The organism is Streptomyces sp. NPDC060184 (assembly GCF_042728795.1).
Classification (GTDB): Bacteria; Actinomycetota; Actinomycetes; order Streptomycetales; family Streptomycetaceae; genus Streptomyces.
The window spans coordinates 57,352-162,273 of sequence record NZ_JBHWYX010000016.1; the positions used below are offsets into that span (position 1 = coordinate 57,352).

The following is a 104,922-nucleotide window of genomic DNA, read 5'->3' on the forward strand; positions in this document are numbered from 1 at the left end:
AACACCCTGAGGCGCTTGTATGGGGCAACCAACATTCTCATAGTTGCCTCAAGCGACGATAACGGGAGGCGGATGTGGCCGAGCAGGCTCAGTACGAGGAGCTGAACCGGCAGCTGAGCGCCGTCGGATGCGTACGGAGGCAGCTGGGCCGAAGCCTTCCGGACGGCTGCTCCAACGCCTCCGCCGCGGTACTGGCCCTGCTCGGCCGGGAGGGCGACATGCGGATGAGCAGGCTCGCCGAGCTGCTCGCCGTCGACATGTCGGTCACCAGCCGCCATGTCGCCCACCTGGCCGCGCTGGGCTGGATCGACCGCAGCCCCGATCCGGCGGACCGACGTTCGCGCCTGCTGAACCTGACCCCGCTGGGCCGGGTCCGTCTCGCCGAACAGGCGGAGGGCACCGCCCGGACGCTCGCCCAGCGGCTGAGCGACTGGAGCGACGAGGACGTCCGCCTGCTGACCCGGCTCATGGCCCGGCTCCGGGCGAGCTTCGACGACGCGCGCGCTGACGAGCCCCCGCCGGCCGGGCCGCCCCGGAGCACCGGTCTCCCCCAACACCCGCAGTCACCACGTGAGGAAAGAAACCCATGACCACCACCCCGCAAGTCGGTGTGCGGCCCTCCGCACCCGACGGCGCAGGATCACCCCACGCACCGATGACGCACCCGCAGATCATGCGCGCGCTCTCGGGACTTCTGCTCGGCCTGTTCTGCGCCATCCTCTCCTCGACCGTCGTCACCAACGCGCTGCCGAGGATCATCAACGACCTCGGCGGCGGCCAGTCCGCCTACACCTGGGTCGTCACCTCCTCCCTGCTGGCGGTCACCGCGTCCACGCCTCTGTGGGGGAAGCTCGCCGACCAGTTCAGCAAAAAGATCCTGGTCCAGTCGGCCCTGGTCGTCTACGTCGTCGGGTCCCTCGTCGCCGGCCTGGCACCGAACACCGCGACACTGATCACCGCCCGCGTCATCCAGGGCCTGGGCGGTGGCGGACTGTCCGCGCTGGCGCAGGTCGTGCTGGCCGCCATGATCTCCCCGCGCGAGCGCGGCCGGTACTCGGGCTACCTGGGCGCCGTGTTCGCCGTGGCCACCGTCGGCGGCCCGCTGCTCGGCGGAGTCATCACCGACACCTCGTGGCTCGGCTGGCGCTGGTGCCTGTTCGTCGGCATCCCCTTCGCGATCGTGGCCCTGGTCGTGCTCCAGCGGACGCTGAACCTGCCGGTGACCAAGCGCGCGGTCAAGGTCGACTGGGCCGGAGCCCTGTTCGTCACCGCCGCCGTCTGCACCCTCCTGATCTGGGTCACCTTCGCGGACGACAAGTACGACTGGCTGTCCTGGCAGACCTACACGCTCGTCGGGGTCTCCGCCGTGCTGGCTCTGATCTTCGTGTTCGTCGAGACGAAGGCCGCCGAGCCGATCATCCCGCTGAGGCTCTTCCGCAACCCCACCATCAGTCTCGCCTCGGTCGCCTCCCTCTTCGTCGGCGTCGCGCTCTTCGCGGGCACCGTCTTCTTCAGCCAGTACTTCCAGCTCGCGCGCGGTGACTCCCCGACCAGGTCCGGACTGATGACGATCCCGTTCATCGCGGGCCTGTTCGTCTCCTCCACGGTCTCCGGCCGCATCATCACCACCACCGGCAGGTGGAAGGGCTGGCTGCTGTGCGGCGGCGTCCTGCTGACGGCGGGTCTGGCCCTGCTCGGCATGCTGCGCCACGACACCTCGTACCTGTTCATCGCCTGCTGCATGACGCTGATGGGCCTCGGCGTCGGCATGACGCTCCAGAACCTGGTGCTGTGCACGCAGAACCAGGTCTCCCCGGCCGACCTGGGCGCGGCCTCCTCCACGGTGACCTTCTTCCGGTCGCTCGGCGGCGCGGTGGGCGTCTCGGTGCTCGGCTCGGTCCTCACCACCCGCATCGGCCACTACGCCCGCGAGACCATCACCCGGCTCAGCCCCGAGGACCGGGCGACGGCCGCCAAGAGCTCCGGCAGCGGGCGACTGCCCGACCTCGCGATCCTGCCCGCCCCGGTCCGCACCTGGCTGGAGAGCGCCTACGGACACGGAATCGGCGACATCTTCATCTACGTCGCGCCGGTCGCGCTGATCGCCTTCCTGGTCACGCTCTTCATCAAGGAGGTCCCGCTGCGCGCCGCCAGCGGCCTCGACCAGGCGGCGCAGGTGGCGATGCAGGACGCCGAGGCCCTCGCCGGCGCGCCGATACCGGCCGAGGCCGTCGACGCCGCCGCACAGGCCACCGGTCCGGAGGTCCGGGGCCGCGTCCACGCCGCCGGGAGCGGGCCCGTCCCGCGGGGCGAGGTCGTGCTGACCTCCGTGGAGGGCCGCGAGCTGAGCCGTACGGAGGTACGGGCCGACGGTTCGTACGCCGTGGACGCCCCCGGCACCGGCCGGTACGTCCTGATCACCTCGGCCGAGGGCCGCCCGTCCCAGACCTCGACGATCGAGGTGGACCAGGATGGCCTCGTCCACGACGTCCGGCTGACGGAACCGGCCGGCGGCTGACGGAACCGGCCGGCTGACGGTACGCCGGCTCCCGGTTGTGCGCCCGTGCCGCTGCGACCCGGCGGCGCGGGCCCGGCCCCCTTCCGCTCCCGGACGGGGAACGCCGTCCCTCCACCCCTCCGCGGCCATTCCGGCTCCGGCCCGGAGGCGGCGCACCCGGGGGCACCCGGCGGCGGCCGGCCGACTGCCGTGGACGGTCAGGTCCACGGTCCGCGAGGAAGCCCTACTGGCCGAGGTGGCGCAGGACCGCCAGGACCCGCCGGTGCTGGCCGGACGCCGACTGGCTCAGGCCGAGCTTCATGAAGATGCCCGTGACGTGCCGCTCCACGGCCGCCACGCTCACGAAGAGCTGCTCGGAGATGCCCGAGTTGGAGTGGCCCTCGGCCATCAGCGCCAGGACCTGCCGTTCCTTCGGCGTCAGCCCGGCCAGCGGGTCCTCGGGCCGCTTGCGTCCCAGCAGCGCCGAGATCACGTCCGGGTCGAGGGCCGAGTCCCGGGCCACGACCCGTTCCACGGCGTCGATGAGGAGCTGCGGACTGGCCACCTTCTCCTTCAGCAGGTAGCCAACCCCGCTGGGATCGTCCCCGACCAGGTCGAGGGCGTAGGAGGCGTCCAGGAACTGGGACAGGACGACGACGGCGGTACCCGGCCGCGCCGCACGGATCTTCCGCACGGCGTCGAGTCCGTCAGCCTCCAGGGCCGGTGGCATCCGGATGTCCGTGATGACCACGTCGGGGCGGTGCTCGTCGGCTGCCCGCACGAGGTCGACCGCGTTGTCGACGGCGGCGACCACGTCGATGCCCGCGCCGCGCAGTATGGTCGCGATGCCCTCGCGCACGATCGGCTGGTCTTCTCCGAGCACCGCTCGAAGTGGTTCCCTCATGGCGGCATCCTAAGCGCTGTCGCGCAGAGTTCATGTGGATACATGACAAGAATGCCGGGTGTGCGCCGGGCGCCTGGGGAGACACCTCCCGCGTCGGACCCCCGTGCCCGTATCGGACCTCCGTAGCGCACACCCGCGCCCGTGGCGCACACCCGTGTACGGGCGGACGACCGCGACCGGAAGCGTGCCCGAGCCTCCGCCGCGTCGCACGGCAGGAGCCCGGCTCGATGTGGGGCGCACCCTACGAGGGAGTGGGGGGAGCCTCCAGGAAGAGCGAGGGAGCACACCACAGACCACGCTCCGGCCCCGTCCCAGACTTGTCGCTCGGACGGGGTCCCACTGCTCGTCCGGTCTCCCGCGGCCAGGCGAACCGTGGGACACCGCTCCGGAGAGGGTCCCCTGCGAACGAGCGCCACCGTCGGGCACACGGGGGCGGGTGGCTCGCGGGGACCCGAGTGCCCGGCCGCAGGGCAGGGCGTGCCACCGCACCAACGAGAGCACCCCGGTCGGGGCCGCACACCGACCACGCGGGTTCTCCCACCGACCGACCGGCCGAACCTCCCCCCAGGAGCCAACCATGAAGAAGTGCCGTCTCTCCCTGGAGATCACCCACTGGGTGACGCCCGAGCTCGACCTCGACCTGACGTGCGCGTTCTCCTACGACACGAGTGACCCGCTGGCCGTCACGCTGGAACTCGACACCGGCGGCCCGCGGCCGGTCCGGTGGGTGTTCTGCCGGCAACTGCTGGCCGACGGCATGACCGCTCGGAGCGGGGAGGGTTCGGTCGTGCTGTGGCCGCTGCTGGACGCCGACGACGAACGTTTCTCGTCGTTCTGTGTGCGGGTGGGCGCCGGGGACCGTACGGCGCTCTTCGAGATACCCGTCGAGCCGGTCGGCCGGTGGCTCGCCCGCACCTGGGCCATGGTGCCGCGCGGCACCGAACTGGACGGCGTGGACTGGGACGAACTGGTGCAACTGGCGGACTGAGAGAACACGCCGCCGGCGCGGACCCGGTCGGGCTCCACGGTGGGGCCTGTCAACGAACGTTGTGCAGTCCCACCACGAATAGCGGGACAACCCTCAGCCAGGTTGGACAGTGGCGAGCTGCGCGAGTAGCAGGACCAGTCGGTAAGAAGCGCTCGCCGGGGTCCGTGAGGTCACCGACGCGCTGTGCCCCGGAGCCCTGCGCGCCGGTGGGCTGTCGGCGGCGCTCACCGCCGGAGAACCGCGGAGGGAGGCACCGCCCGCTCACTCCCGGATCGGTGATTCGCGCGGCTGATATCGTCGATACATGGTCGAGACGGAGACGACGTCGGACAGGGCGGTGCCCGCACTGAGGCAGAAGATCGTGCTGGCCGCGGCGAGTCTGCTGGAGGAGGGCGGACTGGACGCCGTGTCGACCCGGGCCGTAGCGGCTCGGGCCGGTGTCCCGACGCCGTCGATCTTCCGGATCTTCGGGGACAAGGACGGACTGCTCGAAGCGGTCGCCGAGCACGGCTTCCGGCGTTACCTGGAGGTCAAGGCCGAGCTGTTCACCGGCGAGGACCCGGTACAGGCGCTGCGGGACGCCTGGGACCTGCACATCCGGTTCGGCCTCGAACACCCGGCGTACTACACCCTCGTCTACGGACGGGTCCGCCCCGGACACATGCCCCAGACCGGCCGGCGGGCCGCGGACGACCTGCGCCGCATGATCGTCCGGGTCGCCGCCGCGGGTCGCCTGCGGGTGAGCGTCGAGCGTGCGACCGAGGTCATGCACTCGACCGGTGCGGGCACGATCCTCACCCTGATCGGCCACCCGGAGAAGGCACGCGACCTGCGCAACGCCTGGGAGGCCCGGGAGATGGTGATCAACACGCTCACGCTTCCCGCCGAGGGGCCGGCCACGCCCGGCCAGGAAACCTTCGGATCGGTCGTGGCCGGCCGGGCCACGGCGTTGCTCGCCGCGCTCGGGCAGGACGGGACCGCGCCGCTCAGCACCGGCGAGCGGACCCTGCTCCTGGAGTGGCTCGACCGGCTGGCGGACGGAGTGGAAGAGAGCACCCGACCGCCGGCGCCGGGCCTGAACACCTGACCCGCACGACCATTGCCTCGCCATGTTTCTCCCGCCGCACACGAGGTTTCTCCCGCCGCGCACCGCAGGCATGGTCGTGAACCGTGGACCGTCGGCATGCTCCGCACCTGTGAACCCGTCCGCTGCGGTCCGGGTGCCGCCGGACGGGCGGGACTTTCGGCTCACGGCCCAGGTGTGAGAATCACTGATACGTAGCGTCGTCGGCAACGGCCGGCGGCGTTTCACACGTCCTGTCTGGAGAGCCATGTCCCCCTCCCTTCGTCCGGCCGCTGATCCGATGCCGAGCCACCGCGCCGTCGAGAACCTGATCGCCCGGTACGCGGAACTCGTCGACGACGGAGACTTCGCCGGACTCGGAGACCTCCTCGCGGACGCGACGTTCATCGGCAGCGGAGAGCCGGTGAGCGGACGGGAGGGGATCGAGAGGATGTTCCACGAGACCCTGATCGTCCACGCCGACGGCACCCCGCGGACCCAGCACGTCACCACCAACGTCGCCGTCGAGGTCGACGAGGAGGCGGGCACGGCGGTCGCGCGTTCCTACGTCACCGTGTTGCAGGCGTTGCCCGACCTGCCGTTGCAGCCCATCGCCGCCGGCCGCTACCACGACCGGTTCGAACTCCGGGAGGGGCAGTGGCGTTTCGTGCAGCGGAGGGTCCGCATCACCATGGTCGGCGATGTGAGCCGGCATCTGCGCGGGGCCGTCGCGCCGTAGTGGCGCGGGCGGGCCCGGGGCGGCCCCGTCGGCAGACCGACGGGTCGACTCCCGGCCCTGGGACGACCGCTTCGGCCGCCGCCCCCGGGGAGACCGGCCGCCGACCGCGGCCGAGCCGGGTGCGCGGAACGGCCCGGCCGTCCGGGCGTCCGTCCTCGCTCAGCCGCCGTCGCCCGTGCCGATCCGGGAGAGCCCGTCCCGCAGCGCGGCCCGCGAGGTGATGCCGAGTTTGGGATAGATCTGGTAGAGGTGCGTGCCGATGGTCCGATGGGAGAGCGACAGCCGTTCGGCGATCTGCTTGTTGGTCAGGCCGGTTGCCGCGAGCGTGGCGATCTGGAGCTCCTGGGCGGTCAGTGACACGCCGGCCGGGCGGGCCCCGGCCGGGGCGGACTGACCGCTGGCTCGCAGCTCGGCGGCGGCACGCGCCGTCCAGGGCTTGGCCCCCAGGCGCTGGAACGCCTCCAGCGCCTGGGCCAGTTGCTCCCGGGCGTCCGTCGTGGCCCGCAGTCGCCGCAGCCGCTCGCCGTAGAAGAGCCGGACACGCGCGACGTCGAAGGGCTGGCGTTCGGCCCCGGGCAGGGACAGGGCCTGTTCGAAGAGTGGCAGGGCCGCCTCCCCGGGCGTGGTCAGCGCCTCTCCGGCCAGCACCAGGAGCTCCAGCCGGGGCGACAGCCGGGCCATCTCGCACCCGCGCATGGCCCTCGCGTGGGCCGCGGCCTCCCGTTCCCGGCCGGTCCGCACGGCAGCCTCCACCAGGTCCATCGCGCCCCACACGGCGATCGGCACGTAGGGGGCGACGGTTCCGGGCGGACTGAGCGTGCTGGCATGCCGGTACGCGGTCTCGAAGTCGCCGGCGCCGAGGGCGGAGAGCGCACTGGCGTGGCAGGCGAAGAAGCGCGCGCCGTGGGCGCCGCGCGGTGTCGCCCAGCGGACGATCTCCTCGGTGAGCTCGGTACAGCTTCCGCTGTCGCCCCGCACGCCGGCCACGGCCGCCAGGATGTACTGGAAGTACCACGCGAAGAACCGGTAGTCATGGTCCTCGCACAGCCTGAGTCCTTCGATCGCCAGCTCGCCGGCGTCGTCCCACCGGCCCAGCCGGAAGTAGTCCAGGCCCAGGTGCATCAGCGCGCCCAGGTGACGGCGTACGGGAGCCGCGCCCGCGCGGCCCTGCTCCACCACCCGGCGCGTGGCCCAGCGGAAGTCTCCCAGCCGGTCCGGGAAGACGGCCGCGGTGCCGACCCGGACGACCCGGGTGGGGTCGTCGCCCACGGTGTCGATCAGTTCCGTCAGCCGGGGCAGCGCGGCGGGGCCGGTGCGCGCCGGGTCGCCGAAGGTCTGGGTGATCACCCAGAGCAGTTCGGGCGGCTTCGGGGTGAGCCGGTCCACGAACGCGATCAGCGGCTGCCACAGCTCCGGCCTGCCGCCGTACCAGCACAGCAGCACCAGCAGATGCAGCGCCTCGACGAGGGCGGGGTCCGAGGCGTCGTAACCGTGCTGTCCGGCCTCGATCGCGCCGACCAGCAGCCGGTACGCGGTGTCGATGTCGCCGTCCCGGTTGATCAGCAGGAACGCGGACGCGGCTGCCGCGTGCAGCGACTCCCGCCCGGTGCCGGGGTGGACGAGCCGGGCACCGGCGAGCAGCCGGGAGGCCTCGTCCAGCTCGCCACCGGAGTCCACGCCGACATAGGCCGCCTCGGCCAGCCGGCGGCTCTCGTCGGCCGCCGAGGCGCTGAGCCCGGCGGCCCGGGTCAGCGCGGCGACCGCGCCGAGCGCGTCCCCACGCCGCAACCGGTGGCGTCCGGCCTCTTCGAGCAGCGCGGCGACCGTCTCGTCCGGGCCCACCGCCGCCTCTCCCAGGTGCCAGGCGCGCCGTTCCAGCTGATCGCCGAGTACGCCGGCGAGGGCCTGATGCGCTCGTCTGCGTTCGGAGGCGGTCGCCAGTTCCACCACCGCGGAGCCGATCAGAGGATGCTTGAAGGACAGCCGTCGGTTGTCCGCCGAGACCGTCACCAGCCGTTCCCGCTCTGCGGGGGCGAGGTCGTCCACGGAGGTCCGATCCGCAGCGGCGGCTTCGACGGAGGCCAGGTCACCCGTTCCGTCGAGGGCGGCGAGCAGCAGGATCTCCCGGCTGCGGTCGGGCAGGCGGGCCACCCGTGAGGTGAACATGGCCTGCAGCCGGCCGCTCAACGGCAGTACGGCGGGCATCGCCGTCAGGGTCGCGCGCTGCTCGGCGGAGAGCGCCAGCGGCAGCTCGACCAGCGCCAGCGGGTTGCCGCGTGCCTCGGCAACGATGCGGCGCCGCACGGCGGGTGAGACATCGGGGTGGGTGAGAGCGAGCAGCTCGGCCGACGCGGCCTCGTCGAGCGGCTCCAGCCGACGCTGGGTCAGGCCGCTGGGTTCGAAGAAGCTTTCGGAGCCCGCGCGTGAAGCCGCGAGGAAGTCGATACGGCTGCCGACGAGCCGACGGGCCACGAATCCGAGAACGGCGTTGGTCGCACGGTCCAGCCACGGCAGGTCGTCCACCACGATCAGCAGCGGTGTCCGGACGGAGATCAGCCGGAGCAGCAGCAGCGCCGCGGTGGAGGTGAGAAGGCGGTCGGGGGGCGGCCCGCTGCCGATGCCGACCGCGACCCGCAGGGCGTCACGGTGGACGTCGTCAAGGATGTCGAAGTCGTCGAAGAGCGGAACGAGCAGCTGGTTGAGACCGGCGTAGCCGATGTCGGCCTCGAACTCCGCCCCGGCCGCGCGCAGCACCCGGACGCCGTCGCGCGCCGCAGCGGTCACCACGGCGTCGAGCACGGCGGTCTTGCCCACCCCGGCCTCGCCCGAGAGCAGCAGGGCGGCGCCCCGTACCTCGGTGTTGCCGAAGAAGGAGTGGATGAACGCCAGGTCCCGGTCCCGCCCCACCAGCCCCGTGGTGTCCGGACAGACGGTCGGGTCCAGGTCGTTCATCGAGCTGCCTTCCATGGCCGGGCTTATGGAGGCCCGGCGCTCCTCACCGACCCGGACGGCGCCGGCCACCAGGCTCCGCGCGTCCCCTGCAATGACCGGATTCTAGAGGACGTGCGGATTTCGCCCTCTCCTGCTTCCCGTCATCGGGCGCCCCAGGACGGCCGGGCCCGCGGCAGGAGGCCGCCGCCGGGGAGGCATCCCGGGTCTCGTGCCTCCGTCCCCGCGGGCCCGTTGGCGGCGGAGTGCCTCCGGCCGCCTTCGTGGCACGCCGTGCGCCATGACGGGCGCGGGACCTCCCGGCGGCTCCTGGGGGAAGGGCAGAGGCCGGATCAGGAACGGCGCAGCAGGTCGACGGCGCGCTCGGCGATCGCGTACACGGTGGCGTTGGTGTTGTTGGACGGGATGGCGGGGATCACGGAGGCGTCGGCGACCCGCAGGTTGTCGAGGCCCCGGACGCGCAGTTCGGAGTCGACGACGGACATCTCGTCCTCGCCCATCAGGCAGGTGCCGACAGGGTGGCAGTACGAGCCGAAGTACCTGCGGGCGTGCCGGGCGAGGGACTCCTCGTCCACGGCGCCGGGGCCCGGACTGACTTCCTCGATCCCCCATCCGGCGAGCGCGTCGGACCGGGCGATCCGGCGGGCGGTGGTGATACCGGACAACACGGCGCGGACGTCCTCCTCCGCGGTGAAGTACCGGGGGTCGAGCACGGGCGCCGCGTAGGGGTCGGCCGAGCCGATCCTGAGCGAGCCGCGGCTGACCGGACGCATCGGCGAGATCCCGATGGTGAAGCCGTTCTCCACCGGGGCGACCGCGTTGGGCAGCGGGATGTCGATGAAGATGATCTGCACGTCCGGTCCGTCCGCGTCCGGGGTGCTGCGCAGGAGTCCCAGGATCTCGCCGTGGTTGTTGCGCGGGGTGGGAACCGGCCGCAGGGCCCGGTGGACGAGGTTGGCGCGCGGGTGGTCGTGCAGGTTGCGGCCCACACCCGGCAGCCGGTGGAAGACGTCCACCCCGGCCTGCCGCAGATCTTCCTCGGAGCCGACGCCGGAGCGCTGCAGGAGCGTCGCGGACCCGATGGTTCCCGCCGTGAGCACCACCTCACCGGCCGCCGTCGCGGTGTGGGTGCGCCCGTCCACGCCGTACTCCACCCCGACGCAACGGGTGCCTTCGAAGATCAGCCGGTGCGCGGTCGCCCCCGTGACGACGCTGAGGTTGGGGCGGTCGAGGGCCGGTGCGAGGTAGGCGTCGGCGGCGCTCTGCCTGCGCCCGGCGACGACGTTGAGGTCGACGGGGGCGAAGCCCTCCTCCAGGCCGCCGCTGATGTCGACGGCCCGGCGGTGGCCGGTCTCGATCGCGCCGTCGAGGCAGGCGAGCAGGATGTCGTTGGGCCGCTGGGCCGGTCCGACGGTGAGCGGGCCGTCGGTGCCGCGGCCGGGCGCACCGCTCGTGGCCGTCTCGCTGCGCTGGAAGTAGGGGAGCAGGTCGTCGTAGGTCCAGCCCTTGGCGCCGTGAGCACTCCAGTCGGCGTAGCTGGTGTGGTGGCCGCGGGCGAAGACCATGGCGTTGATCGCTGACGAGCCGCCCAGGCCCTTGCCGCGAGGGAGCGGCACCGGGGCGCCGGAGGCATGCTGGACCACGGTGGTGTCACCCCAGCCGGCCTCCGAGGCCGCGAGCGAGGGCCAGGCCGGCGGATACGCCACGGCCTCGGGCAGAGTGGCCGATCCGGCCTCCAGCAGCAGTACGCGGGTTCCGGGGTCCTCGGTCAGACGCGCGGCGAGCACACACCCGGCCGTACCGCCACCGACGACGACGATGTCGTGTTGCTGTGAGGACATGTGTTGATCCGTTCTGTGCGGCGCTGCGTGAATCATCGGTTCAGGTTTGACAGTATCAGTGATCCGGATCGACGATTCGTCACATTGGACACCGGTGAATCGCGGGTGACGCCAACGACATGTGTCGAGAGTGACCGGCTGGGAGGAGACCCGCACGGCATCTTCACGTGTTCCGAGGTCTCACACGTGTTCTTCGGTGCCCGACTCCCGCAGCCGGGGCCCGCGGATCGTCGGGTACCGGGACCGGACCTTCGCCGCTGCCGGAGTGCTTCGTCGCACGCCGCTGCCGGAGTGCTTCCGTCGCAGGCGCGCCAACCCGCCCGAAGGCGGGAGAGGGGGCGATACGGGGAGGCCGGTCGGGAACCGGGGGACCGGGGCGGCCTCCTGACGCCCCGCCGGGTGCCGGCCGCGGCCCGGGACGCGGAGGATAGACTGCGCTGACCATGCCGCTCGCACGATTCCCCGTGTCACCGCGGAGGCGTCGGCACGACGGGCATCGACGACCGGCGTCGGGCACCTCCTCATCCCGGACTTCGGAGACCACAGCCCGATGAACGACCCGGACCGCACCTCTCGTCCCGCTTCGGCGCGGCTGATCGGGCGGGAGCGGGACCTCGAGTTCATACGGACCCACTTCACCGGCTCCGCGATCCACGGCGCGGCCCTGCTGCTGACCGGCGAGGCGGGTATCGGCAAGAGCGCTCTTCTCGACGCGGTCGCCGCACGTGCCGGGTCCGAGGGCACCCGTGTACTGCGGTCGAACGGCGTGCAGTTCGAGGCGGACGTGGGCTACGCCGGCCTCAACCAGCTTCTCGTCCCGCTCTTCGGCTCCATGGACCTGCTGGACCCGGGACACCGCGACGCCCTGCGCATCGCGGTCGGCATCGGCAGCGGACCGCCGCCCAGCCGCCTGCTGATCTCCACCGCGGCGCTGCTGCTCCTGCGCCGGATCGCCGCCGACACCCCGCTGCTGATCGTGGTCGACGACCTGCTCTGGCTGGACCGGGCCACCACCTCGGTCCTGGGCTTCGTGGCCCGGCGGCTCGTCGGCAGCCGGATCAGCTTCCTCGCGGCCTCCCGCGCCACCTCCGACAGCTTCTTCGGGGCCGGCGGTCTCACCGAGCACCGGCTCACCCCGCTCGACGACGCGTCGTCGGCCACCCTGCTCGCCCGGATCCGTCCCGACATGCCCCCCGCCCTGCGCCGCCGGATAGCGGCGGAGGCGCACGGCAACCCGCTCGCGCTGGTGGAACTGCCGGCGGCTCTCGAACGCGAACAGCGGACGGCGGCGACCGCGCTGGTTCCGGCGGTGCTGCCGCTCGGCGAGCGCCTCCAGACCCTGTTCGCCGCCCGCGTCGCCGACCTGTCCGAAGAGAGCCGCGAACTCCTGCTCATCGCGGCCCTCGAAGGGACCGGCGACCTGTCCGTGATCGAGGCGGCGGCGAACGGCCGTACCGCCGTCGACCTCCTGGAGTCCGCCGAGCGCAACCGGCTGGTGGCGATCTCGGTGGCCGACCGGCGGCTCTCCTTCGGGCATCCGCTGATCGGCTCCGCCGTGGTCGGCCGGGCGACGGCCGCCGACCGGCGCAGAGCCCACCGGGCGCTGGCCGCCGTGCTCGTCGATCAGCCCGAGCGCCGCGCCGACCACCTCGGCGAGGCGACGACCAGCCCGGACGAGACGGTCGCCGAACTCCTGGAGTACGCGGCCCACCGCAGGCTCGGCCGCGGGGACGCCCTGGGCGCGGTGGCGGCGCTGACCCGTGCCGCCGTGCTCAGCCCCTCACCGGCCGACGAGAGCAGGCGGTTGGCGGAAGCCGCGTACGTCGGCGCCGACGCCGGCGGTGGGCTGGTGGACGTGAACCGTCTGCTCGCCGGAGCCCGCCGGGCAGCCCCCACCGCCGGCGAGTCGCTGCACGCGGCGGCAGCCTCGGCACTCCTCCTGGTCAACCAGGAGGGAGACGTCGGCACCGCCCACCGGCTGCTGACGGCCGCGATCGAGGCGGGTGGACACGGCTACCAGGCGTCCGACGACGCGCTGATCGAAGCCCTGTTCACTCTGATCACCCTGTGCTGGTACAGCGGTGACCCCAGCACCTGGCCACCGGTCCTCCGGGCTCTCGAACGGCTGACCCCCGAGCCCCCCGCCCTGTTGCGGGTGTGCGCGCAGACCTTCGGCGACCCCGCCCGGACCGGACACCAGGCGCTGGACGTCCTCGACGAGCTGCTCGCCGACATCGGCGAAGACCCGACCCGGGTCATCCGGGTGGGGATCGGCTGCGTCTACCTGGACCGGCTCGCGGACGTACGGGAGCCCACGCTGCGGCTGGTGGAACAGGGCCGGGCCGGCAGCGCGCCCGCCCGCAGGCACGTGGCGGCGCTGATGCACCTGTGCCTGGACTACCACCAGGCAGGACGCTGGGACGAGGCCGTGCGGCTGGCCGGTGAGGGACTGGATCTGTGCCGGGAGCACGGCTACCGCTTCTTCGACTGCAAGTTCCAGTTCGTCCAGGCCCTGGTGGCCGGGGCGAGGGGCGACACGGAGACCTGCGAAGCCCTGTGCGAGGAGATCATCCGGTGGGCCGTACCCCGCGGCGCCCAGGGGGCGCGGTGCCTCGGCCTGCACGCCGGGGGACTGGCCGCCCTGGCGTGCGGTGACTTCGAGGCCGCATACCGGCAATTGTCCGCGATCACCCCGCCCGATCCCTTCGCCGCCTATCAGCCGATCGCCCTGAACTGTGTTCTGGATCTGGTGGAGGCGACCGTACGAACGGGGCGAGCCGCCGAGGCCGCCGCGTACACGGCGGCCGTGCGGGCCTCCTCGATGGCCCGGCTGTCGCCCCGCCTCCACATGCTGGTGCTGGCCTGCGAGGCCCTGACGGCACCCGAGGACGAGGCGTCGGGCCTCTTCGAGCGGGCTCTGTCACTGGCCGGGACCGTCCACTCGCCCTTCGACGTCGCCCGGGTCCGCCTCCTGCACGGCGAACGGCTGCGGCGCCGGCGCGTGACCCGGGAGGCCCAGGCCCAACTGGTCCTGGCGTCGACCACCTTCGAAGAGCTCGGAGCGACGCCATGGGCCACGCGTGCCGCCGCCGAACTCCGGGCCAGCGGCCACACCGCGTCCACCACCGGGCAGCGGGGGCGTGGCGCTCTGACGGCCCAGGAGTGGGAGATCGCGACCCTGGCGGCGACCGGGCTCACCAACAAGCAGATCGCCGAGCGGCTCTTCCTGTCGCACCGCACCATCGGAACGCATCTCTACCAGATCTATCCCAAGCTCGGCATAAGCTCCCGGGTGGCCCTGCGCGACGCCTTGGCCGCCCTCGAACTGGAGGGTGTCGGCTGACGCGAGGAGGAGTGCCCAGTCAGATGACGTATGTGGCCGTTTGCCACCGCCCGCACACTGGGCGGGGAACGTCCTGGAACCGTCGCGCGGCCGGCGCGGTCGCCGGCCCCACAGTAATCAAGCGAATGTGCGAGAGAGCGGATGTACGACACCTCAGACAGCCACCCGGACATCCACTGGCCGTCCGGATTCTCGCCGGCCGACGCACACAGCTTCCACCGGGCGCAGGCTGTCGTGCCCGGTCCGCCGGAGCGCTCCTTCACCCTCCTCACCGACGTCGTGAACTGGCCGAAATGGGTGCCGGGGTGTGAGGAGGTCAGCTCCGTCACCCTGACGCAGACCTTCGAGGTGGTCTGGGCGGGCCACCGGTTCGAGGTTTTCGTGGGGGAGAACGTGCCGCCCCGCCGCATCGGCTGGCTGGGTATCGGCGGAGGCGTCATGCTCTACCAGGCCTGGCTGCTCACGGGGACCGAGCACGGCACCGAGATCGTGGTCGAGAACGCCGTACGCGCGGACGTGCCCAAGCCGCTCGACACCCTGTCCCGCGACTGGTCCGAGCGGTTGAACGAACTGTGGCTCGCCCAGTTGGGGAGGCTGTCGGAGGACCCGCGGGCGGAGGAGCGGGAGTCCTGAGGGCGGGGCGGCAGATCCACCGCGATCCTCCTCGACGACGCCGGTCCCTCCACGGTGCTGCCTGGACCCTGAACCCGCCCCGGCCGTGCCGGGCCCGTACGAAGTCCGCTCCGGCATCAATCGGTGTTCCGGCTCGTCGATCCTGGCCCGCTCAAACATACGTATCCACCGGAGGGTCCGCGCAACGGTGGGGTGACACGGGCATGCCTGTTCGGAGCGACTTCTCCGTGTCCTCTCGACCGCCGCGGGAGCATGTTCCCCATCACCTGTCAGAACGGTGACGTATGGTGTGTGCGCACGTAGGGTGTGTGCACACGTACTCCCGCACCCCCCGAACCGAACGAGAGGAAGCGGACATGATCAGCAGGCGCATCCTGTCCCGGACCGCGACAGCGACCGCGGCCGGGACCCGACCCACTGGGGCGGACCGGGGTCCGGCGCGCGAGGACACGACGGCCGCCCGCTCCTCGGCCGGGCGCGCCCCGCACGGTCCGGGCCCCGTACGGCACGCCCGCACCGCCCTCCTCGACATCGCCTACCACGACGTCGGACCGGCCGACGGCCGGCCGGTGATCCTCCTGCACGGCTGGCCGTTCAGCCCGGTCGGCTCCTACGCGAAGGTGGCTCCCGCACTCGCCCGGCAGGGCTACCGCTGCTACATCCCCTACCTGCGGGGGCACGGGGAGACCCGGTTCCGCCACGGGGACACTCTCCGGTCCGGTCAGCAGGCTGCACTCGGCGCGGACCTGATCGACTTCATGGACGCGCTGCACATTCCGCGGGCCCTGTTCGCCGGCTACGACTGGGGCGGCCGGGCAGCCGACGTCGCCGCCGCGCTGTGGCCCGAGCGCTGCACCGGCCTGGTCTCGGTCAACGGCTATCTCATCCAGAACCTGGCCGCCGCCCAGCAGCCGCTGCTGCCCGAGCGGGAGGAGGGCTACTGGTACTTCTTCTACTTCCTCACCGAACGCGGCCGAAAGGGACTCCAGGGCGACCGCGACGAGTTGGCGCGTGTCGTCTGGCACCGGAACTCGCCGCAATGGCAGTTCACCGAGGCCGAGTTCGCGCAGACGGCACCGCTGTGGACCAATCCCGACTACGTCGACGTGGTGATCCACGGCTACCGGCACAGGCTGGGCGCCGCGGCGGGCGACCCCCGTTACGAGGCCCTGGAGAACCGGCTGCTGGAGCAGCCCCCGATCACCGTCCCGACGGTCACCCTGGACGGTGCGGCCGACGGCGTGCTGCCGCCGACGGACGGAAGCGGCTACGCCGCTCACTTCACCGGCCCCTGGAACCACCACATCGTCCCCGACGCCGGCCACAACCTGCCCCAGGAGCAGCCCGAGGCCTTCACCGCCGCGATCCTGGAAGTCGCTGCCCTCAAGTGACTCCCCCGGGACACCCGCACCACTGCGCGGGTGTGCGACCCGTGCTCACCGCGGCCATCCCGCGGCCACCGCACGTGCCGGGAGGACGACCCAAGGGCCACCAGCACCGTTGGTGGCCCTTCGGGGTGGACGGCGGGACCGGCTCCCGGCGGGTTTCGAACCCCGCCGGGGCGTCCGGCGTCAGTAGTGGATCGGTCCTTTGACCCCGCCGCCCGCGGCGATCGTGTCGCCGTTGATGGCCACACTGAGCGGACTGGCCAGGAAGGCGACGACCGCCGCCACCTCGTGGGGCTCCACGGTCCTGCCGATGGACACACCGGCGGCCATCCGCTGCTCCAGTTCGTCAGGACTGAGGCCCGCGGCCTTCGCCCGGGCCTCCAGGCTGTTGCGCCACGTGAGTGTCCGTGTGCCGCCGGGCTGCACCGAGACCACGTTGACCCCCTGTGGACCGAGTTCGTCCGCCAGGTTCTTCGTCATGGCGACCACCGCCGCGTTACGGACCGAGCCCGTCACCGAACCGGTCTGCCGTGCGGCCAGTCCGCTGATGTTGATGATCCTGCCCCAGCCGCGCTCGGCCATCTTGGGAGCGAAAGCGTGGACGCAGCGGAGGTATCCCCGGACCTTGACATTGATCTCGTGTTCCAAGGCGTCGTCCGGGAACGCACCGGGATTGGTGGTGGCGGCGTTGTTCACCAGGATGTCCACTTCCCCGATCCGGTCCCGCACAGCCCGTGCCATCGCGGTCACCGAGGCGTCGTCCCCGGTGTCGGCGGGGACCGCGACGACCTCGGCACCGGTCTCCGCCCGCAGCAGGGCGGCCTGCTCCTCGGCGTGAGGGACGGACCGGGCCACCAGGGCGACCGACGCGCCCTCCTCGGCCAGGGCCCGGCCGATCGCGAAACCGATCCCCCGGCTTCCGCCGGTGACCACCGCTCGTCGTCCCGTGAGTTGAAGGTCCATGGTTCCTCCGGTCGTGTCAGTACACATGGCTCGGACGTCGGGAGACCCGGCGCGCGTGGAGATACGGATAAAAGTGCATCACGCAGTCAACGGTCTGCGCGTGTGAAGCGTGCCGGTGTGGCGGCCGTGCTGAACCTTTGCTCTCCCCGATGCGTTGTCCCGGGTGGAGGCTCGGCCGTCGCGACACGCGGGTGGCGGGGCCAGGACGACAGTTTCGGAGTCCACCCACGCTCTGTGGCCGGAGCTCGTCCCGCGTCGACGGCCCGCGCGAGACCTCCGAGGGCCGTCGACGCGACCAGGTGTACGAAACCGGCGGCGACGGGACTCTCCGGTCCCACGGGACGAGGGCTCCTCGACCCCCGTCCCGCCCGCCGGCGCCTACTGCCAGCGCACCACGTAGGGGGCGGTGGTGGTGCCCTCGGCGCCCCACTTGCTGCCCGGAGTGGTGGAGTTGAACCCCTCCGGACCGGGCAGAACCCTGGTGATGCCGAAGTGGGCGTTGCTGACGTTGTAGAAGCCGCCGATGGTGTACGCGCCGGTGCCCACGATGTCGAAGGTCTGGCAGTTGCCCGGACTGACCACGTAGGAGTGGAGGCCGGTGGACCACGTGATGTCGGCAACGTAGTTGCCCTGGGCACACAGCTGGACGCGGTGGTTGCTGATGGCCGCGGACGCCGGCGAGCCGAGGGCGACGACGGCCGCGCCCGCGGTGAGTGCCGCACCCGCGGCGGTCGCTGAGCGTCGTCCCAGTGTTCGGCCGATGCGCATGGACATTCCGTTCTCGTAGAGGGAACCAGGCATCCGGCGGCCCGTCCGGGCGGGACGGACCGGGATCTGGCCGCGCGCCCCGCTGTCCTGCGACACAGGGCCTTCAACCCGACAACGGGATCGGGCCCTCGCGGGTTCACCCGTCGAGGCCGCCTCGTGTCGCCTCGCCCCGGCCGGAGACGTGCGGAGCGAACCCGGTCGGCGACGGGACTCGGGACCCGTTCGGTCGAAGGTCACACTTGTTTGCTGCAAGGTGTGACCTCTAGGGTGTGTGTCGAAAGAGGCGCCGTCCGCCCGGAGGGCGGGTCCGGCGGGTGTTCTCCGAGCGAGCCGCGGCAGGTGTCGTGCGAGCCGCGCCCGCCTCCGGGGTGTGACGCTCTGCGGACCGGTTCTCGGCTCAGGACCGCCGTGTTCCGATGCCGGCCCGGAATCGGCGGCGTCTTGTTCCTTGGGATTCCCGGGAGGCTCCCCTTTCTTGTTTCGACGGTGGGGTGTGCCACTGAACCCCGAGCCCAGAAATGTCGTTGCCCTTGACTGAAGATCAACCCGGCGCAACGCTCGAAAAATGTAATTTCCTTTTCACGTACTTGTGGGGTAATGGAATGAGTATGTCCCGACGCATGAAGAACGCGGCCGTCGCGACGCTGGCCGTTCCCGCGGCAGCGGTCGTACTGATGGCCACCGCAGGCAGTGCTTCTGCCGCCACCACGACCAGTGCAGCCGCCGGCGGATACGTCAACACGTTCGTCGTGAAGTACTGGGCGGCTCTGGGGGACCCCTGGGGGATCTGCCAGAGTGACGCGAACCGGTCCAACGCGGAAGAGGGCCTGAATCCCGACGGTTCCAAGAAGTACTACTGCGCGGACGCCGGTGAGGGAGATGTGAACATGTGGAAGAGGCACCTCGCATAAAGGGGTGTCCCGCAGTTCGTGGTCGGGGCCGGCCCGAACCGGCCGGCCCCGCCCGGGTGTCGGTGTGACACGTGACCAGGAGCCGGAGCCGGAGCCGGAGCGGCGGAGCAGTCGCCGTGTGCTGGTCCCGGTCAGTCCGCTGCGACGAGGTTGGCGGTGAAGTACGCCGTGAGCTTGTCGACGGCGGGGTCGATGAACTCCTTCTTGTCGTAGAGGTCGACATGGCTGGCGCCCTCGATCCAGTGGATCTCCTTGGGGCCGACGGCCCGCTGGTGCGCCTCGACGGCCATCCAGGCGGTGACGGCCCGTTCGCCGATGATCTGGAGGACCGGGCGCGGGCCGATCAGCGGGACGGCGTGGAAGGCGTCGCTGGAGGCCATCTTGTCGATGCTCTCCCAGGCGAGGACCTTGGCGGACCGCTCGTGCTCGCCCCGGGCGGTGCAGTAGTACTCGAATCCCTCGATGCCGTGCTGCCCGCCGAGCTCGCCCGCCTGCTCGGCGGTCTCCGGGAACATGGTCATCGCGCCGGGGTCCTCCCCGCGCGCCGCGGCGCTGCGCGCCCGGGAGGCCGCGTCGAGCAGCGCTTGGAAGACAGCAGGGTCCTGCGTACCGTCGGCCCCCAGACGGAACTGCCGGGCGGGCTCGGCGGTGGAGACGGTGGCCACGGCCTTGACGCGGTGATCACCACCGGTGGCGGCCAGCGAGTAGCTGCCGGAGGCGCAGATGCCGAGCAGGCCGATCCGGTCGGCGTCGACCTCGTCGAGGGTGGTGAGGAAGGAGACGGCGGCCTTGAAGTCCTCCACCCGCTGCGCGGGGTCCTCCAGGCCCCGCGGCAGACCGCCGGACTCGCCCTGGTAGGCGGCGTCGAAGGCGAGCGCGACGAAACCACGCTCGGCCATCAGCTGCGCGTAGGTGCCGGAGGTCTGCTCCTTCACACTGGTGCCGGGGTGTCCCACGACCAGTGCGGGCCACGGGCCCGGCCCCTGGGCCTCGGGGGTGTACAGGTGCGCGGCGATCCGGATACCGGTGCTGTCGAAGGTGACGCTGGTCCTGGCCATGGGAACTCTCTTTCCGAGTAGATCGGTTCGTGGTCCGCTTTCGGGGCGGCGTGCCGTGGATGGCGCGATCCACACACGCCACTGTTCACGTCGGCATCCGGGACGAAATCAGTCAGTTGACTGCCGCTTCCGCGGAACCGACTGGAAGGGTGCTGCCACCTTTCCGGGTCCCGGACACACTTCTACGATGGCACCGGTCCGGGACCGGTGAAAGAGGCAGGTCTCTGCCGGGGCATGTGTCTGCATGGGAAGAAACCTGCCCCCTCCGGCCCGCGTCGGGGGCGGGAGGGCGGAGCGATACTCGGGGGCATGAATCCGGATTCCCATCCCCACGTCGGCGCCTTCCTCAGGGCGCGCCGGGCGCAGCTGACTCCGCAGGACTGCGGGCTGCCGGAGCCGGCCCCGAACCGCAGAGTGGCCGGGCTCCGTCGCGAGGACGTCGCACAGCTCGCCGCGATCAGCGTGGACTACTACACCCGGCTCGAACAGGGCCGCGTCAGGGCCTCCGCCTCCGTGCTCGCCACGTTGACCCGCGCTCTGCGCCTCGACGACGACCAGAAGAGCTACCTGTACGAACTGGCGGGCAGGACCGACGCCCGCCCGCGCCGTCGGCCGCCCCAGCAGGTGAGGCCCGCCATGCAGCGTCTGCTCGACCAGCTCACCCGGGCGCCCGCGCTCGTCCTCGGCAGACGGCTGGACATCCTGGCCTGGAATCCGGCCGCCGCCGCTCTGTACACCGACTTCGCATCGCTGCCGAAGCCCCGACGCAACTACGTGGACCTGCTGTTCACCGATCCGGTGGTCCGGGAGCTGCACCGGAACTGGGAACACGACGCCCGTGACGCCGTTGCCGCTCTGCGCATGGAGGCGGCGGCCGACCCCGACGATCCGGACCTGGCCCGCCTCGTCGGCAAACTCTCCCTGGGAGATCCGGACTTCCGTGCCTGGTGGGCCGAACACCGTGTCACGGGCGCGGCCTACGGCACCAAGTACTACCACCACGGCCTCGTCGGTGACCTGGTGCTCGACTGCGACACGTGGGTCAGCCCCGACGGCTCCGGACAGCGCCTGATGGTCCTCACCGCCGCGACGGGCAGCGCCTCAGACGACGCCCTGCGCATTCTCACCTCGTGGAACGCCGGGCGTCCGATCGATTCGACCGGGCGGAAGGCCGGATCCGGTGAGTGACTGGACAGCCGGGGAACTGTCTCTCTTCTCCGAGGCCCGCTCACTGGTCCTGACCGCCGGCGACGGCGGGGGCCCGGGCGTGGAGATCGGCATGGTCGTCGCGGGTGGTGAGTTGTACGTCCGCGCGTACCGCGGTGCCGGCTCCCGCTGGTTCCGGGCGGCACGCGAGCACGGTCACGGTCGAGTGCGGGTGGACGGGGGCGGCTTCGACGTCCGGTTCGAGACCGACGGCCTCGGCCCGTCCTCCGAGATCGACAACGCCTACCGCGCGAAGTACGGCCGCGTCGCCCACTCGCTCGTCCTCGGTGTCCGGGCGCAGGAGGCGACCATCCGCATCGAGCCGGCTCCTTCCCGGGCTTTCGACGGGCGCAAGCGTGCGGGCCGAGGTGCTCAATCCCCCTTGCGTGAGTGATACACAAACCGTAGGGCTCCCCCTATGGCACCGCCGTCGGACCGTTCGGCATGCTGGGGCCATGTGCATCGACATCGTCGTCGTCGACGACGACCCCGGGTTCCGCCGCATCGCCACGACGCTGCTGACGGCGCGAGGCCTGCGTGTGGTGGCGGAGTCCGGGGACGGCGCCTCGGCGCTGGCCGCCGTACGGGAGCACCGTCCCGACGGGCTGCTGCTGGACCTGCACCTGCCCGATCTGGACGGCCTCACCCTGGCCGGCCTGCTGAGCCGTGAGGACGACCCGCCGCAGATCGTGCTGACCTCCACGGACAAGTCCTTCTGGTCGGAGGAGGAACTGGAGAACGCGGGGATCAGGTCCTTCGTCGCCAAGGACCGGCTCTTCGACGCGGACCTGCGTGCCCTGTTCACCCCCACCGCGTCCTGAGACCGGCCGCGGTTCCCCCGGCTCCTCCGGGGGCCGCGGCCGGGGCCTCGACATCCCGGTCGGTTCGTCCCGCCCGGACGGAAGCCGTGGGCGGCGGCGCGGAGACGTACGCCGGTCCGCCTTCGGGCGGACCGCCCCACACGGTGGTGTGTGGGGTAAGCCCTACAGAGCGCCGGGGAAGGCTCCAGGGAGGGCGAGGGAACACACGACAGACCTGGACGGCGTCTGCTCCGAGACTGTCGTGTGAACCCGGGACGGCCCCTGCTGTCGCCGGACACCACGGACAACGCGGCACACGTGCGGCTGAGGGACGGGAATGGCGTGGCACAGCTGGAAGTCCCCCAGGACGAGTCGGGTATCGGCTCGCTCCGTTTCGACGTCCGGGCGGTCGCCTGCCCGGAGGCCCCCTCACCAGGGCGACGATGGTGCTCGGCTCTCTGGCCTCGGCCACCCTGGGGGGGGGGGCGTCCTGATCGTCTGCCAGGCCAAGACGTTGGCGGTGACAGGGGTTCTGATCACGGGGGTCGTCGCGGCCGTCGCCGCGGCCCGCCGGCGGCCCGGGTCCCTGCGTGCCATCGACTGACACGCGCCCGTGCCGCGCACCGGCGGCCGGTGGCCGCGCGACGGGAGCAGAGCTCACCCCCATGCCGTCGGCCGGTCGTCCGGCCGGGTCCCCGAGGGTTGTCCCGCACTTCCTGGTGGGTGCGCGACGACAGTACGGCACCTCGCCGCGTCGTCGGAACGTCCGCATAAATCCAGTAGGGGGACGCACCTCCGCCTCGCGACGCACCGCACCGGACGCCGCGCACCGATCCACCACGCATCACGGGACAACCCTCAGGAGACGACCATGAAGAAGAGCCACCTCTCGCTGGAGATCACCCGCTGGCTGGACGACGATCTGGCCGTGGCGCTCGCCTGCGAGTTCTCGTACGACCCGCACGATCCGCTGGCCGTCACGATGGTCTTCCGCGCCGACAGCGAGTGGCCCGTCCGGTGGGTCGTCTCCCGGGACCTGCTCGCCGAGGGAATGTCCCTGCGCGTGGGCGAGGGCGATGTGGTTCTCTGGCCGGCTCACCAGCTCGAGGGCGTGGAGGCGACCTTCCTCATGCGGATCGGGGGCGCCTTCACGGCGTTCTTCGAGATACCCACCGAGCCGTTCGCCGAATGGCTCGCCGCGACCTACCTCCAGGTGCGGCGGGGAACCGAGCTGCAGGGTGTCGACTGGGACGCGCTGGTCCAGCTCGCCGAGTGAGCGGGCGGGGGTGTGCGAGGAGGATCGCGGCGGGGCCCGGCAGACCGGACAGGTCTGCCGGGCCCCGCCGCTCGGAACCGGTCATCCTCCGCCGCCCGCAGCGCGTCGTGCAGGCCGAGCACCAGGGCGAAGTGCCCCAGGTAGTTGACGGCGAGCTGCATCTCCCACCCCTCCGCACTCACCTGACGGGTCGGGAGCATCATCACTCCGGCGTTGGCGACCACGGCGTCGACCGGCCCCCGCCAGCTCTCGCAGAAGGCGTGCACCGACTTCAGGTCGGCGAGATCGAGCGGTACGGCCGCCGTGTCCGGGAACTCCGCGAGGAGCGCCCCGGCGGCTGGCACGGCGGTGCCGGCCACCCGCCGTCGGTCACGGCCCGGACGGTCGGTCGCGGACCATGTCGTCGATGAGCGCGGCCAGTTCCGCCGGACGGGACAGGTGCGGGGAGTGGCTGGTCGCGATGCGGCGGACGTCCTCGGTGCGGGCGGCCAACCTCTCCTGCACGGGGACGGCGAGGGACGCGTCCTGCTCGGTGACGACGTAGGAGGAGGGCACGGTGTGCCACCCGGCCCGGGTCACCCAGTCGGCGAACGAGCGGTGGTGCTGGTCGACCAGCCGGCCGAGGGCGAGGTCGGCCACCGCCTCGGGCACGTCCGCGTAGAGCTGTGCCCTGGGATCGTCGCTGATGGGGAACATCCCCTCCACCGCGTCGGGTTCGGGAGCGCCGACCATGGTGTACATCGACTCACCGACGTCGGGGACGAAGGCCGCCACGTAGATCAGCCGCCGCACTCGGGGGAGACCGGCCACGGCCTCGGTGGCCGGTATGCCGCCGTAGGAATGGGCGATCACGACGACGGGCCCGTCGACGCCCTCGCACGCCGCCCGGATCACCTCGGCGTCGTCCGGCACCCCGCCGTGCGCGTCGGGTCCGGAGGTGGGCAGCTTCACTGCGAGACTCGGGTAGCCGAGGGTGTCGAGCTCTCCGCGCAGCAGGTCCCAGGTGGAAGGCAGATGCCAGGCCCCGTGGACGAGAACCAGAGTGGGCCGCTGATCAGTCATGGTGTGTCTTCCCGTCATACCACTGCAGAACACGTCGGACAACATGTCCGATCGGAGTCTAAAGGTATGTGTTCCGCACGCGATGTGGGTTTGGGGCCTCCGGGACCGCCACGAACGGCCCGGCGACGCGCCCGGCGTCCGCAGTGCCTCGCCCGGCGGAGGGTACGGTGCCCGATCCTGCGGGGTGAGGGTTCCGTCGCACCACACGTATGTGAGAGACGCCCTCTCGCCGTCGCGAACCCGGTCGCCGCCCGGGAGCCCACCCGGCGGGTGCGCGCGGAGGGTACGCGCACCGCGGCCGGCCGCCCGCACCCGGGCCGGACTCCGCGGCCCGGCCCGTCGGGCGGTTGACGACGCGGTCACGCCGGAATCGGAATGCTTATCAGGATGGTGGTGCCACCGCCGGGAGGGGAGTCGATGACCAGCTTGCCGTCGAAGGCCGCCACGCGCTCGGCCAGACCGGTCATCCCGCTGCCGGCGACGGCCTTGCCCACGCCGCCGATGCCGTCGTCGGCGACCCTTATCCGCAGCACGTCGTCGAACTCGACGAGGACGTCGATCCGGGACGCGTCGGCGTGCTTGGCCGCGTTCGTCACCGCCTCGGCGACGACGAAGTACGCGTTCGACTCCACGGTGGAGGAGATCCGGCGCTCGTCCCTGCTGTCGACGACGATGGGGACCGGACACCGCGCGGCCAGGTCCCGCACCGCGGGGACCAGTCCCTTCACCGTCAGCACCAGCGGATAGATCCCCGAGGCGAGTTCCCGCAACTCGTTGACGGCCGTCTGCGCGTTGTCGATCGACTGGTCCAGCAGATCGGCCGCCGCCGCCTCGGTCCCGGGGAGCATCTCCCGTGCCAGCCGCAACCCGATCATGAGGCTCACCAGGCGCTGCTGCGCCCCGTCGTGCAGGTCCCGGGCGGTACGCCGGTGGACCGCCTCGGTGCTCTCCATGATTCTCCTGCGGCTGTCCTGGAGAGAGGCGGCCATGCTGTTGAAGGACGCGCCCAGGGCTCCGATCTCCGCCACCCTGCTCGGCGGGATCCGCACCCCGAGGTCGCCCTCCGCCAACTCCCGCGCCGCCGACGCCGTTCCGCGCACCGGTCTGACCACGGCGCGGTGCTGGAGCACGGTGAAGACCGCGACCAGCGCGGTCGACGCCGCGACCCCCAGGGCGGCGGCGAGCACCGCCTGGTGGCTGTTGGTCCCGGCGGCGTCCGTACGCTCCGCGAGCTGTCGGCGCTCGTCCGCCATGTACCGCTCGAACTGGTCCCGCAGGACGTCCACGCGCCGCTTTCCCTCGGCCGTCTCCGCCAGGCCCGAGGCAGCCGGATCACCTTGACGGACCATCCGGACCAGGGGGACCGAGTAGTCGTCCAGGAAGGACTCGACGCCGCGGGCGATCCGCTCCGCGGCGCGTCGCTGTTCCGGGGAGGTGGTGCTGTCGACGAACCGGCGCGTCATCGCGGGGAGCTTCTCGCGCGCCGTCTGCCAGGGCTCGAGGAAATCGTCCTGCTTCGTGATCACGAAGCCGCGCTCTCCCGTCTCCATGTCGACGAGCAACTGCTCCATACCGCCCGCCTCGACGAGGGCCGACCGGGACGCCCTTCTGGCCGAGATCGAGCTGTTCGCGTCGGCGATCGCCCAGAGCAGGATGGCGAACGCGACACCGATCAACAGGGCGAGCAGGCCGCTCGCCGCGACCGTGAGACTGGTCAGTCCCAGCCGTCTGCCCCCTCGTACCCGCCCTGCGTTCATGGACCGCCTGCCGATGGAAAGAAATGAGACACATAAGTGTGCAACGTATTCTGAGTCGAACACCGGAGGTTCGACGAAAGTCTGGTCGGTCCTCGGAGACGCCCGGCCCGGCGGTCGGAAGCCTCGTCCCCGGATCACATGGACGCGGCGGACCGAGCAGCAGCGCAGCCACTGGCGGTGGCTCGGGGCATGTGGTCCGCCGCCACCGGGGGACCCGCCCCGCCGACCCGCCCGCCGTCACGACAGGGCTCCGTCGCCGCCGGTCCCGGGGTGGTTCCAGAAGAGGTCGGACTTGCGGTGGCTCCATTCCCGCAGGGTGTCCGCGGCTGCGTACACCTCGTCGAGGAGCACGGCCATCGCCGGATGGTGGGTACGCAGCCAGTCCGCGCCGATGTCGCTCCGCTCCTGCCCGGCGGAGACGGTCTCGTGCCATACCCCGAGATAGGTGTTGGAGGCGCGGGCGAAGTAGGCCTCGGCGTCGACGGGGCTGTACCCGTGCGGGTCGGGGTCCGGCCAGTCGTCGGAGAGCGAGCGCCTGCGGTTCTCGTACAGGGCGTCCACCCGGGCACGCTGTCCGTCGGTCAGACCGTACCGGTACACCAGCGCGGCCACTTCGCGGCCGAGACGGTTCAGCCGGTTACCGACGCCGGACGTGTCCGCGCCCTGGGTCATGGCCCGCAGCTCGTGTTCCGACAACGCGAGGACGGGAGGCCTGTCGCCGGTCGGGAGCAGACCCCAGGAGTGCTCACCGAGCTGCGGCTGCCCCGGCAGGTCATGGAACGTGGTGTACCTGGGGGCCACCACCACGGTGGTGCCCGTACGGTGGACGCGGGCGAGCACGTCGGGGCGGCCGAGCGTGGCACCGAGGAACCGGACCAGTGTGCCCCTTGCCTCCAGGGGGACGGTGATTCCGCCCGCCACCCGCGTCAGCGTCCGCATCGCGGTGAGTCCGGGGCTGTCCGCGGCGTCGAATTCCTCCGGCGAGCGTTCACGGACCCCCCGGGCGATCAGCTCGGCCCGGAGCGGCAGGGAGATCCGCCGGTCGAAGGGGGCGAGCGCGTCGTGTGCGGTCAGGACGTCGGCCGGGGAGAGAGCCGGACCGACGCCGTTGTCCTTGAGGAGCTGCTCCACCTGGGCCGTGAGGAAGGCGAGTTCGTCCGAGGTGAGCGGGGGAGGAGTCAGGACGCCGGGGATGCGCGGTCCGCCGAACGCCTCGTAGAGCCGGTCCAGGTGTTCGCGCGTCGCGCTGTCCAGCTCCAGTCCGAGAAGCTGTGCCGTGCCGTACTCTCCGACGAACTCCATCGGGTTGGAGGCCGCGTAACGGCTGACTCGTCCCGCTGCCCGGACGTCCTCCTCCCGTTCGAAGGAGGTCGCCTTCAGGTCGAAGGCCCTCGTGGGGGCCGTGTCCTCGTGGGTCACGTGCACGATCTCGTGGGTGATGAGCGCGAACGCGCGGTCGTGCAGACGGTCGCCGATGAGAAGCGGTGCCGAGTCGACGAATCCCCACGGTCGGTTACGGACGAGCAGATGGGTGAGGGTGATGTGGGAACCGGCCCAGGCGAGGCCTCCGGCTTCGACCACGGCGCTGTGCGCGGTCACCCTCACAGGGGCCGAGCCTTTCGTCGAACCTGACGTGTCGGCCGAGAGCCGACGGCCGTACTTGGGCAGGTGCACGTCCACGCGGGCCGGCACGGGAAAACCTGCGCCGGCGAGGGTACGCACCACCGACAGGACGGCCTCGCGCCCGGCCCGCGCGTACACGTCGGTGGCCGAGGCGTGGAAGGCCAACCGCACGCCCCGGCCCGTCATGACCTCGGTCGACATCGCGTCGTTGCCGTCCCGAGTGACGGCGCGGTCCGGGCGCGCGGCGAAGTTCGCGAGCTCCGGGTAGGAGTTGAGGACGGCCGGATGCAGCAGCACGCGGTCGGAGCCGGGATCGGGACCGTCCAGGACGACGCCGCCGAACTCCGGGTCGAGCGCGGTGTTGAGCATCATGCGCATCACACCCAGGTCCCACTCCCGGGCGCGGTGCACGGCGTCCGCGCCAAGGGTGCCGTCGGCCTCGCGGGGGTGCGCGACGAAGGAGGAGAAGACATGCCTCGCGTTGAGCGTCTCCGGGGGACCGGTGAAGGGCAGGCGCCTGACGTAGGGAGCGAGGCGCGCCGCCACCTGACGGTAGGTGGCCACGGGGTCCGACGTGGGTGCATGCGGAGGCATCACGGGCTGACCGGTGGCGACGCCGAGCCCGAAGAGGGGTGCCACCTGGTCCTCCCGGGGGCGGACCACTCCCTCCTCGACCGCCCGCGACCACGCGCGCGCCCAGTCGGGCAGCCGCGAGCGCAGACCGTCCGCGGCATCCAGGGCCGAGAGCAGCGCGTCCACACCCCGCGTCTCGTCGTGCCCCAGGTCGGCCCGGAGCGGGCCGCCGGCACCGGTCCACAGCTCTTCCTCGTACCGGGTCGCCCGTTCGGGGGAGGCCGTCCGCGACAGATCGACGGGCGGCCCGTAGACGCTCTCCAGCAGATCGGCGGTCGTGTCGTTGCGCCAGCGCCAGGCTTCGCCGTTGGGCCGTGCCTCCCCGGTCAGCGGGTCGCGGCCGAAGTTCATGCCGAAGTAGGCGTTGGTGGCCTGGACGAAATGGTTCTCGGCACCGCGCGACGCGTACGACTGCGATCCGGTCCCGTCGGGCCAGTCGTCCAGTTCCGTCAGATGGGCGAAGTCGTCCTCCACCAGGGTCCTCACCCTGTCGGGAAGGGCGTGGCGGTGGACGAGCCGGGCCAGCTCGCCCACCAGGGCGGCGTACCCGGCGGAGTGTCCGGTCTCTCCGGCCTCACCAGGCACTTCACCGGTCAGGTACTCCTCGGTGACCACCACTACGTCCCACCCGCCGGGCAGGACGACCGAGCGGACCAGTCCACGGCCCGCGCCGTCGTCCAGGCCCTCCAGCCCCGGCAACCGGGACGGGGCCACACCGCGCGGAACCACCTGCACCCGGGCCGCGCTCGCGGTCATCACTCGGCGCAGATCCGGGGCGGCGAACAGCCCGCCGAGCACATCGGCCAGTGCCCTTCGCACGGCAACCGGCCGCGCGACGCCTTCGGGCACGTGTGTCAGGGCTCCTACCGGGGTCACCCCGAGGTCCTGTGCGACAGCGAAGCGCTCCGCGGGGCCGGGCAGGAACGGCGACGCGGAAACCGGCGGTTCCTGGCCCGCGACCTCGTGCCGGCTGTCCTCCACCTCGGACAGTTCCTGCCCGGCCCACACGTACTCGTCAAACGTCCGCACCAGCCGCTCGGCGTCCGCGGGCTCCCGCTCCGCCTCGTGCAGCGCGGCCCGGGCCATGTCCAGTTTCCGCCGTGCGTCGGCGAGGGCCGTGTCCGCGCCGGAGTCGGAGAACTCCTCCGGGCCGACCGGTGCGGCGCCGGCGCCCGAGGTGGCGGGAGGCTCCTCCGGGACGACCCGCGTCGGTGCCGCGTCGTCGAAGACCTCGCCGGTGAGGTGGTGCCCTTGCCCGTGCTCCTCCGTCGGTCGCTCCTGCGACCGTTCCGGCTCTCGGGACCGGGCCCCGCCGGTGTCGTCTTTCGCCGCTTCGCTCCCGCGTCCTTGACCCGGGCGCTCCTGCCCCGGACCGTACGCGGCACGCCCGAAGTCTCTTCGGACCGTGTGCGATTCCCGGCCGCCCCCCGCGTCGGCCGGGCCGGGGTCCTGGACGGCCGGCGCCGACAGCGCGTCGGGCCGCGTCCGGGAGTCCGGCTCGTCGATGCGCACGGTGGTGCCCGGGGCCGGCGCCGGGAACGGAGCGCCGCCGGTCACCTCGTACCAGTGGCGCTCGGCCGCTGAGAGGACGAGGCCCGCCCGCACGTGGACGTCACGTGCCGCCCCGACGCGCCGCCGGTGGTCCGGGTCGGCGGAACCGCCGACGTCCCCCCTGGCCCGGTGCCGGGCCGCGTCCAGCTCCGCTCCGGCCCGCTCCAACCCCAGCCTGGCCTCGGTGAGTGCCGCACCCGCGTCGGTCGTCGCGTCCTCGTCCGGAAGACCGTCGTCCTCCCGGACGTGCGCGCGGCCCTTGCCCTTGTCGGCCGGCGCCGCGTCGGTGCCCCGGGCATCCTGCGGAGCGCCGGAGACGTACTCCGTGATGTGCGACGTCGGTACCGACAGGCCGACCGGCACGACACCCGGGACGCCCTCGGCCGTGTGGCCGTGATGGAAGGTGAACGTGAACTTCACATGCCCGTCGAAGTGTTCGAGCGGCATCGGTATCTTCGCGTTGGCGACGCCACGACCGCCGCTGACCTGGTCCGTGCGGATCCGGTGACGGAAGCCACCTCCGAAGGTCAGCCCCGCTCCGACCCTGCTCGCCGTGTCACTGGCCAGCGCTCCGAGCTGACCCACCATGAAGTACTGGTGCGAGCGCAGTGCCCGTCGGCCGTACTGCGTGAACTGCTCGGCGCCCCGGACCACGCTCGCCTTGGGCTCGGGTCGCGTGTGCGTCAGATCGAGCAGCTCGGCCCTGAGGGACACGTATGCCGTACGGCCGTTCACCCGGAACGATTCGCTGCGGATCTCACCGCCCCGCGTCAGGTGGGGAAGCGCGGCAGTCAGACGGTCTCTGGTGAATGCCGCCACCACCACGTCACCACGCCGTACGCCCGTACGCGTGGCCTTCGACCAGGCGCCGCCGAACACCGCGCGCCCCCCGGCCTCCAGCAGCGCGCGCAGTGAACCGACGTCCGGCAGATCCCGCACGAAGTGGTCGTCCGCCATCCCCTCGGTCCAGAGTGTCCGGGGAGCCAGCGGCACCGCCGCACCACCGTCCTCGTGCGCCGCGGGACCGGGCGCGAGGGGGGCGTCCTGTCCTGCCTCGGTCACCTCGGTGGCGTCAGCGCTCTTCACCAGTGTCCGGAAACCGACCCGGGCCTCGCCGACGGTGCGCGCCCGTACGCCGAAGACGCGCCTGCTCATGGAAGGCGATCCGTCCGCTCCCGCCGCGTCGAGCCGCGCTCGCGCGGACCGTCGGACCCGCTCGGTCTGGGCGCGCAGCGCGCCGTCCAGTTCCGACCGCGCCTCCTCCACGTGCAGCAGCAGGTCCTTGCCGGTGCGGATCGCACGGTCCAGCTCCTCCCGGTCCGCCGCCGGTCCGGTGTCCGCCGCCGGTCCGGTGTCCCCCTCCGGGCCGCCCGTAACCTGACGCCGTCGCCCGCCGTCGCCGTCGCCGTCGAAGAGCCTGGAGGCCAACTCCCGCACGTGGGGCCGGTGTTCCGCCAGCCGGTCCTCGGCATCGGCGAGCCGGTCGCGCAGCCGTCCGATGCGGGCCTGCTCCTCGCGGGTGCCCCTCGGCACCCGCGTGTCCACGCCCCGGCCGAACGGCCGCCAGCGGTCACGGACCTCCAGCCGTATCCGTGCCACCCCGTCGAAGACGCTGCCGGGCACCTTCGTCCGGGTGCTGGTGACCGCACGGACACCGGTGGAGGCGTGAGCGGTGTTCTCGACCTGCGTGGAGTGAGCCACCGTGCCCCCCGCGAAGATCTCGGCGGGCGCGGCCCCCACCGGGTCGGACGTGCCGACCACGGTGAGACTCTGTCCCGTCGACGTGGTCTGCGGCCCGCGCGTCGGCGGGTCGACGCGGCCGATGCCCGTGGTGTCCTGGACGGCCGAGTTGAAGTCGGACACCGTGGTGTTGGCGGTGTGGGTCATCTCCTGCACACTCGCCGTCAGAGCCAGTTCCCGGCCGTTCAGCCGGATCACCCAGGGCTGCCCCGCCATCATCGACCGCAGCCGGAGCTGGAACTCCGACCCGTGCAGACGCTCCAGCAGCTTGGCCCGTGCCACGTGCCAGTCGCCGATCGATCCGAACACCCGGGGACCGGTCTCGTCGAGCTGCCGGAGCACGTCCTCCACCAAGCGGTCGGCGCCCGCCCGCGGCGCCCCCGTCCTCCCTTCCACGCCCAGCGGGTACACGTCGAGGACGACGTTCTCCGCTCCGAGCCGCTGCGTCCGCGCGATCCGGTCCGGCATCCTGAAGCGCTGCTCCGGAGCCGTGGCGGTGAGGGCGTCGGCCGGAAGGTCACGCACCGGGAAGGCGAAGGTCCCGTTGCCCGTGACGGTGAAGACGGTACGTTCGGCGGCGGACCCCAGCGGATTACCGGAGAGTGCGACCGAGACGGTGTAGGTCACCGTGCCGTCGAACAGGGCCGCCGGTTCCACGGTCTTGGACTTCGACACGAGGCCGTCGCGTGCCTCGGTGTCGTCACTCCTCAGGGACTCCCGGTGGTGCGTGAGCGCCAGGATGGCAGAGACATGGGGCGCCCGCAGCCCGATGCGCTGCCACAGGGTGCTGCGTGTGCTCGTGTCCTTCTGTCCGCTCAGCGCTGCCGCGGACTCGGAGCCCTGCTCGAACTCGAACTTCTCCTCCACCCGCGTGAACCGGGTCGTCCGTGCGCGCGCCGAGGTGATTCGGACGTCCGCGGTCCAGGGACCGGTCCCGAAGACGCCTCCCCAGGAACCGCCGCCGGTGAGGCCTGCGGTGCGAGGCCGCAGGGCCACCGAATCGAAGAAGTGGCCGAGCTGGGACTCCAGCCGGGGCCAGTGCCCGCCGAGCCGTGCGGAGAGCCGTTGTCCCAGTTCCTCGACGACCCGGTCACCCGGCACGTCGAGGACGGCGTCACCGCTGCCGATCCGTCCCTCCTCGGTGACCCGAGCAGGGGGCCGGTACGGCAGGACCGGACCCGGGTCCGGCTGCGGGGATTCCGGCTGCGGGGATTCCGGCTGCGGGGACTCCGGCTCCGAGGATTCCGGCTGCAGGGACTCCGGCTCCGAGGATTCCGGCTGCGAGGACTCCGGCTCCGCGGGCTCCGGCTGCGGGGACTCCGGCTCCGACCGCACGGACCCGCTGCCGGACGCCGCCCGCGCCGGAGGGACCGGCGCCGGAGGGGTGAACACCTGCGGGCCGTCCTCGACGACCCCGAAGTCCCGCGTGGTGCTCCGGGGGACTGCCACGACGAAACGGACCTGCGTGCCGCCGTGCTGCGCCGCCGTCTCACCGTGGCGGCCGATGACCGCGTCGAGGCTCACCGTGGCGATGTAGCCGACCATCGGCTCGGGGTACTTGGTGTTCGACACCCCGGTGTGTCCGCCCGCGGTGCCGTCGACGGTGCGGTAGCGGTGCCCGATGCCGCCGCCGGGTGCGTGCAGGCCGGGTGTCACCCCGCCGGGCAGATCCGGTTGCACGCCGCCTTGGAGCCACTCGCCGTGCGTGAGGGCGGAACCGAGCCGGGCACCCAGCTCGCTCGTCACCTCGTTCAGCAGATTCAGCTCTGCCGCGTCCAGCACCCCCAGGTACTCCAACGACCGCAGCCGTCCGCTCAGGGCGAGCTGGGCCTGCGCGTGCCCCGGCGCGGGCAACTCGTTCGTACGGACGGTCGTTCCGCGGGTCAGCCGGGGCAGGTGGGCCGAGAGCTGCTCGCGGCTCGCCGAGGCGCGGACCAACGACCGGACGGTGGCCCAGTCGGAACCGAAGTACGCGCGACCGAGGCGGTCCAGCAGCTCTCCCGGTCCGGTCGACGGCCCCTCCCCGGGTGCCGCCTCCTCGCCGGACAGGACATCGAGGACGACGGAGTGCGTCGGCAGCCCGTCCCACAGGTGCGGCTCGGGTTGCCGGGCGGTGTCCCCGGCGACCAAGGCCGGCCCTGTCATGCGTCGGGGCCCGGGCGACCGGTCCGAGGCGGAGAAGGACCGCGGCAGCGGTACCGGTCGGGCCTCCGCCGCGTCCACCACGGCCTGAAACCCGATCCTCGCCCGGGCGCCCCCCTGGACGTCCGGCGGCAGAGGGGGCCCTGACGGGCCCAGCGGATCCGCGCGGTGGACGAAGCGGAGGACGGCCACACCGTCGAATACGGCGCCGGGCCCCTTCATCTTGAGCGCCGCACCGTTCTTGACGGACTCCTGGCCGGTCAGCATGCCGTCCCGGTCGTACTCGCCGTACACCGTTCCGCTGAGCGATGTCGGACCCGCGCCCAGGTCGGCGCTCATCACGTGTGTCGCCGCACGGTAGGTGCGGGTGGAGCCGTCCGCTGCGGTGAAGACGCGGGTGACGTCCGATCCGACGTTGAACTCCGTCTCGGACGTGTTGCGCACGTGCTCCATCGAGGAGATCTCCGCCCGTACCAGCAGGCTTCCGAGACCGTGACCGAGGTCCATCTCCAGTGGTTCGCCCGTCGTCAGGCCCTTCAGCCCGCGCTGGAGGACATCGAAGGAACCGAGGTGTTCGATCACCAGCGTGCGGACCGCGGGCCAGTCGTCGCCGAACAGCCGGCGTCCGTAGTGCGACAGCGACGAGAAGTCGTCCGGCGCGCCGAGCAGGGACCGGTGCAGCGTGCCCGACGTGCGTACGCCGTCGCTGTCCACGAGGAACACGTCCCGCACTGTGTCCATGCCGCTCAGCGCCAGGGTCTGCTCGATGCGGGACGGCGGCAGGTAGTGCTCGGAGAGAGGGGCGACCTCACCGGCGGCGACCGCCACGGGAACCGTCGTCGACAGTGAGGCGGGGGGCACACGCCCGCCGAAATCGAAGTCCAGCCGCACCTCGGTGCCGAACAGCAAGGCCGTCTCCGTGGTCGCCGCGCGGCTGAACAGCCGACCGCCGGAGGCGATGCCGTGCGACTCCGTACGGGACCGGTTCGTGGACAGGTACCCCGTCACATACGTGTCTTCTGCTGCCATCCCCTTCACCAGCAGGCCTGCGGTGGCGGCAGAACGCACCTCACGCTGGAAGCCGTCGCGGACAAAGGTCTCTCCGCCGTCCTCGAACTCGACGCCCTCGTAGGCGCCTTCCGCCTCGGCGTTCGTGACCCGGGCCCGCACCGGGACCTTCCCGGGATAGCCGCGCACATCCATGGTGAGCGTGCGGACCTCACCACGTGTCATCGCCGACAGCGCCGGCCAGATCCTCTCGCGAAGCTGCTGACTCCAGTCGGCCCGCAGCGCCTCACGGTCACCTTGGCCCAGCCCACCGTCCACATGGGCCACGAGAGCGTCGGCGAGGCCGTCGGCGGCGGCAGCCGACGGCAGAACCCGGTCGGCGCCGCCGATCTGGCCGTGCACCGTCATGCGGACCGGCGGCTGCGGCGGCGGCTCCACCACTCCGGCACCGCTCGGCGGTGTCCCGGCGTCGGGAACGTCCGGAAGAGGTTTGTCCGTCTCCGGGATGTCGGGCAGGGGTTTCCCGGTGGCCGGGACATCCGGCAGGGGCTTGTCCGCAAGAGCGTCCGCCGCCGCCACGGGTGACCCGGCGTCGGATGCCGTGTCATCGGGAGCCGGGGGGCTCGTGACCGGCGCCGGACCGGTGGTTGCGAGTGCGAGGTGCGTGTGGTGGGGCAGCATGCCTGCGAGGTCCCGGACGACCAGCCCGAGCGGCAGGGACGCCATCGGATCGCCGGCCCTCCGCGCATCGCCGGTCCGGGCCCAGGCCGACAAGTTGGATGGTGCAAGAAGTGTGAGGTAGGGTGAACCGGGTATTACGGCGCGGCCAACTGGATGTTGCTCGAAGGGCCGCCGCATCACTTGGGCCCACGTCGAGTGCTCGGCGTCCTCGACGAGTCGCATGGCGCCGATGTACCGCAGCAGGTGCGCCGTCAGGTCGGGAGACAGGACAAATCCCGAGGTGTTCAGAGCGGTGAGTGCCCGTCCGGACACCCTGATGCGAGCCGACACCGGCGGACCGTCCACCAGGTCGACGGCGAGGCTGAGTTCAAGGCCCTGGTGACGGACGGACCAGCTACCAGGTGCCACCATCCCCTGGTCGAAGCGGCCGAGGTGATGCACCGAGGTGCCCACCTCGGAGTACGCGTCGGCCATGTGTGAGGGCCGTCCGCGCGGGACCGGGGCCGGCACGCCGGGTGGGAGAACACCACCGCGTTCCAGAAGTGCGTGTACGACGGCCGCCGCCACGTCTTCGGCAGCCGCGACGAAAGCGGCGACCGCCTCGGGCCGCAGCACACCTCCCGATGGCCACCGGGCCGGCGGTGTGGGCGGGTTGAGCCAGGCGGTGCCTGGCAACACGAGGCGTCCCGTCCCGACGTGCCGCTGGTCGAATCCGGGTCGCGCCGTGTACGTCGGTGGTGAGCCGTCCGTGCCCACCAGGTCCGACCGGGTGGGGGTGCGGATCACCGCAGGGGCGGCGGCACGGACCACGGACCGCGGCGCATCGCTGTCGGGGGCCGTCCGTACGGGCGGCTCCTGGGTGCCGCCCCCCGAGGAGTCCCCGACCGTTCGAGGTCCTTCGGCGTGCCCTTCCACCGAGCTGGGAGCAGGGCCCGCCGAATCGGCCGGACCATGCCCGTCATCGGCTCCGCCGCCGTCGGGGTGTTCCGACGGGCCGTCGTCGTCCGGCCGTCCTGACGGGCCGTCGTCGTCCGGGCGCCCCGAAGGGCCGTCGCCGGGGTGTCCTGACGGGCCGTCGCCGGGACGCCCGGACGGGCCGTCGTCGCCGGGACGCCCGGACGGGCCGTCCAGTACGTCCGCCAGGGCGCGGGCCCGGTCGGGCAAGGTGATCCACCGTTGGAACGGGGGCAGCGTCCGGTGAGCCGCGAGGACTTGGGCGGCGTCCGGCCGCACGCCCGACCCCCGCTCGGCCAGAAGTCGCGTGACTTCCCCGGTCAGGAATTCCAGAGCGGCGTGCTGGGGAGCACGGTGGGGAGCCTCCCCGGCTCTCGCGGGCACCGGTCCGCCGAGTCCGACGTACATCTCGTGCAGGGCCGCGGTCGTCTCCGGTGAGCCGTAGGTGCGGCCCAGGACCAGCCCCAGCCCGTACTCCGCGACGAACTTCCCCGGGTCGACCGCCGCGTACGCGCTGACCCGGGCTGCCAGCGCCCGGACAGCAGGGTCGGTGAACCCGGAGTCCGACAGCTCCGTCCGCGGCACCGGAGCGTTCGCGTGGTGCAGCCAGCGCACGGCCTCGCGCAACACGTCCGCGAAGTTCGGGTCCTCCAGCAGATCCGCGACGCCGGCTCTGCCGGGCTCCGGCACGCGGACCACGGGGTACGAGCTGACGGCCAGGGGGGCCAGCGCCATCGCGTCCGGCGCGGAGAACTGGCCGCGCACATCGCTCTCGAACCCGCCGGCGAGGGCTTCCGAGGACACCCGCACCTGCCCCGAAGGGGAGTCCCGCACCACGTCGACCCGCCGGGTGTAGCGCGGTAGGTACACCTTCAGGCGCGAAGGAGTGTCGAAGCCGGCAGCGTGCAGGGTGGACACCACGTTCCTGACCAGGTCCAGGCGCGGTTGCGCCAGCGGGTCGTCTCCCCCGGAGCGCAGCACCTCCAACGTCACGCCCTCGTGCGCGATCTCCAGCCTGTTCACTTCGGCCGGCAGTGCCGGATCGGCTCCCCGCAGGTAGGTACCGATCTCCGGGTACGGGGCGGCCAGCTCAGGTGGCAGCGCGCGCAGATCCTCCGCCGTCAGGCCGGAGGAAAGGAACACCCCACCGCTCGTACGCGCGCTGTCCAGACGGCCCAGGAACGAGTCACGGCCGAGCCGAATGTCCTCGACCCCGTCGGGTCGGTGCGACGCGTCGACCGGGGTACGCGGAGCCGGCGGCTCCTGCGGGGCGACGGGGTGGCCCGCGTCATGCCGCACCTGCCCCTCCGGGTCGGACACGGCCGTGCCGGGCGCCGCTTCTCGACCGGCCGAAGCCGCTGCCCGACCGGCTTCGCGGGGACTCCCCGCGTCGGCGGGGAGCTGTGCGTTCCCGGTGACCGGCACAAGCGATTCCGGTTCGGCGGCCATGAGGGCTGAGAAGGCCGCATCGGCGAGCGAAGGGGGCTCGTCCACCGCGGCGGGCGACATGGGCGCGGGCTCCGCCGCGGGGAGGGGGTCGACGGTGGCGCGGAAGTCCTCCCAGAGACGTTCCTGCCGGTCCACGGCGGCGCGAGGGTTGGCGGACGCAACGGGGTCGTGGTCGGCGTCGCCGTAGACCTGGGTGAAAAGGTCGGCGAGTCCGGGGTCGTCGGCGCCGAGCCAGCGTGCTCCGTTGTTGCGGAGTTCGCCAGTGACCGCGTCGTGGCCGTGGTTCATGCCGAACCAGGCGTTGGTGGCCTGGGCGAAGTACTCGTGGACATCGGTGGAGGAGTAGTTGCCGGGACGGGTCCCGTCCGGCCAAGCGGCACCGGGAGTGTCGCGACGGGTGGCGAACAGGGCGGTGACCCGTGCCTGCTGCTGGGGCGTGAGGCCGTGGCGGTGGATGAGGTGGGCCAGTTCGTGCCCGGCACTGGAGTACCCGTCGGCGTACGCGACGTGACCGCTCACCCCGGGCCGTTCGCCCAGAAGGTTCTCCTCGGCGACGATCGCGATCGTGTGGCGGGTCCCGTCGGTAGTGACGTCGTGCACGGCGCCGCGTGGCGTGTTGCCGTCGACGGAGGACATGCCGGGCAGGGAGGCGGTTTCGGCTCCGCGGGGGAGGACGACGACGCGGGCGCCGGAGTCGGCCAGTCGTTGTCGCACGCCTGGTTCCCGGAGCATGCGCCCGAGAAGACCGGCGAGGGCGTTGCGCGCGGCTACGGGGCGTTCCACTTGCTCGGGGACGTCGATCAACGAGCGGGCGACGTCCACCGCCGGACCGTCCGGTGTCGCGTAGAAGTCGGGTTCGGGTACGTGCTCCCGGTGCGGCGGACCGTCCGGGACGCCGCCTTCCGGAGGGGCGTGGTGGCGGCGCTGACCACTGCCGCCAGCGAACTGCGGTACGTGTTGCGCGGGCTGGGATCCCTGCACGCCACTGTGGGTGTTGGCCAGCAGGTACGCGGCGTGGTTGCGAAGAGCCTCGACGGCGTCCTTGTGGACGAGTGAGCGTCTCGGAGCGTCGTACCAGTCGTCGATCTCCCGCATCAGATCCGTCAGATCCGGCCACAGGCCGGATTGCCGGTAGACGGCCACCTGCCGGTCGATCCCGAGCAGTTCCTGCGGGCGACGGGTGGAATCCCGGAACGCCTGGCCGGACCAGAGGTCCATCGTGACAGCCGGCACGAGAGCGGGGGAATTCGGCGCCAGCGCGCGCAGCAGTGTCCTGTTCTGCCGATAGAGCTTTCGCCACTGCTCGAACTCCGCGTCGCCGACGCGCCCTTCGGTCACCGCACCGGCGACTGCGGCCAGTCGTTTGTTCACTTCCTCGAGCGTGCCCCTGGCCGCCGTGGCCAGGCGTGCGGACTCGTCCCGGTCCAGGTGGAGATCGGCTCCCAGATGCGACAGAACCCCCCGGACGAGGTCCTCGGTCCTGCCGTGCGGGATCATCTCGAATCCCCATTCACGGTACGGCCCTGTGAGGTTCATCATCGAGGCGGACGACAGCATCTGGTCCAGCTGTCGCAACAGGGGATTGTTCGAGAACGCACGCAGTGTGCGCATCTGCTCCTGGGCGTGCTGCGTGCCCAGCCCGATCCGCCGGGACTCCTGGTCGTACGTGGAGCGGACGTTTTCTTCGAGCCTGTGGAAGTGGAATTGCAGCTCGTGGAGGTCTCGTACGGACGGAAAATGGCGCAGTTCGAAGACGGCCAGGGGAAGCGCCAGTCTCGCCCGTCCGTCAGGACCCTGATTCGTGTCGAACCGTTCGTGCACGGATCCGATGTACAGCTCTTCTTGCCTGACCCTCGGCGCCGGGTAGTCGTAGAGGAAGTCGTTGAGGTAGTCCCGGACGGTCTTCCCTCCCCGTTCGATACGGGTCGAGAGGGGGTTGGCGACGCCCTCGTTCGCGAACGACGCGAAGTGGCTGAAATGCTCGTATATTTCTCCCGCATTCCTTGCGAGGAAGTCCCGCGCGGCCGGGGTGAGGGCACGCCTGAGGAGCCAGGGGTGATGACGGGACGCCGCCGGAAGCAAGGACTTGTGCCAGCGTGCCGCCTTGTTTCCCTCGAACTGCACGATCGCGATCGCCTGGGTGAAGACTGCCAGGGTCATGGATTTCAGTGTCCTGATGTCCATGTCGTCGACGAAGGCCAGGGTGACGTCGGGAATTTCCAGGGCCCTGGACATGCCGTCCCGGTTCCTGAGGTAATCGGACGTCACCCTCCGGGCGAATCCGGCCGCTGCCTCGAGTCCGGCGAGCACGTCCGCGTGGTTCTTGACCGCCGAGGTGCTCTTGACGTACCCGGTGATGAAGTCGTAAACGCCCGACAGAGGAACTCCGACGGTGTACTGAGGGTCGAACTCGGGATCCAGTGCGTCGCTCGACCTCTCGAACCGCACTTTTTCGGGCAGACCGGCGACGGGGCGGTAACCTGCGCGCGCCGCCGCGCGCGTGAACCGTGTTCCCCTTTCCCTGGTACCCGGACCGATGATCCTTTCGAGCACCGCGAGAGAACGGAACACGTCACTCTTCTTGACACGGCTGTCGGGCGTCGCTTCCCCGGGCAGCACCGCCATGGGTTCGGTGACGACTTCCAGAATCGCGGTTCCGTTTTCCGACGTTCGTTCCGCGGTGAGGTTGAGGACGCCGTCCGAAGCCAGCAGCAGACCGTGCTCCAGCTCCTCCCTGCTGCGACGAGACAGACGCAGCTCGACGTTGACCCGCTCGATCTCGATGCCTATGCCGCGGTATTCATTGCTGGTGGGCAGGTCGGTGAGGGCGAGGACCGAGCGCGAGCCGATGAAGGTGGGCAGGCTCCGCGGCACAGGAACCGCCCTGCCGAAGCGGTCGATGATCACCGCACGGACAAAGGGCGCGGCGTCCTCGTGGGGGGCGGGGCGCAGCCCTTCCTCGTGCTGGAGATCGAGCCACTGGATTCCGTCGTTCCGGTGGTACAGGGCGTAGGCATGACCGAAGCCGTGCTGCCGCTGCTGGAGGATGAGGGCCGATGTGCCGGGACCGAGCTTCTCGACCGCGCCGGTGAGGTCGTTCCACGACGACACGGTGTGCCACCCGGGACCGTGTGCCAGTCGCTGTTCGGTGCTGCGGGTACCCAGCACCGAATCGTCCTGTGCGCGGGCGGCTCGGATGCCGCTGCCGTATGCCGGCCGGTCGAGGGCGTGATGGAGGTCGGCGCGCGGGTACAACTCCCGTGACAGGGACTCCAGCAGAGTCACGCAGGTGACGACGGGTTCTTCGTCGGCGAGGAGATGGGACTTCTCCTCGCCGGGGCGGATGATCGTCCTGCCCGCCTGCTCGGCCACGGCCCGGAGGACCACCGTACGCAGATCCCCGTCGGTGAGGGGGTGCACGACGTGGTGGGGCGGCGCCGGGTCGTGCGCCGTGACCGGACCGGCAGCACGGGGCGTGCCCGGCTCTTCCGCCGCGACCGCGTTCACCGGCATATCGTCGGGAAGCGTGCCGGTCCGGCGCGGCCAGGATTCCGGTCGGCTGACCGGGAGGGCCGAGGGCGCCGTGTCGTCCAGGCCGGGAGAGTGGGCGTCGGAGGCAGGCTCGATGCTCTGTGCCCGGTCTTCGGTCCGTGAGGTGGGGTCGATGGTGCTGCGGAAGTCCTCCCACCGGCGGTCGTGCAGGGCGACGGTGTCGAGAGGGTTGGCGGGCGGGAGCGGGTCGTGGTCCGGGTCGCCGTACAGGGGGGTGAGGACGTCGGTGAGCCGGGGGTCGTTGGCGCGGAGCCATCCGGCTCCGTTGTTGCGCTGTTCTCCGGTGGTGGTGTCGGTTCCGTGGTTGGCGCCGAAGTAGGTGACGGTGGCTTGGGCGAAGTACTCGTCGACGCTGGTGGAGGAGTAGTTGCCGGGGAGGGTGCCGTCGGGCCAGGGGGCGTCGGCCGCCGCGCGCCTGTCGGTGTAGAGGGCGGTGATGTGTTCTTGCTGTTCGGGGGTGAGGCCGTGGCGGAAGACGACGTGGGCGAGTTCGTGGAGGGCGCTGGAGTAGCCGTCGGGGTAGGCGATGTGTCCGGTGACCGCGGGGGGTTCGCCGAGGAGGTTCTCCTCCGCGACGACGGCTGTGGGGATGTCGGTGCCGTCGTCCGTCCGACGGTAGTGGACGAGGCCCCGTGGCTGGTCGTCGCCGAGTGAGGTCGAGCCGGTGAGTTCGGTGGTTCGGGTGTTCCGGGGCAGCACGGTCACCCGGGCGCCGGAGGCGAGGAGCCGTTGCTGCACGTCGGGGTCGTGGAGTACGCGGACCAGGAGGCGGGTGAGGGTGTTGCGTGCGGCGACGGGGCGTTCCACGGCGTCGGGTACGTCGATGAGGCTTCGAGCGAGGTCGGCTGCGGGGCCGTCGGGTATCGAGTAGACGTCGGGTTCGGGCTGGGCGGTGCCGAGCGGCCGGGTCTCCGGTCCCGCACCGGTCGGTGGGGCGTAATAACGGGTACGTGAGTTGCCGTCGTCGTGGGGTGTCCGGTGCGAGGGGCCCGGCTGCGCCTGCCCGGCACTGTTCGTACCCGCGAGGAGATGAGCCGCCCGGTCACGCAAGGAGTCGATCCACGCGCCGTAGGTGCGCGTGGAATTTCCCGTGGCGTACCAGTTGCCGAGCGCTTGGAGCAGACCGACCAGATGGGGGACCTGGCCGGTCTGCCGGTACGCGGCGACGCGCTGGTCGATGGGGAGCAGCTCGGCGTGGCGCGACCCCGCCTGCGAGCGTGCGTGGTCGTACCAGGTCGAGATCATGTCGGTCGAGGCGAGCGCCGGAGACTGCGGGGCGAGCAGCGCCAGCAGCGCATGGTTCTGTTGGTACAGGGTGCGCCAGTCCCCGAACACGCCCGACCTGCCGCCCTCGTGCACCATCGCGACCGCGAACGTGACCAGTTGGTGGTGCAGCGTTTCCAGGGTGGTCACCGCCGAGGACGCCAACCGTCCGGCTTCGGTCTGGTCGACCCGGAGATCCACACCGAGGCGCAGCATGACGCCCTTGACGAGATCGCTGGTCCTGTCGTGACCGATGAGTTCCGCACCCGTCTTGCGCAGAGGGTTCTGCAGACTCAGGATCGCGGCGGACGCCAGCATCCGGTTCACGTGCTGAATCCAGGGGTCGTTCGACAGGCTCAGCAACGTCTGCCACTGCTGCTGGTGGTCCTGCTGCCCCAGACGGCTCCTGCGGAGTTCCTGGTCGTAGCTGTGCCGCACCGCGCCCTCGACCCGTTCGTAGGCGTGACGCAGGGCCACGAGATCCCGCGGCGCGTGAAAGTTCCTGAGTTCGAACAGGGCGAGTTCGAGCGCCAGCCTCGGCCGCCCGTCGGGGCCAGGATTGGTGTCGAACCGGTCGTGTACCGCGCCTATTGCCCATTCCTTCTGCCTGACCGTGGGGGCAGGGCGGTCGAACAGGAAGTCGTCGAGGTAGTCGCGGACATGGAGATCCTGGCCGCGGTCGTCTTCAGCCACCCAAGCCCGGAGCGGGTCGGGGAGTCCCTCGTTCGCGTGCAGGGCGAACTGCTGGAAATGGTAATAGACGAAATCTGCGTTCGCCGAGAGCCAGTTCCTGGCCGATTGGCTGAGGGCCTTTCTCAGCTGCCACGCATCGTGACGGGATGCGACTGCCAGGAACTTCTTGCCCCAGGTCGCCTGTTCATTGGTCGATCCGTGGCGCTGCACCATCGCGATGGCATGGGAGAAGACCACCAGAGACATCGATTTCAGGATCCTGATGTCCATGTCGTCCAGAAAGGACAGTGCGACTTCAGGATTCTCCAGCGATCCGGGCGCGTTGCTGCGCGCAGCCAGGTATGCAGAGGCGACTTGACGGGAGACTCCGGCAGCCGCATCGAGACCGGGAAGTATCTCTTCGAAGATGGTGGTCCTGGAATTGCGCTTGGCGAATCCCAGGATGAAGTCGTAGATGCCGGACAGAGGTATTCCGACTGTGTACTGCACACCGTACTCGATGGGACTCGGATGGATTGTTCTGCGGAAGTGCAGGTCCTCCGTACTGTGTTCGGGGCGGAACCCGATCCCCGACATCGTCCGCACGAACGATGTGTCGGCGTTCCTGGTTCCCGGGCCGATCACTCTCTCAAGTACTTCGAGTGAGCGAAATACGTTCTCCTTGTTGACCCGGGATTCCGGTGTCGACTGTTCCTCCTGGAGCGCCGCCATGGGACGGCTGACGATCTCGAGAAATGGCGAACTGTCGTGCGTGACGTGCTCGGTCGTGAGAACGACGCTGCCGTCCGTCCCGATGGCCCTGCCGTGGCCCACCCGATCCACGCTGATGGTGGACGCCAGGTGCACGTTGGGCCGCTCGACCTCGATGCCGATGCCCCGGTAGGTGCGATGGGTGGGCAGGTCGGTCATGGCGAGGGGGGAGCGCGATCCGGTGAAGGTCGGCAGGCCCCGGGGCACGGGTACGACCTTTCCGAACCGGTCGACGATCACGGCCCGCACATGTGGTGCGGCTCCGGAAGCGGGGGCGGGGCGGAGACCGTTGCCGTGCTGCAGGTCGAGATACTGGACACCCGAGCTGTGGTGGTAGAGGGCGAAGGCATGGCCGTGTCCGTGCCCGCGTTGCTGGAGGATGAACGCGGAGGTACCGGGCCCGACCTTCGTCACTGCCGTGACGAGATCGGGCCACGACGTGACGGTGCGCCATCCGGGACCAGGGGCCAGGAGCTGCTCGGTGTCGTTCGTGCCGAGGAACGAGTCGTCGAGGGCACGGGCCGGACGGACGGCGTGGACATGGACCGGCCGGTCGAGGAACCGGTCGAGGCCGGTACGGGGATAGAGGTTCCGGGCCAGGGATCCCAGCAGTGTCACGCAGTCGAGAAGAGACTGCCCCTCGGGGGAGAGGACGGACTGTTCGTCATGGGGACGAATGACCGTCCGGTTCAGCAGGTCGGTCGTGGCCGAGAACGCGATGTCGCGCAGCTGATCGAGGGACATCGGGTGCGTGGGGACCGCGCGGCCGTCTTCGGTCGGTGAGGTGGGGTCGACGGTGGTGCGGAAGCCTTCCCTCGGGCGGTCCTGCGGGGTGGCCGAGTCGCGGGTGCCGGTGTCCGCCGACCGGGTGTGGGCCCCGTCGTCGCCTCCCCGCTCCGTTTTCCCGGTGCCGCCGGACGGACCGGCGTCGCCGCCGTCGGGGGCGTCCTGCCGACCCGCACCACGCATCCCCGCTGCCGGCCGTCCGGCAGCGAACTGACGGGCAAGCATGTGCGCGCCGGCTTCGTCCCCGTCGTCCAGGGCGGTGGCAACCTGGCGCACGATCTGCTCAAGGGCCGCCCGCTGCGTTCTGGCAGGCGCATCCGTGCCGATCACCGGCTCGAAACGGACCCCGGCGGACTGCAGCACCGTCGTGGCACGCACCGTGTTCCCGGACTGCCCCGCCTCACCCCCGTCAGAAGGGACCGACGCCAGAGAATTCTTCCGGGAGTAGTTGGGGGCGAAGGACGGCCTGCGGCCGTCGGGGTAGAAGGTGACGACCGCTTCGACTTGGTTGATCACCGGCTCGGTGATCTTCTCGAAGATCCGGTGGTCCGCGGCCTTTTCGGGTTTCCAGTACACGGCTGGGCCGTGCAGGACGGGACTCACCTCCGTCATGATGTGTTCGACAGTGGCTTTGTAGGTTGCCGGCGTCAGCGACGAGCCACGAGTAGGCGTGTAGATGTCGAACAAGTCGACGTCGGCTGCCATGACACGCAGCTCACCGTTCTCCGTGTACCCGTGGACGATGCCGCCGATCACCGGGTACACGTCTGCCAGCCTGGCCATGTCCGCGGCGTAGGAGTGGAACGCGTCGATGCGGCTGTCATGCTGCTGACGTATGGCTTCCTGTTCCTCGGGACCGTAGCGTTCAATATCTGGGGGAATTTTCGACTCGAAGTACGGGACCTTCCCGAGGTCGTCCTCGGTGAATTCCGGGTTCAGGATCAGGTCGATCTCGCTGAGCGACTTCGACTTGATGTCCATCGGCTTGCCCACTGCACCGGAATCGAGCAAACGTGTGGCATGTTTGTTCACCGCGCGGGTCACGATGAAAAGACTGTTCTCGCGACTGATCCGCTGAAGTCTCTCGGAACTGCGTGCCGGGATTCCGCCGATGCTTCCGGGCGGTGTCGCATCAGGATTCCATCCGTCCAGGGCACCCTCGAAACCGCTACCCGTGGGAGATTCCGCGAGCTCGCTTCCGGTGGTCGGCGGCCCGGCAACCGCGGCCTCCGATACCAGCTCGTGCGGCGCTGTCTGCTGTTCCCTCACGAAAGCGGCAGCGCGCTCCCGTGCAGTGAACTGGTCGCGCCAAGGGCGCGGAGTGAGATCCGGGTCGGTCTCGGAGACGAGTCCGGAGTCGGCACGAGTGGCCGTGCCCGACGGGCCCGCGGTGGGCTGCAGCTCCGGTGCGGGCTCGTCGGCGTCGGGGCCGTGCGAGGTCCGGGCGCCGCCGCCCAGGCCGTTCTGTTGGGAACGGGGGAGGTCGAACGCCTCCCGGACGGCGGTGGCGTGGGCGTAGGCGGCGTCGGTGGCGGAGGCAGGGTCGTCGGCGAGGGCGGGGTCGGCCAGGATGACGGCGGCGTCGGTGAGAACGGAGTAGGCGGCGGGATCGAGGTCGGCCAGAGCGCCGTCCAGGCTCAGGGGCATGTCGATCACCGCGCCGACGACCGCGGAAGCACGGAAGACGATGGCCTGGTACTTGTCCTCACCCAAGTCCTCACGCAGCTGAGTGAGGAGCGTGTCCGCCTCCGCCGGCGGCAGCAGTCTGACCGGGATCTCGGGTGCGGTCGCCCGGCCCTTGCCCTTGTCGACGGCGGGAAGGGGCTCCGCGTCCGGGGCATGAGCGTCCGAGGCCTGCGCATCGTCGCGCAGCCGCCGTCGTTCCTCCGGGACGTCGTGGAAGGGGCTCGTGTCCGGCGAGGCTCCGGGCACGTCGAGCACGGTCTCCGGCCGGGCCTCGCCGGTGACGGTGAGCGGGGGCGCGCCGGTGTAGGTGGCGACGGCCAGGTCCTGGATCAGGACGGTCGAGGGGTCCAGGACGGCGACGTTCTGGTCCGGACCCACCATCGTGTGCGCGAGCAGTCCGGTCGAGGGTCCCGGCTGCTGGAGGTTCGCCGCACGGAAGGTGTCCTCGGCGGTGTCCGGAGTGGTGGAGAAGGCCACGAACGCGGTCGCGTCGATGTCGTCGTGCCGGGGGAACGGGTCCGCGCCCGTCGGGAGGATGACGACGGGCTCGTCCGCGTAATCGGTCTTCGGTGCTTCGATCCGCTGCACGCGATGGACGTTCAGCCCCCCGTTCAGCAGCTTCGTCACGAGCTCGGCCACCTGGGGACGGACCGTGCCGGCATCGATCTGTCCGTTGCTGATGTAGACGGTTCCGCCGTCGGCGGTCCGGAAGCGGTGGAAGCCCCTTTCGTCGAGCATCGGCTGCTTCATGCCATCGAGCAGCACGTCCCGGTGTACCGGCGCGGCGGTGACCGGATCGGGGGTGACCGGCGCGGCGGCGACCGGCGCGGCGGTGACCGGATCGGGGGCGAGGACGGCGGTGGGAACTCCCGCCGGACGGCTCGACGGGACGATGGGCGGCGGCAGCTTGTCGAGCGATCGCCACGTGCCGTAGGTGACTCCCAAGTGCCAGGAGAGCAGTTGGGCGGCCTGCCGGCCTTCGAACAGATACTCCGCTCCGATCAAATGCTCGAACGACAGGAGAAGATCTTGCATCTCCGTCGCGACGGCCTCGGGCCGGTCGGCCCCCGAGGGGCGCTGGTGATCCACCAGGACGCGGAGCTCCGCCCACTGTCGTGCGGTGTTGATCTCCTCCTCGGTGCTGCGAGTCGGCCGCCGATCGATGTCGGCCAAGGCGGCTCGGTGCTGCTCGGACAGCTGAGTCATCGGCTCCGGCGCCTCGCTCCAGGACCGGTCCGTGTCCGCCCGCATGGCCTTCATGAAGGTCTCGGGATCGTGGGAGCCGGACTTGAAGAGAGCCGCCGACACGGAGAAGGCCGACGAGGCTCCGACGAGTTCGCTGACGGTGCCGCTGCCGAGGACCCTTGAGAGGAACCCCTCGGCGAAACTCGTGGCTCTGAGGGAGAACTGCCCGTGCGGTGCCATCAGGTTGTCGATCGCGTAGTGGTAGCCCGCCCGCAGCTGGGAAGCGCTGACCGAAAAGGTCCTGAGAACTTCGACATCGGGATCCTTGATGCGGTCAGGATGCTCGAAGAACAGTCCACCGGGCCTTTTCTCCCAGAAGAAAGTGCCCGGGGCCGCGGGTTCTGCTCCGAAGCGGAAGCCGATCGGAAGGGTGCGCCCCGGAAGCCGCAGGGCGATTGCCGGCTCTCCGTCGGGACCGGCCATGACGATGACCTCGGCCTCGGCCTCGGCTGCGGCTGGGTCGGCGGCGTCGGAAGTGAAGGACCGCAGAGGTTCCAGCAACTGCTCGGCCGTGGACCGCAGGTCCGCCTGATGGTGACGGGCGGTGCCGTATCTGACGCCCAGGTCGTCGATGAGGTAGTTCGCGGCGACCTCACCGTGCAGGTGGTAGGTCTCGGCGGCCATGGTGGCGAAGTCCGCCAGCATGTCCAGTTGCCGCTGCTGGACGGTGGTGGGCTCGTCCCCCCGCACCGTCGGACGCTGGTGCGCGAGGAACACCCGGTGAACCGCCCAGGTGATCGCTTCGTTGTTCTCCTGGCTGTCCAGCCACCGCAGGGCTCTTCCCACGTGGTTCTGGTCCGCCTCGGTGAGGTGCAGGATCCTCGGCTTGTCGGCCCAGCTCCGGTGGGTGCCCGCACGTACGTGTTCGATCAAGGCGTTGGGCGAATGGACGCCGAGCGCGGCGGGCGCGGTGTTCGTCGTGGCGTGCATGAAATCCTGGGCGAACACGACACAGTTGTACGTGGCGAGGTTGTAGCCGGTACTGGCCTTCTGCTCCGCGTATCGGTATCCCGCCTCGAGCTGATCCGCGTTGATCCTGTAGGACGAGAGGATCTCGGCGCTCGGGTCGTAGAAGGCGTCCTTGGCCTCCGGGGTGACACCTCCCCGGGCCTTCCCGTTCAGCAGGCTCAGGTGGTTCACCTGCTCGACCACGCGGAAGCCCAGGGTGACCGGTTCGGTGCGGCCCGGCAGGAGAACGGCGACGAACGCGTGCCCGGTACCCGCCGTCCGGATCATCTCGACGAAGCCGTTGGCTCCGGGGTACGACATCAGGACGACTTCGATGTTCTCGGCCGTCCGGTCGGTGGCGTGCTCGATGTACGAGCGGATGGGCTCCATCGCCGCCCTGGACCATGCGGGCAGTGTCGTGTCCGGTTCGGTGGCGTGCACCGCCGCCTGCGGGCGGAGGTTCCCGGTGTGTTCCGTGATGACTTCGATGTCGTCGGCGTAGTCGGTCTCGTCGGTGACCTCGGCCTCTTCGGTGACCTCGGCCTCTTCGGTGACTTCGACGACCTCGCCGGCTTCGGTGATCTCGGTGACCCCGGCGTCCTCGGTGACGTCGGTGACCTCGATGTCCTCGGTGACCTCCCTCGGCATCCGCTCGACGGTGCGGCTGGGGCCGGCCTGTGTCTCCGTGGGTGGGTGAGGGGTGTTGTTGTGACGGTCGGGGTCGGTTCCTCCGGGGAGGCCCTGGGTACGGCGTGTGTGGTAGGTGGTGGCGAGGGTGTCCGAGAGGGAGGCGGTGGCTTCCTCGCCGTGGGTGAGCATGCGGTGCGTGAGGAGCGTGACGAAGGCATCGAGCAGTTCGCTGCGTTGGGCGGCGCGTGGGTCGTCGGTGTCGAGGAATCCGGTGTGGTCTGCGGAGAGTTGGATGATGGCGCGGCGTTCGGCCTGGGCGCGATGTTGTGCCGAGACGTTACGGAGATAGCTGTGGGCCGCGTCGAGCGCGGCGAGGTGGTCGTCCTGGAGCCGGGTGAGGGTGGGGTGGTTGTCGCTCGGTGTGGGGGTGGTGGGAGTGGTGGGGAGGGTGGCGCCGGCGGTGTGTGCGTGACGGAGGGCGTCCTGGAGCGCTTGGGGGGTGCCGCGCAGGATGGTGTGGGCGATGATCGCGGCGTGCTGGTCGGTGGTGGCCAGGGCGGTGAAGTCGTCGGAGTGCTGGATGAACCGGGTGATCAGGTGGTCGGTGTGGGCCGGTGATCCACCGAGGTGGGTGTAGGCGTCGGTGATCGCGGAGAGCAGGGTGGGGGGCAGTCCCTGGCCGGCGGGGGTTTTGCTCCACAGCCGCTGGAACGCGCCGAGGGCGTCGGGGACTTCGTGGGGTTCGTGCGGGAGGTGGGTGGGGGTGTCCTGCGCGGGCTGGTGGAGGGTGGGGGTGTCCTGCGCGGGCTGGTGGAGGGTGGTGGGTTCCTGGGGCTGGTGCGGGGACGGGGCCGTCTGGACGTCCGGCGTTGCCTCGACGGGTTCCTGGTCGGTGGTTCCGGGGCTGGAGGAGACGGTGGGCAGGTGTGCCGGTGCGGGGGAGGCGGTCTGCTGCTCGCGGGGCTGAGGGCGTGCCTGCTCCGCACTGTCGGTCCTGGTGCTGATGCCGGCGGGATTGTCCGTGCTGGTGGTGGTGAGGCCACCAGCCGGGGTGACGGTGGAGGGGTTCTGGGCGGGGGCGGGACGGCCGGCGGGTCCCGCGCCCGGGCTCGTGGTGGTGCCCGCGCTTGTGGTGGTGCCCGGGCCTCTGCCGGTCCCCGGGCCTGTGGTGGTGCCCGCGCTCGTGGTGGTCCCCGGGCCTGTGGTGGTGCCCGCGCTCGTGGTGGGCAGGGGGGTGGCGGTGGGTTGCGGCTGCCCGGGGCCGGGGGCTGCCCCGGCCGCCAGGGGGGTGCCGGTGCCGGGAAAGGACGTGGCGAAGGAAGGCACGTCGGTCGTGGGGATGGTGAACGCGGGTGTGGTGACCGGGCCGGTGGCGGGGGTGTCGAAGACGGGTGGGGGTGCGTGGAGGTCGAGGTCGGTTCCGGCCAGACTGGTCTCGCCGACGGTCGGGTACTGGGTGTAGAGCGGGGGAACGGTCGCCAGGTCCGTGGGTGCCTGGGTGTTGAACCCGGCCGGCAGCAGCAGTTGGGGCAGTTTCATGCCCAGGTGGACGGAGCCCTTGAGAGCGCTGTGGACACCGGCCAGGACGGGATGTTTGGCCCGGCCGATCATCTCGCCGCCCAGGGCGCCGACAGTGGTCTCCTTCGTGGTGGAGAACTTGCCCTGCTCGATGTAGTTGACGATGCCCTCGGACAGGTTTTGCCCGCCCATGCTGAAGCCGATGTCGACCGCCTCGCGCGCGGGGCGTTCCTTCCACACCGACGGCATCACGTCGGCGATGTCGTGGGAGAGCGCCGTGCGCAGGGGAGCATAGGGGGCGCCGAGTCTGTCCAGCGGACCGAGACTGTCGTGAAGGGCGTCGGCCAGCGCCCGCTTGTCGCGGTTGCCGAGGAACGCCGTGGCCCAGTCGGCGCCCATCCGCCGGGCCGAGTCCCCGCCCAGCCGGGGAGCGAAGGCTCGCTCGAACTGGTCGGCCACCGACGTGACGAAGGCCTGTTGGGCTCTGCGGGAGACCACGTCGTGGGACATGCTCACCCGTACCGGCACCGTCAGCTGGGCGATGGCCGGCCCGAACCAGCCCCCCAGATCCGCCAGTTCCTTGTCCAGCGGCAGATCGGGCACCCCACCAGCGCTCTTGGGCCCGGGCGCCCCCGCCTTCACCACGTCCGAGGAAGCGGACCTGGTCGGGGCGGAGGTCGCCGCCGGAGTCTTGAGAGCGTTCTCGATCGACTCGCGGATCGACTTCCCCGCGGTGAGGTGGAAACCCTTGGAGATCAGCTTCTTCAACGGACCCGTCACCAGCGGCAGGCCCGCACCGACCGCACCCTGCAACGCACCGGAGAGCACCGAACTGTGACGGTAGTCCGAACTGTAGTTGGTGTGCTCACCCTTCAACGCCAGAATCCACTGCGCCAACCCGTCCAGCGCCGACATCAACGCCACGTTGGTCACCACGCTCATCGCCGCGTGCGTGAGGAACTTCCGCAGCGTGGTCCCGAACAAGAACTCGAAGATGTCCAGCAGGATGCCCTGCTCGATCGCCGCCCCGATCGGGTTCCACTCCCACATGATCAGCGTGATCGCCCACTCCACCAGGAACGCCAGCACCTGAAGAACGATCATCAAGTTCGTGTAGTCCAGCTGGTACGCGAACTCCCCCGCACCCTCCGCGATCTGCGCGGCCGTATCCCGCAACCCCGAAACGTAATCCGCACCCTCCCCCGACAGGAAGGTCCGCATCGCATCCACATAGGCCTGCGGCCACTCACCACTCGCACCCGCCGCCGTCCCACCAGCGACCTGCGCGACCAACTCCTCGAAGTCACCAAAGAACGACACCAGCTCCCGATGCGGCTGCTCCACCTCGTCCCGCACACGCTGTGCCGACCCCAACGGCACACTCATACCCGCGACGAACACAACGATCGGGTTGTACCAGGGCTCTTCAGTCACAACATCCCCATGGGCGCATGCTCGTCGGTCGGCGACGACCGGTCGCACCGGTCAAGGCCCGGCGCGCGCGACAATGGGCGCAGGACGTGGACCATCCTCAGTTATACGCGTGAACATATGTGTCAAGTTCACTGCCATGAGCATGAACGGTCAGATGAGTCGTAACTCACATGTGTTGTACCCTGCGGTACTCGGAGCCGTTATGCAGATGTGGGAGTAGGCAGGTGTGCCGAAACCTGGCGCACCGGCTCCGTTCTGCGCTCCCTCGGGAAGGAAGCACGTGAAATCACCAGATCCGCCGCGGCCGGCCCGCGCGGCACCGGCGAGTACCCCGGTCACCTCCGTCGCGGCGCCCCGTGAGCTGCCCGCCGCGGCAGACGTTCCCCCGCTGCCGACGGAATCGGTGGTGCGGGCACGGACCTCCGCCGGCACCTCGGACGGACGGAAGGAGTCCAACGAAGAAAAGACCAAGAAGAGCGGCGCCCCGTCCCGGGCCGACTCCGCCGCCTCGCCCGCTTCGTTGCTCGCACCACGGGGCTTTCGGCGACGGGCCGACACTGCCACCCGCACCGGTACCGAGTCTGGTTCCGGGGCCGAGGCGGCGATCGAACCCGGACCCGACGGTGCCGTCCAGGCCGAGTTGGGCCCGGAGGCGTCCCGCAAGGAGGCCGGGACTGCCCCGGCCACCGGCAGCGATGTGCGCGCCGACGTCATGGCCGGCACGCGCACCGCTTCGACCGCGGCCCCGGTAACCGGACGGAAGGGAGCCCGCGCCCTGCTGCGCGGCAGTCATCGCACGGTACTCACCGTCGCGGCGGTCACCGGGGTGGTTCTGGTGGCCGGTGTCCTCGTCGGCCTGCGCGGGGGAGGTTCGGCCCACGACACCGCCGCCCCGGAAGCCGCCGCTTCGATGCTCGAAGCGGGCGCGGACGGCGGCGCCCGAGTCGGATTGCCCGGCGTCCTGCCGCTCCCGACCGGGCACGAGTCGGGGCGGGCCACCCCTGGCGTCACCCCTGCCGCGGCCGTCGGAGGCAAAGACGACAACAAGCACGACGCCTCCGGTGCGGACAAGGGCGACGCGCACGGCTCCTCCTCGTCGTCGTCGCACGACGACGGCAAGAGCGGGGACACGGGCGGCAGCAAGACGGGGAGCGCCGGTACATCGTCGTCCTCGTCCGACCAGCGGCCCACCGCCCAGGCCACTCACGCGCCGGCCGCGGTCGTGCACTCGACCGCTCCTGCCACCTCCGGGGCAGCAAGCAGCACGGCCCTTTCCGGGACGATGGTGTTCAGCCACGACTCCGGACGCTGCCTCGCGGTGTCCGGGGGCAAGGGCAGGGACGGCTCCCCGCTGGAGATCCGGGACTGCTCGACCTCGTCGGCCGCGCAGCGGTGGTCCATCCGTTCCGACGGCACGATCCGCGCTTTCGGCCTGTGCATGGACGCCGCGGGCGCGTCGACCTCCAACGGCACGGTCGTACAGCTGGCGAACTGCAACGGCGGTCCCGCGCAACAGTTCGACCTCAACTACCGGCACGATCTGGTCAGCAGCCTGGCCAACAGGTGCGTGGACGTGACGGGCGGGTACACGGGCAACGGCAGCCGACTGCAACTGTGGGACTGCAACGGGCACGACAACCAGAAGTGGTCCAGGAAGTAGCGGGACCGGCGCGAACGGGAAAAGTCCTCGCCGCGGTCCGGGAGACCGGAGTGCGGCGAGGACTTCTCTCCTCACCCAGCAGGCGGGAGTCTCACAACACGGTTCAGACGCGGTGCACGTCGGGCCCGCCGGAGCCGCGGCGGATGTTGTCCATGTTGTCGCTCTTGGCCGTCTCGAAGCTCCTGCCCGAGTTCAGCGTGAGCCGGGCCGCGCTCTCCAGGGCCAGAGACAGGTCACGGATGCCGTTCCGGAGCATGGTGTGGACCGGGATGTAGTTCTGGATGTACTGATTGCCGTAGGAGTCGTTGCCCCACGGCGGGTCGGCCATGTCGTACGCGGTGGCATCCGCGAACCGGTCGGCGGCCTCGCCCGTCAGATCCGCGACATTGCCGGTCGCATTGCCACCGGACTTGATGCGCTCCGGATCGGCGGCGAACACATTCTCGTCAGCCACGCTTGTCACCCCCATGACGACGGGCGAAGATCTCCTGCAGCGAGCCGCCGTCGAGGAGCTTGTCCAGGTTGAGACGGTCCAGCACCCCGCCGTCCATGGTGCCCGGGCCCGTGCCGCCCACCGCCTCCATGATGGCCGTGGCACGCGAGGCCACTTGCGCCTTCGAGGCCGCCATCGCCTCCAGCACGCTGGCCGCGAGGGCCTGGCCCGTCATCTCCTTGAACTTGTTGTTGGGGAAGCGAAGGCCCGACGGTGTCCCGTCGGTGCCGATCGTGATCTCGACGGCGCCGTCCCGGGAGCGGGCCGTCACGGAGATCGACTTGATCTGCGACCTGGCCTCCATGAGCGCTTCGCGCTTCTTCGCGAACTCGGCCAGTGCCTGCTGCTGCTGTTCTGCCAGTGACGAACTCATGACTGTTGCTCCTGTGCCGGTTGAACCGCCTCGGAGGCGGCCCAAGGAACCGATGTACGTCCATCAGTGGCCGATGGACGCCGGAAGACCGCCCTCCTCGGTGCCCCAGACGTCTTTGCCCTGGCCCGACCAGGCAGAGCTCTGGGTTCCCGGCACCTGCCGGTTGCCGGAGGGGCCGTAGGGGGAATCGCTGGACGTGCGGCGCGGGCCGAGGAGTTCGTCGCTGTCGGTCTCCTCCTCCTCCCACTCCTCCGGGTCCTCGGCGGGAGCGGGCTGCTGGCCGAACGGTGGCCCGCCGTGCCCGAAGACGGCGCCGTCCATGTCGTTGCCGTCGTACAGGTCGCGTTCCCGGTCCCCGCCGCCCTGCTGGCCGCCCTGCTGGCCCATGCGGTTCATGCCGGCCATCATCATCATGGGCGAGAGCAGACCCATGGCGTTCTGACTGTCCGAGGTGCCCGGGCCGGCCGCCGCCGAGACGCCTGCCCCCGCTCCGGTGCCCGCCGCCGCCTCCGCCGCCGCCTTCTCGGCCTCCATGGAAGCCGCGGTAGCCGGACTGGGGATCGACTGGGACCGTCCGTCCGCCGTGGTGACCAGTCCGCTGCCGTCCAGGTGCTGGACCTTGGTGCTGCCGTCGGGATAGCTGGTGATGCTGGTTCCGTCCGGGGTGTAGGTGGTTCCGGTACCGCCGCTGTAGGTGGGGAAGTCGTACGACGGCACGGTGATGTTTCCGCCCGAGAGACCGCTGCCCAGCCCGGTACCGGTCGCGTCGGTGGTGGTGACCGTGCCGTCCGCGTGGAGCGTGGTGGTGCTGCCGTCCGGGTTGTGGGTGACGATGTTGCCGTCCCCGTCGACGGTGATGGTGCTGCCGTCCGCCGTCGTGATGCTCTCGCCGGTACCGAGGTGGCTGGTCGTGCTGTTGCCGTCCGCGTCGACCGTGGTCACGTCCCCGTTGGGGTGCACCGTGACCTCCGAGCCGCCCATGCCGTCGGTGGTCAGACTGCCGTCGCTGTTGAGGTGGGAGACGGTGCCGTCCGGGGACGTCAGCTGGGTCTGGCCGTCCGGGGTGACGATCTCCGAGGCACCATTGGCGAAATGGGTGGTTTTCGTTCCGTCGGCGGCGGTCGTGGTCAGGCTGCCGTCCGCGTTGCGCGTAATGCCGCTGCCGTCGGCGTTGGTGAGCGATTCGCCCACGCCCAGGTGGCTGGTGGTGGTGTGCCCCTGGGGGTCCACGGTGGTCACGTCGCCCGTGGGGGAGACCGTCCGACTGGAACCGTCCGGGAACGTCGACGTGATGCTGCCGTCGGCGTTGCGGGTGACCGAACTTCCGTCCGGGTAGCTGGTGACCGTGCCGTCGCCGGTCCGGGTCGTGGTGCTGCCGTCGATGTTGCTGATGGGGAGACCGGAGCCGAAGGCGCCCGTGGCGGTGCCGCCGCCGAGCAGGGTGCCGGTGTCCGTCGGACCGCTGGTGTCCGGCAGGTTCGTGCCGAAGCCGCCGTCGCCGGTGCCACTGGACACGGTCGGTATGTCCGTCGCCGAGAACGGGTCGTCGGCGCCGCCCAGCCCCGTGGTCGGGAGGTCGGTGAGGGCGCCGTCTCCCGTTCCGTGCGTGATGTTCGCCAGGCCGTTGCTGAGCCCGTTCCCCATGCCGTTCAGGCCGTCGCCGAGACCCTTGAAGCTGTCGCCGATGCCGTCGCCCAAGCCCTGGAAGCTGTCGTTGAGGCCGTCGCCGAGGCCTTTGAAGCTGTCGCCGATGCCGTCGCCGAGGCCCTTGATCCCCCCGCCGAGGTTGTCGAGCCCGTCGCCGAGCTTCTTCAGGTTGTCGTCGAGGCTGCTGTTGCCCTTACCGGTGCTTTCCTCCTGGACGGCGGAGCTCAGTGAGGAGCCCGTGTCGCTGAAGGAGAACGCCGAGTTCCAGGCCGCGTCGAGCACCCTGGACCAGTCCTTCTGAAGGTTCTCCAGTACCGGCCGAGCCTTGGCGTCCAGGTTGGTCTCGACGTTCCTGGTCCAGCGGTCGACTGCCTCCTGCGTGGCCCGGTGCCAGGTGGCCGTGTCGGTCAGGCCGCCCCATGCCGTGTCCTCGGTGTATCCGGGCTGGGTCTCCACCGTGACGTACGTGCCTTCGGTCGTCGTGTTGGTCGCCCACCCGAACTTCCTGGAGTTGTTGTCGATGATCCAGCGCCCGAGCTCCACGAACACCCCGTTCATCACGTCCAGTGGATCAGCCGGGATCTGCTGCTGTGTGGTGGTGCCGTCGGGAAGGCCGACCGTGATGGGCTGGCCCCGCTGCCAGTAGAAGTCGCTGTAGATCTGGTAGAGGTCCTGATAGGCCTTGTAGAGGGCCTGCTCCGCGCCGATCAGGTCGTCCCCGTGCAGGGTGGTGCTGACGTAGCCCGTGGAAGGGGACCGGTGCTGCGGGGAGAAGCCGGGCGGTTGCAGCTGTGAGGTGTAGTTCTCGTACTTCTTGTGGAGATCGTCCACCAGAAGCCAGAACGCGCCGGCTGCCGTCCCCTTCCACGAGGCCTGCTCGCTGCCGAGCTGGTTCTTCCAGTCCTCCAGGACCGCGGTCTGCTGCTTGAAGAATTCCCCCGCCGCGTCGAACGACCAGGCCAGCTCGGCGAACGACTTGAGCTTCACCCCGTCGACGGTGGGCGCTCCGTCACCCCGGACACTGATGTCACCCTTTTCGGAGGAGTACTGCGAGACCAGGCCCGACAACACCTCGCCCGAGTGATCCCAGAAGCCGTGGAACGTGGGGTCGTCGAGGTAGGTGACATCGAGCCGGCACTTCGCCGCACCGCCCCGGACGGTGAAGAACTCGAAGTGCCACCCCTTGTTGGGGTTGATGGGCTGGATCAGCGCGAAGACGTCGTCGTCGCTGTCGAAGGTCGAGCCACCCCTTTTGAAGTTCACGTTGGCCCAGGGAATACCGCTGTCACCGGCGACCTTCGTGACGTCGGCACGTGCCACGAGCGACCAGTTGGTCAACAGGTGGAGGATGTCTTCCCAGCTCTGGGCGGCCATGGTGATGCTTCTCCGTGGATGTCAGAGGCGTCGAGGGCCTCAGAGGGACAGGCTGTTTCCGGTGCTCGTACCGGTGCCGGTGCCGGTACCGGTGCTCGAACCGCCGAGTGCCGTCGTGTAGTCGCCGATCCCGCGCATGAAGTCTGCCGACGTGACGTTGGTGAGGTTGTTTCCCTCGGCCTTCTTCATGTCCCTGATGACGTTTCCCAGATCGGTCTGGAGCTTGGTGAAGGCGGTCTTGTGCCGGTTCAGGACACCGTCGATCGCGGTGGCGGCCTTCTTGGCGTTGTCGCACATGTTCTTGCCGCCGGTCTGGTCGTCACCGGCCATCGCACCGATCGCCAGTACCTGTGGCTTCTTGCTGACGTCGTAGAGCGACGTCGGGTGGGCATCGGGTGCCCGCACGTCGTCGATCCGGTGCAGGAAGCCGCTCACGTCGGTGTCGACGAAGTTCTGCAGAGCAGCGTAGTCCAGCTGTTCCAGATGGTGGTGCTCGCTACCGGGCATGGGCGCCTTCCTGCTGTTCCGGCGGGTTCCGGGGAGTCGTTACCTGATGTTCTCGAAGTTGGACGCGGCCCTCGCGGCCGTGCGCGCGTAGGTCTGCGAGTTCTCCTGGAGGATCTGGACGAGCGTGCCCAGCTGCTGGTCCAGCAGCTCGATCTGCCTCTGCCACGTGGGGACCACCGTCCCGTAGTAGAACTCCTGGTCCGGACCCTCCCAGAAACCGATCACCTTGTTGAGGTTCTGCTGCAGTTCGCCTACGGCATCCTTGATCAGCCGCTGCTGAGTTTCCATGGTCAGTGCTGAAACCTGAGCACGCTGGTGGTTGATGAAGATGCCCTCAGACACGTTTACTCCTTGGTGGCCGGGATGGTGCTACTGCGTGTGTGCTGTCTACCGGAAGTCTCAAACGTTTCGACGGCTCACTGCTGCGGGTGGAGCGCCGCGAACGTGGTTCCGCTGATGGAGGAGTCCGGAGCGGTCATTCCCCTCGTGGCGTCGGCCACGAGGCTGACATTGTGCTGCTGCGCCTGCCTGGCTTCCGTCTGGTTCGTCCGGAGCGCCTCCTCCATGGAGGTGCAGGTGGTGCGGATGGACTCAAGGGTGTCGAGCCAGTTCTGCAGAGCGCGTCCGTAGGCGGTTCCGTCTTCGCCGCCGTACGTGTTGCCGAGCCCCTGGTGCTCCGTCCCGACCTCGCCCTTGATGTCGTGAAGCTTGCCCTTGGCGATCTCCAGGTAGGTGATGGAGTCGTTGAATGTCTTGTCCGACGATGACTGCTGGCCGTTGAGTGTGGTGGCCATGTCGCTCTCCTTGTCGTCAAGGTGTTCTTATATTGAGAACGAGACACCTATCTTCGATGTTCACCATACTCGGTACAGGTGTCAATCTGGCTTCGCATGTGCCTTGTTGCCCTATCCGCAGGCCGGCGACCCCGTCGCCTTCGCGTCGCCGCTCGCCGCGGCTTCCGGCGACAGGTCGGGACCGGTGGGCAACATGTTGAGCAGGGGCGCCGGCAGGCCGTCGGCCGCGGACAGGTCGTACCCCAGGTCCTTGGCCGCCGTCACCGACGGCACCCGGTACTTCACACCGCTGTCCGTGACGAGATACGTGGTTGTCCCCGTACCGCCGCCGGTGCTGTTCAGCGCGCGCACCAGACTGCCCGTGCCGGGGGCCACGGCGATGCCGTCGATCGGCAGACAGGCGGGGGCCAGCGCTTTCAGCGGCGGCAGGGCCTCCTCGACGATCGTTTTCGCCGAGACCAGCGACATCGTCACCGAGATGGCTTCGGTGCCCCTGGGGTCCAGTCCGACGCACACCCCGGTCGTGCCGTCCATGCCCAGCAGGGCGGGTGGTTCGGACGGCAGCCGGGACGCGGCCTCGCGCACGGCGGCGCCGGTGGCCGAACCGGAGGGGGCCAGTGCGCCGCCGAGCGTCTGGGCCGACAGCACGGTTTCCTTCGCGGCGCTGCCCTGATACGCCTTCGCCTTGGTCTGAGGATCGCCCAGATCGAGGGCGGCCTGGGTCGGGGTGACCGGGATCAGGCCGTCGTCGCCGAGTACGTAGTAGCGCTTGTCCGAGCCCGGCGTCTCGGCGGTGAACACCTGACCGATCCGGGTGGCCCGGCCGTCCAGTTCGGGTCCGTTGCCGCCGAGGTCCGGCACGGGCGGCGCCGCGAGGTCGGGGCCGGCGGGGACCGCGTCGAGGAACGCGGCGGACACGCTGGTGGCGTCGGCGCCGCCGTACCCGAGGGCCGCGAGCGCCGTCGGCCCGCCCGACACCTTGAACCGGTTGTCCCGCCACAGGAGATAGCTGGTGCCGTCCGGCCCCTTCACCAGGACGGCTTCCCCCTCGCGCACGCCGGTGCCGTCCTGCACCGAGTCGACGGCGAGGACGGTGAGCGGCCGGACGGCACCGGAGTCGGTCTTCGTGGTGGCGGCGCACACCTGCCAGGGACGGGCGTTCAGACTGTCCTGAGTGGGCAACGAGTCGGGCGCGCCGGGGATGCCGACCTCGGAGCCGTGCCGTGCCGAGCCCAGCGAGCCCACGGAGACACTCACGGTCGTCATGTCCGCGCCCAACAGCAGCCGGGCCGACGGGTAGTTGAGTACGGTGTGCAGCCGGCCGTCGTACACGTACCGGGTCCCGGTCTCCTTCTCGACGATCAGTGCGTTGCCGCTCTGCCATCCCGTGTTGCCGCCGGGTTGGACCAGGCCGAACAGGAGGAACCCGCCGGCCACGACCACCGAGATGATCGCTCCGTAGGTCATCCCGCGGTTGGTGCGCCGGGTGGGTGGTTCCACCACGTCGGGATTGGCGCGCAACAGACCCGAGGTCAGCCGGGACACCAGGAACTGATGCGCCATGACCTGGTCGCGTCGGGATTGCACGATGACACCTCCTCAACTTTCAGCCGAACATGCCGCGCAGGCGCTGGTACACGTCCAGGACCCACAGGGCAAGGGGCAGCAGGGCAAGGGCGGCGCCCGACTGGAGCAGGTCCCCGGCGCGCCCCCAGTGCGGCAGCAGCCGCCGGCCGGGCACCGTCCAGGAGACCACCGCGGTGAGCACGGCGCCCAGCAGCAGGGCGGCAATTCCCAGCTGTCCCCCGTTCTCGCCGTGCCGGACGGCGAGTTCGACGACCAGGACCACGATGCCGATGCCCGCGGGCAGGCTCAGGGCGATGCGCTGCCAGGAGGTGCCCAGGCTGCGGCCGTGCAGGGCGAGCAGGATCGCCAGCACCAGTACCGTGACCGTCTCGGGCCGGCCCGGGTGGCGGGCCATCAGGACGAATGCGGCGAGGCAGACCAGTCCCACCGCGCCGTACAGACCGGTCATCCAGTGGTCGATCGCAGCGCCACCGTCCGCGACGTCGTTCTCGGTCTGCGGTTCGATGCCCTCCTGAAGCTGATCGGGCCGGGTGGGCAGCGGAGGGAGGCGCAGACCGGAGAGCGAGAAGGACATCATCGGGATGAACGCGCCCAGCAACACGGCCGCGCAGGCGACCGCCGCGACGGCTTGATGGGCGGAGACGTCCAGCGCCAGCATGAGGCCTCCGCCGAGCACCGCCGCCAGGGCCAGCACCCCGCCGGAGGCGAACACCACCGGATAGCCGGCCACCACCGCGGTGGCCAGGACCAGCCCGACGGCGGCAGCCGCGCCCGCGGCGAGCAGATGGGCGCCCGCGGTGCGGGCAGAACCGTCGCCGGGCTGCCCGCTTCCGGTCAGCAGGAGGCCGGCCACCGCGAGAAAGGACGAGCCGAACAGCCCGAGCAGTACGCCGCCGTGCGGGTCGTCCAGCACCCGGGCGGCGGATCCCGCCCCGGACAGCGCGAGCAGGGCGGCGCCCGCCGCGAGGATCGCCCGGTCGCCCGTCGCGCCCTTGGACACGACCAGCAGGACCAGGCAACCGAGCAGGGCCGCGGCCATGACCAGTCGCAGGACCCACCGGCTGATCTGCGGACTCCACGCGTGCGGCAGGTTCTGCACCACGGCCGAGACCGCTTCCAGCAGACTGTCGTAACGCACCGGCGGCAGCGCCTCGGTCTGCGGGCGCAGCACGAGCGTCTCGCCCTCGCGCAGGTTGAGGGAGTCGGGGGTGCCCTCGACGTCCAAGGGGTGCCCGCCCAGGCGCTGCAGGACCCAGCCGCCGTGTTCCAGTCCCTGTTCCGGGAGGTCCTCGCCGGCGTGTCCGGCGATCACCGGCAACAGGTCCGCGATCGGCACGTCGGCCGGTACGGCCAGGTCCAGTGTCTTGTCCGGGGCGCGCACGGTGAGACGGCACAGCCCGTTCAGCGAGCCTTCGCTCATGGGGGCAACAGCCTTCCGAGGGAAGATGCACGGCCGCGCAGCAATGTGTTCCGCGGAACACATGACGGCAGGGCGGGGGCGGTCGGGGTGTCTTGGCCAGAAGTACCTGGCAACAGATACTCTCATGACCGCAAGTAACTTTTCGCCGGAGCCCAGAGTCACATGTATCTCTGTGGCCGCCTGGTCGCCGCTCCGATGTCCCCCGGTGCGGGATCGCCCTCTGTACAGTTGAATGGAGAGCCAGTTGAGTGTGGTGTTCTTCCGCAGGCCGGCCCGCCGCCGCGGCCCGGAGCTGCCGGACGGTGAGCTGACGCTCCAGGAACCACCGACACTCGCGGAGGCGGCGCCCTCCTCCGCAGCCAACATGCTCACCTACCTGCCGATGGCGGGCATGTCCGTCGGCATGGTGCTGCTCTACACACGTATCGGCAGTGGTACCGGTCCGGTGATCTACCTGGTGGTCGGGCTGATGCTGCTGTCGATGATCACCATGCTGGTCGGGCAGCTGGTGAAGTCGGGCTCCGAGCGCAAACAGAAGATGCAGGGCGTCCGCCGCGACTACCTCCGCTATCTCGGCGGGGTCCGGTACAAAGTGCGCTCCGCCGTCGCCGAGCAGCAGCGCGCACTGGCCTGGCGCCACCCCGGACCGGACAACCTGTGGTCGTTCGTCCGGACGAGCCGGCTGTGGGAGCGACGCACCTCCGACGACGACTTCGCCGAGGTGCGCATCGCGGTCGGCGAACAGCGCCTGGCGATGCAGCTGGTCAACAAGACGGCGAAGCCCGTGGAGGACCTGGACCCGCTGACCGCGCACGCGCTGCGGGCCTTCATCAACGCGTACTCCACCGTGCCCGAGCAACCCATCGCCCTCTTCCTGCGCGCCTGGGCGCGCATTCTGCTGCGCGGCGACCGGGAGAAGGTGCTGGCGACGGTCCGTGCCGTACTGGCCCAGCTCGCCGTGCTGCACACCCCGCAGAACCTGATGATCGCCTTCTGCGTCTCCCCGGAGAGCCGCGGCGAGTGGGAGTGGACCAAGTGGCTCCCGCACGCCCTGCATCCCACGGAGACCGACGGTGCTGGACCGGCCCGGCTGATCACCTCCACCGTCGCCGAGCTGGAAGACCTGCTGGGCGAGGAACTGACCGACCGCGCCCTCTTCGAGGCGGGTGCCGCACCGACCAAGGACGAGCCGTACCTCGTCGTCGTCCTGGACGGCGGCCAGGTACCCTCCGGCCACCGGTTCGAGCGGGCCGGATTCCGCAATACGGTGGTGCTGGACGTCTCCGGCACCCTGCCCTGGAAGCCCGGTCGGACCGTGCTGCGCCTGCTGGTGGAGGCTTCCGACGAGGCGGCCGATGGTGCGGACGGGCCGCACGACGAGATCAAGATCGTACGGACCGATCGCGACCGCAAGGAGACGTCCATCCCCTTGGGCCGCGCGGACCGGCTCGGCCCGGCCGGGGCCCGCGCCCTGGCCACCCTGCTCGCCCCGATGCGTACCGGCACCACCGCCGAGGCAGCGCAGCCGCTGTCCAGCGACATCCAGCTCACCACCCTGCTCGGCATCACCGACCTGTACCGGTACTCTCCGCAGGAATTCTGGGAGCGCCGCGGTGAACAGCGCAAACGGCTGCGGGTTCCCATCGCGGTCGGCGCCGACGGCCGTCCGGTGGAACTCGACCTCAAGGAGTCCGCGCAGGACGGCATGGGGCCGCACGGCATGCTCATCGGCGCCACCGGCTCCGGCAAGAGCGAGCTGCTGCGCACCCTGGTGCTCGGACTCGCCCTCGCCCATTCGTCGGAGTCCCTGAACTTCGTGCTCGTGGACTTCAAGGGCGGTGCCACCTTCCTCGGGTTCGACGAACTGCCGCACACCTCCGCGGTGATCACCAACCTCGCGGACGAGGCGGCCCTGGTGGACCGCATGCAGGACGCGCTGCGCGGCGAGATGCAGCGGCGTCAGGAACTCCTGCGGGCCGCCGGCAACTACACCTCCGCGCTGGACTACGAGAAGGCGCGCGCCTCCGGCGTACCGCTCGAACCGTTGCCCAGCCTCCTCGTCGTCGTCGACGAGTTCAGTGAGCTTCTCTCCGCGCACCGGGAGTTCATGGACCTCTTCGTCGCCATCGGCCGGCTCGGCCGGTCCCTCGGCGTCCACTTGCTGCTGGCCTCCCAGCGCCTGGACGAAGGGCGCATGCACCAGCTGGAGAGTCACCTCTCCTACCGGATCGGTCTGCGCACCTTCTCCGCGATGGAGAGCCGCGGTGTGCTCGGCGTGCCGGACGCCTACGAGCTGCCGTCCCAGCCGGGCGCCGGCTACCTCAAGAGCGGTGTGGAGCCGCTCACCAGGTTCCGCGCCGCCTACGTGTCGGGGGCGTACCGGCAGCGTGTGGGCGCCCTCGCCCAGGAGAAGATCGCCGGTCAGGTGATGCCGTGGACCGGCGACTGGGTCAACGTGCGGGAGGCACCCTCCGCTCCCGAGCCCGAGACGGTGACCGAGGGCGCGGACGACACCAGCCTGATGGCGGTGGCCATCGACCGGTTGCGCGACGCGGGTCCGCCCGCCTACCAGGTGTGGCTGCCGCCGCTGGACGCGCCGCCCACCCTCGACGCGCTGCTGCCACTGCTGGTGCCCGACCCCGAACTGGGCCTGACCACCGCCGACTGGGAGGACCGAGGCAAGCTGCGGGTGCCGGTCGGCATCGTGGACAAGCCGTTCGAGCAGGTGCGCGACCTGCTGATGGTGGACCTGAGCGGAGCCGGCGGACACGTCACCATCGGCGGCGGTCCGCAGAGCGGCAAGTCGACCTTGCTGAGGAACCTGATCACGGCCCTTGCCCTCACCCACACCCCGCGCGAGGTGCAGTTCTACTGCCTGGACTTCGGCGGCGGCGCGCTCTCCTCGCTCAAGGGCCTGCCGCACGTCGGCGGGGTCGCGGGCCGTCTGGAGGGCGAACGGGTGGGCCGGACCGTGGCCGAGATCAGCTCGCTGCTCGCCCATCGGGAACGGTTCTTCCTGGAGCACGGCATCGACTCGATGGCCACGCTGCGGCGACGACGTGCGGCGGGGGAGTTCCCCGAGGAGCAGCACGGCGACGTCTTCCTCGTCATCGACGGATGGCAGACCGTGCGGCAGGACTTCCAGGACTACGTGCCGCTGATCGGCCAGTTCATCACGAGCGGCCTCAACTACGGCGTCCACGTCGTCACGACCACCACCCGCTGGGTCGAACTGTCCGCCGCGGTCCGCGACCAGTCGGGGACCAAACTGGAACTGCGGATGGGCGATGCCCTGGACTCGATGATCGACATCCGTCTCGCCCGGAACGTGCCGCGCGTCCCCGGCCGAGGTCTGACCGTCGGCTCGAAGCTCCACTTCCTCACCGCGCTGCCCCGCATCGACGGCGTCGCCGACCCCTCCGACCTCAGTGACGGCGTCGCCGACCTGGTCGACGCGGTGGCCCGGGCGTGGCCCGGCCCCGCCGCGCCGCCCGTGCGCATGCTGCCCACGAATCTGGCCGCACGCGAGCTCGCCCCGGCGACCGGGGGACGGCCACTGCGGATCGCGCTCGGCGTCGAGGAGACGGAACTGGCGCCGGCCTGGCACGACTTCGCCGAGACCCCGCACCTGGTCGCCTTCGGCGACAGCGAGTCGGGCAAGACGAACCTGCTGAGGCTCGTCGCGAAGTCGGTGACCGACCGGTTCACCCCGGCCGAGGCCCGCATCCTCGCGGTCGACTTCCGCCGGGAACTGGTGGAGTGGGTGCCGGAGGAGTACCGGCTGGGCCACGCGGTGTCGGTGGACCAGCTGAACGAGTACGTGCAGGGCGCGGCACGGGCCATGAAGACCCGCACCCCGGGTCCGGACATCACCCCTGCCAGGATGCGGAAGGCCGACTGGTGGGTCGGTCCCCGGCTGTTCGTCCTCGTCGACGACTACGACCTGATCGCCTCTCCGGGACGCAGCCCGCTGGAGCCGTTGCTGGAGTATCTGCCGCTGGGCTACGAGGTCGGCCTGCACGTCGTCCTGACCCGTTCGGCCGCGGGTTCCATGAGGGGCCTCAGCGACCCGCTCGTACGGCGGCTGCTGGAGGTCAACGCCCCCGGCCTGCTGCTGTCGTGCCCGCCCAGCGAGGGATATGTGTTCGGCAATGTCAAACCGCGCCTGCTGCCGCCCGGCCGGGGCAACTACATCACGCGCCGCAGTGTGACGCAGATCCAGACCGCGTTCCTGGAGGACCGTGCGGCGGAGGTGGGCGGGGACCGGTGACCGGTGGGGTCCGGGCCGTGCGGAGGCGTTCGGCCCGGACCCGGTGGTGACCCGGCCGGCTCAGGCCGCACCGCCTCCCGGCGCCCGCCGCGCCGCCCGGACCCGGGCCAGGGTCATCGCCCCGCCCGCGACCAGCAACAGCAGCAGACAGGCCGCGGCCAGTGTCCAGGCCCGGGGGACCACGGTGCTCCTGGGCGTCGCCCCGGGGAGGTGGATGGCGCCCTCGACCGGTGCGGCGGACGGAACGGACGAGTCCAGCACGGTGTTGAGCGCGGCGGTCGGGTCGAGCAGCGGTACCGGCGCGTGGGCGGCGGTCGCCCTGATCCGGGCAGCGGTCTCGGCTGCTGTCAGGCCGGGTTGGTAGGCCCGGACCAGGGCGGCGGTGCCGGCCACGAAGGCTGCGGCCACGGAGGAGCCGTTGGCGACGTAATTGCCGTGGCCGGCCGGGCCGATCCCGGTGATGGCCTCGCCGGGCGCCGCGAGATCGGCGTCGAGCGGCTGCGGGACGTCCTGCGGACGGCTTCCGACGATGTCCAGGCTCACGACGGACAGCACGCCGTCGTCGGCGGCCGGCCAGTAGTCGGCGGGCGGTGGCGCGGACTGTGCCGAACCGCTCGCCGGCGCGGTGTCGGGTGCGGCGGGCGCCACCACGAGGACGTCCTCGTCGACCGCGTGCTCGACGGCCGTCCGCAGCACCGAGGTGTCCCCCGGCAACGCGGCGGAGACGAGGACCACGTCCGCGCCCCCGTCGACCGCCGCCTCGATGCCCTGGGCCATCAGCGCGGCGCTCGGCACGCCCCGCTGGTCGGTGCCCCGCTCGGCGATGATCCGTGCCTGCGGAGCCACCCCGGCGAATCCGCTGCCGGGCACCGGGGCGGCGCCGATCACCCCGGCCAGGAACGTTCCGTGCCCCACACAGTCCTTGGCCGCGGCGCCGTCCGCCCGGACCCGTCCGGACAGCCCGACGGCCCCGGGGGACACACCGGTGTCCACCACCGCGACCTGGACACCCTTCCCCTGCGAGTACCGGTTCGCCTCCGCCAGGCCCAGGCTCTGCTGGGCCCAGGAGACGGTGCTCACCTGTGTATCGGAGGCCTTGGTGCATGCGGCGTCGTTCGCGTCGAGCGAGGAAGGTATCAGCGGCAAGCGCGGTGCGTCCGACGTCGTCGCGGAAGGCGCCGGGGTGGCGGCCGACGCGCTCACGGGGCCGACGACGGCGAGCGCGGTGGCCAGGAGCGGGGTCAACACCCTCAGCCGCGGGCGGAGAAGGAGATGTTCGTCGTTCATGTCATCGAGTTCCCTGACTTGGATGGTGGGGCGTGCCGAGTGGTGAAAGGTGTGAATCACGGGAGCGCGGCGGAGACGTGGGAACATGCGAGAAGCCTCCTCCGTCCGCCGGGTGTTGGGACCGACGCTGTCGCAGGCGAACCACTTGGCCCATCGTCGTCCGGGACGGGTAAGCTGCGAGTGACAAACATGTGTGGTACCGGAACGGCGCTTCGGCCGACCATACGTCAAGGGCAGGACACCTTCACACGTTGAGGGAAGCAAGCCACCGATGTGTGAGGACCGGATGACCGTCAAGTTCGTGGAGGAGCGCGCGATGAGACGCCGCAGCGGCGCCCGGCGGACGGGGCACACCGATCCTGGTGCGCACCTGACGGTCTCGCGTATCCATGAGCACGTCCACGTGGTGCACGCGGGCAGCAGGCCGCCCGCTCGGCTGTCCGAACTCGCCGACTGGCTCGGACCCGCCCGCGAGCACGAGGCTGCCGTTCTGGTCGGCACCCCCCTCGGCGGCGAAGGCGTGCAGGGCCTGTGCGCACTGCTCGCGCCGGTGTTGCGGACGTACAAGGACGACGACGTACGCCTGCTGCGGCTGGTCATGTCGGCGGGGGCCGACGAGCCCGAAGGGCGGCCCTCGACAGCCAGGTTGCTGTGCGAGCGCTGGGAACTGGACATCCTGGCCACCGCCGGCCCGGCAGTCGTGGTGCCGGACGGCTCCCTCTTCTCGCCGGACCTGTCCGACGCGCCCGGCGGCTGGTGGCACTTCTCCTTCGGCGAGGTGCCGCGGTTCGTCGGCATCCGACTGCCCATCCCCGACTGGGAGTCCGCGCTGCGCCGGATGGACGACTCCGCCCCGGTCGCCGACCACGTCGTCGAGCCCGTACCGGCCGGCCTGATGATCCGTCCGACCGGTGCGGCGCCCGCGGCCGTCCACACGCTTCCGTATGCCATCCCGCCGGACCCGGACCGGCCGCACCTGCTCGTGGACGCGCCGGGCGTACCGGCCGCGGGACTGGCGACGATGATCGCCGCCCTGCCGGGGCGGGTGCGCAGGGACATCCGGCTGGTGGCTCTGGACGGTCAGGCGATACTGCAGACCGGACAGGCCGTCGCCGACATCCTCGGTACCGAGGTGCACGTGGGCAACGGGGTGCCGGTGGTGGCCGAGGGCGGTGATTCCGACGGCGATGCCGACGACGCCGCGGGCGGGACCACGACGGAGCTCTACGCGGTCGACGCCGACGGCGCCCCGCTGTGGCGGCCGTTCGCGGAGACGCTCACGTGCGTGCCGGCCACGTCCGACCGGCCCCAACCCGCCCGGGTGACGTCGTGGCGCGCTCCGGTTCCGGTGCTCCGGGGCACGGACCCCGGCGCCCTGCCCTTCGAGCAGACCTGGAAGGTGGCGGTCACGCCCGCCGGTCTGTGGATCGGTCCACGCAGCAGCGAGCCGCCGGCCGTCGCCGCGACCCGCGCCGCCTGCCCCGATGCTGTCGCCATTGAACTGGGGGCCCCGCACCGAGCGCTCGACGACTCGCTCTGGCCCGGTCTCGACCGCCTGTTCGCGGAACTGGAGCCCGAGGTCCGGGAACGGGCCGTCGTCCACGTCCACGGCGTCCTCGGCGGCAAGGGCATGGACCATCTGCGGCGCCTCACGATCAGGCACAGCTTCTCCCTGATGCCGCAGACGACGGGTGCCGCGGAGTCCGACCCGGCAGACCCCCCGTCCCTGGGGCGGACCTACGCACACACGGCACGGACGGCGGAGTTCGAGGGGTCCGCGAAGCCGCTGGAGACGTCCGAGGAAGGGGCCCAGAGGGGTTCGGGGACGTCGACGCCAACGCCAACGTCGACGGAGGAGACGGAGGCGGAGACGGGGACGGAGGCGGAGGCGGAGGTGGCCGGGAGCCGCGTGGACGTGGCGGGGTCCCCGTCCCCCGCAGCCCGAACGGGGCGGTCCCGTCCCGCGGAACACCGCGCCGCGGAACCTTCCTCTCCGGCACCGCGGTCCTCGGATTCCGACACTCCGCCGACCGGCGCCCCGTTGACAGGGGGGCTGCCGGGTACCGGCCCGGGTCGTGCCACCGCCGCCGAGGCAGCCTCGACGCAGGCCGCGGTTCGCGGGACCGGACGGTCCGAAGCTGTCGCCCCCGCCGCCCCCGCGAAGCCGACCGCCGAGCCGGTGTCCGCGCGGGGCGAGGGCCGCGACGGGGCCGCACCGCAGGGGAGTTCCGGGCGCGTGCCGGCCGCGGGCCGGGCTGCCGGACGGACCGCGCCGGACAGACCGGTTCCCGCCGGGCCCCGACCGGACGGGCCGGCCCGCGCGCGGATGCCCGCCGGAGCGGAGACTGCTGTCCACCCCCCGTCGAAGCTTCGGGCACAGGCGCTCGGCCGTCCTCGGACACCGTCCGGGCCGGAAACCCCGTCCGGCACCGGCCCGGTGTCCGCGACGGCCACCGCACGCACGCCGGAGCCCCGGGCGGCGCTCTCCCCGGCGAGGCCCGAGGAACAACCCACGGACCACGTCAAGCTCCGCGCCTTCCTCGGCTCCTTCTGGCAGCACCACCATGAAGCCGTCGTGCGGGCGGCGCCGGGTCTGCTCGGGGGACTGTCCGGGGGCGGTGCCTTCGACGAAGCGCTCGCCGAGCTGATCGCCGTACACGTCTACATGACATCCGTGGCGGACGGCGCGCTGCGCGCCGCGCTGGCCGAGGAGGACGAACGGAGCCGGACGCTGTTGCGCTGCCTGAGGTCCGGAATGCGCCGACTGCCTTCCTACCGGGGGATCGCGCTGAGTACCGCCGATGAACTCGCGTCCCGGCTCGGGCCGGACGCGGTGGGCAGCGAGCGGACGGCGACCTTGCCGGTGCGTGCCGCGTCGGTGTCCGGCGCCTGTCCGAGCAGGCCCGCCGACCACGTTCTGGTCTGGTCGGTGACCGGCCGCCGGACCGGCGACCTCACGGGCGAAGGAGCCCAGGACGTCCTCTTCGCGCAGGAGTCCAGGTTCCGCGTGCTGGGAGTCGTCCAGCACGGCGACGCCACCGTCGGACTGCTGCAGGAGGTCCCGCAGCAGGCGCACGCCTCCACCACGGCTCTGGACGCCGCCCTGCTCAGACGTCTACGCGCCGTACTTGATCCGTTGCCCGCCTGACCAGGCCGTGATCCCGGGCCTCGGGGGCCGCCTCCGAGCCCGGTGCCCGGTCTCCGGGCTCGGACGGCCGCCGGTCCGTCCCGCCCGCACCATCCAGCGTCCCGCCACGAGGAGCGCCATGCCCCCCAGAACGCCCAGGACCCAGACCGAGCCGACCGCGACGGTCGGCAGGTCCGCTCCCGCCGCCCGGCGCGTGCGCCGCGCGGCTGCCCTGCCCATGCCGGACGGGGCCAGCATGAGCCCCCTGGCTCCCGCCGACTCCCTGGAAGCCGGGCGGGACGACGCCACGATGCGCTCGCTCACCTCGGTGCTGGCCGCGGCGCGTACGGAGGAGAAGGAGCCGGAGGGAGACCCGGCCACCTGGCGTCCGCGCGGTACGAACGAGGCCGGCCCGGAGTCGTCGGCCTCCGCGGGCAGCGACCCGGCGGCCGTATCGCACCGCCGTCCGGTCGGCCGGATGGGGGCGAAGGTCGCCGAGCGGCCGTTCCTGGTCGCCGCCGCGGTCGCGGGTGCGGTGGTTGCCTCCACCCCGTTCATGACCTCCCACTCCCAGGACCGCTCCACGACCTACGAAGGCATGGGCAAGGCGGACCCGATCGCCGTGGAGTCCGGCGGAAACGCCGGCGGGCACACGGACGGCTACGGCGGCCTGGTCTCGATACCGGCTCCGGGCGAGGCTACGACCGCCGACAACCTGCTGGACCCGGGAGCCGGGGACTGGCACGGCACGAGCGCTTCCGCGGCGGGAGGCACCGCCGCGGAAACGCCGGTCGTGCCCGGCGTGCTGGCGGCCGAAGACTCCGGCACGCCCACGCCCACGCCTACGCCCACGCCCGTCGCCGACACGGGTGGGCGACCGGTGATCGCCGCCGGGGGCACGGCGGCAGCCGGCACGCCGGACGGTGGATCCACGAAGGCCACGGAGGCGAGGACCCACTCCGAGGCGGGTGCCGTCGAGGACGGCGACAAGAACACGGACGCGACGCCGGCCAAGACGTCCGTCAAGACCACGGACAAGGCCGACGACAAGCCGGCGACCGCGTCCGCAGGCACCACGGTGGCGGCCCGCAGCGCGGCCCCGTCGGCCGCCACGGCCAACCCGGAAACCACCGTGACGTCGGGCGCCGACGCCGAAACCGCCGCCGCCACCACCGACGCCACCACCACCGACGACACCGCCGCCGACGCCACCACCGACGCCGCCCCTGCCTCCGCCCGCATCGCCGAGACGGTGGGCGACACGACGGCGGACCCGGTGGGCGATACGACGGCGGACCCGGTGGGTGACACGACGGCGGACCCGGTGGGTGATACGACGGCGGACCCGGTGGGCGACACGACGGCGGATGCCGCCCCGCAGGAGACGGCCGCCCCCCAGTGGGACACCAAGACCTTCGCCACCACTTTCACCGTCCGCGCGGGCGAGTCCGTCTCCTCCGACCGGATGAGCCTCACCATGCGGGCCGACGGCGACCTCGTCATCACCGACGAGGACGGCACAGTCCGCTGGTCGTCCGGCACCACCGGCGAGAACAACGCCGCCACGTTCAAGGCGGACGGCGAACTCGTCATTCGCTCGGCGTACCAGCAGACCTTGTGGTCGTCGCACACCGGCGGACACACCGGCGCCGAGCTGGTCATCCAGAGCGACGGCGACGTCACCATCCTCAGCGCCGACGACCAGGCCCTCTGGGCCGCCGGCACCCAGCACTGAGCCCACCTCGAAACACGAAGGAGCAGGCGTGGCCCGCCATGTGATCACCGTCGGCCCGGACAACGGGTGCGACCACAGCACGATCGGCGCGGCGCTGCGCATCGCCCGGCCGGGAGCCGTCATCAGCGTCCGGCCGGGCAGCTACCGGGAAACCCTGGTGGTCGAGAGCAGGGTGACGATCGTCGCCGAAGGACCGCGGGGCAGTGTCGAGATCGCCCCGGACAAGGGCGCGGCCGTGACGCTCGCCGCCGACGCCGTCATGCTGACCGACCTGCTCCTGCGGGGCGGCGAGGGCGAGTTGCCGGTGGTCGACGCGGTGCGCGGCCAGGTCGCCATGGACGGCTGCGAGATCCTCGGGGCAGGCTGGACCGCCCTGCTCAGCCGGGGCAGCGGCTCCCTCGCGCTGCGGTCGTGCCGCATCACCAACCCGGTCGGGGCGGGCGTGGTCGAGGCCGGCACCACAGGCAGCGTCATCGAGGACTGCCTGATCGAGAATCTGGGTACCTCCGGCGTGGTGATCAGCGAGCGTGGCCACGCCGACGTCCGCAACTGCCGCATCCGCGACGCACGCGGCAACGGCGTGCTGGCCAACGGCGAGTCGCGGGGCGTGGTCGAGGACTGCGAGATCACCGCCGTCGAGAAACCTGGCCTCGCCCTGGAGGGCAGCACGTCGCTGCGGGTGGTGCGCACCACGTTGCGTGACTGCTCGACCGGCGCCCACCTGGCCAGTTCCGCCCGCACCGAGCTCTCTCACGTACGCATCCTCAACACCCGCGGCCACGGCTTCGTGGTCGCGGAGCGCTCCGACCCCCAACTGTCCTCCTGCGAGACCTCCGGCACCCGGGGCAGCGGCCTGTACGTCACCGGCCGTTCACGCGGCTACTTCGCCAACTGCGCGTTCGACGGAGCCGAGGAGGCTGCGGTGCACGTCGACGACACCAGTTCCCCCTCGCTCAGCGGGACCCGGGTGACGAACAGCAAGGGCGTCGGCGTGGTGCTGGAAGGGGAGTGCGCGGCCGAGTTCGACCAGTTGGACGTGGCCCGAGCCGGCGGGCACGGCGTTCTGGTCACCGCCGGGGCCAACCCGCTACTGCGCCGGGCCCGGATCACGCAGGCGCATGGAGCGGGCATCCTGGTCGCCAACGACGCCCGCGGCCGGTTCGAGGACTGCGAGGTGGGCGACTGTGCGGGCCACGCCCTGCGCGTCGAAGGGGGCGGCAACCCGCACTTCGGGACCTCGTCCCTGCGCGGCGCCGGAAAGTCCGGCGTCTGCGTCGGCAACGGGGGGCGGGCCACGCTGCGGGACTGCGACATCTCGGGCTGCTCCGCGTCCGGAGCAGCGGTCGAGGAGGGCGGCGGGCTCACTCTCATCCGTTCCCGGGTACTGGGCAGTGGTGGTCACGGAGCCTTGATCGGCATGGGCGGCCAGGCCTCGCTGAAGACGTGCGAGTTCAGTGGGAACGCCGGGGACGGCATCCGCATCGACACCGACCGTGCCCTGGAGATCACCGACTGTACCGTACGGTCCAATCGCGGCTCCGGGCTCAAGCGGGCCCCGTCCCGGGCCGAGTTCACGCTCTCCGGACTCACCAGCGTCGACAACAAGTCCCCCGACGAGGGGACCGACCCGGCTGCCGATCCGGTCGCCCCCGACCCGGCCACCACCGGTGAGGGCGGCCAGGACGGCAAGTCCCCGGAGAACGCCCTCGTCGCCGAACTCAACCAACTGGTCGGACTCGCGGGCGTCAAGGACCAGGTCAACATGCTCGTCAGCCTGGGCAAACTCGCGCAGCGGCGGGCTCAGCTGGGCATCCCGGCCCCGCCGATGAGTCGGCACCTGGTCTTCGCGGGCCCGCCCGGCACCGGCAAGACCACCGTGGCCCGCCTGTACGGCGGCATCCTGGCGAGCCTCGACATGCTGTCCTCGGGCCACATCGTCGAGGTGGCCCGCGCCGACCTGGTCGCCCAGGTGATCGGCGGCACCGCCATCAAGACCACCGAGGTCTTCGAACAAGCGCTGGGCGGTGTCCTGTTCATCGACGAGGCTTACACCCTGACCTCCGGCGGCAAGGGCTCCGGCGCGGACTTCGGCCAGGAGGCCATCGACACCTTGGTGAAGCTGATCGAGGACCACCGTGACGACACGGTCGTGATCGTCGCCGGCTACCCCAAGGAGATGGAGGGATTCCTCGCCGCCAACCCGGGCCTCTCCTCCCGCTTCACCCGCACCATCGATTTCGAGAACTACTCGGTCGACGAACTGGTCACCATCACCGAGTCCATGTGTAACGGCCACCGATACGTCCTCGACCCGCTCACCAAAGAGGCCCTCGCGCTGCGATTCACCGGCATGCGCCGCGACGCCACGTTCGGCAACGGCCGCGCCGCGCGTGGCGTCTTCGAGGAGATGGTCGACCGGCAGTCGCTGCGACTGGCCACCCTGCCCGAGGCCAGCGAGGCGGACCTGATGCTGATGCTGCCCGAGGACGTCGGTGCCGACGTCGCCGCGGAGGTGCATACGGACGGGAAGAAGGAACCCGGCGAGTCCGACGTACTGACCCGGCTGCGTGCCATGACTGGTCTGTCCGCGGTCAAAAGGGAGGTCGGCGGTATCTCCGACCTGCTCAGCGCCTACCGGCAGCGGGCCGCGCTGGGACTGCCGACACCCGCGGTCAGCCACCACGCGGTGTTCTCCGGGCCGCCCGGCACCGGCAAGACCACCGTGGCACGTCTCTACGCCGACCTGCTCAAATCCTTCGGGGTGCTGTCCCGGGGACAGCTGGTCGAGGTCGGCCGGGCCGACCTGGTGGGCCGCTACATCGGCCACACCGCGCAGCTCACCACCGAGAAGTTCGAGGAGGCGCTCGGCGGTGTCCTGTTCATCGACGAGGCGTACACCCTCACCCCCGAGGGCTCGACGCAGGACTTCGGCCGGGAGGCCGTGGACACGTTGCTGAAGCTGATGGAGGACCGCCGCGACGAGGTCGCGGTGATCGTCGCCGGCTACCCCGCGGAGATGGACCGTTTCCTCGCCTCCAACCCGGGGCTGGCCTCACGTTTCTCCCGGCACGTCACCTTCGAGGACTACTCCACCGAGGAGCTGCTGGCGATCATGGAGGAGCAGGCGACGACGGTCGGATACGTGTGCGCCCCGGCCACTGTCGAGGCGCTGCGCGTCCACCTCGACGGCGTGCCCCGGACCCGCTCCTTCGGCAACGCGCGCCTTGCCCGTCAGCTGCTGGAGAGCATGATGACCCGTCAGGCAGGCCGGCTGGCCACGCTGGCCGCCCCCGACCTGGAGGCGCTCGTCACGCTGCTCCCCGGAGACCTGCCGGGGGAGGCGCTGGCCGGCCGGCCCGGATGAGGGATCAGGTCTGCACCTGACGCCGTAGTGCGTCCCGCAGCACGGGAAGCCGTGACCGGGGATGCTCGCCCTGGCCGCCCTGGCCGCCCTGGCCGCCCTGGCCGCCCTGGCCGCCCTGGCCGCCCTGGCCGCCCTGGCCGTCCCCCGGTGCAGGGCGGAGCACATCGTGCGGGAGCGATGGGGAGAGCTGGGAGACGGCGTCTGTCGGCGATCGATGGATGACTGGCGTGTATCTGTGGGGATGTCGTGACTGAGGAGCCTTGGTACAACCCGATTGTCGTTTTCGTGTCGGGTATGAGTGTTCCGTTGGGTTCGTCGCAACGTGTGCGGAGTGAGGTGCAGGAGCCGCATCTGGAACTGGTCGGCTTCCTGGGCGACTTCGAGTCGTTGGCAGCCGAGGTGGCGAAAGGGACGGCGCGGGGGGCGTCGGGTGAGTGGTCGCAGGCGTACGTGGACGCGATGCGGTCGTTCATGTCGGGGGAGGGCGCGGATTACGTTTCGGGGTTGCGGGATACGGCCGCGCAGATCGCGGAGGGTGCGGGGGAGTTCGCGTACCAGCTGGACTACACGAACTTGATGATCGTTCTTCAGGTGCTGGCGTTCCTGGTGGAGTGGGCGATCACGCTGATCATGTGGGAGTGGAACCCGATCGGGGCGGCGATCGAGCAGGGCATCCTGCTGGACATCTTCGAGTTCTTGTTCGGGAGCACGCTGCGGAAGTTCCTCACGCACGCGGCGATGAGCGTGGTGACCAACGTGGCGTTGATGTCGGCGCTGGACGGGTTGGCGCGGTGGATTCTGGCGGCGCGAGGTGAACACACCGCGTTCGGGGATCAGTACCGTCGTAGTTCGGTGCTCTCGGGTGCGGTGCAGGGGGCGGTCGGGGGCGCGTTGCCCTTGGTGACGGGGCCGTTGAAGAAGCTGGTGTCGAGGGCCTACATGCCGGCGGCGACGAAGTCGATCAGGGAGGCGGTCGATGATGCGCTGCGTGGTCCGGGGGCGGTCGCGCCCGTCAGGAACGACGCTGTCGACGTGGCTGGTGGTGGCGGGGGCGGGGCGGCCGGCGGGAAGAGCGCTGTCGGGGGCGGTGGGAAGGAAACCGGTGTTCTGGCGCCCTGGGACAGGGACCTGGCGGATCTGGGCAGTTGGTTCGGTGGGGCGCTGGCCGAGCTGACCGTGCCGATGCGTGTCGGTCTTCTCCATGGAGGGGCGGGGCGGGAGGCAGGGCGGGCCTTCGTGGACGCGGTGGGTGACCGGTTCGAGAGTGCTTTCGCTTCCCGTCTCGGGCCGGACACCGCGCGTCGGATGGGTACCGACTACGCTTCGGCGTTCCTTTCCCGGACCGGTCCCAGGGGTTTGGCGCGTGCGTTGCGCGACGCGCTCGGTCCGCTGGAGTCGCTCGGGGAGAAATACCGGCCGCTGCGTTCGGCTCTGTCGGACGGCGTGGCCGCGGCGATGCCGCGGGGGTGGAAGGAACGCATGCCGCGTTTCGGGATCGACACCGTTTTCAGCGTGGGGGGACAGAACCTGTCCGAAGGTATCGTCAACCAGATCGAGACCGGCAGGTTCACCACGACGTTCGGGACCGCCGCCGGTGCCGTGGGTGGTGAGCTGATCGGCCGAGCCAAGCACCCTGTCCTGGCCGGTGTGCACGCGACCTTCAAGCACACCCTCGGTTCGGGCTTCAAGCTCCCCGGGCTGTCGCTGCCCGCCCTGTTGAATACCGCCCGGCCCGCTGACTTCACCACGGTTCCGCCCCTGTACACCCCGTATCCCGCGGCCGGCGAGACCACTCTTGCCGGCACCGACGGCGGCATCCGCACACCACCGCCCACGTACACCACCGGCACGCAGAACACCGTCTTCCCACCCTCCTACGACAGCCCCTCCTACGACAGCCTCTCCTTCGACAGCCCCTCCTACGACAGCCCCTCCTACGACAGCCTCTCCTTCGACACCCCCGCTTTCGGCAGGCCGGTCACCCTCGACAGCCCGCTACTCCAGCACGACAACACCCTCCGCACGACGGGGTTGCTCGCCACCGGACACCAGCAGCTCCCGACCACGGCCGCGACACCGGCTTCCGCCCAGGCCGGCCCGGGCCCGGGCGGAACGGTCACGTCCGCGGCGGGCCGGTCCGGCGAACGCACCGCCGCCCCGCAGCGGGACCCCGCCGGTCGGACACCCCCCGCCGTGTCGCCCCGCATCACCACCAGCACGGGTGCGGCCCGGGGATCGTCCCCCCACGGCGGCCCGGATGCGGGCACCGCTCAACCGGCCCAGCACTCCGATCGTCTGTCGACCGTCTTCGCCGGCGACAGCCGGGGCAGCGATTCCAGGGAGCAGACGCCCGCGGAGGTTCGGGAGACGGTCCGCGACGCCGGAATCCGCGCCATGAAGCCGAGTGCCTCGCTGCCGCACGAGTCCTCGGGGCCGGTGCGCGAGGCCGCCGCGGAACTAACGGATCCGACGAGGAAGGCGGGTGTCACCGAGGCGGCGCTGCCTTCCGGCACACGCCCGGACAGCTCCGACGGACCTACCGCGGTCGCCCGGACCGAGGACCGGGCGACCGCGGACCGGACGACCGGAGCCCGCGATGCCACCGCGGCCGGGCCGGGCGTCGGTACCCCGCCGTCCGGCCGATCCGTCGGTGACGGGCCCGCCTCCGACGGCGTCGTCTCGACGACCCCTGACAAGGGCAAGGGCCGGGCGACGGAACCCCCTGCCGGAGAGTCGGTTCTCACCAGGCCCCTCGGCGAGAACCGGCCCTGGTCGGTCGAAGACGCCGAGGCGCTGCTGGACCTGATGCGCGCGGAACTCGGAGACCACACCTACCGGCAGTTGGCCCTGCAAGCCTCCGGCCTCACGCGGGCAGCCTTCGACACGCCGATCAGCCTCGACGGAGGGCTTGCCGACACTGAGCCTGCGGTTCATGCGGCGCTGGTTGAGGTCATGCTCATTCTGGCGCAGCACCAGCACGACCCCGACAGGGCCCTTGACCTGGCCGTCCGCCATCTCCGGACCGTAGGCGGCGGTCCCGGGCCGTTCCGCGTTCCCAGGGTGCCAGGGGGCGCGCCCGCGGCGGAGAACGGCACCCGAACCGGCGAGGCCGGTGCGTCGAGTGACGTGACGGCCCGGCGGAGCTCCATCAGCACCGGGCCGGGGCTCAACCCGTACGAGCCGGTTGTGACCGTCCTTCCGGACGATCGTCGGCCATCGTTCGAGCCGGATCACTCCCGCAAGAACCCGCCGGCGCCCCTCCCGGACGAGAGCCGCGGCCCTACGGAGAGGGGGAAGGAGACGCGCTCCGGGGACAACGTGCGTGTTGCGACTCCGCCCAGATCCGCTGGGGCTGTTCCACCGGAACTGGCGGCGCGACTCATGGCTTCCGGCTTCATGGACGTGCTCGTCACTCGGGAGGCGTTGGCCGGCGTTTCGTACGACACCAGCCTCGACGCGATGTGGGATCTCGCGCCGGATGCGCCGGTGTCCGTCCGCGAGGCCGGTCTGTCGCCCGTGGACCAGGCAAACCTCCTGCTGACCCGGCCACATCTCGACCAGACCCTGGCCGCGGAGGTGCGCACCCTTCTTCCCTCGACTTCTCGTCAGTCACCGGCGGCGCCGGCCGAGCATGTGCGCAGAACGACCCCGGCTGAGCAGGTAAAGCATGGCAAGGGCAAAGAGCGGGCGGCTGGGGAGGACACGCGGCGGCAACACGATGAGAGCGGGACCGGGTCGCTGAGCGACAGTCAGCAGCGGGCCGTCACCCTGTTGACCGAGGCCGGTGCCCACCTGCGGCCGGTGTTCTCGGTCGGACCGGACGCGCCCCCGGAGGCAGCGGCGAGGGTTCGAGCACAGCGGGCGGCCAACGAGGAGATCGTCGCCCAGGTGGCCGACGCCATCGCGGCCGACGACATGAACCGCGCCAAGCGGCTGGCGGCCGGTTACGCCGAGCGCCTGCCCGCCGGGCCCGGTCTGTTCGGCGGGGGGCGCGGCGGGGAACAGCCCGTCGCGGGAGGCTCCGCGACACACGCGGACACCGGATGGTCCTGGGCTCCGGGGAACGGCCTCGGCGTATCCGCGGAGGCGGTGACTCCCGGTATCCAGGAGGCGGCTGCGGCCGTCGCTTCCATCGGGGGCCGCCTGGTGAACGTCGACGGAGACGGCGACTGCCTGTTCAACGCGTTCATCGTCGCGCGGGACATGCGGGACGAGACACAGCGACTGTGGTCGGCAGCCCGGATGCGGGAAGACGTGGCGAACCGACTGCGCGAGATGCTGAGTGAACCGCAGAGCACCATCTGGCACGATCTGGGCCTGCAGTCACTGGACGAGCGGAGCGATCTGATCGCCGCCATGGCCACTCCGGGCCGGTGGAACGACGAGCACGGTGACGTCTTTCCCTATCTGCTGGCGGAGGTCTACGGCGTGACGATCGAGTTCCTCCCGTTCGAGCCCGGTATCGACCCTGAGGACTGGCAACAGTTCGGAGAGGGGGAGGAATCGGTTTCCATGGTCAGGTTCAATCCCGGACCCGGCTTCCAGCACTGGGCCGCGGTACTGCCACGGAACACAACGGCGCCTGCTCAGGAGCCGGCGCCGCAACGTACCCCGTCCGTGGCGCCGTCCTCGTACCGCGCGCTCTTCACCCCGGAGTCCGAGGACATGCGTGTCGACAGCAGTACTCCCGAGCCGGTGGGACTCGCGCTCCCGGGGGCCGCCACGACCGTACTCGCCCACCAGCGGGACGCCCCGTTCGCCGCCGGAGCCGTCAGGGCACCGAGCGTGATCGACGTGGACTCGCGACTGCAGCAATCCTTGCTCGCTCTGGGGCCGTGGGCGCAGCATCCGTGGTCCGGACAACCGACCGACCACCGGTTCGGGTTCGCACGCCACGGCGTCCACAACCTCAACCACGAGCAGGAAGCAGCCCTCTTCGAGGCCTTGTCCAGTCGGAGCGGCGCCGAACCCACCATCGGCGACGTCCTGCGCCACATTCACGCCACCCACGGCTTCGTCGTGCACGAAGGGGACCTGCTTCACCTGCACCAGCGCTATCACGGCCGGAACGCGCACGCCGAACCGGCACCGCAGCAGCCGACGGACCCGCCTGCGCGCGTACGCCAGAAGCGCGTCGCACCGGTCCCGCGCCCTCCGCGGGAGCCGCGTCCTCCGCGCCCCCCGCGGGAGCCGCAGCGGGTGCCGACCCCCCCGCCCGTGGAACTGCCGTCCGCACGGTTGCTCGATGGCGTGCCGCCCGCCGAACGGACCATGGCTCTTGCCGCAGGCGCGTTCGTGGCGGAGCACCGCGGAGTGCGCGGTCTGTTCACGTCCCTCGGACCTGGTCATCTGCCCGAACCTCTGGGCCCGTGGGCCGGTCGGGTTCGCAAGGGCAGAGAGCAGATCGCTCCCGGGACGAGGGATTACCTGGAGCGTCTCGGGGTCGTGGAACCGCTCGGTCCGCCGCAAACGCACCGCGTCGCGGCAGCGCCGCCCGCGGGGAGACCGGCCATGCCTCCGCCGCGGGAACGGTTCGTGCAGCCGCCTCCGCCGCGAGAAGGGTTCGTGCAGCCGCCTCCGCCGCGCGAACGGTTCGTGCAGCCGCCGCCCCCGCTGGCACCGCACAGGCAGGCACCGCCCCCGCTGGCACCGCACCGGCAGCCGCCGCCCCCGCAGGCACCGCACCGGCAGCCGCCGCCCGTCCGGACACCGCACCAGAACGATCCGCTGCACGGCGTGCCGCCGCAGGAGCGGGCCATGGCGCTGGCCGCGAACGCCTACGTCGTCGAACGGCGAGGCGCCGCGGGCATCACGCGGAACGCCGGGAGGGACGCGCCCATGCATCTCGGCTCCTGGGTCAACCGCGTCCGCATGGGGACCATAACGATCCATCAGGCAACGAGTCATTACCTGCAGCAGAGAGGCGTCATCCAACCCCAGCACCTGGCACGAGTACGACACCATGAGGAGCAACCGCCCGCACCCCAACCGGTGCTGCCGCCCGCCGAGTCGTTGAACGAGGTTGCCATGAGTGAGCGGATGATGGCGCTGGGCGCCGGAGAGTACGTACGGACGAACCGTGGAGCCCGCGGGATCACGTCCGCCTCCGGAGAGATGCTTCCGCTTCACCTCGGCACATGGGTACGCAACGTCCGTGGGGGACGCGAGCCGATACACCCCCGCACCAGGGCCTATCTGCTCAGCCTGAACGTGCTTCGGCCCGAGGACCTGAGAGTGGAGGTGTACGACGCATAGCCGTCACAGCGACAGACACCCGGACGCTCCTCTTCAGCGCCCACGGTGGGTGTCGAGTGTGAGGTGGGAGACGGGGCCGGTCCGGCGGAAGTGCCGTTTCAGGAGCCGGTGTTCTCGCCTATAGTCATGCGCGCACGAGCGGTCACCTCCGAGGGAGTTGGTCCCATGACGAGGACGCTTTCGGCACATGTCCCCTCACATCGTAAGGATCTCGACTTGCACCAGAGAAAGAGGGCAGCCGGCCTGTCCGCCGCGGTCGCCGCAGGTGTGCTGGCCGCGTGCGGCCTGTTCACCTCCCCCGCCACGGCGTTCGCCGACACCCCCCATGCCGTGCCGGGCAGCACCACCACGAGCCGTCAGCAGACGCTCCTGTCCGCCGCGGCGGAGTACCACGTCCCGCCGAGCGTCCTGCTCGCCCTCGCCTACCAGGAGTCCCGCTGGGAGTCGCACGGTGCGCAGGTCAGCACCGACGGCGGCTACGGGGTCATGAACCTCACGGACGTCACCCCCGCCATGCTGGCCGGAGGTGACGCGGGCGCGGCGGGCCGTTCCGACGTGGCGGCCCTCGCAGCCGACCCCGCCCGGCACACCCTGCGGGCGGCGGCGAAGCTGACCGGCATCTCCGCGCGAGACCTGCGCGAGGACGAGCGCGCGAACATCCGCGGTGGTGCGGCGCTGCTCGCCTCGTACGAGAAGGATCTGGTGGGCGAGACGCCCGCCGATGCCTCCCGGTGGTACGGGGCCGTAGCCCGCTACAGCCAGTCGGAGCAGAAGCAGGGGGCGCTGAGCTTCGCCGACCGCGTCTTCGGGACCGTCCGCGACGGTGCCTCCACCGTGACGGTGGACGGCCAGCGGATCCGGCTGTCGCCGAACCCCTCGGTCGACCCCGCGCGGTCGCAGGCCGACGACTTGGAGCTGAAGGCGTCGGCGTCCACCGCGGACACCGAGTGCCCGCCCGCCGTGCGCTGCACGTTCGTCGCGGGCTCGTCCGTCGGCGGCCAGGTGTCGAATCGGCCCGCCAACGGCATCAGGATCGACACCATCGTCCTCCACGACCTGGAGTCCACCTACGACGCCGGCGTGGCGGGCCTGGCCAACCCCGCCAACGGGACCTCGACCCACTACGTGATGTCCTCCGACGGCGCCGTCACCCAGATGGTGCCCACCAAGGACATCGCCTTCCACGCGGGCAACTACTCGACCAACCTCCACTCGATAGGGATCGAGCACGAGGGCTACGCCGCGCACGGCGCGACCTGGTACACCGAGGCGCAGTACGAGGCCACCGCGGATCTGATCAGGTACCTGGCGGCCCGGTTCGGCATCCCGCTGGACCGGCAGCACATCATCGGCCATGACAACGTTGCCGGACCGAACTCCGCGCTGACGGCCGGGATGCACTGGGACCTGGGCCCCTTCTACGACCTGAACCACCTCATGGAGCTGCTCGGGGTCGGCGCGGGCGCCCCCGGCGTTCCGGAGAAGGGTTCGGTCGTCACGATCCACCCGCCCTTCGCCGAGAACGTCCAGACGATCCAGGTCTGTCCCTCCGACGACCCGACCGGGCAGACGACCTCCTGCACGTCGGAGCAGCATCAGGCGAACTTCGTCTACCTGCGCACCGCCCCGGGCGATACCGCCCCGCTCTTCGGAGACCAGGCGATCCACGGCGTCGCTCCCGGCACCGACCGGATCAACGACTGGGGCAGCACGGCCCAGGCCGGACAGCAGTTCGTCGTCGCGGACGTGCAGGGCGACTGGACCGCGATCTGGTTCAGCGGCTCCGAGGTGTGGTTCCACAACCCCGGTGGCGCCAACACGAGGAACGTCACCGGAGTGAAGATCATCCGGCCCGCGGGCGCCACCGCCGTCCCGCTCTACGGATCGAGCTACCCGGACAAGGCCGAGTACCCGGCGGGCCTCGGCGCTTCGACGCAGGCACCGCTGTCCATGTACTCCGTCCCCGTCGGCCAGGCCTACGTGGCCACCACCGATCCCGTCGCCACCGACGACTACTTCCCCTCCAGCGGAGCCGTCGTCATCGGTGCGCGCACGATGTACACCATCCAGTACAACCACCGCGTGGCGCTCGTCTACGCCGACGCCGTCACCGCGACCGCGGCGGTCCACCACTGGGAGGACTGATTCCGCCGTCGGTCTCCGCGGCGGTGGGGCGGCCCCCCGCAGCCGCGGAGACCGACGTCTCCTTGCCCCGCGGGACCCCACCGGGACGGTTATGGCACGACGGGGCGTGAGCCGGTACGGCCGGCGTCAGGCCGTGAGGAGGGTCCACGACTCCTCGGTGCGGAATCCGGCCCGCTCGAAGAGCGGCACCGACTCGTCGCCGGAGTGCAGATACGCCGTGCGTGCGCCGGCCGCCCGGCCGTCGCGCAGTATCGCCTCGGTGACCGCCCGCCCCAGGCCACGTCCCCGGTACTCGGGCAGAGTGCCGATGTTGGCGAGTCCCACGTGGCGCTCGGTGAGGATGGCGAGCCCCGCCGCCGCGGCCACACCGTCCACTTCGGCCACGTACGCCCTGACGAAGGGCTGGCCGAGGACGTGCGGCGTGTACAGGCTCGTGATGACGAAGGCCGGCGCTCCGAAGGCGGTGCCGAGGACGGTGGCGAAGATCTCGTGCTCGTCGTCCCGCAGCGGACGCACGGTCGAGGGCTCCGTGCCGGACGACCACACCTCCCGTTCGTCTTCCAACGGGAGCAGCATGAAGGGCTGGTGGGTGAGGGTGGTGAGCCCGTGGGAGCCGGCGAGGCCGACGAGTTCCGTGCCCGCGTCGCCCCTGACCCGGATGCTCCAGGGAAGCTCCTGGACGTGAGGCCCGGCCTTCGCGCACAGCAGGCCGATGTCGGCGGTGTCCGGCGTGTCGGCGACGCTCATGATCACGTTGAGCGCGGGTATCAACGATCCGGTGACCGCCAGCAGGGCGGCACCGGACCGCTGGTGGAAGCCGTTCGGGAGGACTCCGGCGAGCGCCTCCGTGGCCTCCTGGAAGGCCTCGGCGGCCTGGGCGACATGTTCACGATTGGTCATACGTGTGAGTGTAGACCGAATGTGACATGTTTCCTGTTTTCCGTTTCCGGCGAGGTGGCATGTGTTTCCCGGCCGGCACCTGTCCGACGGCCGGGGTACGTCGGTCGGGCGGCGTTCCTCGGATCCCCCGATCAGATGCCTTGAGGCCGGCGGGCGGCCAGTTCACGGAATTCGTCCCAGCGCACCTTCGGCCTGGGCAGACCGCGCCGTTCCAGGTAGCGGCCGGTGGCCCGCTTGGTACGGCGCAGAAGTCCCAGTGTGTCGCTCGCGCGGCCGGTACCCATCGGTTCCACGACCTTTTCCGGCACGAGCACCATACGGCCGTCGGCGGCCTCGTCGAGCCGCCCTCTGACGAGTGCGTTGTGCATGTGGTTCATCCGGTCGTCGTGCCGGTGCACGAGCAGGGAGGCCGGGCCCGGCACCGCGGCGCAGTCGACGGGTACGTCCAGCAGGTAGCCGCCGTCGCCCGGCGTGGGCCGAGTGCGGGCGAGGACGGGTGCGCCGGAGGCGTCACGGGCGCCCAGCACGGCGCTGGCGTAGGCGTTGAGCTGCTCGGAGCCCGCCAGCGTGTTCGGCAGGGCCGGGATTCGCGGGCCGTCGGGCACGGCGAGAGGAGGCCTGACGGTCACTCGCTCGGGGGTCACGGTGATCAACAGCCGGAGGTAGTACCAGTCCATGGTCCACCGCGCCGGGGCAGAGACGTACGACCGGCTGTGCGGCTGCCGTTCGAAGAGCATCCGCCAGTAGTCCTCCGCGCCTTCGGGCCCGGTCCGGATCTCCTCGGGGCACTCGGCCCGGCCGCTGACCAGGATCTGTGGTGCGTCGGTGAGCCCGCTGCCCGTGGGGTCCGAGAAGAGCAGAGCGACGCGTCCGTCACGGCGCACGTTGAGTGCCTTCTGCGCGAAGGCGAGGGACGTCGTCAGCAGCAGCGTGCCGTCTTCTCGCCGCCGTACCGCGGTGGGCCACGCGGCGGGGGTACCGTCCCGGCCGAGCGTGGCGAACTCGCAGGTGCGGTAGGCGTCCAGGACTTCCAGGGGGGCTTCGTCCAGGGTCGTCATGCTTCTTGTCTCCAGGGGTGAACGCGCGGAGTGCGGGCGGCGCGACGCGGGGCACACGACGGTCCCCTCACGGCATCCGCCGAACAGCCCTGCCGGGCGGTCCCCGCGCCTGCGGCCGTGCGGGGAGGCAAGGCGCTCCCGCCGCCGAAGTCTTCGATGAGCACCGCGAACTGTACTGGCAGAGCGTCATGTTGTCAGCGCGTCCATGCTGACGTGTGCGGCAGCACCGCGGCCGTCGCGATGAGCGAGGATCATAAGATACGTGTTTCCGATCCGGTGCGCGGAACGCGGTGCTGCCGTGTGTCGACGGGTGAGACGGCGTGGGCGGTGGCCCCGCTCATCGCTTCATGACGTGTCCCCCAGAACGTGGCCGCCCGGAGCGAGTGGCGCAACGCGTGCCGACGCGTTCACGAGCGGTCGGGAAGCAGATGGCGGCGCCCGAACAGGGAGGCGGCTGCGCGCGCCGTGGGGGTGCCCGCGTCCGGGTCGGCACCGGCTTCCCGCAGTATCACCGCCACCTCGTCCGCGCCCTTGAACAGGGCTCCGGCGAGCGGGGACTGGTCGCGGGCGTTGCGCAGGTCAGGGTCGGCGCCGAGGGCGAGCAGGGCTCGGACCGTGTCGGCGTGACCGTGGTACGAGGCGAGCATGAGGAGTGTGTTGCCGCCCGCGTCCATGACGTCCACGGGCAGCCCGTGCCGTACGAATTCCGTCAGCTCGTCGGTTCTGCCCTCGCGGGCCAGGTCCATGGCGATGTTCACGACGCGGTCCGTCTGCTCGGCGGTCAGGCCGCCGCTGTTTTCGCCGATCATGAGCGGGTCATTCGGACACCTGCCCGGAGGGCCGGATTCCTCGGTCGTCGACGGTCGGCGTCGCCTCGACGGCCCTGCGGACCCCTTCACCGTAAGCCGGATCGGCTTGGGCGCAGTTGGCGATGTGGCGTTCCACGGTCTCCCGGGACGCCCCCCGGATGGCGCGCGCGGTGTTCTCGAAGAGGACCTGCTGCTGCGCGGAGCTCATCAGCCGGAAGAGGTCGCCGGGCTGTTCGAAGTACTGATCGTCGTCCTCCCGGAAGTCGAACCGGTCGGCGAAGGCGCCCACGGCCTGGCGCGGCTCACGGAAGGCAGGCTGTTCCCGCCAGTGGCCGTAGGAGTTGGGCTCGATGCCCGGAGTGGGCCCCTGGTTGCCGTCGACGCGCATGGTGCCGTCGCGGTGGTAGGAGTGCACGGCGTTCCTGGGAGCGTTGACCGGAATCTGGTGGTGGTTGACGCCCAGGCGGTAGCGCTGGGCGTCGCCGTAGGAGAAGAGCCGGCCCTGCAGCATCCGGTCGGGGGAGAAACCGATTCCCGGTACGACGTTGGCGGGGGTGAAAGCCGCCTGCTCGACGTCGGCGAAGTAGTTGGCGGGATTGCGGTCGAGCGTCCACTCGCCCACCTCGATCAGGGGGTAGTCCTTCTTCGACCAGACCTTGGTGAGGTCGAAGGGGTGGAAACGGTAGTGGTCGGCGTCCGCTTCCGGCATGACCTGGATGAACAGCTTCCACCTCGGGTGGTCGCCGTTCTCGATCGCGTCGTACAGATCGCGCTGGTGGGACTCGCGGTCCCGGCCGATCAGCGCCTCCGCCTCGGCGTCGCTCAGGTTTCTGACGCCCTGCTGGGTGCGGTGGTGGAACTTCACCCAGAACCGCTCCCCCTCGGCGTTGACGAGGCTGTAGGTGTGCGAGCCGAAGCCGTGCATGTGACGGTACGAGGCCGGGATGCCGCGGTCCGACATGACGATCGTGATCTGGTGCAGTGCTTCCGGGAGGCGGGTCCAGAAGTCCCAGTTGTTCTCGGCATCGCGCAGGTTGGTGCGCGGGTCGCGCTTCACCGCGTGGTTGAGGTCGGGGAACTTCAACGGGTCGCGGAAGAAGAACACCGGGGTGTTGTTCCCGACCAGGTCCCAGTTTCCCTCCTCCGTGTAGAACTTCAGCGCGAAGCCGCGGATGTCGCGCTCGGCGTCGGCGGCGCCGCGCTCGCCCGCGACGGTGGAGAAGCGGGCGAACATCTCGGTCTTCTTGCCGACCTCGGAGAAGATCTTCGCGTGTGTGTACCGCGTGATGTCGTGCGTCACGGTGAACGTGCCGAAGGCACCCGACCCCTTGGCGTGCATGCGGCGTTCGGGAATGACTTCGCGGTCGAAGTGCGCGAGTTTCTCCAGGAACCAGACGTCCTGGAGAAGCATCGGCCCCCGGGGGCCCGCGGTCAGGGAGTTCTGGTTGTCGGGTACGGGTGCGCCGGCCGCGGTGGTCAGCGCCTTCTGACGGTTTCCGGACAAGGCGTTCTCCTCGAGGGTGTTTTCGCGCCCGTGCGACCGAAGCCGGCCCTGGGCGTCGGGCGGCACATCGAGTCATCACCGGCCTGAGCGGTGATCGTGATCGTGACACGCATCGAAGTCACCGGTCAAGTAGGTGACCAAGGTGTCCGGTCGCAGGGTGTCGGTCGCAGGGTGTCCGGTCGCCGAGGTGTCCGGTTGCCGGGCTGTCCGGCCGCAGGGGTGTTCTCGGGCCCGGCCGCCCGCTCGCCGCCGGTGACTTCGTCGTCCCACGCCGGAGCGGGCGACGACGCCGGCACCACGCCCCGGCGGTGACGAAGCGTCCGCCGACGGGAAGGGTGCGGCGGCGGCCCGTCCCCCGTCCCGGGTTCTCGCGTGTCGGCGTGGCTGGCATACTGCGCGACGAGCCACACGTATCGGTGGCGGTGCACCGGCGTCGGTGAACGGCAGTGCCGCGGCACCCCGTATGTCTGCGGTCACGTGTCTTCGGGGCTGTGAATGGCCAGGATCTGTGCGTGGCCAGGCGCTGTGGACCCCGGTCGCGGCGACGTGCGGACGAATCTTTGGGAGCGTCTGGGTGATCTACGATCTGGAGCCGGGGGAGCACATGGAGCCGTCGGAGAACTTCGACGTCCTGGACGACCGGGACCCGCGGCCCGGGCGGCGGCGTGACGTGAAACCCTGGTTGAGCGCTGTCGCGGGCGCCGCGGTGGCCTCGGCGGTCTGGACCGCGGCGGTGTTCTGGGGCGGTCCGGGAGCCGGGAAGCCCGACGCGTCGGCGTTTCGGCTCGGGAACGGCTTCTGCCGGTCCGTCGGGCTGACGTCGCTCGGTACCGCCATCGCGCCGCCGGCGACCGACGCGGTGATCGATTCGGGGGTGTTGAGGTATCCCGCCCTCGATCAGATTCGCTGCACGATACCGCTGGGCGGGGGCCGTGAGGACGAACAGGCGGGGCCATGGTTCACGGTGTACGGCGTCGACGTCACGGTGGCGGTGCACAAGAAGTCCGACCCGGGGGAGGAGTTCGAGGCGCAACAGCGTGTGACGGACGCGGGGGTCGTCCCGCCGGACGCGGTGAAGCCCGTTCCCGGACTCGGCGACGCGGCCTTCGTGATCGTCAAGGACGCCGGTCACAGCGAACTCCGGGTCCTGGACGGTGCCGCCGTCCTCTCCTTGACGCTTTCCGTGAGCCACTACTACAAGGGCGACGACACGTACGAGGGCTTCGACGACGAGCCCGCCCTGCCCGAGCAGTCCGACTTCCGGCCGGCGATGATCAAGGACATGCGCGCACTCCTGGCCACGGTCCGGCGTTGACACCGACCGGGGGCCGTGGCGTCCATCCCGTTCCTCCGCCGGCGTCCGGGGTGATTTCCGGCCACATGTCATATCCGGCGTCCGGCTCCGGGCCGAGGGGGCCGGCTCCCCCTCCTCCGCCTCGGCGGCGTGCGAGGCCAAACTGCATGTGAACTGCCTGGCTGGGCGGACCCGGGTCCGGTGGGATGAGAGCGGTGCAGGAGAACGCCTCCCCCACGCCGGTGGGGAACCTTCCGCACCCCGAACGGAGGCCACCCATGAGTACGTGGACCGAGGGCACCTCTCTCGCCGTCGCGGAGGAAGCGGACCGCGGGACGGTGCCGACGGCCACCTTCCTCGTTCGGGACCGGCCGTGCGCCCCCCGCCTCGTCGGACGCGAGCGGGAGTTGCGGGAGCTGCGGGACTTCGTGCACGGCGCCCGCAGGCCCGGAGCGGCGTGGGTGCTGAGCGCCGACGCGGGGTCCGGCAAGTCGGAACTGCTCGAAGCGGCTGCGGAGATGGCGGTCGCTGCCGGCCTGCGCGTGCTGCGGTGCGCCGGCGGACGAGGAGACGACCCACAGGAGTACGCCGGCGTGGACCGTCTTCTCGCCGGGATGCGGGAGGAATGGACCGACTTCCCGCCCTTCGGGCCGTCGTCGAGCCCGGTGACACCCGTCGGCGGGATTCCCGGGCGGGCCGAGCGGGACCGGCTGCCGTACGCCGTGCTGGACCTCATGGAGCGGGCCGGTCGCGCCCGCCCGCTCCTGCTGGTCGTCGACGACTGGGACACCCTGGACGCTCCCAGCAGAGAGGTGCTGTCCTTCGTCGCGCGACGCGCCGGCGGACAGGCACCGGCCGTGCTGATCGCCTCGCGCCCCCACCCCCGGCGTCTGGCGCCACTGACCGGCATCCCCACGACCACGATCGCACCGCTGACAGCGGTCCAGTCCCTCGCTCTCCTGGCCCAGAGGCGAGCGGGCAACGGCCGACAAGCCGAACGCGAACTGCTGACCGCCGCCGGCGGCAACCCCCTCACCCTCCTCGAACTGCCCGTCCGGACGACCGATCCCCTGCCCTGGATCCCCCCGTCCTCCGACAGGCTGGTCGCGGCGTTGGCACCGGGCGTCGCGCGGCTGCCGTCGGCCACCGGCGATCTGCTGCTCGTGGCGGCGCTGCATCCCGCGGGCGAACTGCCCCGACTGCTCTCGGCGGCCTCCCGGCTGGCGGGTGAGGAGCTGGGGTTCTCCGCGGTGGAACCGGCTGAACGCGAGGGTCTCGTGGAGTGCGACGGCACGCGGCTCCGGTTCACCCATCCCGCCATGCCGGGAGCCGTGACCCACCAAACCGGACCGCGGCGCGTCCGTGCCGCGCACGCCGCCCTGTCGGCGGTGTCCGAGCAGGACCCCGTACGGATGCTCTGGCACCTGTCGCAGGCCGTGCGCGGCGTCGACGCGCAACTGGCCCACCGGCTCCACGCCGTACACCGCCGGGCGCTGGAGGGGGACGAGCCGATGCTGGCGGTCCGTCTGCTCTCGCGGGCGGCGGATCTGCACGAGGTCCCCGAGGACCGGGGACGTTGTGCCCTGCTCGCCGCGCAGCTCGCCCAGAGCCTCGGCCGGGAGCGTACGGCGCGCGCGATGGCTCACCGGGCCCTCCGCTTCCCCCTCACCCCGCCGGGCACGCTCTACGCCGAGGCCCTTGTCCTGCGCGACGGGATCCGGTGGCGTGCCCCGGCCGACTGGCCGGCTCCGGCCGGGACACGGGGCGAGGAGGACGCGATGGAACTGGCCCGGTTCTCGGCGCCCTCGATGGCCGGTGACGCCGCATGCTCGGAAGCTCTGCTCGCCTTCCTCGACAAGGTCCCGGACCGGGCGGACGACCCGCGGCTGCTGTACGCCGTGGCCACCGTCGCCGCGCCGCGCCGTGCCATGACCGTCGTCCGGCGCGTGTCCGCCCACCGGCAGTCCGAAGACGCGCCGGTGCACGTTCTGGAGCATCTCGGCGAGGCAGCCTGGCTGACGGGCGATCCGCTGCGCGCCCTGGAACTGCACCGGCGGGCGGAGGGCCGGCACCGCCTCCACGAGCGCGCCGACCACCTGCCGTGGGTTCTGCTCCAGCAGGGGCTGTGCCACGTGCTCACCGGTGACTGGGTCCAGGCCGAGCGGTCGTTCCGGGAGTGCGCCGTACTGGGCGCGGAGCACGGGCACGCCGATCATGCGGCGACCGCCCGTCTCCTGGGCGACCTGGTACGAGGACTGCGTACCGGCACGGTGCGTCCGGTCAGTGACCGCGAGCGGGAGTCCGCGCGCCGCTCCGTGCGCACCGTCGACGACCTCGTCACCCTGTGCACCGGGTGGGCACAGGTGGAGGGCGGCGACTTCGCCGCGGGCTTCGCCACGCTCTCCGCCCTCCTCGCCGACCCGCAGCCCCGCATGGCGGCGCTGTTCGCGCTCGTCCCCTTCGCGCAGGCCGCGGAAGCGGCGCACACCGTCGAGGAGGCGCGTGCGGGGCTGCGCGGCTTCGAGGCCCGGATGGGAGCGGAGCACCCGCCCCTCGCCGCTGCGGGCCTCTCCGTGGCATGGGCCCTCGTGGCCGAGGACGACGAGGACACGGAGGCCCGCCTCGCGCGCGCCTTCGCGGCGGACCTCTCGCACGCGCCGTTCCTGGAGGCGTCCCGGCGGTTGGCGCACGGACGTCTGCTGCGCCGCAGGAACGAGGTCGCCGATTTCCGGGTCACCGTGCGACAGGCGGCGGCCACCTTCCGTTCGGCGGGCGCCGAAGCGAGGATCGCCCGGATCACCGAGGAACTCAGGGCATCCGGTGGACGGTCGGACGGCGGCGCACCCGCCGCGGAGGAGGGGCGGACGGCGGAACTCCTGGGCCCCCAGGAGCTGCGGATCGCCCGCCTCGCCGCCCAAGGCATGTCGAACCGTCAGATCGGCGCGGAACTCGGTCTCTCGCACCGCACCATCGGGTCCTATCTCTACCGCATCTTCCCCCGCCTGGGCGTGACCGCGCGGACCCAGCTGACCGACGCGCTGGGACCTGTCCGGTGACGTCGCCCGGCAGCGAGAGGACGCCCGTCCGCCCGGCGACGGACCGGGGAGCGGCTGCCCGTCAGGCGGGACGGCCGGCAGCGGCGCTCAGGTCCGCCGCCCGGGCCGGGGTCACTCCTTGCCGATCCGCCCGGCGAGTTGCCCGCGAGAGGTCACGTCCAGCTTCGGGAAGATTTTGTACAGGTGTACGGCCACGGTCCGGGAGGAGAGCCGCAGTTGCTCTCCGATGGCCCGGTTCGACAGGCCGCGGGCGGCCAGCCGGGCGATGGTGAGTTCTCGCGGTGTCAGTACGCCCGACGCACCGTCCTCGGCCGGCTCGGTCTCCGGCCGCCCGGCCGCGGCCAGTTCCGCGGCGGTCAGTTCGGTACGGGACGTGCAGCCGAGTTCGCGGAAGACCGCCTCGGCCCTGGCGAGCGGTTCGCGCGAGTCGACGACGCGCCGACAGCGTCTGAGCCAGGCACCGTAGCCGAACAGGGACATCGCGTGGAGCAGCGGCCACTGCCCGGCCTCGTCGTCCAGAGCCCTTCTCCAGCACGCCTCCGCCTCCGCGTCGGGGGCCAGGGCCGCGCGGGAATAGGCCAGAACCCGACGGAGCAGCGGCGCCCGGCCGCCACGGGTCTGTCGCTCGACGTGCGCCACGACGGCCGCGGCGTCGGCCGACTGCCGCGCCGGGAGCGCGGCCTCGACCAGGAAGGCGAGCCCCCAGAACTGCTCGAAGGCATAGGGCGTGGTGTGTTCGGTGAACAGCCCGCGCAACTGGGCGTATCCCTCGGCGTACCGACCGGTGTCGGAGGAGGCCAGGGCGCGCGTGAGGGACGCCAGGCCCAACTGTCCGCTCTGGCCGAGTCGCAGGGATGCTTCCTCCACCTCTGCGGCACGTGCCAGCGCCGTGTCGTGCCGGCCCTGCAGCGCGTCGATGACGCCGTGGACGCCTGCGGCACGCGCCGCCCAGTCCGCCTGGCCCGTCCGCTCCGCGATCGCCTTGCCTTCCACGGCGAGGCCGCGGGCGACCTGCCACCGGGTGCTCAGCCAGATCTCCCCCAGCGCCCGGGCCACGAGTATCCGGGGCAGACGCGCGTGCCGTCCGTCGGCCCGGGCGGCCACCTCGGCCTCCGCCAGCAGGGGCGCCGCACCGACGAGGTCTCCGGTGAGATGCGCGACCTGACCGAGCAGCATCCGGTCCTCACCGGACAGCGCCGACGTGTCGGGCAGGGGTTCGCGGCTGGTGGACAGCGGATCGGTCAGCGCCATGACGGCGAGGTCGCGTGGGTCCCACGGCCGGGGCCGCAGTTCCCGCACGGCCCGCACCACCCTCTCGCGTTCGGCCGACCCCGCCCGTTGCCACCAGCACCGGCCGGCCGCCGCGTGCAGCAGTTTCTGCGCGAGAGCCGGGTGGTCGGCGGCGGCGTCGCGCGCCGCCGCGCAGAGTTCGGCGATACGTTCCCGGCCGCCCGTGGAGTTCCCCGACAGCAGGTCGTGCAGCCAGAGCAACTGGGAACGGCCCAGCGGCCCGAGGTCCGCGGCGGCGATGCCCCGGGCCTGCTGGAGGGCCTGCTCCGGCAGGCCGTGGTGGCAGGCCAGTTCGGCGGCGCGCAGCGAGCGGTTCGCGCGACGCCCGGGTTCCGAGGTGACCCGGGCCGCGCGGTCGAGCGCCGCGAGCGCCGACAGCACCGCCGTGCCCGGCTGGGGACCGTCCGCCAGCCTCTCCAGGTTCTCGGCCAGTTCCTCGTCGCCGCCGACCGCGCACTGCGCCGCGTGCCAGGCGGCGTGCGGCGGACTCGCGATGCTCCGGCCGAGTGCCGCGTGGGCGCTCATACGTCGCGCGGTCGACTCCAGGTGCAGCACCGCCGGCCTGACCAGCGGCCGGGGAAAGCGCAGGTGGTCCTCGCTCTCGACGATCAGTGACCGTGCTGCCGCCTCCGCCAGGCCGGCCCGGGCCGCCGTGTCGCTGCCCAGCAGACGCGCGCCGGCGCGCAACACGTCCGGTGTGCCGGACGAGCAGCTCAGCGCCGCGACGAGCAGTACGTCGCGCGCGGCCGACGACAACCCCTCCAGATCACGGGCGTACGCCTCGGCCAGCCGGGGTGTCGCCGGCAGCATGCCGAAACCCGCCGTGTCACCGAGCGCGCGGCCGTCGACGGCCAGTTCGGTGATGGCGAGAGGGTTTCCCCCGGCGACAGCGAGCACCAGCTCCTCTTCGGCGTACGTCTTCGCCCGGCCGGAACGCCGGACGAGGTCGCGGGACTCCGCCGTGCCCAGCGGTCCGAGGGCGACGGCGAGTTCGTCCGGGGCGAGGGGGGCGGCAGAAGCCACACGCTCGGCCATGGCCAGACTGGTCCGGGTCGCGCCGACCAGCCCGGCCAGGAGGCGCAGGGTGTCCTGGCTGGCGGTGTCGAGCCGGTCGAGGTCGTCCACGCACAGGAGGACAGGGCCCGGCACGGTGGCCAGCAACGTCAGCGCGGCTCCGGCCAGCCGGTCCGGCGCGGGGGCCTCGCCACTCCCGCCGAACGCCGCGCGGAGGAGGGAACGTGCGTCGGCCGGCACTTGGCCGAGGCGGGGCAGGCGGGGGTGGAGGAGACGGTGCAGCGCCGCGTACCGCAGCTCCCGTTCGGCCGGCGCCGGGGAGGCGGTCAGTACGGAGTACCCCTGCCGTGCCGCCGCGGTCGACGCGAACCGGAGGAGGGCGCTCTTGCCCGTGCCGGCGTCGCCGCTCACCCGCAGCACACGGCCGCCGCCGGACGTGCCGGACAACAACTCCGTCACCAGGTGCCGCTCGGCCGCTCGGACCGCCAGGAACCCGTCGTCCGCGGGGAAGTGAGGTGTCCGCAGGCCGTGAGGTGTTCCGTGCCGCTCAGCCATGCGCACGGTCGGCCGTCGACGAGCCGCCGGAAACGGCTTGTGCGTACAGGCCGCGGATGCTGATCCCGGCGCCCCGCTCGAGCCGCTGGAAGACCCAGTCGATCGGGTGGTATTCCCTCTCGCCGGGCAACCGCACGGAGAGAGGGAACGCGGGAGAGGCCCCGGCGGCCACGTGCCAGGTTCCTCCGGCGTGGCGGGCGAGTATCTCGCCCACGTAGCAGCCGAAGCTCACCAGGGACTCGGCCATTTCCTCACCGGTGACGCCGTCGGTCCGGAAGCCGTCGACGATGTCCTCGACCACGTCGATGCTGCCGGGGCTGTAGTCCAGTTCGACCTCGCTGATGTCCGCGGCGGCCTCGACGATGGCAGCCGCCAGCCGGGGCGCGCTGTGGGGCTCCGGCGGATGGTTGAGGTGGAGCTGCATGTTTGTCCTCGGACTGTCGTCGTCAAGTGTGTCGAGGCTAGCCGTTGACCTCGGGCTATGTGAGTCCTGGGCCGTAAAAACTCGGTTGCCGGGACCACGCGACGGACAAACACCTATTTCTACTGTGCGGTCAGGTGGCTCATGGCTCCTCGGACCAGGAGCCGGCAGGAGGGGAAGTTCGCGGGCGGTGCCACGGTCCGGCCGGAACCGGCCCGGCCTCACCCGAAGGTGAACGAGTAGGCGCTGAGCCCGGGGGAGAGCTCGAGGGTCAGCATGTCCTGCCCGGACCCGGTGCCGCCCGCCACCCGGTAGAGGTTGGGCGCGCCGGAGACGGTTCGGGTGGTGGTCTTCCCGTTCAGGGTCGTGGTGACGGTGCCGGTCCCGCCCACGTCCAGATAGACGTCGTGGGCGGAGAAGCGCAGCTCGATCGAGGAATTCCGCTTGCTGGTCAGCGATTCGGAGCCCACCTCCCACTCGCCGTTGAGAGCGTACTGACCGGACTCCAGCCTTCCCCGGTGGACGAAGGCGCCGGTGCCCTTGTTGAGCGGCCCGTTCGCGACGGCGAGGCTCCGTCCCGCTCCCAGCCCGATCTCCGGGGTCTGGCCGGGATCGGTGGGGGTCTTGTCCGGCACGTCCACGGGTGCCGGCAGGGAGGAGCCCGGACGCGCCGCGGCCAGCAGCTCCCGTATCGCCTTCTCCTCGTCGGCGTAGCCGCCCTCACCGACGGAGACGTGCCGTACCCGCCCGTCGGCGTCGATGAGGTACTCCGCGGGCCAGGCGAGGTTGTGGAAGTTGTTCCAGGTCGTGAACTTGTTGTCCAGAGCGATCGGATAGGTGATGCCGAGCCGTTCGGCGCCCGACTTGACGTTCCGGGGCACGTGTTCGAAGGCGTACTCGGGGCTGTGTACCCCGATCACCTCCAGTCCATGGGCCTTGTACCGCCCGTACCAGGCGTTGACGTGCGGGATGGCGCGGTGGCAGTTGATGCAGGAGTAGGCCCAGAAGTCGACCAGGACCACCTTGCCTTTCAGCGCGTCCGTGGTCACCGGCGCGCCCTGCGGTGTGTTCAGCCACTTCCCCGTACCGGAGATCTCAGGTGCGTCGCCACAGTCGCGCAGTTCGGAGGACGGCTGCTCCACACACTCCTGCAGGGCCCGGTTCCCGTCGGAGCCGGTCGCCGGGATCCCGCCGGCGATCGCCTGGTCGATACGGGCGGTGTAGTCGGGGACCGCGCGTTGCAGGGCGTCGGTGACGTCGAAGGTCAGCCCCAGCGCCAGGACGACGAAGACCAGCCCGGCGGCGATCCTGACACCCCGCTGCCGGGTCCGGAAGGCGCGTACCCGTTCGCCGACACGTCGGCCCGCGAGCGCGAAGAAGAGCAGGGGAACGGCCGTACCGACCGCGAACGCGACGGCCAGCAGCACGGTCCGTACCCCGATTCGCTGGGTGGCACCCGCGACGGTGATCGCCGCGAGCACCGGGCCGGCGCACGGCACGTACACCGCGCCGAGCGCGAGGCCGAGGAGGAATCCACTGCGAGTGCCGGCCACCTGCCGTTGCCCGACCCGTGCGAACGGACGCTCCAGCAGGTCCTGCACCTTCGGGAACATCATGGCGATGCCGATCAGCAGCAGGACGCCGAGGCCCGCCCAGCGGACGATGTCCTCCGGCAGCGGCAGAGCGCCGAGCACCAGGGTTCCGAAGAGGGTGATCAGAGTGAAGCTGAGGACCAGCCCGGCCATGACCGCGTAGGGCCGGCCCCGGTGTGCCGGTCCTGCGGCGTCCTGCCCCGTCGCGGGCAGCCCTCCGGACAGGAACACCAGGGGCAGGACGGGCAGGATGCACGGAGAGATGGCAGTGACGAACCCGCCCGCCAGTCCGATGAGTATCAGCGTGAGCAACACGACCTCCAGAGGCGACGCCACCGTCCTTCGACGGGCCGGTGGGCGTCGGTGGGCGGAGGACCGCGCCTTCGCGACCTCACGAACTGACGGGTGGCCACACCACGGCTGCACCGCGTCGATGAGGACGACTCTGAGGCATATGGGCGTCACCTGTCAAGCAGGTGACTAATTGGTGGATCGGCGCTCCCTCCACGGTCGAGGGCGACCGCCACCAGCGGAACTCGTCGGCCTGCGGGGCCTTCCCGGCCGCCCGCCGAGCCTGCGGACCTCATGGGCGAGCGGCGCCGGGCCGTCCGGGAACGAGGCGTTCTCGCCGGGCACGGCGCCGCGTCCGGACGAGCCGGTACGCCGCGCTCCCGGGCCCCGGCCCGTTACCGCCCGCCGGGCAGGGAGGCCAGGAGCGTCTGAGCGATCGCCAGGTCGTGGCTCTTGGCCGTCTCGCCGAAGGAAAGGATGCGGCGCAAGCAGGCACGGGCCTCCTCCGTCTCTCCGAGCTCGACCAACACCTCCGCGAGGTCCAGGAGGATGCTGCTCTCGGCGTAGGGGATGCCGACGCGCTGCACGTGGAGCAGGCCGCTCCGGAAGTGCTCGGCGGCCTCGTGCCACCGTCCCAGGGCGGCGTAGTCGCGACCGAGCCCGCAGATCGTCCTGGCGCGGACGTGAGCGGCGATGTCCTGGCGCAGCGGGGAGTCGGGCGCGTCCAGGAGGGCGATGAGAGGTGCGTGCAGGGCCATGCTTTCCTCGACGCGGCCCATGTCGCGCAGGGCGGCTCGATAGGACTGCATGGCGACCAGCCAGTTCTTGTGGTCGCCGGCGCCTTCCGACAGCTCCACGGCGGCGCGCGACTTGTCCATGAAAGCCTGGAACTCGCCGAGCTGCTTGTGAGGTGACGTCGCCATGAGCAGCGCCCAGGCCTGCTGCGAGGCGTCCCCGGCTCTACGGGCACACTCCAGTGCCTGGTCGGCGCGGTCGATGGCCTCCCGATACCTCCCCTCGTACCCCAGTGTCCAGGCATAGTTGCTGAGATGGGAGGCCTGCCTGCCGGGGTCCCCGAGTGCGGTGGCGGCCTCGCTGGACAGACGGTAGACCTCACTCCAGAGACGCCAGCCGTCCCAGCCGCCGCCGAGAACCTCCAGAGCCTCGGCGGTCTCCGCGACGCGGACGTGCTCGCCGCGCGAAGCCGCCCCCCGCAGGGCGGCGAACCAGGCGGCACTTTCGCTCACGAGCCAGTTCCGGGCCTGCTCGGCGCTCTCCGACAGACCCAGCCCCTGACCGGCGGACGACGGCGTCCGCTGCCCGTCCCTGAACCGGAGACCAGCCGTCGTGGCGGTGTCCAGCAACCAGTCCCGCAACCGCTCCTCGGCCGCGTCCCGTTCCGCGGCCCCTTCCTCCCGCAGCCGGGCGCGGGCGAACAGCCGGAGCAGATCATGCAGTTGATAGCGGCCCGTGAAGGTGGCCTGGAGCAGTCCCGCCTCCACGAGTTCCGCCATCACGTCCTCGGCGTCGAACACCGCGGTACGGCTCAGTGCGGCGCCGTAAGCGGCGGTCATGTCCGGACTCGGGACCACGCTCAGCAGCCGCAGCATCCTGGCCGCCTGAACGGTCAGCTGCCGGTACGACAGTTCGAACGCCGCCTCCACCCGCACGTCCCCGGCGGTCAGCGCTCCCAGCCTGCGCTCCTCGTCGGCCAGCCGATGCGCCAGATGGCCGACGCTCCACCCGGAACGCACCGTGAGCCAGTTCCCCGCTACCCGCAAGGCCAGCGGAAGGCGCCCGCACAGTTCCGCCACCTCGGCCACGGCCCCGGCTTCCGCATCGGCACGCTGCGCCCCCAGGATCCGGCGCAGCAAGTCCACCGCTTCGGTCTGCGCCAGCCCCGACAACGCGAGTCTGTCCACGTCCTCCAGGCCCGACAGCGGTCGCCGGCTTGTCACCAGTACGAGACTGCGCCCGCCGGCAGGCAGAAGCGGCCGGACCTGCCCCTCGTCGCGGGCGTTGTCCAACACCACCAGACACCGGCGGTCACCCAGCAGCGACCGCAGCAGACCGGCCCGGCCCGACGCGTCCAACTGCGCCAACTGGTACTCGGTCACCCCGAGGGACTTCAGGAGCCTCAGCAGGGCCTCGCCCGAATCCACCGGGCTCTCCACACCGTGCAGATCCACCATGAAGCAGCCGTCGGGAAACGCGTCCGCCAGGTCCGCCGCCGCCTTCAGCGCCAGCGTCGTCTTCCCGCACCCCGGAGGACCGGACACCACGTACACCGGCACCCCCGCACCGGCGACCGCCCGCCCCGCGGCGTCCTTCAACCGGGACATCTCCGCCTCACGTCCCGAGAAATCCCCCACCGATCTCGGCAGCGCCGTCCCCGCAGCGGCGACCGACTGCTCCGGACGTACCGACACGGCCGCGGCGAGCAGCGCCTCGCGGTCCGCGTCCGCCAGCCCCAGTCCCTCCGCCAGCGCCGCCACCGTACGTCGTCGCGGTACCCGGCTGCGCAGACGCTCCATATCGCTGATCGCTCGAACACTCACCCCCGACGCCTCGGCCAGCCCTTCGATCGTCAGCAGACGCTTCTGCCGAAAACCGCGCAGGACAAGCCCGAACGGCATCTCTTCGGACACAGTCGCCTCCCCTCCCGTCCCACCCCGGCCCCGGTTCCCGGCGGCGCCGCCGCCCCAACCGGTCAATGATCATCGGCATGGCGTGCGCGGTTGCGCCACCGAGGCCCCGCGCGCCGATCCGTCCGACTGCCTCGTGCGTCGACCGGTGCGACCGGATCCGGTCATCCGCGTCCCGCCCGCCACTCACCAGGCAACATGCCGGCTACGGCTGCGCCGTCGCCGCCTTGGAGCGCATCTCGTCGGCGCGCGCTCCACCGGTCGGGCCCAGCAGGCCGGCGGCCCGGTTCCAGAGCGCTGTCGCCTGCCCGGCCTCCCCCTTCGCCAGGTGGGCGGAGGCGAGGTGGTCCAACACCTCCACCTGCCCGTAGGTGTCGAGAACCTGCTCGTAGAGGGCCAGTGCGCATCGGTAGTCGGCGATGGCGGTGTCGAGGTCGCCCAGGTGCTGCCGGGCGTAGCCGATACTGTCCCACGTGGCGGCCTCGTTCCGGTGGTTGCCCTTCTGCTGGAGGATGGGAAGCGCCTCCTGGCACATGGCGATGGCCTCCGGGTACTCGCCGAGGAGAGCGAGGTACCAGCCGACCGCGTTCAGCTCGCGTGCCACATGACTGGGCTGGTCGAGGGTGCGGTACAGCGCCAGCGCCCCGCGCGCGTGCCGCAGGGCGTCCGCGAGACGTCCCTGACGGCCGCGCACCCAGGCGACACAGCGTTCAGCGCTGGCCCGCTCGGCCACGGACAGCCGGGGAAACTGCCGGAGTGCCGACTCGACCGGTTCGTCGGCGTCGTGGGCTCGTCCTGTCTCGGTCAGCGCCCGTGCCAGCATCCCGCTGTTGCGTGCGATGGCGACCGGGTCGTCCAGGGTCACGGCGGCGGCCAGACAGATCCGCTGGACCGAGATTTCCTCGGCCCACAAGCCCATGATCGAAAAGTAGCCTTCCCAGTCCGCGGTGAGCCGGGTGCGCAGAGGCAGCAACGCGGCCTCGTCCAGGCCGACCACGGCACCCATGACGGCCGGTTCCTCCCGGCGGAACCAGTCCAGCGCCTCCGCGTGAGTGTCGATCGCGGTCAGGACCACTCCCGGCGCGGGGTCTTCCCCGAGTGTGGACGTGAGCCGTGTTTCGAGGGCACCGCTGGCCGCGTGTGCGTTGTGCCGGAGGTAGTCCAGGAACCGGGTCCAGGCGGCCATGCGGTCGTCGTGCTCCTGGCCGGCCAGTTCGGCGCCGTAGGCGCGGATCAGATCGTGCAGGACGTAGCGTCCCTCCGCGTCCCGGGAGAGCAGGCTGGCCGAGACCAGTTCCCGCAGATGCCTGCGTGCCTGGGCCAGTTCCACCCCCGACAGAGAGGCCGCGGCCTCGGCGGACACCGCCGACCCCGGATGGAGGGCCAGATGCCGGAAGAACCGGGCCGTCTGCGGGGCGAGCGCCCCGTAGGACCAGGAGAACACCGCGCGTACGTCGGCTCGCCGGTCGTGCACGGCGAGGGCGTCGAGCCGCGCACCACGCAGTTCTTCGGCAGCCGCGCGCAGGGAGAGTTCGGGGACCGCACCGATCTGTGCCCCGATGACGGCGACGGCCAGGGGCAGATATCCACAGAGCCGGACCAGTTCGGCGGCTGCTTCGGGTTCCGCCGCGCACCGTTGCTGTCCGACTCTGGCGGCCAGCGCCGTGACGGCCTCCGTCTGGGCCCATACGTCGAGGTTGATGAGGGACGCGCCGTCGACCGCGGCGAGACCGGAGAGCTGGTTGCGCGAGGTGACGAGGGTCAGGCAGCCCGCGGAGGCGGGCAGCAGAGGCCTGACCTGTTCGCCGTCCCGGGCATTGTCGAGCAGAACGATCATCCGCCGGGATGCCGCCCATTCCCGGAACAGCGCCGAACGGCCCTCGGCGTCGGCCGGTATGCCGTCGCGGGGTACCCCGAGAGCCGAGAGGAACCCGCCGAGTGCCTCGCCCGGGGTCAGAGGGCTGGCTGCTTCGTCGAAGCCGCGCAGGTTGACGTAGAGCTGCCCGTCGGGGAAGAGATCGGCGACCTCGTGCGCCCAGTGCACGGCCAGCGTGGTCTTGCCCACCCCGGCCATACCCCCCACCGCGGCGATGGCGACGCACGGACCGTGGTCGGCCACCTGCGACGTCACCGCGCGAACGGCCTTCAGCGCGTCCTCACGCCCCCGGAAGACGGCCAGGTCCGGCGGCAGTTGGCGTGGAACACCCGTACCGTGCCGCGCGGACGCGGCGACGAGGCGACGGCGTGTGTTCTCGTCGGGTTGAAGAGCGTCCAGCACCTCGGCGAGGGTGGCCTGCCGCGGCATGCTCCTGCCGCGCTCCATGTCGCTGATGGCTCGCGCGCTCACCCCGGAGATCGCGGCGAGGCCTTCCAGAGTCAACAGCGACTCCTGCCGTGCCGCGCGGAGCAGTCCACCGAACGTGCTCTCTTCCATCTCACCTCGCTGAGTCCGCGCGGACGCGCGCCCCGAACCGTCCGACGCCCCCGTACGGCGTACACGGCCGACTACCAGTCAAACCTTAAAGTAAGGAGCAAGGCCCTCCGAGTGCCAAGTGGCGGCCCGCGCCCCGCGACTACCGCGGCACGCTGGTGGGGATGAGGTGGGCGTACGGGGCCGGGGCGAGATCCACGACCAGGCGCTCGCCGATTTTGGACGTGGTGGTCTCGATCGTGAGGTAGCCCAGGGTGCGCAGCTCGGTGACGGCTGTGTGCAGGGCTCCGCGTCCCTCGGCGACGGGGCCGCGCTCGTCGCGGGTCAGGGAGAGCAGGTCGCTGATGGTGGGTTTCTGTCCGGGCAGGTAGCCGAGGGTGAGTTCGGCCAGGACGCCGCGGGCGCGCCAGGTCAGCCGCATGTCGCGCATCGCCAGTGCGAGGAGAGCCGGATCGTGACCGGCCGGGGTGGTCGGGACGGGCCAAGCCGTGGTGTCGTCGGAGAAGTCGGTGCTCACGGAGCTGATGTTTCCTTCGCCGATCACGGGTGGGCGGTTCTTCTCGCCGTTTTTGCTCGCCGTCTTCCAGGAGCGTCGCAGCCCTGGATGTGGCGGGCCGGGTCGAGCCCCTTCTCCGTCAGGTCGGCCGCCCAGACCACCTCCTGGACGCCTTCCACCTTCGCCAGGCTGGAGGAGGGACCGAGACGGAACCCGCCGTGCTGCGGCTTGCCCGACGCGGCGGAGGGCAGGAGGTCCCGCAGTTCCCTGTGGGTGCACGCCTCCTGTTCGTGCGTTCGTCGAAGCGGTACGTCGGTGAGGTTTGCAGTCGATGAGGTTTGCGGGAGCCTGACCGGCTGGTGGGTTGGGCTCGTAGGACCGGGAAGGAGCGGCCTTGTGTAGGGGACGGCGAAGTTTGGCTGGTTTTGGGTATCGCTGTCGTCGACCGCGCCATCATTTGCTGAGCGTCTCACGCGAAGGATGGGCTGTCCGTTGTGCTGATCTACGCTTTCCGTGATTGTCCACGGACAGTGGGACGTCCGGGTGAGCGGGGAGCAGGGCCCCATGCCCACCGGGCCCGTGGTCGATCTGGGACCGTCCCCGCGTGCGCGGGGACGGTCCCAGGGGTGGTTGGTGGTGTGGGAGCGCGGTTGGCGTTCAACTACGCGGTGGCGGCGAAGCGTCGGGCGCATGTGGAGTGGCGCGGTGGTGTGGCCGCCTTGGTGGGTGGTGTTCCGGAGGCGGAGGCGCGGAAGCAGGTGCGCGTCCCGGTCCCGGGGAAGCGCGGCAGCTTGTGGGCAACGGCCGGGTACGCCTTGTGACGCTCGGTGTGTTCCTGGCCCGGGCCGGGGCCTGGGTGGGCTGTGGGGTCTCAGACGGTGATGGACTTGTACTCGGTGTAGGTGCCGAGGCCGACCGCGCCGAACTCACGGCCGATACCGCTGTTCTTGTGGCCGCCGAACGGACCGTCGTAGCCGGTCGGGACGCCGTTGATGCTGATGGTGCCGGTGCGGATGCGGCGGGCGACGGCGAGGGCGTGGGCCTCGTCGGAGGACCAGACGCCGCCGGAGAGGCCGTACTCGGAGTCGTTGGCGAT

General features: G+C 71.1%; 52 protein-coding genes. 22 read left to right on the top strand and 30 right to left on the bottom strand.

Annotation, left to right across the window (positions count from 1 at the left end):
- Window positions 1-74 precede the first annotated feature (74 nt).
- Window positions 75-590 carry a MarR family winged helix-turn-helix transcriptional regulator gene (locus ACFWEE_RS13380; RefSeq protein WP_386888744.1) on the top strand — a complete coding sequence of 172 codons (516 nt, stop codon included), beginning with the start codon at window positions 75-77 and terminating at the stop codon, window positions 588-590.
- A complete protein-coding gene (locus ACFWEE_RS13385; RefSeq protein WP_386888745.1) occupies window positions 587-2,518 on the top strand; it encodes an MFS transporter in 1,932 nt (643 codons plus the stop codon). The genes ACFWEE_RS13380 and ACFWEE_RS13385 overlap by 4 nt, the downstream gene beginning before the upstream one ends.
- A 223-nt stretch (window positions 2,519-2,741) precedes the next feature.
- Here ACFWEE_RS13385 and ACFWEE_RS13390 read toward each other — a convergent pair whose 3' ends face one another.
- Window positions 2,742-3,401: a response regulator gene (locus ACFWEE_RS13390; RefSeq protein WP_386888747.1), complete on the bottom strand. Its 660-nt coding sequence runs from the start codon at window positions 3,399-3,401 to the stop codon at window positions 2,742-2,744.
- 577 nt (window positions 3,402-3,978) lie between these two features.
- Here ACFWEE_RS13390 and ACFWEE_RS13395 point away from each other — a divergent pair.
- The 3 genes from ACFWEE_RS13395 to ACFWEE_RS13405 all read left to right on the top strand — a co-directional run bounded on the left by ACFWEE_RS13395 (window position 3,979) and on the right by ACFWEE_RS13405 (window position 6,191).
- Window positions 3,979-4,389: an SsgA family sporulation/cell division regulator gene (locus ACFWEE_RS13395; protein ID WP_386888749.1), complete on the top strand. Its 411-nt coding sequence runs from the start codon at window positions 3,979-3,981 to the stop codon at window positions 4,387-4,389.
- Window positions 4,390-4,693: 304 nt separating this feature from the next.
- Entirely contained in the window at window positions 4,694-5,476 is a 783-nt protein-coding gene (locus tag ACFWEE_RS13400) for a TetR/AcrR family transcriptional regulator (RefSeq protein WP_386888750.1), read from the top strand.
- A 277-nt stretch (window positions 5,477-5,753) separates the two neighbouring features.
- Window positions 5,754-6,191, top strand: a complete 438-nt coding sequence (locus ACFWEE_RS13405) for a nuclear transport factor 2 family protein (RefSeq protein WP_386888752.1) — start codon at window positions 5,754-5,756, stop codon at window positions 6,189-6,191.
- Between the two features lie 159 nt (window positions 6,192-6,350).
- On the opposite strand, the gene ACFWEE_RS13410 is transcribed toward ACFWEE_RS13405, so the two are convergent.
- The gene (locus ACFWEE_RS13410; protein ID WP_386888835.1) at window positions 6,351-9,143 is read right to left on the bottom strand and encodes an ATP-binding protein; all 2,793 of its coding nucleotides are present in this window, start codon (window positions 9,141-9,143) and stop codon (window positions 6,351-6,353) included.
- 329 nt (window positions 9,144-9,472) lie between these two features.
- On the bottom strand, window positions 9,473-10,981 hold the full coding sequence (locus ACFWEE_RS13415) for a GMC family oxidoreductase (RefSeq protein ID WP_386888754.1): 1,509 nt from the start codon (window positions 10,979-10,981) through the stop codon (window positions 9,473-9,475).
- A gap of 550 nt (window positions 10,982-11,531) precedes the next feature.
- On the opposite strand from ACFWEE_RS13415, the gene ACFWEE_RS13420 reads away from it, so the two are divergent.
- The 3 genes from ACFWEE_RS13420 (at window position 11,532) to ACFWEE_RS13430 (ending at window position 16,348) form a co-directional block, all read left to right on the top strand.
- Window positions 11,532-14,324, top strand: coding sequence for an AAA family ATPase (locus tag ACFWEE_RS13420; RefSeq protein WP_386888756.1), 2,793 nt, complete (start codon window positions 11,532-11,534; stop codon window positions 14,322-14,324).
- 141 nt (window positions 14,325-14,465) lie between these two features.
- The gene (locus ACFWEE_RS13425) at window positions 14,466-14,957 is read left to right on the top strand and encodes an SRPBCC family protein (protein ID WP_386888757.1); all 492 of its coding nucleotides are present in this window, start codon (window positions 14,466-14,468) and stop codon (window positions 14,955-14,957) included.
- Between the two features lie 356 nt (window positions 14,958-15,313).
- Window positions 15,314-16,348, top strand: coding sequence for an alpha/beta fold hydrolase (locus tag ACFWEE_RS13430; protein WP_386888758.1), 1,035 nt, complete (start codon window positions 15,314-15,316; stop codon window positions 16,346-16,348).
- Window positions 16,349-16,528: 180 nt separating this feature from the next.
- Here the strand turns inward: ACFWEE_RS13430 and ACFWEE_RS13435 are convergent, their stop codons facing one another.
- Window positions 16,529-17,308: an SDR family NAD(P)-dependent oxidoreductase gene (locus ACFWEE_RS13435; protein ID WP_386888760.1), complete on the bottom strand. Its 780-nt coding sequence runs from the start codon at window positions 17,306-17,308 to the stop codon at window positions 16,529-16,531.
- 378 nt (window positions 17,309-17,686) lie between these two features.
- Window positions 17,687-18,076, bottom strand: coding sequence for a hypothetical protein (locus tag ACFWEE_RS13440; RefSeq protein WP_386888762.1), 390 nt, complete (start codon window positions 18,074-18,076; stop codon window positions 17,687-17,689).
- A gap of 608 nt (window positions 18,077-18,684) precedes the next feature.
- Between ACFWEE_RS13440 and ACFWEE_RS13445 the strand changes: the two genes are divergently transcribed.
- Window positions 18,685-18,987, top strand: coding sequence for a hypothetical protein (locus ACFWEE_RS13445; protein ID WP_386888763.1), 303 nt, complete (start codon window positions 18,685-18,687; stop codon window positions 18,985-18,987).
- Window positions 18,988-19,118: 131 nt separating this feature from the next.
- Here the strand turns inward: ACFWEE_RS13445 and ACFWEE_RS13450 are convergent, their stop codons facing one another.
- Entirely contained in the window at window positions 19,119-20,045 is a 927-nt protein-coding gene (locus tag ACFWEE_RS13450; RefSeq protein ID WP_386888764.1) for an alpha/beta hydrolase, read from the bottom strand.
- Window positions 20,046-20,354: 309 nt separating this feature from the next.
- On the opposite strand from ACFWEE_RS13450, the gene ACFWEE_RS13455 reads away from it, so the two are divergent.
- From ACFWEE_RS13455 to ACFWEE_RS13470, 4 genes are all read left to right on the top strand, one after another.
- The gene (locus tag ACFWEE_RS13455) at window positions 20,355-21,233 is read left to right on the top strand and encodes a helix-turn-helix domain-containing protein (RefSeq protein WP_386888766.1); all 879 of its coding nucleotides are present in this window, start codon (window positions 20,355-20,357) and stop codon (window positions 21,231-21,233) included.
- Window positions 21,226-21,645 (top strand): DUF2255 family protein, encoded by a 420-nt coding sequence (locus tag ACFWEE_RS13460; protein WP_386888768.1) that lies wholly within the window; start codon window positions 21,226-21,228, stop codon window positions 21,643-21,645. Before ACFWEE_RS13455 ends, ACFWEE_RS13460 begins: the two co-directional genes overlap by 8 nt.
- Before the next feature lie 61 nt (window positions 21,646-21,706).
- Window positions 21,707-22,072: a response regulator gene (locus ACFWEE_RS13465; RefSeq protein WP_386888770.1), complete on the top strand. Its 366-nt coding sequence runs from the start codon at window positions 21,707-21,709 to the stop codon at window positions 22,070-22,072.
- 850 nt (window positions 22,073-22,922) lie between these two features.
- Window positions 22,923-23,327: an SsgA family sporulation/cell division regulator gene (locus ACFWEE_RS13470; RefSeq protein ID WP_386888772.1), complete on the top strand. Its 405-nt coding sequence runs from the start codon at window positions 22,923-22,925 to the stop codon at window positions 23,325-23,327.
- On the opposite strand, the gene ACFWEE_RS13475 is transcribed toward ACFWEE_RS13470, so the two are convergent.
- The 4 genes from ACFWEE_RS13475 to ACFWEE_RS13490 all read right to left on the bottom strand — a co-directional run bounded on the left by ACFWEE_RS13475 (window position 23,255) and on the right by ACFWEE_RS13490 (window position 52,174).
- Window positions 23,255-23,686 (bottom strand): hypothetical protein, encoded by a 432-nt coding sequence (locus ACFWEE_RS13475; RefSeq protein WP_386888774.1) that lies wholly within the window; start codon window positions 23,684-23,686, stop codon window positions 23,255-23,257. The two genes, ACFWEE_RS13470 and ACFWEE_RS13475, sit on opposite strands and share 73 nt — an antisense overlap.
- Window positions 23,687-23,696: 10 nt before the next feature.
- A complete protein-coding gene (locus ACFWEE_RS13480; protein WP_386888776.1) occupies window positions 23,697-24,389 on the bottom strand; it encodes an alpha/beta fold hydrolase in 693 nt (230 codons plus the stop codon).
- Window positions 24,390-24,748: 359 nt separating this feature from the next.
- Entirely contained in the window at window positions 24,749-26,146 is a 1,398-nt protein-coding gene (locus ACFWEE_RS13485; protein ID WP_386888778.1) for a CHASE3 domain-containing protein, read from the bottom strand.
- 237 nt (window positions 26,147-26,383) lie between these two features.
- Window positions 26,384-52,174 carry an anthrax toxin-like adenylyl cyclase domain-containing protein gene (locus ACFWEE_RS13490; protein WP_386888779.1) on the bottom strand — a complete coding sequence of 8,597 codons (25,791 nt, stop codon included), beginning with the start codon at window positions 52,172-52,174 and terminating at the stop codon, window positions 26,384-26,386.
- A gap of 538 nt (window positions 52,175-52,712) precedes the next feature.
- Between ACFWEE_RS13490 and ACFWEE_RS13495 the strand changes: the two genes are divergently transcribed.
- Window positions 52,713-54,092 carry a ricin-type beta-trefoil lectin domain protein gene (locus ACFWEE_RS13495; RefSeq protein ID WP_386888781.1) on the top strand — a complete coding sequence of 460 codons (1,380 nt, stop codon included), beginning with the start codon at window positions 52,713-52,715 and terminating at the stop codon, window positions 54,090-54,092.
- A 103-nt stretch (window positions 54,093-54,195) separates the two neighbouring features.
- Here ACFWEE_RS13495 and ACFWEE_RS13500 read toward each other — a convergent pair whose 3' ends face one another.
- The 8 genes from ACFWEE_RS13500 to eccD all read right to left on the bottom strand — a co-directional run bounded on the left by ACFWEE_RS13500 (window position 54,196) and on the right by eccD (window position 62,287).
- Entirely contained in the window at window positions 54,196-54,546 is a 351-nt protein-coding gene (locus ACFWEE_RS13500) for a hypothetical protein (protein ID WP_386888783.1), read from the bottom strand.
- Window positions 54,539-54,958 (bottom strand): YbaB/EbfC family nucleoid-associated protein, encoded by a 420-nt coding sequence (locus ACFWEE_RS13505; RefSeq protein ID WP_386888785.1) that lies wholly within the window; start codon window positions 54,956-54,958, stop codon window positions 54,539-54,541. Before ACFWEE_RS13505 ends, ACFWEE_RS13500 begins: the two co-directional genes overlap by 8 nt.
- Before the next feature lie 63 nt (window positions 54,959-55,021).
- Complete coding sequence (locus ACFWEE_RS13510; protein ID WP_386888787.1) at window positions 55,022-57,979, bottom strand: AAWKG family protein; 2,958 nt, start codon at window positions 57,977-57,979, stop codon at window positions 55,022-55,024.
- Between the two features lie 39 nt (window positions 57,980-58,018).
- Complete coding sequence (locus ACFWEE_RS13515) at window positions 58,019-58,486, bottom strand: type VII secretion system-associated protein (RefSeq protein ID WP_386888789.1); 468 nt, start codon at window positions 58,484-58,486, stop codon at window positions 58,019-58,021.
- A gap of 39 nt (window positions 58,487-58,525) precedes the next feature.
- Window positions 58,526-58,828: a hypothetical protein gene (locus ACFWEE_RS13520; protein ID WP_386888791.1), complete on the bottom strand. Its 303-nt coding sequence runs from the start codon at window positions 58,826-58,828 to the stop codon at window positions 58,526-58,528.
- A 74-nt stretch (window positions 58,829-58,902) separates the two neighbouring features.
- Complete coding sequence (locus ACFWEE_RS13525; RefSeq protein ID WP_386888793.1) at window positions 58,903-59,280, bottom strand: hypothetical protein; 378 nt, start codon at window positions 59,278-59,280, stop codon at window positions 58,903-58,905.
- A gap of 111 nt (window positions 59,281-59,391) precedes the next feature.
- Window positions 59,392-60,867, bottom strand: a complete 1,476-nt coding sequence (gene eccB, locus ACFWEE_RS13530) for a type VII secretion protein EccB (RefSeq protein ID WP_386888795.1) — start codon at window positions 60,865-60,867, stop codon at window positions 59,392-59,394.
- A 19-nt stretch (window positions 60,868-60,886) separates the two neighbouring features.
- Window positions 60,887-62,287: a type VII secretion integral membrane protein EccD gene (gene eccD, locus ACFWEE_RS13535; RefSeq protein ID WP_386888797.1), complete on the bottom strand. Its 1,401-nt coding sequence runs from the start codon at window positions 62,285-62,287 to the stop codon at window positions 60,887-60,889.
- 232 nt (window positions 62,288-62,519) lie between these two features.
- Between eccD and eccCa the strand changes: the two genes are divergently transcribed.
- Complete coding sequence (gene eccCa, locus ACFWEE_RS13540; protein ID WP_386888799.1) at window positions 62,520-66,557, top strand: type VII secretion protein EccCa; 4,038 nt, start codon at window positions 62,520-62,522, stop codon at window positions 66,555-66,557.
- A 60-nt stretch (window positions 66,558-66,617) separates the two neighbouring features.
- Here the strand turns inward: eccCa and ACFWEE_RS13545 are convergent, their stop codons facing one another.
- Window positions 66,618-67,844: a S8 family serine peptidase gene (locus ACFWEE_RS13545; RefSeq protein WP_386888801.1), complete on the bottom strand. Its 1,227-nt coding sequence runs from the start codon at window positions 67,842-67,844 to the stop codon at window positions 66,618-66,620.
- A 316-nt stretch (window positions 67,845-68,160) separates the two neighbouring features.
- Here ACFWEE_RS13545 and ACFWEE_RS13550 point away from each other — a divergent pair, with 316 nt between their 5' ends.
- From ACFWEE_RS13550 to ACFWEE_RS13570, 5 genes are all read left to right on the top strand, one after another.
- Window positions 68,161-70,992 (top strand): hypothetical protein, encoded by a 2,832-nt coding sequence (locus ACFWEE_RS13550; RefSeq protein ID WP_386888802.1) that lies wholly within the window; start codon window positions 68,161-68,163, stop codon window positions 70,990-70,992.
- Between the two features lie 118 nt (window positions 70,993-71,110).
- Complete coding sequence (locus ACFWEE_RS13555) at window positions 71,111-72,706, top strand: hypothetical protein (RefSeq protein ID WP_386888803.1); 1,596 nt, start codon at window positions 71,111-71,113, stop codon at window positions 72,704-72,706.
- Window positions 72,707-72,734: 28 nt separating this feature from the next.
- A complete protein-coding gene (locus ACFWEE_RS13560; protein ID WP_386888805.1) occupies window positions 72,735-76,070 on the top strand; it encodes a right-handed parallel beta-helix repeat-containing protein in 3,336 nt (1,111 codons plus the stop codon).
- Between the two features lie 336 nt (window positions 76,071-76,406).
- The gene (locus ACFWEE_RS13565; RefSeq protein ID WP_386888806.1) at window positions 76,407-82,325 is read left to right on the top strand and encodes a hypothetical protein; all 5,919 of its coding nucleotides are present in this window, start codon (window positions 76,407-76,409) and stop codon (window positions 82,323-82,325) included.
- 165 nt (window positions 82,326-82,490) lie between these two features.
- On the top strand, window positions 82,491-84,470 hold the full coding sequence (locus ACFWEE_RS13570; RefSeq protein ID WP_386888808.1) for an N-acetylmuramoyl-L-alanine amidase: 1,980 nt from the start codon (window positions 82,491-82,493) through the stop codon (window positions 84,468-84,470).
- A 126-nt stretch (window positions 84,471-84,596) separates the two neighbouring features.
- Here ACFWEE_RS13570 and ACFWEE_RS13575 read toward each other — a convergent pair whose 3' ends face one another.
- The 4 genes from ACFWEE_RS13575 to ACFWEE_RS13590 form a co-directional block, all read right to left on the bottom strand.
- A complete protein-coding gene (locus tag ACFWEE_RS13575; RefSeq protein WP_386888810.1) occupies window positions 84,597-85,370 on the bottom strand; it encodes a GNAT family N-acetyltransferase in 774 nt (257 codons plus the stop codon).
- Between the two features lie 131 nt (window positions 85,371-85,501).
- Window positions 85,502-86,428, bottom strand: coding sequence for a pyridoxamine 5'-phosphate oxidase family protein (locus ACFWEE_RS13580; protein WP_386888812.1), 927 nt, complete (start codon window positions 86,426-86,428; stop codon window positions 85,502-85,504).
- 407 nt (window positions 86,429-86,835) lie between these two features.
- The gene (locus ACFWEE_RS13585) at window positions 86,836-87,237 is read right to left on the bottom strand and encodes an ankyrin repeat domain-containing protein (protein WP_386888814.1); all 402 of its coding nucleotides are present in this window, start codon (window positions 87,235-87,237) and stop codon (window positions 86,836-86,838) included.
- Window positions 87,238-87,244: 7 nt separating this feature from the next.
- Window positions 87,245-88,741, bottom strand: coding sequence for a catalase (locus ACFWEE_RS13590; RefSeq protein WP_386888816.1), 1,497 nt, complete (start codon window positions 88,739-88,741; stop codon window positions 87,245-87,247).
- A gap of 574 nt (window positions 88,742-89,315) precedes the next feature.
- Between ACFWEE_RS13590 and ACFWEE_RS13595 the strand changes: the two genes are divergently transcribed.
- Together ACFWEE_RS13595 and ACFWEE_RS13600 are read left to right on the top strand one after the other, a co-directional pair.
- Window positions 89,316-90,056 (top strand): hypothetical protein, encoded by a 741-nt coding sequence (locus ACFWEE_RS13595; protein ID WP_386888817.1) that lies wholly within the window; start codon window positions 89,316-89,318, stop codon window positions 90,054-90,056.
- 257 nt (window positions 90,057-90,313) lie between these two features.
- Window positions 90,314-93,091 (top strand): AAA family ATPase, encoded by a 2,778-nt coding sequence (locus ACFWEE_RS13600; protein ID WP_386888818.1) that lies wholly within the window; start codon window positions 90,314-90,316, stop codon window positions 93,089-93,091.
- A gap of 111 nt (window positions 93,092-93,202) precedes the next feature.
- Here the strand turns inward: ACFWEE_RS13600 and ACFWEE_RS13605 are convergent, their stop codons facing one another.
- The 7 genes from ACFWEE_RS13605 to ACFWEE_RS13635 form a co-directional block, all read right to left on the bottom strand.
- Window positions 93,203-95,950, bottom strand: a complete 2,748-nt coding sequence (locus ACFWEE_RS13605) for a LuxR C-terminal-related transcriptional regulator (protein WP_386888820.1) — start codon at window positions 95,948-95,950, stop codon at window positions 93,203-93,205.
- Window positions 95,943-96,374, bottom strand: coding sequence for a hypothetical protein (locus ACFWEE_RS13610; RefSeq protein WP_386888821.1), 432 nt, complete (start codon window positions 96,372-96,374; stop codon window positions 95,943-95,945). Before ACFWEE_RS13610 ends, ACFWEE_RS13605 begins: the two co-directional genes overlap by 8 nt.
- Window positions 96,375-96,592: 218 nt before the next feature.
- Complete coding sequence (locus tag ACFWEE_RS13615) at window positions 96,593-98,275, bottom strand: cytochrome c biogenesis protein CcdA (RefSeq protein ID WP_386888822.1); 1,683 nt, start codon at window positions 98,273-98,275, stop codon at window positions 96,593-96,595.
- A 374-nt stretch (window positions 98,276-98,649) separates the two neighbouring features.
- On the bottom strand, window positions 98,650-100,902 hold the full coding sequence (locus ACFWEE_RS13620) for an NB-ARC domain-containing protein (protein ID WP_386888824.1): 2,253 nt from the start codon (window positions 100,900-100,902) through the stop codon (window positions 98,650-98,652).
- 202 nt (window positions 100,903-101,104) lie between these two features.
- Entirely contained in the window at window positions 101,105-103,333 is a 2,229-nt protein-coding gene (locus ACFWEE_RS13625; protein ID WP_386888825.1) for an ATP-binding protein, read from the bottom strand.
- 139 nt (window positions 103,334-103,472) lie between these two features.
- A complete protein-coding gene (locus ACFWEE_RS13630; RefSeq protein ID WP_386888826.1) occupies window positions 103,473-103,847 on the bottom strand; it encodes a hypothetical protein in 375 nt (124 codons plus the stop codon).
- Window positions 103,848-104,697: 850 nt separating this feature from the next.
- Window positions 104,698-104,922, bottom strand: a 225-nt coding sequence (locus ACFWEE_RS13635; RefSeq protein ID WP_386888828.1) for an aldehyde dehydrogenase family protein, incomplete at its 5' end; no start/stop codon positions are given.

Excerpts from the sequence above, each read along its gene's own strand:
- ACFWEE_RS13570 (WP_386888808.1), top strand. The coding sequence starts at position 82,491 with ATGACGAGGACGCTTTCGGCACATGTCCCCTCACATCGTAAGGATCTC.
- ACFWEE_RS13405 (WP_386888752.1), top strand. The coding sequence starts at position 5,754 with ATGCCGAGCCACCGCGCCGTCGAGAACCTGATCGCCCGGTACGCGGAA.
- ACFWEE_RS13425 (WP_386888757.1), top strand. The coding sequence starts at position 14,466 with ATGTACGACACCTCAGACAGCCACCCGGACATCCACTGGCCGTCCGGA.
- ACFWEE_RS13550 (WP_386888802.1), top strand. The coding sequence starts at position 68,161 with ATGAGACGCCGCAGCGGCGCCCGGCGGACGGGGCACACCGATCCTGGT.
- ACFWEE_RS13420 (WP_386888756.1), top strand. The coding sequence starts at position 11,532 with ATGAACGACCCGGACCGCACCTCTCGTCCCGCTTCGGCGCGGCTGATC.
- ACFWEE_RS13465 (WP_386888770.1), top strand. The coding sequence starts at position 21,707 with ATGTGCATCGACATCGTCGTCGTCGACGACGACCCCGGGTTCCGCCGC.
- ACFWEE_RS13625 (WP_386888825.1), bottom strand. The coding sequence starts at position 103,333 with ATGGAAGAGAGCACGTTCGGTGGACTGCTCCGCGCGGCACGGCAGGAG.
- ACFWEE_RS13580 (WP_386888812.1), bottom strand. The coding sequence starts at position 86,428 with ATGACGACCCTGGACGAAGCCCCCCTGGAAGTCCTGGACGCCTACCGC.
- ACFWEE_RS13435 (WP_386888760.1), bottom strand. The coding sequence starts at position 17,308 with ATGGACCTTCAACTCACGGGACGACGAGCGGTGGTCACCGGCGGAAGC.
- ACFWEE_RS13390 (WP_386888747.1), bottom strand. The coding sequence starts at position 3,401 with ATGAGGGAACCACTTCGAGCGGTGCTCGGAGAAGACCAGCCGATCGTG.
- ACFWEE_RS13450 (WP_386888764.1), bottom strand. The coding sequence starts at position 20,045 with ATGGCCAGGACCAGCGTCACCTTCGACAGCACCGGTATCCGGATCGCC.
- ACFWEE_RS13440 (WP_386888762.1), bottom strand. The coding sequence starts at position 18,076 with ATGCGCATCGGCCGAACACTGGGACGACGCTCAGCGACCGCCGCGGGT.
- eccD (WP_386888797.1), bottom strand. The coding sequence starts at position 62,287 with ATGAGCGAAGGCTCGCTGAACGGGCTGTGCCGTCTCACCGTGCGCGCC.
- ACFWEE_RS13505 (WP_386888785.1), bottom strand. The coding sequence starts at position 54,958 with ATGAGTTCGTCACTGGCAGAACAGCAGCAGCAGGCACTGGCCGAGTTC.
- ACFWEE_RS13545 (WP_386888801.1), bottom strand. The coding sequence starts at position 67,844 with ATGAACGACGAACATCTCCTTCTCCGCCCGCGGCTGAGGGTGTTGACC.
- eccCa (WP_386888799.1), top strand. The coding sequence starts at position 62,520 with ATGGAGAGCCAGTTGAGTGTGGTGTTCTTCCGCAGGCCGGCCCGCCGC.
- ACFWEE_RS13415 (WP_386888754.1), bottom strand. The coding sequence starts at position 10,981 with ATGTCCTCACAGCAACACGACATCGTCGTCGTCGGTGGCGGTACGGCC.
- ACFWEE_RS13515 (WP_386888789.1), bottom strand. The coding sequence starts at position 58,486 with ATGCCCGGTAGCGAGCACCACCATCTGGAACAGCTGGACTACGCTGCT.
- ACFWEE_RS13480 (WP_386888776.1), bottom strand. The coding sequence starts at position 24,389 with ATGACTGATCAGCGGCCCACTCTGGTTCTCGTCCACGGGGCCTGGCAT.
- ACFWEE_RS13410 (WP_386888835.1), bottom strand. The coding sequence starts at position 9,143 with ATGAACGACCTGGACCCGACCGTCTGTCCGGACACCACGGGGCTGGTG.
- ACFWEE_RS13510 (WP_386888787.1), bottom strand. The coding sequence starts at position 57,979 with ATGGCCGCCCAGAGCTGGGAAGACATCCTCCACCTGTTGACCAACTGG.
- ACFWEE_RS13555 (WP_386888803.1), top strand. The coding sequence starts at position 71,111 with ATGCCCCCCAGAACGCCCAGGACCCAGACCGAGCCGACCGCGACGGTC.
- ACFWEE_RS13470 (WP_386888772.1), top strand. The coding sequence starts at position 22,923 with ATGAAGAAGAGCCACCTCTCGCTGGAGATCACCCGCTGGCTGGACGAC.
- ACFWEE_RS13400 (WP_386888750.1), top strand. The coding sequence starts at position 4,694 with ATGGTCGAGACGGAGACGACGTCGGACAGGGCGGTGCCCGCACTGAGG.
- ACFWEE_RS13445 (WP_386888763.1), top strand. The coding sequence starts at position 18,685 with ATGTCCCGACGCATGAAGAACGCGGCCGTCGCGACGCTGGCCGTTCCC.
- ACFWEE_RS13395 (WP_386888749.1), top strand. The coding sequence starts at position 3,979 with ATGAAGAAGTGCCGTCTCTCCCTGGAGATCACCCACTGGGTGACGCCC.
- ACFWEE_RS13600 (WP_386888818.1), top strand. The coding sequence starts at position 90,314 with ATGAGTACGTGGACCGAGGGCACCTCTCTCGCCGTCGCGGAGGAAGCG.
- ACFWEE_RS13585 (WP_386888814.1), bottom strand. The coding sequence starts at position 87,237 with ATGATCGGCGAAAACAGCGGCGGCCTGACCGCCGAGCAGACGGACCGC.
- ACFWEE_RS13525 (WP_386888793.1), bottom strand. The coding sequence starts at position 59,280 with ATGGCCACCACACTCAACGGCCAGCAGTCATCGTCGGACAAGACATTC.
- ACFWEE_RS13610 (WP_386888821.1), bottom strand. The coding sequence starts at position 96,374 with ATGCAGCTCCACCTCAACCATCCGCCGGAGCCCCACAGCGCGCCCCGG.
- ACFWEE_RS13605 (WP_386888820.1), bottom strand. The coding sequence starts at position 95,950 with ATGGCTGAGCGGCACGGAACACCTCACGGCCTGCGGACACCTCACTTC.
- ACFWEE_RS13455 (WP_386888766.1), top strand. The coding sequence starts at position 20,355 with ATGAATCCGGATTCCCATCCCCACGTCGGCGCCTTCCTCAGGGCGCGC.
- ACFWEE_RS13385 (WP_386888745.1), top strand. The coding sequence starts at position 587 with ATGACCACCACCCCGCAAGTCGGTGTGCGGCCCTCCGCACCCGACGGC.
- ACFWEE_RS13575 (WP_386888810.1), bottom strand. The coding sequence starts at position 85,370 with ATGACCAATCGTGAACATGTCGCCCAGGCCGCCGAGGCCTTCCAGGAG.
- ACFWEE_RS13485 (WP_386888778.1), bottom strand. The coding sequence starts at position 26,146 with ATGAACGCAGGGCGGGTACGAGGGGGCAGACGGCTGGGACTGACCAGT.
- ACFWEE_RS13430 (WP_386888758.1), top strand. The coding sequence starts at position 15,314 with ATGATCAGCAGGCGCATCCTGTCCCGGACCGCGACAGCGACCGCGGCC.